At 53.2% G+C, this 115,343-nt stretch carries 109 protein-coding genes and 3 pseudogenes (2 of these 112 running past the window's edge); 46 read left to right on the forward strand and 66 right to left on the reverse strand.

Annotated features, from left to right (window positions below; all coding sequences use genetic code 11):
• The 8 genes from truB to yedF form a co-directional block, all read left to right on the forward strand.
• A protein-coding gene (gene truB / locus KGP21_RS02960; RefSeq protein WP_223537178.1) for a tRNA pseudouridine(55) synthase TruB crosses the window boundary here: on the forward strand, positions 1–810 show its 3' portion. Its footprint begins 135 nt before the window's first position; the window shows 810 of its 945 coding nt (coding positions 136–945); the start codon falls outside the window, past its left edge; its stop codon occupies positions 808–810.
• Between the two features lie 115 nt (positions 811–925).
• A complete protein-coding gene (gene rpsO, locus KGP21_RS02965) occupies positions 926–1,195 on the forward strand; it encodes a 30S ribosomal protein S15 (protein WP_010279698.1) in 270 nt (89 codons plus the stop codon).
• Between the two features lie 240 nt (positions 1,196–1,435).
• Complete coding sequence (pnp, locus tag KGP21_RS02970; protein WP_021179055.1) at positions 1,436–3,556, forward strand: polyribonucleotide nucleotidyltransferase; 2,121 nt, start codon at positions 1,436–1,438, stop codon at positions 3,554–3,556.
• A gap of 129 nt (positions 3,557–3,685) precedes the next feature.
• Positions 3,686–4,570 carry a lipoprotein NlpI gene (nlpI, locus tag KGP21_RS02975; protein WP_021179056.1) on the forward strand — a complete coding sequence of 295 codons (885 nt, stop codon included), beginning with the start codon at positions 3,686–3,688 and terminating at the stop codon, positions 4,568–4,570.
• Positions 4,571–4,693: 123 nt separating this feature from the next.
• Positions 4,694–4,768: a protein YrbN gene (gene yrbN / locus KGP21_RS29690; RefSeq protein WP_223499600.1), complete on the forward strand. Its 75-nt coding sequence runs from the start codon at positions 4,694–4,696 to the stop codon at positions 4,766–4,768.
• Positions 4,758–6,716 (forward strand): DEAD/DEAH family ATP-dependent RNA helicase, encoded by a 1,959-nt coding sequence (locus KGP21_RS02985; protein ID WP_024483375.1) that lies wholly within the window; start codon positions 4,758–4,760, stop codon positions 6,714–6,716. Before yrbN ends, KGP21_RS02985 begins: the two co-directional genes overlap by 11 nt.
• Before the next feature lie 139 nt (positions 6,717–6,855).
• Positions 6,856–8,070, forward strand: coding sequence for a selenium metabolism membrane protein YedE/FdhT (gene yedE / locus KGP21_RS02990; protein ID WP_021807513.1), 1,215 nt, complete (start codon positions 6,856–6,858; stop codon positions 8,068–8,070).
• The gene (gene yedF, locus KGP21_RS02995; RefSeq protein ID WP_021179059.1) at positions 8,067–8,306 is read left to right on the forward strand and encodes a sulfurtransferase-like selenium metabolism protein YedF; all 240 of its coding nucleotides are present in this window, start codon (positions 8,067–8,069) and stop codon (positions 8,304–8,306) included. Before yedE ends, yedF begins: the two co-directional genes overlap by 4 nt.
• A gap of 34 nt (positions 8,307–8,340) precedes the next feature.
• Here the strand turns inward: yedF and KGP21_RS03000 are convergent, their stop codons facing one another.
• A complete protein-coding gene (locus KGP21_RS03000) occupies positions 8,341–9,366 on the reverse strand; it encodes an LLM class flavin-dependent oxidoreductase (protein WP_059199546.1) in 1,026 nt (341 codons plus the stop codon).
• Positions 9,367–9,569: 203 nt separating this feature from the next.
• Between KGP21_RS03000 and KGP21_RS03005 the strand changes: the two genes are divergently transcribed.
• From KGP21_RS03005 to KGP21_RS03015, 3 genes are read left to right on the forward strand one after another with little or no spacing between them, the layout of a single operon-like run.
• Positions 9,570–10,541, forward strand: a complete 972-nt coding sequence (locus tag KGP21_RS03005) for an HlyD family secretion protein (protein ID WP_223537180.1) — start codon at positions 9,570–9,572, stop codon at positions 10,539–10,541.
• Complete coding sequence (locus KGP21_RS03010) at positions 10,523–11,677, forward strand: ABC transporter permease (protein WP_209523770.1); 1,155 nt, start codon at positions 10,523–10,525, stop codon at positions 11,675–11,677. The genes KGP21_RS03005 and KGP21_RS03010 overlap by 19 nt, the downstream gene beginning before the upstream one ends.
• Positions 11,674–12,816: an ABC transporter permease gene (locus KGP21_RS03015; protein WP_021179063.1), complete on the forward strand. Its 1,143-nt coding sequence runs from the start codon at positions 11,674–11,676 to the stop codon at positions 12,814–12,816. Before KGP21_RS03010 ends, KGP21_RS03015 begins: the two co-directional genes overlap by 4 nt.
• A 35-nt stretch (positions 12,817–12,851) precedes the next feature.
• Here KGP21_RS03015 and KGP21_RS03020 read toward each other — a convergent pair whose 3' ends face one another.
• Together KGP21_RS03020 and KGP21_RS03025 are read right to left on the reverse strand one after the other, a co-directional pair.
• Positions 12,852–13,730, reverse strand: coding sequence for a U32 family peptidase (locus KGP21_RS03020; protein ID WP_021807508.1), 879 nt, complete (start codon positions 13,728–13,730; stop codon positions 12,852–12,854).
• An 8-nt stretch (positions 13,731–13,738) separates the two neighbouring features.
• A complete protein-coding gene (locus tag KGP21_RS03025) occupies positions 13,739–14,734 on the reverse strand; it encodes a peptidase U32 family protein (RefSeq protein ID WP_021179065.1) in 996 nt (331 codons plus the stop codon).
• A gap of 288 nt (positions 14,735–15,022) precedes the next feature.
• On the opposite strand from KGP21_RS03025, the gene KGP21_RS03030 reads away from it, so the two are divergent.
• Both KGP21_RS03030 and KGP21_RS03035 read left to right on the forward strand, forming a co-directional pair.
• On the forward strand, positions 15,023–15,544 hold the full coding sequence (locus KGP21_RS03030) for an SCP2 domain-containing protein (protein ID WP_024483381.1): 522 nt from the start codon (positions 15,023–15,025) through the stop codon (positions 15,542–15,544).
• Positions 15,538–16,041, forward strand: a complete 504-nt coding sequence (locus KGP21_RS03035) for a GNAT family N-acetyltransferase (RefSeq protein WP_223537184.1) — start codon at positions 15,538–15,540, stop codon at positions 16,039–16,041. Before KGP21_RS03030 ends, KGP21_RS03035 begins: the two co-directional genes overlap by 7 nt.
• Here the strand turns inward: KGP21_RS03035 and KGP21_RS03040 are convergent.
• From KGP21_RS03040 to KGP21_RS03055, 4 genes are all read right to left on the reverse strand, one after another.
• On the reverse strand, positions 16,028–16,324 hold the full coding sequence (locus tag KGP21_RS03040; protein WP_223498770.1) for a GIY-YIG nuclease family protein: 297 nt from the start codon (positions 16,322–16,324) through the stop codon (positions 16,028–16,030). The two genes, KGP21_RS03035 and KGP21_RS03040, sit on opposite strands and share 14 nt — an antisense overlap.
• 109 nt (positions 16,325–16,433) lie before the next feature.
• Positions 16,434–19,460: an ATP-binding protein gene (locus KGP21_RS03045; RefSeq protein WP_223537186.1), complete on the reverse strand. Its 3,027-nt coding sequence runs from the start codon at positions 19,458–19,460 to the stop codon at positions 16,434–16,436.
• Positions 19,461–19,491: 31 nt separating this feature from the next.
• Entirely contained in the window at positions 19,492–20,145 is a 654-nt protein-coding gene (locus tag KGP21_RS03050; RefSeq protein ID WP_223498772.1) for a response regulator transcription factor, read from the reverse strand.
• Between the two features lie 404 nt (positions 20,146–20,549).
• Complete coding sequence (locus KGP21_RS03055; protein WP_223498773.1) at positions 20,550–21,077, reverse strand: LuxR C-terminal-related transcriptional regulator; 528 nt, start codon at positions 21,075–21,077, stop codon at positions 20,550–20,552.
• A gap of 1,872 nt (positions 21,078–22,949) precedes the next feature.
• Between KGP21_RS03055 and KGP21_RS03060 the strand changes: the two genes are divergently transcribed.
• From KGP21_RS03060 to KGP21_RS03085, 6 genes are all read left to right on the forward strand, one after another.
• Positions 22,950–23,471, forward strand: a complete 522-nt coding sequence (locus KGP21_RS03060) for a fimbrial protein (protein ID WP_223498774.1) — start codon at positions 22,950–22,952, stop codon at positions 23,469–23,471.
• Between the two features lie 65 nt (positions 23,472–23,536).
• Positions 23,537–24,274 carry a molecular chaperone gene (locus KGP21_RS03065; protein WP_223537188.1) on the forward strand — a complete coding sequence of 246 codons (738 nt, stop codon included), beginning with the start codon at positions 23,537–23,539 and terminating at the stop codon, positions 24,272–24,274.
• A gap of 35 nt (positions 24,275–24,309) precedes the next feature.
• Positions 24,310–26,847, forward strand: coding sequence for a fimbria/pilus outer membrane usher protein (locus tag KGP21_RS03070; RefSeq protein WP_223498776.1), 2,538 nt, complete (start codon positions 24,310–24,312; stop codon positions 26,845–26,847).
• Positions 26,848–26,864: 17 nt separating this feature from the next.
• Positions 26,865–28,064: a fimbrial protein gene (locus tag KGP21_RS03075; protein ID WP_223537190.1), complete on the forward strand. Its 1,200-nt coding sequence runs from the start codon at positions 26,865–26,867 to the stop codon at positions 28,062–28,064.
• Positions 28,065–28,144: 80 nt separating this feature from the next.
• Complete coding sequence (locus tag KGP21_RS03080) at positions 28,145–28,774, forward strand: response regulator transcription factor (RefSeq protein ID WP_223498778.1); 630 nt, start codon at positions 28,145–28,147, stop codon at positions 28,772–28,774.
• Positions 28,775–28,916: 142 nt separating this feature from the next.
• Complete coding sequence (locus KGP21_RS03085; protein ID WP_223498779.1) at positions 28,917–29,564, forward strand: helix-turn-helix transcriptional regulator; 648 nt, start codon at positions 28,917–28,919, stop codon at positions 29,562–29,564.
• Positions 29,565–29,889: 325 nt separating this feature from the next.
• On the opposite strand, the gene KGP21_RS03090 is transcribed toward KGP21_RS03085, so the two are convergent.
• The 6 genes from KGP21_RS03090 to KGP21_RS03115 form a co-directional block, all read right to left on the reverse strand.
• Positions 29,890–30,669, reverse strand: a complete 780-nt coding sequence (locus KGP21_RS03090; protein ID WP_223498780.1) for a molecular chaperone — start codon at positions 30,667–30,669, stop codon at positions 29,890–29,892.
• A gap of 5 nt (positions 30,670–30,674) precedes the next feature.
• Positions 30,675–31,835 (reverse strand): fimbrial protein, encoded by a 1,161-nt coding sequence (locus KGP21_RS03095; RefSeq protein WP_223537192.1) that lies wholly within the window; start codon positions 31,833–31,835, stop codon positions 30,675–30,677.
• A gap of 11 nt (positions 31,836–31,846) precedes the next feature.
• Positions 31,847–34,417, reverse strand: a complete 2,571-nt coding sequence (locus KGP21_RS03100) for a fimbria/pilus outer membrane usher protein (protein WP_223537193.1) — start codon at positions 34,415–34,417, stop codon at positions 31,847–31,849.
• Positions 34,383–35,150, reverse strand: a complete 768-nt coding sequence (locus KGP21_RS03105; protein ID WP_223537195.1) for a molecular chaperone — start codon at positions 35,148–35,150, stop codon at positions 34,383–34,385. The genes KGP21_RS03100 and KGP21_RS03105 overlap by 35 nt, the downstream gene beginning before the upstream one ends.
• Positions 35,151–35,208: 58 nt before the next feature.
• Positions 35,209–35,751 (reverse strand): fimbrial protein, encoded by a 543-nt coding sequence (locus KGP21_RS03110; RefSeq protein ID WP_223498784.1) that lies wholly within the window; start codon positions 35,749–35,751, stop codon positions 35,209–35,211.
• A 962-nt stretch (positions 35,752–36,713) separates the two neighbouring features.
• Positions 36,714–37,733, reverse strand: coding sequence for a LacI family DNA-binding transcriptional regulator (locus tag KGP21_RS03115; RefSeq protein ID WP_223498785.1), 1,020 nt, complete (start codon positions 37,731–37,733; stop codon positions 36,714–36,716).
• Positions 37,734–37,931: 198 nt separating this feature from the next.
• Between KGP21_RS03115 and ascF the strand changes: the two genes are divergently transcribed.
• Complete coding sequence (ascF, locus tag KGP21_RS03120) at positions 37,932–39,371, forward strand: PTS cellobiose/arbutin/salicin transporter subunit IIBC (RefSeq protein ID WP_037376527.1); 1,440 nt, start codon at positions 37,932–37,934, stop codon at positions 39,369–39,371.
• A gap of 37 nt (positions 39,372–39,408) precedes the next feature.
• The gene (locus tag KGP21_RS03125) at positions 39,409–40,839 is read left to right on the forward strand and encodes a 6-phospho-beta-glucosidase (protein ID WP_223537197.1); all 1,431 of its coding nucleotides are present in this window, start codon (positions 39,409–39,411) and stop codon (positions 40,837–40,839) included.
• 75 nt (positions 40,840–40,914) lie between these two features.
• Here KGP21_RS03125 and potE read toward each other — a convergent pair whose 3' ends face one another.
• The 3 genes from potE to speFL all read right to left on the reverse strand — a co-directional run bounded on the left by potE (position 40,915) and on the right by speFL (position 44,901).
• Positions 40,915–42,231: a putrescine-ornithine antiporter gene (gene potE / locus KGP21_RS03130; protein WP_021807501.1), complete on the reverse strand. Its 1,317-nt coding sequence runs from the start codon at positions 42,229–42,231 to the stop codon at positions 40,915–40,917.
• Positions 42,232–42,347: 116 nt separating this feature from the next.
• Complete coding sequence (gene speF, locus KGP21_RS03135; protein ID WP_209529914.1) at positions 42,348–44,510, reverse strand: ornithine decarboxylase SpeF; 2,163 nt, start codon at positions 44,508–44,510, stop codon at positions 42,348–42,350.
• A 286-nt stretch (positions 44,511–44,796) separates the two neighbouring features.
• On the reverse strand, positions 44,797–44,901 hold the full coding sequence (gene speFL / locus KGP21_RS03140; RefSeq protein WP_112363015.1) for a leader peptide SpeFL: 105 nt from the start codon (positions 44,899–44,901) through the stop codon (positions 44,797–44,799).
• A 429-nt stretch (positions 44,902–45,330) separates the two neighbouring features.
• On the opposite strand from speFL, the gene KGP21_RS03145 reads away from it, so the two are divergent.
• From KGP21_RS03145 to KGP21_RS03155, 3 genes are all read left to right on the forward strand, one after another.
• A complete protein-coding gene (locus KGP21_RS03145; protein ID WP_223537199.1) occupies positions 45,331–45,762 on the forward strand; it encodes a YhbP family protein in 432 nt (143 codons plus the stop codon).
• A gap of 30 nt (positions 45,763–45,792) precedes the next feature.
• Positions 45,793–46,848 (forward strand): DUF1176 domain-containing protein, encoded by a 1,056-nt coding sequence (locus KGP21_RS03150; RefSeq protein WP_223537200.1) that lies wholly within the window; start codon positions 45,793–45,795, stop codon positions 46,846–46,848.
• 67 nt (positions 46,849–46,915) lie between these two features.
• On the forward strand, positions 46,916–47,551 hold the full coding sequence (locus tag KGP21_RS03155; protein WP_223498788.1) for an NAD(P)H-binding protein: 636 nt from the start codon (positions 46,916–46,918) through the stop codon (positions 47,549–47,551).
• Here KGP21_RS03155 and phnP read toward each other — a convergent pair.
• The 10 genes from phnP to phnF are packed head-to-tail and all read right to left on the reverse strand — an operon-like array spanning position 47,546 to position 55,192.
• Entirely contained in the window at positions 47,546–48,295 is a 750-nt protein-coding gene (phnP, locus tag KGP21_RS03160; protein WP_059199557.1) for a phosphonate metabolism protein PhnP, read from the reverse strand. The genes KGP21_RS03155 and phnP overlap by 6 nt on opposite strands.
• A 17-nt stretch (positions 48,296–48,312) precedes the next feature.
• Positions 48,313–48,867, reverse strand: a complete 555-nt coding sequence (gene phnN, locus KGP21_RS03165; protein ID WP_223537202.1) for a ribose 1,5-bisphosphokinase — start codon at positions 48,865–48,867, stop codon at positions 48,313–48,315.
• Complete coding sequence (phnM, locus tag KGP21_RS03170; protein ID WP_115159481.1) at positions 48,867–50,003, reverse strand: alpha-D-ribose 1-methylphosphonate 5-triphosphate diphosphatase; 1,137 nt, start codon at positions 50,001–50,003, stop codon at positions 48,867–48,869. Before phnM ends, phnN begins: the two co-directional genes overlap by 1 nt.
• Positions 50,000–50,704 (reverse strand): phosphonate C-P lyase system protein PhnL, encoded by a 705-nt coding sequence (gene phnL / locus KGP21_RS03175; RefSeq protein ID WP_021807493.1) that lies wholly within the window; start codon positions 50,702–50,704, stop codon positions 50,000–50,002. Before phnL ends, phnM begins: the two co-directional genes overlap by 4 nt.
• Before the next feature lie 13 nt (positions 50,705–50,717).
• Entirely contained in the window at positions 50,718–51,506 is a 789-nt protein-coding gene (gene phnK / locus KGP21_RS03180) for a phosphonate C-P lyase system protein PhnK (protein WP_223537206.1), read from the reverse strand.
• Positions 51,506–52,357 carry an alpha-D-ribose 1-methylphosphonate 5-phosphate C-P-lyase PhnJ gene (locus KGP21_RS03185; protein WP_059199559.1) on the reverse strand — a complete coding sequence of 284 codons (852 nt, stop codon included), beginning with the start codon at positions 52,355–52,357 and terminating at the stop codon, positions 51,506–51,508. The genes phnK and KGP21_RS03185 overlap by 1 nt, the downstream gene beginning before the upstream one ends.
• Positions 52,350–53,435 (reverse strand): carbon-phosphorus lyase complex subunit PhnI, encoded by a 1,086-nt coding sequence (locus KGP21_RS03190; protein WP_094981873.1) that lies wholly within the window; start codon positions 53,433–53,435, stop codon positions 52,350–52,352. Before KGP21_RS03190 ends, KGP21_RS03185 begins: the two co-directional genes overlap by 8 nt.
• Positions 53,435–54,016: a phosphonate C-P lyase system protein PhnH gene (phnH, locus tag KGP21_RS03195; protein WP_021807489.1), complete on the reverse strand. Its 582-nt coding sequence runs from the start codon at positions 54,014–54,016 to the stop codon at positions 53,435–53,437. The genes KGP21_RS03190 and phnH overlap by 1 nt, the downstream gene beginning before the upstream one ends.
• A 3-nt stretch (positions 54,017–54,019) precedes the next feature.
• Positions 54,020–54,463, reverse strand: a complete 444-nt coding sequence (gene phnG / locus KGP21_RS03200) for a phosphonate C-P lyase system protein PhnG (protein WP_179248704.1) — start codon at positions 54,461–54,463, stop codon at positions 54,020–54,022.
• Positions 54,464–55,192 (reverse strand): phosphonate metabolism transcriptional regulator PhnF, encoded by a 729-nt coding sequence (phnF, locus tag KGP21_RS03205; RefSeq protein ID WP_223498790.1) that lies wholly within the window; start codon positions 55,190–55,192, stop codon positions 54,464–54,466.
• A 297-nt stretch (positions 55,193–55,489) separates the two neighbouring features.
• Here phnF and KGP21_RS03210 point away from each other — a divergent pair, with 297 nt between their 5' ends.
• Positions 55,490–55,777 (forward strand): type II toxin-antitoxin system RelB/DinJ family antitoxin, encoded by a 288-nt coding sequence (locus KGP21_RS03210; protein WP_021179086.1) that lies wholly within the window; start codon positions 55,490–55,492, stop codon positions 55,775–55,777.
• A gap of 8 nt (positions 55,778–55,785) precedes the next feature.
• Positions 55,786–56,061 (forward strand): type II toxin-antitoxin system RelE/ParE family toxin, encoded by a 276-nt coding sequence (locus KGP21_RS03215; protein ID WP_059199563.1) that lies wholly within the window; start codon positions 55,786–55,788, stop codon positions 56,059–56,061.
• Here KGP21_RS03215 and nrdG read toward each other — a convergent pair.
• The 3 genes from nrdG to KGP21_RS03230 form a co-directional block, all read right to left on the reverse strand.
• Positions 56,058–56,522: an anaerobic ribonucleoside-triphosphate reductase-activating protein gene (nrdG, locus tag KGP21_RS03220; protein ID WP_021807485.1), complete on the reverse strand. Its 465-nt coding sequence runs from the start codon at positions 56,520–56,522 to the stop codon at positions 56,058–56,060. The two genes, KGP21_RS03215 and nrdG, sit on opposite strands and share 4 nt — an antisense overlap.
• 277 nt (positions 56,523–56,799) lie before the next feature.
• Positions 56,800–58,938, reverse strand: a complete 2,139-nt coding sequence (gene nrdD / locus KGP21_RS03225; RefSeq protein WP_021807484.1) for an anaerobic ribonucleoside-triphosphate reductase — start codon at positions 58,936–58,938, stop codon at positions 56,800–56,802.
• Between the two features lie 311 nt (positions 58,939–59,249).
• Positions 59,250–60,137 (reverse strand): LysR family transcriptional regulator, encoded by an 888-nt coding sequence (locus tag KGP21_RS03230; protein ID WP_037376526.1) that lies wholly within the window; start codon positions 60,135–60,137, stop codon positions 59,250–59,252.
• Positions 60,138–60,241: 104 nt separating this feature from the next.
• Here KGP21_RS03230 and KGP21_RS03235 point away from each other — a divergent pair, with 104 nt between their 5' ends.
• Positions 60,242–60,766: an NAD(P)H-dependent oxidoreductase gene (locus KGP21_RS03235; RefSeq protein ID WP_059199567.1), complete on the forward strand. Its 525-nt coding sequence runs from the start codon at positions 60,242–60,244 to the stop codon at positions 60,764–60,766.
• 192 nt (positions 60,767–60,958) lie between these two features.
• On the opposite strand, the gene KGP21_RS03240 is transcribed toward KGP21_RS03235, so the two are convergent.
• From KGP21_RS03240 to treR, 4 genes are all read right to left on the reverse strand, one after another.
• Positions 60,959–62,992 carry a glycoside hydrolase family 3 N-terminal domain-containing protein gene (locus tag KGP21_RS03240; protein WP_223537208.1) on the reverse strand — a complete coding sequence of 678 codons (2,034 nt, stop codon included), beginning with the start codon at positions 62,990–62,992 and terminating at the stop codon, positions 60,959–60,961.
• A gap of 490 nt (positions 62,993–63,482) precedes the next feature.
• Positions 63,483–65,147: an alpha,alpha-phosphotrehalase gene (treC, locus tag KGP21_RS03245; RefSeq protein ID WP_223537211.1), complete on the reverse strand. Its 1,665-nt coding sequence runs from the start codon at positions 65,145–65,147 to the stop codon at positions 63,483–63,485.
• Positions 65,148–65,165: 18 nt separating this feature from the next.
• On the reverse strand, positions 65,166–66,581 hold the full coding sequence (treB, locus tag KGP21_RS03250) for a PTS trehalose transporter subunit IIBC (protein ID WP_059199570.1): 1,416 nt from the start codon (positions 66,579–66,581) through the stop codon (positions 65,166–65,168).
• 190 nt (positions 66,582–66,771) lie between these two features.
• Positions 66,772–67,719: a trehalose operon repressor TreR gene (gene treR, locus KGP21_RS03255; RefSeq protein WP_223537214.1), complete on the reverse strand. Its 948-nt coding sequence runs from the start codon at positions 67,717–67,719 to the stop codon at positions 66,772–66,774.
• A gap of 412 nt (positions 67,720–68,131) precedes the next feature.
• Here treR and mgtA point away from each other — a divergent pair, with 412 nt between their 5' ends.
• The 4 genes from mgtA to KGP21_RS03275 all read left to right on the forward strand — a co-directional run bounded on the left by mgtA (position 68,132) and on the right by KGP21_RS03275 (position 76,345).
• Positions 68,132–70,840 carry a magnesium-translocating P-type ATPase gene (gene mgtA / locus KGP21_RS03260; RefSeq protein ID WP_021807796.1) on the forward strand — a complete coding sequence of 903 codons (2,709 nt, stop codon included), beginning with the start codon at positions 68,132–68,134 and terminating at the stop codon, positions 70,838–70,840.
• A gap of 155 nt (positions 70,841–70,995) precedes the next feature.
• Positions 70,996–73,389, forward strand: a complete 2,394-nt coding sequence (locus tag KGP21_RS03265) for a beta-N-acetylhexosaminidase (protein ID WP_223537217.1) — start codon at positions 70,996–70,998, stop codon at positions 73,387–73,389.
• A 134-nt stretch (positions 73,390–73,523) separates the two neighbouring features.
• Complete coding sequence (gene metC / locus KGP21_RS03270; RefSeq protein ID WP_166733977.1) at positions 73,524–74,711, forward strand: cystathionine beta-lyase; 1,188 nt, start codon at positions 73,524–73,526, stop codon at positions 74,709–74,711.
• Positions 74,712–75,136: 425 nt separating this feature from the next.
• Positions 75,137–76,345, forward strand: a complete 1,209-nt coding sequence (locus KGP21_RS03275) for a hypothetical protein (protein WP_223537220.1) — start codon at positions 75,137–75,139, stop codon at positions 76,343–76,345.
• Between the two features lie 57 nt (positions 76,346–76,402).
• Here the strand turns inward: KGP21_RS03275 and ridA are convergent, their stop codons facing one another.
• The 9 genes from ridA to argF all read right to left on the reverse strand — a co-directional run bounded on the left by ridA (position 76,403) and on the right by argF (position 84,910).
• The gene (gene ridA, locus KGP21_RS03280) at positions 76,403–76,789 is read right to left on the reverse strand and encodes a 2-iminobutanoate/2-iminopropanoate deaminase (protein WP_021179099.1); all 387 of its coding nucleotides are present in this window, start codon (positions 76,787–76,789) and stop codon (positions 76,403–76,405) included.
• Between the two features lie 136 nt (positions 76,790–76,925).
• Entirely contained in the window at positions 76,926–77,390 is a 465-nt protein-coding gene (pyrI, locus tag KGP21_RS03285) for an aspartate carbamoyltransferase regulatory subunit (protein WP_021807800.1), read from the reverse strand.
• A 12-nt stretch (positions 77,391–77,402) separates the two neighbouring features.
• Positions 77,403–78,338: an aspartate carbamoyltransferase gene (gene pyrB / locus KGP21_RS03290; RefSeq protein ID WP_021179101.1), complete on the reverse strand. Its 936-nt coding sequence runs from the start codon at positions 78,336–78,338 to the stop codon at positions 77,403–77,405.
• A gap of 348 nt (positions 78,339–78,686) precedes the next feature.
• On the reverse strand, positions 78,687–79,403 hold the full coding sequence (locus KGP21_RS03295) for an ABC transporter ATP-binding protein (protein ID WP_021807801.1): 717 nt from the start codon (positions 79,401–79,403) through the stop codon (positions 78,687–78,689).
• Entirely contained in the window at positions 79,390–80,226 is an 837-nt protein-coding gene (locus KGP21_RS03300; RefSeq protein WP_179252835.1) for an ABC transporter ATP-binding protein, read from the reverse strand. The genes KGP21_RS03295 and KGP21_RS03300 overlap by 14 nt, the downstream gene beginning before the upstream one ends.
• Positions 80,219–81,040, reverse strand: a complete 822-nt coding sequence (locus KGP21_RS03305) for an ABC transporter permease (protein ID WP_021807803.1) — start codon at positions 81,038–81,040, stop codon at positions 80,219–80,221. The genes KGP21_RS03300 and KGP21_RS03305 overlap by 8 nt, the downstream gene beginning before the upstream one ends.
• Positions 81,037–82,089: an ABC transporter permease gene (locus KGP21_RS03310; protein WP_223500803.1), complete on the reverse strand. Its 1,053-nt coding sequence runs from the start codon at positions 82,087–82,089 to the stop codon at positions 81,037–81,039. The genes KGP21_RS03305 and KGP21_RS03310 overlap by 4 nt, the downstream gene beginning before the upstream one ends.
• 11 nt (positions 82,090–82,100) lie before the next feature.
• On the reverse strand, positions 82,101–83,669 hold the full coding sequence (locus KGP21_RS03315; protein ID WP_094982221.1) for an ABC transporter substrate-binding protein: 1,569 nt from the start codon (positions 83,667–83,669) through the stop codon (positions 82,101–82,103).
• Positions 83,670–83,890: 221 nt separating this feature from the next.
• The gene (gene argF / locus KGP21_RS03320; RefSeq protein ID WP_223537223.1) at positions 83,891–84,910 is read right to left on the reverse strand and encodes an ornithine carbamoyltransferase; all 1,020 of its coding nucleotides are present in this window, start codon (positions 84,908–84,910) and stop codon (positions 83,891–83,893) included.
• Positions 84,911–85,072: 162 nt separating this feature from the next.
• Here argF and rraB point away from each other — a divergent pair, with 162 nt between their 5' ends.
• Together rraB and miaE are read left to right on the forward strand one after the other, a co-directional pair.
• Positions 85,073–85,498 carry a ribonuclease E inhibitor RraB gene (gene rraB, locus KGP21_RS03325; protein WP_039995461.1) on the forward strand — a complete coding sequence of 142 codons (426 nt, stop codon included), beginning with the start codon at positions 85,073–85,075 and terminating at the stop codon, positions 85,496–85,498.
• Between the two features lie 44 nt (positions 85,499–85,542).
• Positions 85,543–86,304: a tRNA isopentenyl-2-thiomethyl-A-37 hydroxylase MiaE gene (miaE, locus tag KGP21_RS03330; RefSeq protein WP_223537227.1), complete on the forward strand. Its 762-nt coding sequence runs from the start codon at positions 85,543–85,545 to the stop codon at positions 86,302–86,304.
• Between the two features lie 5 nt (positions 86,305–86,309).
• On the opposite strand, the gene KGP21_RS03335 is transcribed toward miaE, so the two are convergent.
• The 18 genes and pseudogenes from KGP21_RS03335 to KGP21_RS03420 form a co-directional block, all read right to left on the reverse strand.
• On the reverse strand, positions 86,310–87,917 hold the full coding sequence (locus KGP21_RS03335; RefSeq protein ID WP_223537229.1) for a GMC family oxidoreductase: 1,608 nt from the start codon (positions 87,915–87,917) through the stop codon (positions 86,310–86,312).
• 588 nt (positions 87,918–88,505) lie between these two features.
• Positions 88,506–88,817, reverse strand: a complete 312-nt coding sequence (locus KGP21_RS03340; RefSeq protein WP_223497973.1) for an addiction module antidote protein — start codon at positions 88,815–88,817, stop codon at positions 88,506–88,508.
• A 40-nt stretch (positions 88,818–88,857) separates the two neighbouring features.
• On the reverse strand, positions 88,858–89,139 hold the full coding sequence (locus KGP21_RS03345; RefSeq protein ID WP_223497972.1) for a type II toxin-antitoxin system RelE/ParE family toxin: 282 nt from the start codon (positions 89,137–89,139) through the stop codon (positions 88,858–88,860).
• 120 nt (positions 89,140–89,259) lie between these two features.
• Positions 89,260–90,117 carry a DUF4942 domain-containing protein gene (locus tag KGP21_RS03350; RefSeq protein ID WP_223497971.1) on the reverse strand — a complete coding sequence of 286 codons (858 nt, stop codon included), beginning with the start codon at positions 90,115–90,117 and terminating at the stop codon, positions 89,260–89,262.
• A 75-nt stretch (positions 90,118–90,192) separates the two neighbouring features.
• Positions 90,193–90,561, reverse strand: coding sequence for a type IV toxin-antitoxin system YeeU family antitoxin (locus KGP21_RS03355; RefSeq protein WP_223497970.1), 369 nt, complete (start codon positions 90,559–90,561; stop codon positions 90,193–90,195).
• A 78-nt stretch (positions 90,562–90,639) separates the two neighbouring features.
• Positions 90,640–90,975: a TA system toxin CbtA family protein gene (locus KGP21_RS03360; RefSeq protein WP_223497969.1), complete on the reverse strand. Its 336-nt coding sequence runs from the start codon at positions 90,973–90,975 to the stop codon at positions 90,640–90,642.
• A 12-nt stretch (positions 90,976–90,987) separates the two neighbouring features.
• Positions 90,988–91,470, reverse strand: coding sequence for a hypothetical protein (locus KGP21_RS03365; protein WP_223497968.1), 483 nt, complete (start codon positions 91,468–91,470; stop codon positions 90,988–90,990).
• Between the two features lie 61 nt (positions 91,471–91,531).
• Entirely contained in the window at positions 91,532–91,852 is a 321-nt protein-coding gene (locus KGP21_RS03370; RefSeq protein WP_223497967.1) for a DUF5983 family protein, read from the reverse strand.
• Positions 91,849–92,226, reverse strand: coding sequence for a hypothetical protein (locus KGP21_RS03375; protein ID WP_223497966.1), 378 nt, complete (start codon positions 92,224–92,226; stop codon positions 91,849–91,851). The genes KGP21_RS03370 and KGP21_RS03375 overlap by 4 nt, the downstream gene beginning before the upstream one ends.
• 38 nt (positions 92,227–92,264) lie before the next feature.
• Positions 92,265–92,753 (reverse strand): DNA repair protein RadC, encoded by a 489-nt coding sequence (radC, locus tag KGP21_RS03380; protein WP_223497965.1) that lies wholly within the window; start codon positions 92,751–92,753, stop codon positions 92,265–92,267.
• A 14-nt stretch (positions 92,754–92,767) separates the two neighbouring features.
• Positions 92,768–93,220, reverse strand: a pseudogene (locus KGP21_RS03385) (antirestriction protein).
• A 118-nt stretch (positions 93,221–93,338) separates the two neighbouring features.
• The gene (locus KGP21_RS03390) at positions 93,339–93,587 is read right to left on the reverse strand and encodes a hypothetical protein (RefSeq protein WP_223497964.1); all 249 of its coding nucleotides are present in this window, start codon (positions 93,585–93,587) and stop codon (positions 93,339–93,341) included.
• Complete coding sequence (locus KGP21_RS03395) at positions 93,587–94,411, reverse strand: DUF932 domain-containing protein (RefSeq protein WP_223497963.1); 825 nt, start codon at positions 94,409–94,411, stop codon at positions 93,587–93,589. The genes KGP21_RS03390 and KGP21_RS03395 overlap by 1 nt, the downstream gene beginning before the upstream one ends.
• A gap of 171 nt (positions 94,412–94,582) precedes the next feature.
• Positions 94,583–94,822 (reverse strand): hypothetical protein, encoded by a 240-nt coding sequence (locus KGP21_RS03400; protein ID WP_223497962.1) that lies wholly within the window; start codon positions 94,820–94,822, stop codon positions 94,583–94,585.
• Positions 94,823–94,824: 2 nt separating this feature from the next.
• The gene (locus tag KGP21_RS03405) at positions 94,825–95,043 is read right to left on the reverse strand and encodes a hypothetical protein (protein WP_223497961.1); all 219 of its coding nucleotides are present in this window, start codon (positions 95,041–95,043) and stop codon (positions 94,825–94,827) included.
• A gap of 62 nt (positions 95,044–95,105) precedes the next feature.
• Positions 95,106–95,810: a WYL domain-containing protein gene (locus KGP21_RS03410; protein WP_223497960.1), complete on the reverse strand. Its 705-nt coding sequence runs from the start codon at positions 95,808–95,810 to the stop codon at positions 95,106–95,108.
• Between the two features lie 342 nt (positions 95,811–96,152).
• Entirely contained in the window at positions 96,153–97,040 is an 888-nt protein-coding gene (locus KGP21_RS03415) for a GTPase family protein (RefSeq protein WP_223497959.1), read from the reverse strand.
• An 85-nt stretch (positions 97,041–97,125) separates the two neighbouring features.
• Positions 97,126–97,518, reverse strand: coding sequence for a hypothetical protein (locus tag KGP21_RS03420; RefSeq protein ID WP_223497958.1), 393 nt, complete (start codon positions 97,516–97,518; stop codon positions 97,126–97,128).
• Between the two features lie 306 nt (positions 97,519–97,824).
• Here KGP21_RS03420 and rfaQ point away from each other — a divergent pair, with 306 nt between their 5' ends.
• From rfaQ to KGP21_RS03435, 3 genes and pseudogenes are all read left to right on the forward strand, one after another.
• Positions 97,825–99,003, forward strand: coding sequence for a putative lipopolysaccharide heptosyltransferase III (gene rfaQ / locus KGP21_RS03425; protein ID WP_223497957.1), 1,179 nt, complete (start codon positions 97,825–97,827; stop codon positions 99,001–99,003).
• Positions 99,004–99,044: 41 nt separating this feature from the next.
• Positions 99,045–100,268, forward strand: coding sequence for an O-antigen ligase (locus tag KGP21_RS03430; RefSeq protein ID WP_223497956.1), 1,224 nt, complete (start codon positions 99,045–99,047; stop codon positions 100,266–100,268).
• Positions 100,265–101,067 (forward strand): annotated as a pseudogene (locus tag KGP21_RS03435) (glycosyltransferase family 9 protein); the annotation flags it as partial. The gene KGP21_RS03430 and the pseudogene KGP21_RS03435, both read left to right, overlap by 4 nt.
• Before the next feature lie 32 nt (positions 101,068–101,099).
• Here KGP21_RS03435 and KGP21_RS03440 read toward each other — a convergent pair.
• The 3 genes from KGP21_RS03440 to KGP21_RS03450 form a co-directional block, all read right to left on the reverse strand.
• Complete coding sequence (locus KGP21_RS03440; RefSeq protein WP_223497954.1) at positions 101,100–101,420, reverse strand: zinc-ribbon domain-containing protein; 321 nt, start codon at positions 101,418–101,420, stop codon at positions 101,100–101,102.
• Between the two features lie 311 nt (positions 101,421–101,731).
• Complete coding sequence (locus tag KGP21_RS03445; RefSeq protein ID WP_223497953.1) at positions 101,732–102,322, reverse strand: inovirus-type Gp2 protein; 591 nt, start codon at positions 102,320–102,322, stop codon at positions 101,732–101,734.
• Positions 102,323–103,481: 1,159 nt separating this feature from the next.
• Positions 103,482–103,688: an AlpA family transcriptional regulator gene (locus KGP21_RS03450; RefSeq protein WP_223497952.1), complete on the reverse strand. Its 207-nt coding sequence runs from the start codon at positions 103,686–103,688 to the stop codon at positions 103,482–103,484.
• Between the two features lie 692 nt (positions 103,689–104,380).
• On the opposite strand from KGP21_RS03450, the gene KGP21_RS03455 reads away from it, so the two are divergent.
• The 4 genes from KGP21_RS03455 (at position 104,381) to KGP21_RS03470 (ending at position 107,612) form a co-directional block, all read left to right on the forward strand.
• The gene (locus tag KGP21_RS03455) at positions 104,381–105,124 is read left to right on the forward strand and encodes a hypothetical protein (RefSeq protein ID WP_223537231.1); all 744 of its coding nucleotides are present in this window, start codon (positions 104,381–104,383) and stop codon (positions 105,122–105,124) included.
• A 1,068-nt stretch (positions 105,125–106,192) separates the two neighbouring features.
• A complete protein-coding gene (locus tag KGP21_RS03460) occupies positions 106,193–106,630 on the forward strand; it encodes a hypothetical protein (protein ID WP_223497950.1) in 438 nt (145 codons plus the stop codon).
• 87 nt (positions 106,631–106,717) lie between these two features.
• Positions 106,718–107,230 (forward strand): hypothetical protein, encoded by a 513-nt coding sequence (locus tag KGP21_RS03465; protein ID WP_223497949.1) that lies wholly within the window; start codon positions 106,718–106,720, stop codon positions 107,228–107,230.
• Complete coding sequence (locus KGP21_RS03470) at positions 107,220–107,612, forward strand: zinc-ribbon domain-containing protein (RefSeq protein ID WP_223497948.1); 393 nt, start codon at positions 107,220–107,222, stop codon at positions 107,610–107,612. The genes KGP21_RS03465 and KGP21_RS03470 overlap by 11 nt, the downstream gene beginning before the upstream one ends.
• Positions 107,613–107,991: 379 nt before the next feature.
• On the opposite strand, the gene KGP21_RS03475 is transcribed toward KGP21_RS03470, so the two are convergent.
• A complete protein-coding gene (locus KGP21_RS03475; RefSeq protein ID WP_223497947.1) occupies positions 107,992–108,234 on the reverse strand; it encodes a hypothetical protein in 243 nt (80 codons plus the stop codon).
• Between the two features lie 425 nt (positions 108,235–108,659).
• Here KGP21_RS03475 and KGP21_RS03480 point away from each other — a divergent pair, with 425 nt between their 5' ends.
• Together KGP21_RS03480 and KGP21_RS03485 are read left to right on the forward strand one after the other, a co-directional pair.
• Entirely contained in the window at positions 108,660–109,325 is a 666-nt protein-coding gene (locus tag KGP21_RS03480) for a DNA-binding protein (protein WP_223497946.1), read from the forward strand.
• A gap of 123 nt (positions 109,326–109,448) precedes the next feature.
• Positions 109,449–109,691, forward strand: coding sequence for a DinI-like family protein (locus KGP21_RS03485; protein ID WP_223497945.1), 243 nt, complete (start codon positions 109,449–109,451; stop codon positions 109,689–109,691).
• Between the two features lie 289 nt (positions 109,692–109,980).
• Here KGP21_RS03485 and KGP21_RS03490 read toward each other — a convergent pair whose 3' ends face one another.
• Positions 109,981–110,613 (reverse strand): DUF2913 family protein, encoded by a 633-nt coding sequence (locus tag KGP21_RS03490; protein ID WP_223497944.1) that lies wholly within the window; start codon positions 110,611–110,613, stop codon positions 109,981–109,983.
• Between the two features lie 130 nt (positions 110,614–110,743).
• Positions 110,744–110,980 (reverse strand): annotated as a pseudogene (locus tag KGP21_RS03495) (transposase domain-containing protein); the annotation flags it as partial.
• Positions 110,981–111,313: 333 nt separating this feature from the next.
• On the opposite strand from KGP21_RS03495, the gene tssB reads away from it, so the two are divergent.
• The 4 genes in view from tssB to tssL are tightly spaced (at most 22 nt apart) and all read left to right on the forward strand, a layout consistent with a single transcriptional unit that may run on beyond the window.
• Positions 111,314–111,811: a type VI secretion system contractile sheath small subunit gene (gene tssB, locus KGP21_RS03500; protein ID WP_223497943.1), complete on the forward strand. Its 498-nt coding sequence runs from the start codon at positions 111,314–111,316 to the stop codon at positions 111,809–111,811.
• A 22-nt stretch (positions 111,812–111,833) separates the two neighbouring features.
• Complete coding sequence (gene tssC, locus KGP21_RS03505) at positions 111,834–113,399, forward strand: type VI secretion system contractile sheath large subunit (protein ID WP_223497942.1); 1,566 nt, start codon at positions 111,834–111,836, stop codon at positions 113,397–113,399.
• A gap of 11 nt (positions 113,400–113,410) precedes the next feature.
• Entirely contained in the window at positions 113,411–114,763 is a 1,353-nt protein-coding gene (gene tssK / locus KGP21_RS03510; RefSeq protein ID WP_223497941.1) for a type VI secretion system baseplate subunit TssK, read from the forward strand.
• Positions 114,760–115,343: the 5' portion of a type VI secretion system protein TssL, short form gene (tssL, locus tag KGP21_RS03515; protein ID WP_223497940.1), read on the forward strand. The gene runs 106 nt beyond the window's last position; only the first 584 of its 690 coding nucleotides appear in the window; the start codon lies at positions 114,760–114,762; the stop codon falls past the right edge of the window. Before tssK ends, tssL begins: the two co-directional genes overlap by 4 nt.

Consider the following 115,343-nt stretch of genomic DNA (forward strand, 5'->3'; position numbering starts at 1 on the left):
GCGCTCGATCCACTGGCGACCGGTATGCTGCCAATCTGTCTGGGTGAGGCCACCAAATTCTCCCAATATCTGCTCGATTCCGACAAGCGTTACCGCGTGATTGCCCGCTTGGGCCAGCGCACGGACACCTCGGATGCCGATGGTCAGATCGTGCAGGAGCGCCCGGTAAACTTCACCCAAGCGCAGCTCGAAACCGCGCTGGACACCTTCAGGGGTAACATCCAGCAGGTGCCTTCGATGTATTCCGCACTGAAATACCAGGGCAAAAAGCTGTATGAATATGCTCGCCAGGGAATCGAAGTCCCGCGTGAAGCACGCAGCATCACCGTGTATGAGTTGCAGTTTATCCGCTGGGAAGGGGATGAGCTTGAGCTGGAAATTCACTGCTCAAAAGGCACCTACATCCGCACTATCACGGATGACCTCGGTGAGTTGCTGGGCTGTGGCGCACACGTGATTTATCTGCGTCGCCTGCAGGTGGCGAAGTATCCGATCGCCCGTATGGTCACGCTGGAACAGTTGAATGCTCTAGTGGAGCAGGCACAGGAGCAGGGCATTGCGCCAGGCGAACTGCTCGATCCGTTGCTGATGCCGATGGATAGCCCGGCCGAAGATTTCCCTGAAGTGAACCTGCTGCCAGCGGTAGCGGGTTACGTCAAACAGGGGCAGCCGGTGCAGGCCGCAGGGGCTCCGGCCTCGGGTCTGGTGCGCATTACCGAAGGCGAAGAACGTAAATTTATCGGCATTGGCGAGATTGCCGATGATGGCCGAGTCGCGCCACGCCGCCTGGTTGTCGAATATTTCGACTGACCTGCCCGCCTTGCGATCGCCCTGCGCTAAGAGTAGAATGGCGCAGCTTATGCATTGGGTTGCTGAATTAGAGATCGGCGCCTGTATTTATTATCTATAATTCTGGAGTATGACAATGTCTCTAAGTGTTGAAGCTAAAGCTAAAATCGTAGCTGACTTCGGTCGTGGTACTAACGACAGCGGTTCTACCGAAGTTCAGGTTGCCCTGTTGACTGCGCAGATCAACCATCTGCAAGGCCACTTCTCAGAGCACAAAAAAGATCACCACAGCCGTCGTGGTCTGCTGCGTATGGTTTCTCAGCGTCGTAAGCTGCTGGACTACCTGAAGCGTAAAGATGTAGCACGTTACACCAGCCTGATCGAGCGTCTGGGTCTGCGTCGCTAATCGAGCAAGTTTCAGGAGAAAGGGGCCAAATGTGGCCCCTTTCTTCTAGGAAGCATAAGCAAATCAGGTTAATGTATTACTGAGGATCTTCCGTTACAGAGGTTCGCGCGGCTAATGAGAGGCTTTATCTCATGAGAGATAAGGATTGTCATTAGTCGCGAGGATGTAGTGAGAAGGTCAGTGAACCACAGGCGTGTCGAGTCGAAGAACGATTGCGCGCCCCCAATTAAGGATTAAATTTTGCTGACTCCGATTATTCGCAAATTCCAGTATGGCCAACACACCGTGACGCTTGAGACCGGTATGATGGCACGTCAAGCCACTGCCGCCGTGATGGTGAGCATGGATGACACTGCAGTATTCGTCACCGTAGTAGGCCAGAAGAAAGCCAAACCAGGCCAGAGCTTCTTCCCTCTGACCGTGAACTATCAGGAGCGTACCTACGCTGCTGGCCGTATCCCGGGTAGCTTCTTCCGTCGTGAAGGCCGTCCGAGCGAAGGCGAAACCCTGACTTCCCGTCTGATCGACCGTCCGATCCGCCCACTGTTCCCAGATAGCTTCCTGAACGAAGTGCAAGTGATCGCTACCGTGGTTTCCGTGAACCCACAGGTGAACCCAGACATCGTAGCGATGATCGGTGCCTCTGCTGCCCTGAGCCTGTCCGGTATTCCGTTCAATGGCCCAATCGGTGCTGCACGCGTGGGTTACATCAACGATCAGTACGTACTGAACCCAACTACCGATGAGCTGAAAGAAAGCCGTCTGGACCTGGTGGTTGCCGGTACCGCTGGTGCAGTACTGATGGTGGAATCCGAAGCTGACGTGCTGAGCGAAGATCAGATGCTGGGCGCAGTCGTGTTTGGCCATGACCAACAGCAAATCGTTATCGAAAACATTAACGCTCTGGTTGCCGAAGCTGGCAAGCCGAAGTGGGATTGGCAGGCACCTGCAGTTAACGAAGCGCTGCATGCGCGCGTAGCTGAGCTGGCTGAAAGCCGTCTGGGCGATGCTTACCACATCACCGAAAAACAAGAGCGTTACGCTCAGGTTGATGCGATCAAAGACAGCGTAGTGGAAACTCTGCTGGCGCAAGACGAAACTCTGGACGCGTCTGAAATTCAGGACATCCTCGGCACCGTTGAGAAAAACGTCGTACGTAGCCGTGTGCTGCGTGGCGAGCCGCGTATCGATGGCCGTGAGAAAGACATGATCCGTGGTCTGGACGTGCGCACTGGCGTTCTGCCACGTACCCACGGTTCCGCACTGTTCACCCGTGGTGAAACCCAGGCGCTGGTTACCGCCACTCTGGGTACCGCGCGTGACGCACAGAACATCGACGAGCTGATGGGCGAGAAAACCGACAGCTTCCTGTTCCACTACAACTTCCCTCCGTACTCTGTTGGTGAAACCGGCATGGTAGGTTCACCGAAGCGTCGTGAAATCGGCCATGGTCGTCTGGCAAAACGTGGCGTTTTAGCTATGATGCCTAAACCAGAAGATTTCCCGTACACCGTACGTGTGGTGTCTGAAATCACCGAATCCAACGGTTCTTCTTCAATGGCTTCCGTTTGTGGTGCTTCTCTGGCACTGATGGACGCAGGTGTGCCAATCAAGGCCGCCGTTGCGGGTATCGCAATGGGCCTGGTGAAAGAAGAAGAAAACTTTGTCGTACTGTCTGATATTCTGGGTGACGAAGATCACCTGGGCGACATGGACTTCAAAGTGGCCGGTAGCCGCGAGGGTATCACCGCGCTGCAGATGGACATTAAAATTGAAGGTATCACCCGCGAAATCATGCAGGTGGCTCTGAACCAGGCCAAGGGTGCGCGTCTGCACATTCTGGGCGTGATGGAACAGGCTATCAGCACGCCGCGTGGCGATATCTCTGAGTTTGCACCGCGTATTCACACCATCAAGATCAATCCAGACAAGATCAAAGATGTGATCGGTAAAGGTGGCTCAGTCATCCGTGCGTTGACCGAAGAAACTGGCACCACCATCGAAATTGAAGATGACGGTACAGTGAAGATTGCTGCAACCGACGGCGACAAAGCGAAGTTCGCTATCCGCCGCATCGAAGAGATCACCGCTGAGATCGAAGTTGGCCGTGTGTATCAGGGTAAAGTGACCCGTATCGTTGATTTTGGTGCCTTCGTGGCCATCGGCGGCGGTAAAGAAGGCCTGGTGCACATCTCTCAAATCGCTGACAAGCGCGTTGAGAAAGTGACCGACTATCTGCAGATGGGTCAGGAAGTCCCGGTTAAGGTAATGGAAGTTGATCGCCAGGGCCGTGTGCGTCTGAGCATCAAAGAAGCTACAGCGCCAGAATCCGCTGCGGCTCCTGCACCAGAAGCAGAATAACTGTATCAGCAGTTTTACAGCTCCCTGCCGTTAGGGTTGGGGGCTGTCCTTATCGCGTGGGTAGGATACTCGCGTATTAGCAAGCGGAGGACAGGACGTTCATCCAATGTTTGTCTTCGGGAGTGGGAAATGAAGCCTTTCTTGCGCTGGTGTTACGTTGCGACAGCACTATTGCTGGCAGGATGCAGCAACCATGATTGGCGTAAAGACGAAGTTCTGGCTATTCCGTTGCAGCCTACGCTGCAGCAGGAAGTGATCCTGGCGCGCATGGAACAAATCCTTGCCAGCCGGGCATTAACGGACGATGAGCGAGCACAGCTTTTATATGAGCGCGGTGTGCTGTATGATAGCCTTGGTTTACGTGCTCTAGCGCGCAATGATTTTTCACAAGCGCTAGCGATACGTCCTGATATGCCAGAAGTTTTCAACTACCTGGGCATTTACTTAACGCAGGCAGGCAATTTTGATGCTGCCTATGAAGCGTTTGATTCTGTACTAGAGCTTGATCCAACTTACAATTACGCGCGTTTAAACCGGGGCATCGCACTGTATTATGGCGGCCGCTTCCCGTTGGCGCAGGATGATCTGCAGGCGTTTTATCAAGACGACCCAAACGATCCCTTCCGTTCGCTGTGGCTTTATCTGGTGGAGAGAGAAATCGATCCCAAGATGGCTACCGTATCGCTCCAGCAGCGTTATGACAAATCGGACAGAGGGCAATGGGGATGGAATATTGTCGAATTCTACCTGGGCAAAATCAGCGAAAAAACGCTGATGGAACGCCTCAAGGCAGATGCAACGGATAACACTTCGCTCGCTGAGCATCTCAGTGAAACTGACTTCTATTTAGGTAAGCACTACCTAAGTCTGGGGGACAAGGACACCGCTTCGGCGCTGTTCAAACTGACGGTGGCTAACAACGTTCATAACTTTGTTGAGCACCGCTATGCATTGTTGGAATTGGCGCTGTTGGGCCAAGAACAAGACGACCTATCGGAATCGGACCAGCAATAGCTGACGGACACTTATCAGCCTGATTTACATTGGTTTTTTGACCAAAGTAATCGCCTTGACGGGCGAGGGCTTTTTTGTCTGTTTTATAATCTAATTTGAGCCGGTTCACACTTTTCAATGAAAATGACTGAAAATTTTCTCGACGAGTTATGTAGACTGGCTGCCATTATTAATGAGGCACGTGTACATGACTACTGAGCTTGAAACCTCTTTTGCTGACCTGGGGCTGTCTGCTCCGATCATTGCTGCCCTGACCGATCTGGGCTACGAAAAACCATCACCGATCCAGGCTGAGTGTATTCCTCACCTGTTGAACGGTCGCGACGTGCTGGGCATGGCGCAGACCGGTAGTGGTAAAACTGCGGCGTTCTCGCTGCCCCTGCTGCACAACCTCGATGCAGCCCTGAAAGCACCACAAATCCTGGTACTGGCTCCAACCCGCGAACTGGCGGTTCAGGTAGCTGAAGCCATGACCGATTTCTCCAAGCACATGCATGGCGTTAACGTGGTGGCCCTGTACGGTGGCCAACGTTATGACGTGCAGCTGCGCGCTCTGCGCCAGGGCCCGCAAATCGTAGTAGGGACCCCAGGCCGTCTGTTGGATCACCTGAAACGTGGCACCCTGAACCTTTCTGGCCTGAAAGGCCTGGTTCTGGACGAAGCCGACGAAATGCTGCGCATGGGCTTTATCGAAGACGTAGAAACCATCATGGCGGAGATCCCGGCTGAACATCAGACCGCGCTGTTCTCAGCGACCATGCCGGAAGCGATCCGTCGTATTACCCGTCGCTTCATGAAAGATCCACAGGAAGTGCGCATTCAGTCCAGCATCACTACTCGTCCAGACATCAGCCAGAGCTACTGGACCGTGCAGGGCATGCGTAAAAACGAAGCGCTGGTGCGTTTCCTGGAAGCGGAAGATTTTGACGCGGCGATCATCTTCGTACGTACCAAAAATGCGACCCTGGAAGTGGCTGAAGCGCTGGAGCGCAGCGGTTACAACAGCGCCGCACTGAACGGTGATATGAACCAGGCGCTGCGTGAGCAGACCCTGGAGCGTCTGAAAAGTGGCCGTCTGGATATTCTGATCGCCACCGACGTTGCCGCTCGTGGTCTGGACGTTGAGCGTATCAGTCTGGTAGTAAACTATGATATCCCTATGGATTCAGAGTCTTACGTTCACCGTATCGGCCGTACCGGTCGTGCGGGCCGTGCTGGCCGCGCGCTGCTGTTCGTAGAAAACCGCGAACGCCGCCTGCTGCGCAACATCGAACGCACCATGAAGCTGACCATCCCTGAAGTCGAGCTGCCAAACGCAGATCTGCTGGGTGAGCGCCGCCTGGCCAAGTTTGCCGCTAAAGTTCAGCAGCAGCTGGAAAGCAGCGATCTGGATATGTACCGTGCGCTGCTGGCTAAGCTGCAACCGGGTGAAGATCTGGATATGGAAACGTTGGCCGCTGCACTGCTGAAAATGGCACAGGGCGAGCGCCCTCTGATCCTGCCACCCGATCCAGTGTTCAAACCGCGTCAACGTCGTGAGTTCAACGACCGTGATGATCGCGGTGGCGAGCGAAGCAACGACCGTCGTCGTGATGCACGTCCAGACAGCCGTGATGGTGGCGCTGAGCGTCCACGTCGCGAACGCCGTGACGTGGGTGAAATGCAGCTGTACCGCATTGAAGTTGGCCGTGATGACGGCGTGGAAGTTCGTCATATCGTTGGCGCGATCGCTAACGAAGGTGACATCAGCAGCCGTTACATCGGTAACATCAAGCTGTTTGCTTCCCACTCCACCATCGAGCTGCCAAAAGGCATGCCGGGCGAGATCCTGAATCACTTCACTCGCACCCGCATTCTGAACAAGCCGATGAACATGCAACTGCTGGGCGATGCACAGCCGCATGAACGTCGTGAGCGTCCTGCCGGTGGTAACGGTGGTGAGCGCCGTGGCGGTGCCCGTCCATTCAACGGCGAGCGTCGCGAAGGTGCACCAGCACCACGCCGTTCTTTCGGTGAGCGTCGTGAAGGCGGTAATGCTGCCGGTGGCGAACGCCGTGGCGGTAACTTCAACCGTGACAAGCCAGCACCACGCCGTGACGATGCAGCAGCTCCTGCCGCACCACGTCGCCGTTTCGGTGATGCATAATCGTTGATTTGACCGTATACGGTTAATCAGCTTAAGAAACCAGTCTTCGGACTGGTTTTTTTTTGCCTGGCATCTCAGTTAATACCGCTAAAGGGCGTATCATTCGCAAGGTTTATCTTACGGATGCACAGGAGCTGCCGTGAACTGGCAACAATTCAAATCTCAATACCTGGTGCGCTTTTGGGCGCCTTTACCGGCGGTGATCGCAGCCGGGATCCTCTCGACCTACTATTTCGGCATGACCGGCACCTTCTGGGCGGTAACCGGTGAATTTACCCGCTGGGGCGGCCATATCTTGCAGTGGTTGGGTTTCCACCCCGAGCAGTGGGGCTACTTTAAGGTGATCGGCCTACAGGGCACACCACTCGATCGTATCGATGGGCGCATGATAATCGGTATGTTTGCGGGTTGTATCGCCGCCGCGCTGTGGGCCAACAACATCAAATTACGTATGCCACAGCACCGCATCCGCATTGCACAGGCGTTGCTTGGCGGCATCATCGCCGGTTTTGGTGCGCGTTTGGCGATGGGGTGTAACCTGGCGGCCTTCTTTACCGGTATTCCACAGTTCTCGCTGCATGCCTGGTTTTTTGCGCTGGCAACGGCGGCGGGTTCTTACTTCGGTGCCAAATTCACCTTGCTGCCGATGTTCCGTATTCCGGTCAAGCTGCAAAGAGTGAAAGCGGCCTCACCGTTGACGCAAAAACCTGAGCAGGCACGCCGCCGTTTCCGTTTGGGAATGGTGATTTTCTGCCTCACGGTGGCTTGGTCATTATGGACGTTATTTGATGCGCCGAAACTCGGCATTGCCATGCTGTTTGGTATCGGTTTTGGTCTGCTGATTGAACGGGCACAGATCTGCTTTACCTCAGCGTTCCGCGATCTGTGGATCACTGGCCGTACGCATATGGCCAAAGCGATTATTATCGGCATGGCGGTCAGCGCCATCGGCATCTTCAGCTATGTGCAATTGGGCGTCTCGCCGAAGATCATGTGGGCCGGGCCCAATGCGGTACTGGGCGGCCTGCTGTTTGGCTTCGGTATTGTGCTGGCGGGCGGCTGCGAAACCGGCTGGATGTATCGTGCGGTAGAAGGCCAGGTCCATTACTGGTGGGTGGGGTTGGGCAACATTATCGGCGCCACGCTGTTAGCCTACTACTGGGACGATCTGGCGCCAGCCCTGGCGACCAACTACGACAAGATTAACCTGCTGGATACCTTCGGGCCGATCGGCGGCCTGCTGGTGACCTATCTGCTGCTGGCCATAGCCTTTGCCGCGATGCTGTGGTGGGAGAAACGCTTTTTCCGCGCCAAGCCAGATGCGCAGGTGGTGAATTTAAGGAGTGAAGCATGAAACAGACCGAGATCGTGCCGGATTACCGGTTGGATATGGTGGGAGAGCCTTGTCCTTATCCGGCGGTGGCTACGTTAGAGGCTATGCCGCAGTTGAAACCGGGCGAAATACTGGAAGTGATCAGCGACTGCCCGCAGTCAATCAATAATATTCCACTCGATGCCCGTAACCACGGCTACAAGGTGCTGGATATTCAGCAGGATGGGCCAACCATTCGTTACCTCATCCAGCGTTAATCGAACAAGGGCACCATTACGGTGCCCTTATCATTCATCCCTTCACTAAGTCGCCTTTCACCCCGGCAACAATCTCAAACGACCGTAAACGCGCCTGATGATCGAAAATCTGGCCGTTAACCATGATCTCATCCGCACCGGTTTCACGCAGCAGGCTTTGCAGGCCATGGCGGATGGTGCTTTCGCTACCGACGATCGACATGCGCAGTGCCTGATCGACGCCATACTGCTCGCCTGCTGTCCACAGCGCGTGGATATTATCGACCGGCGGTGGCAGTGGGCCTGGTGAGCCACGGCGCAGGTTGATAAACTGCTGCTGCATGGAAGTGAACAGGAAACGGGCGTTTTGGTCGCTGTCTGCGGCGACCACGTTGACACACACCATCGCGTGCGGCTGCTGGCACTGCTCAGACGGCGTAAAGTTCTCACGGTACACATTCAGTGCCTGGAACAGCATATCTGGCGCAAAGTGCGAGGCGAAGGCAAACGGCAAGCCGAGCTGTGCCGCCAACTGCGCACTGTACAGGCTGGAACCCAACAGCCAGATTGGCACATGTAACCCTTGGCCCGGTACGGCCTGCACTGCTTGCCCCGGCTGTACTTCGCCAAAGTAATGTTGCAGTTCCTGCACGTCACGCGGGAAGTTATCTACCTCGCCAGAGAGGTGGCGACGCAGCGCCATCATGGTGCGTTGGTCGGTACCCGGTGCCCGGCCAAGCCCCAGATCGATACGCCCAGGATAGAGAGATTCCAAGGTGCCGAACTGTTCGGCGATCACCAGCGGCGCATGGTTTGGCAACATCACGCCACCTGAACCGAGGCGAATGCTCTGCGTACCGGAGGCTAAATAACCCAGTAATACCGATGTCGCGGCACTGCCGATGCCGGTCATATTGTGGTGTTCCGCTAGCCAGTAGCGCTGATAGCCCCACTTTTCGGCATGTTGCGCCAAATCCAGCGAGCAGTGAAACGCATCGCGTGCCTTGGCTCCCTGAGGGATCGGGGATAAATCCAGTACCGAAAGCGGTACCCGTGTGTGTTCAGTCATTTCATCGTCCATTGTGCTTATCAGGTTGATCGCTTAAAGGGCGATTGCAGGGTTCTGCAACTAAAAAAGCGATTATGCTTTTTGTGTTAAAAGCATAATCGAAAATACGGTTATAAAAGGGGATATATGTGCTCGCAATATCCTTATGAGAATAATGGTTTTTTTACAGCTATGATGGTTTTTGTTTGCACGCTGATGTTCAAGGGGCTGAAGTAATGAAGAAGAAGACGCTGTTTACCCTGCTGCTGATGGGGATAGCTATCGCCATGGCGGTGCTATTCCGCGCGCATAATCAGGATTTGTTGTTGCAGGGCGAAGTGGATGCCCCCGAAGTGATCGTCGCTTCCAAAGCCAAGGGCCGGGTGATCGAGCGCCTGGTAGAGCGCGGGGACGATGTGAAAACCGGGCAACTGCTGCTGCGGCTGGAAAGCCCGGAACTGATGGCCCAGCTACGTTCGGCGCAGGCTTCGCTGGATGAGGCCCAAGCGCAGTTGGACCAATCGCTGCATGGCACCCGTGAAGAAAGCATCCGTAACCTGCGGGCCAATCTGGCACAGGCCGAGGCGCAATACCAGAATGCCCAACACGATTACGACCGTAACCTGAGCGTTGCCAGCAAGGGTTATGTATCCAAATCTGAATTGGACAGCTCACGCCGTGCGCGTGATACCGCCTATCAACAGGTGCAGGCCGCCAAAGCCAATTTGGACGAAGGCATCAATGGCGATCGCATTGAACTGCGGCAGAAATACGAAGCAGCCCTGCGGGCCTCCGAGCAAGACCTGCTAGAAATTCAGGCCCAGACCGACGATCTACTGGTTAAAGCTCCGGTTGATGGCGAAGTGGGGCCGATCCCGGCTGAAGTCGGTGAGCTGCTCAACGCCTCCAGCCCGTTGATGACGTTGATCCGCGTACCGGACGCCTATTTCGTGTTTAACCTGCGGGAAGATATTCTGGCGCATGTCCGCAAGGGGGATAAGGTCCAGTTGCGCGTCCCAGCGTTGAAAGACCAAACGATCGAGGCAGAAGTGCGCTATATCGCCCCGTTGGGGGATTACGCTACCAAGCGTGCCACGCGAGCCACCGGTGACTTTGATCTGAAAACCTTTGAAGTTCGTTTGTATCCGTCGCAGCCGATAGATGGCCTGCGCCCAGGGATGAGCACCTTATGGCAATGGAAAGAGTAAGGGCAGGTTGGCGCTGCTTCAGCCACGCGTTCAGCAACGAGTGCCGCATCGCTTTTCGCCGGCCGGTGGTGCACTGGCTGGGATGGATCTTCCCGTTGATCCTGTTTGGCCTGATCAGCAGTAACTTCTCGGAAGGGACCTTGCTCGATCTGCCGGTCTCGGTGGTGGATAACGATCACAGCCCGCTATCCAAAAATCTGATCCGCAAGCTGGATGCGGGTTCTCATGCCCATGTGCAAGCCTATGACGGCGGTCTTGATGAGTCGGTGCGCCGTCTGCGTAGCGCGCAGGATTATGCTTTGCTGTCTATCCCGGCCGATTTTGAGGCGGACGCGCTGGCGGGCAATCAGCCGAGCGTGGTGCTGTATTACAACGCGCTGTTTTACGGTGCCGGGCTGTATTCTACTCAGGATTTCAGCGGCCTGATGGCCGAGGCCAACGCCAATTACCGTTCGATCATTGCCGGGGCCATGGGCAAGTCGCTGCCGCCGCTGGCGGATGTCACCCTCAACTACGGCAGCCTGTTCAATGCCAGTGGCAGCTATATCTATTATCAGCAGTTTGCCGCTACTATTCATATGCTGCAGCTGTTTGTGGTTACCTGCATGATTTACGTGATGGCGCGCAGTAAGTCCTTGCTGAAAGCCAAGCCCTTTAGCCTGGCCCTGCTGGGGAAACTGGCCCCTTACACCCTGTGCTTTACCACTTTGCTGATGGTTGAGATTGCTGCGTTGGTGGGCATTTTTGACGCTCGCGTCAGCGGCAACCCACTGTTTATGCTGATGATTGGCTTCTTCTACGTGATGGCGGCACAAAGCATCGGCCTGTTGCTGTACACCTTTACCGGCAGCGCCATTACCGCCTACACCCTGATTGGCATGTTGGTGAGTATTGCACTGACTTTCTCTGGCATGGCAGTACCCGAGCTTTCCATGCCGCTACCCGCACGCATCATCTCCAATATCGAGCCTCTTACCCACGCGCTGTACGCCATGTTCGACGTCTTCCTGCGTCAGGTGCCCGCCAGCGCCATCCTCAGCGTATGTGCGCTGCTGATTGTCTACCCGTTGGTGACCGCACTGTTGGTGCGTAACCGGCTGCTGAAGCGGCTGGCAAAAGAGGAGACGGTGGGATGAAAAGCTATTGGCTCACCTTCCGCAAAGTATTGACGAGCATGTTGGAACGGCCGATGTGGCTAATGTTGATCCTGTCGTTGTGCATCATGAGCACGGTTTATGCCAACCGCACGGTGTGGGATCTACCGGTGGCAGTGATCGATCAGGATCACAGCACCGCCAGCCGCCAGCTTATCCGCCAGTTGGATGCCACCCCGAAGATCGCCATCCAAACTTACGACAGCCTGGACGAGGCAAAACGCGATCTGGGTTGGCGCAAACTGTTTGCAGTGATCATCATGCCGGTGGATCTGGAGAAGAAGATCCTCAATGGCAAAAACATTGAGATCCCGGTGTTCGGTGATGCCACCAACCGGCTGGCAAACGGCCAGATCCAGCAGGACGTGGTGGCTGCTTACCAGCAGTTGCTCGGCCAGTACAACACCTCACTGTTGATGCGCAGTGGGTTCAGCGAACGGCAGGCTCAGGTGATCATGATGCCGATCCAGAGCCAAACGCTGGACGTATTCAACCCCGGTATCAGTTTTGCGGCGATTATCTTCCCAGGGTTGTTAGTGATGTTATTGCAGCACTCGCTGTTGATTGCCTGCGTGCGCGTCAGCATTGTGTTGAAAGGAACGCCGGGCGGCAAGCCGTCGCTTCCTGTTTATCTGGGGGGGCTATCGGCCCTGTTGCCGATCTGGCTGTTCCTGTCGATTGTGTTATTTGTGCTGTGGCCCTGGGTTTTGGGCTATCGACAGACTGCGACGATCCCCGAGATCTTGCTGCTGACCTTCCCGTTCCTGCTTGCGGTGCTTGGGCTAGGCAAGCTGGTAACCGAATGCTTGCGCAGCGTGGAAATGATCTACCTGACGCTGTCGTTTATCACCACCCCGGTGTTTTACCTTTCTGGCACTATCTGGCCGCTGCAAGCGATGCCGCAGTGGGTCAGGGCGATTTCATCGATGATCCCTTCAACCTGGGCGACCAAAGCCATTGCTGGCGTGAATCAGATGGGGCTATCGCTGCGTGATGTCGGCGGGGACGTGGCCATGCTGCTGCTATTGGGGGCGATTTATACGCTGATTGGTATTGGCGTTGGAGCCGTGCGTAACCGCGTGGGGCTGCGCAATCTATTTCGTAAACGTCGGACTTCCTGATAACCATGGGGCCAGAATGCTGGCCCCATGAGTTATTACTGCACCAGCTCCAACCCGGCTACGCGCCGCCAGTAACCGTTGCATTCGGTATGGTCGGTTAACGTCAGCGGCTGCTGACCTTGCTCATTAGCTCGGAAGCTGTCGAGCATCGCCAGTGTTTCTACGCCCTGTGGCGACAGGCGTACAATATCCACCAACCCCTGCATGCTGGTCAGTTCGTTGCCCAGGTTGTAGCAGTAGCCACTCATGGTCTGGATACCGTTGAGCACAAACACCTGTTGGTTCTCTTGAGAATTGACGATGCGCCCCTGCGGATATTTGATGCAGCAGGTTTCGCATTCATCCTTGCCCCGGTTTTCCGAGCGTGCAGTAAAACAGCGCGCCGAATAGGCCAGTGGCAAGTGCCCGTAACTCAACACTTCCACTTCAAACCCCTGGCGGAACCCTAACTCATCACATTGCTGCAATAAATTGACCAGCCAGTCGCGTGAAAGCTCTACCGGCATGCACCAGCGCATCATGCCCTGCTTGTGCAGCAGGCGCAGAGTGTAGGCGTTGTAGCAATTGAGTGCATGCCCGGCGACAAACGGCAAACCGCGATCGGCGGCCATATTCACCGTACCAAGATCGTTGGCTTCGATCAGGAATTCGCCGTTCTCCACATAACGCTTCAGCTCATTCAGCTCTGAGGGTGCCTGTAGCAAAGCCAAGGTAGAGATCACCACCTGCTTACCCGATTTGGCGATCTCCTGCGCCAGCGCCAGCCAGTCACCTACTTTCATTTCACGCCGTTTGGTGCAGACGCTCTCGCCAAGATAGATAATATCGGCGCTGCTGCTTATCGCCTGCTGATAAAAGGCTTCTATCTCGCTGTTTGGCCAGTAGTAGAGCACCGGGCCTAATGCATATTTCATGGTTTCTCCTACTGCCATTTGCGGTGGTACGCGCCAAGCGTGGTCTGGGTGCCTTCGGACATTGCGCCGAGCGTTTCCATCCAGGCTGCGTCGGCTTGATAGCCAGCCGGGTTGGCCATACAGCGATCTATGGCCTGGCGCCAGACGCGCGCAACCTGGCTGACATAGGCAGGGCTGCGTTGGCGGCCTTCAATCTTCACCGAGGCAATATTGGCGGCCAGTAGCTCTGGCAGCAGCTCCAGCGTATTCAGGCTGGTGGGCTCTTCCAGCGGGTGATAGAGCACGTTATCCACCAGATAGCGGCCTTTGCACAGCGTTGGGTAACCGGCGTTTTCGCCGTCCTGATAACGGTCGATCAGCACGTCATTCAGGCGCGATTCCATCCCCTGCGGTGTTTGTTGCCAGCGTACAAAGCGGGCAGGTGAGCAGGCGCCCACGGTGTTAGGTGATTCCCCGGTCAGATAAGAGGAGAGGTAACACCGCCCTTCGGCCATGATGCACAGGCTGCCAAAGGCGAACACTTCCAACGGTACTGGGCTGGTGCGTGATAATTGCTTCACTTGGTGCATCGACAGCACACGAGGCAGCACCACGCGGGCCACATCAAAGTGGCGTTGATAAAAACGGATGGCTTCTTCATTGGTCGCAGAGGCTTGCACCGAAACATGGCGCTCCACCTGCGGATAACGTTCCGCTGCGTACTCCAGCATTGCCAAATCAGCCAGGATCAGCGCGTCGGCACCCAACTGGGCGGCCATATCCACGGCTCTCTGCCAGCGTGCGTAGCCATCGGGGTGAGCAAAGGTGTTGATGGCGATATGCAGCTTGCGGCCATGCCGGTGCACATAGTCAGCCGCTTCCTGCAGCTTCTTCTCGGTAAAGTTCAGCCCGGCAAAGTGGCGCGCATTGGTATCGTCTTTCAGGCCGATGTAAACGGCGTCTGCGCCATTATCTACCGCGGCTTTCAAGGCCGGCAGGTTGCCAGCGGGGCAAAGCAGCTCCATAGATCTATCCTGATCCCAGCCATATACCTGGCCAGGTATATGCTGTGATAAACGTTGCCGGGCCATTGATTCGCCTGGCAATGATGTAAAAGGGGAGACAATTTTAGTGAACCCGAGGTTAACAAGCTTTGATTTGAGGCAGCTTCTGGCGTATTGATATTCAAGCGGTAACTTGAAATCTGTAGGGAAAGATGAGCGTTAATTGCACCATTTGTTGATATAGACCGGTTACGCGTAGCCGCAATGTGGCAAAATAACCTCAGACTGAGTAGAAAGGAGTGAATAACAGTGTTGGAAAAACTACGAGCACGCATTGTGCGTCAAGGGCCGTCGCTGTTGCGCGTACCGTTAAAATTCACGCCGTTTGCTCTGCAGCGTCAGGTTTTGCAACAGGTGCTGAGCTGGCAGTTCCGTCAGGCGCTGGCTGAGGGGGATTTAGAATTTCTCGAATCGCGCTGGCTGAAGATTGAAGTGCGCGATCTGGCACTGCAATGGTTTATGACAGTAGAAAACGATAGGCTGGTGGTGAGCCAACAGGCTGAGGCGGACGTCAGCTTCAGTGGCGAAGCCAACGATCTGATTTTGATTGCGGCACGCAAGCAAGATCCCGACACGCTGTTTTTCCAGCGTCGGTTGCAGATTGAAGGAGATACCGAATTGGGCCTGTATGTAAAAAATCTGATGGACGCTATCGATCTGGATGCGATGCCTACGCCGTTACGCGTTGGGCTGCTGCGGTTAGCGGACTTTGTGGAAGCCGGTTTGCAGGAGGGCACGGCGCAAACTTCCCGTGTGCCGCAGCCATGCTGATCCGCGTTGAAATTCCGGTGGATGCCGCAGGCATTGATGCGCTGCTGCGTAACGCCTTTGGCCGTGATGACGAAGCCGAGCTGGTGCAACAACTGCGTGAAGACGGGTTGTTGACGCTGGGCATCGTTGCCACCGACGAAGAGGGTGGCGTGGTCGGTTATGCCGCATTCAGCCCGGTTGACGTTGCGGGCGAGGATCGCCAATGGGTTGGTCTCGCGCCGTTGGCGGTAGAGGAAAGCCTGCGTCGCCAAGGGCTGGCCGAAAAGCTGGTTTACGAAGGGTTGGATGCGCTGAATGAGTTCGGCTATGCCGCCGTGGTGGTGCTGGGCGAACCGGCTTACTACGGGCGTTTCGGCTTTAAAACGGCTGCCCAGTTCGATCTGCGTTGCCGCTGGCCAGGAACGGAAGCCGCATTCCAGGTTTATCCGTTGGCGGAAGATGCACTGAGCGGTGTGAATGGGCTGGTGGAGTATTCGGCGCCCTTTAGTCGCTTTTAACTACCGGCAGTAGGTATTCCAATGAGAGGGGCGGATTAACTATCAGCTCCTCTTTTTGCTTTTTGCTCAACTGCTTCACCCGATACTCCAGCCGCAACGCCATCGAGCGATCCCCCACCTGGCAGTGAAAAACCAGTTCCAGCTCCCCTTTGCCACGTAGGGCTTTGGCACCATTACCGGCCTGATGCTGCGCCGCTCGCCGGGCGACGTCTGTCGTGATACCGGTGTACAACATCCCGCTTGGCATTCGCAGCATATAGAGATGCCAGGTTGTTTCATTCATAACGGCCTGCGTAAATTTCCAGTGATCATTCTGGTGGATGGACTGCACTATTTTTCAGCGTTACCCACCAGAGTTCAACAGATAAATGACGAAGCTGTAGACCATCAGTTTACTCAAGGTTGAGATATCCAAGTTTGTCTAGCTGGCTCTTAAAGTCATCAAGCTGTTGCACCAAAAATGTCAGAGCCTGTGAGATGGCGTCCGGGTTTGGCGCATTTTCGCGACACAGGGTATCTAATTGATTACATATGCTCACAATGTCATCTTGATGAATAAAACTAAATGGGCCTTTGAGCCTATGTATGGTTTCGGATAGTAACAGCCAATCCCCATTCTGCCGGTGAAGTTGTGCTTCGAGCCGATCGGCCAACGTACTTTGCCAAAGTGACTGTAAGAATATCGCGACTGCAGATTGCTGATTTGCTAAAGCTTCCAGTAAACGTTGTTGTAAACCTTGGTCTAAAGAAAGTTCAGTGCCGGGATTAAGTGGGGATAGACAAAACTGCGGCAATATCTCGGCCCATTTCACCAGACCGATAGGCTTACGTAAACAAAGATCCATCCCCGCAGCGATTGCCTCGTCAAATATTTCAGGTTCTACAAAAGCAGTTAAACCAACGATCGGGACTCTGGTTTCTCCCTGTGTGACTTCACGCTGGCGTATTTTTTCTGCCAACGTCATTCCTGACATTACTGGCATAGCGACATCTGTGATTATTAAGGAAAATTTATTATTAGCCATCAATTCCAGAGCGTGAATCCCGTCATTTGCAGTCGTGACGTTGGCACCGAGTTGCTGCAATTGAGTAGATAGCAATATTCTATTCGCAGAATGATCGTCAACGATGAGTATAGGGGGAGACTCCGGCAATGATTGCACCGAAGTGGCTGCGTCAATTGGCAAAGCGTTCTCAACGGGTTGCACCGGAGGAAATGTGACACAGACCTGCAGTTGTGTACCTTTACCCAGCTCGCTGTTCAACGTAATGTAACCTGCCATCATATCCAATAGGCGTCTGCTAATGGTTAAACCTAAACCGGTGCCTCCGGCATACCTTGCAGCTTCCTCAATCTGAGTAAATGGCGAGAACAATCTTGGAATGTCCGATATTGCAATCCCTACGCCCGTATCACTAACTTCGAATGTTACCGTTATGGAATCGCTATCAGGTTTTCTATTGGCCGTGCATTGGAAGGTAATCTTTCCTTGCCGGGTAAATTTCACCGCATTGGACAGCAGATTGGCCAAGATCTGACGCAGTCGCAAAGGATCCGCCAGTAGCCAACAATCTGTCGCATCCCCGCTGAGCTGCAAAATAAAATCGAGACCTTTACTCTTGGCCATAGGAGAAAACATCCGTTCTAACAATCCAAGCTGTTCAGACAGACAGACAGGTTGTGGTTGTAAAACCATTTTATCCGCTTCAATCTTGGATAAATCCAGAAGGTCGTCAATAAGCATTAATAAATGTTGCGAAGATTCATTGGCAATCGTCAATTCATTGCGCTGTTGCAGCGCTAATTCATTACTGTGTAGCTGCAATTCCAACATACCAATGATCACGTTCAACGGGGTACGAATTTCGTGACTTATCGTAGACAGGAAAGTTGACTTGGCACGATTCGCCTTGTCGGCGAGTTCCTTAGCCTGGCGCAGCGCTGTCTCAAGACGTGTACGTTCGCTGATGTCCAGCCAACCACTTAACATACCCGCAATATCGCCAAGGCTGTTATAGAAAGGAATGCTCCAGGTATATAAATGACTGGTTTCATGTTCGGTAGTAAAACTCAAGTCTTTAAAACAGGCTTTTCCGGTATCCTTCGATTGATAATAGATCTCTCTGAGTTGAGTGAAGAAATGGGGATGCTCATTAAGTATGAAGAGAGTGGGTTCATCAGCATCGGAGGCTGGGATTTGCAATAGCTCCATAAAAGCTGGATTGCCTGATTCTATTTGAAAATCAGCTTTCACGACAAACATTGCTAATGGTAAGTTATCAAACAGTACTCGTTGAAAAGACAGTTCATCCAGTAATTTTATTTCCGTGCTTTTTCTTTTTTTTACCTGTACCCACAATAGCTTAACCCAGAACAAAGAGAGTAAAATAATAATAAAAACAATAGTGGCACCTACAAGGAATTTATTTTGATTCCAAAGGAATGGTTTCTCTGGGAAAGGTGAGTTGGCATCATACTGTTGTTTGAATTCAAAGTAATTAGTTGGCAATCCCAGTATCACTTTGTTCATTATACTCAGAAACTCAGGTTGGCCTTTAGCGACACCTATACTGTAAGGAATATAGCTAGGGGTGGGTAATGCGGGCCCATCAATCACCAATTCATTCTGGTAGTTATGTGAAATCTCGTAACTTGCAAGAGTAAAATCAGCGACGACCGCATCGACATTACCTTGGGTTAATAGGTTTAAAGCATCTGATGTTTTTGATTGTAATGTCATATTGACCGGAAAAGACTTGAATTCCTCTAGTAATGCGCGCTTGGGTGATGCTGTTAACGCAATAATCTTTCCCTTTAAGGCTGCCATACTCTCAAAGTGTGGCCCTTCTTTACGTGAGATGATGACTAGCACTGAATAGTTGTAGGGGATAGTTAGCGACAGTAAGTCAGGTTTATCTTTAGGCATTTTATAGATATAAGGTATAAATGTGCTATTCCCTTGTTGAATATCAGTGAACAACTCTTGTTGTGTGCGCCTTAACCGGCCCTGAAAAACGACACCAATACGCTGACCTAGATCATTAAGTTTTTCAGCAGCAAAGCCTGCGGGCGTACCTGTAGTTGAGGAAAAAGATAACGGTGTCTCATCATTGGTGATACTATAAAATATTATCGGGTGAGATTTTATCCAATCTTGTTCATCCTGATTGAAAATAATCTTTTGTTCCGATTTTTTTGCATCCCTGAATAGGTAACTCTCAGGTTTTAGGAGGGAAGGTGAATAGCTTGACAAACAACACTCTTTTATCAATTTGGATGCTGGGAAGGAGGCGGTTACCGTTTCAATTTTAGTTAATGGATATTTTTTTAAGGTTTCGATAGCCGCGACCCTAAAAGAAGTACTAACACTAAAAATAGATAAAAACATAAAAATAAAATTTATTTTAGCGTTATTCATAAAATATCTCCTTATGAAACTCTATAATGAATCAACCTCCATTGATTAAGCCATGAAGTATAGCGAATGAAGCCATCTCAACAGAACTATTAAGGTTAAGTTTTTTCTTTATATTTAGTTTGTGAGTGCTAACCGTTTTTTCACTTATATTTAATGCCTGTGCAATACCTATGTTACTCTGCCCTTTGGCTAGAGCAATGAAAATAGTGAGTTCTCGATGTGTCAATCTATTAACTATGTCGCCAGTGTCAGAGTTCTTAACTTCTTTACTCCATTGAGAATTCGAAGGAAAACAGTTATATCCAGCAAGTACTGAACGTACCATGCTCAATATTTCCTCCGTGGTGCAACTCTTACTGATATATCCATTACACCCTATTGCGGCTAGTTTTTCAGCGTAAATACGCGGATCATGACTTGAAAAAATTAATATCTTTGAGTTTTCGGCATGATTTTTAATATTGAAAACAAGCTCGAGACCGTTGGTGCCAGGTAGGATTAAGTCAAGTATAATTAGGTCAGGCTTTAGCTTTTTGACAGCTAATATACCTTCTTGGCCATTACTTGCCTCACCAATAACATCAATATTATTTTCTGTTGACAGGATAGTTCTAAGTGCAAAACGTACTGATGGGTGATCCTCAATAATAACGACTGACTTATTCAACTGAACGTCAAGGGCCATGATACCACTCCAAAATCATATATAATAAAACCGACTTATTGACTTAATTTAAGCATTATAATTTCCAATGGTTATTATCATTATAGTTCATTTATAGAATTATGCTGTTTTTTTAAGTAAATGATATCATTTTGGCCCAGCGTAGCAAAAATCTAATGCGATTAGCGGAATTTTATAGTTACTTAATCTGTTACCACCCTCGTTTTGTAACAAGAAATGTAGAGCGGATGTACAGAATATGCTCCGTTCTTCTCCAAAAAAAAACTAAATTTAATGGGGTTGTGAAAGTTATCTAGAATGATTTCAGGAAGAGCGTTAGTTTATTTCAAATGTCATCTTATTAGCTGTTTAAATCATGTTTTTATCTTCTGGCTGACTTGTTTAATATGAAAGAAGCCAACAGTTCAGATCATATGCAAATGTGAGAGTGTTCTAACACCTAGTTTTTTTAGAGCATTTTCTTGCTGAGTGTAAACTGTTTTTATGCTCACTGCTAACAGTCGGCTCAGATTGTAGACATCTATTCCCTGAAGTCTATAGCTTAAAACGCTTGCCTCTTTATAGCTCAATTTACACATTTTAGGAAGGTTTGATATAACGTGTCCTTTAACTATGCTTTTAATGTAATTTTCGTCTACTTTGCAGGATAGGAATGAAGAAAATAAATTCGTATTTAGCAATCCATTTCTATCATAGGGGAGTATATATGCACGACAACAAAAATAATCTAGCATCACTAATATAGACATTGTAAAATTAAAGCCGCCAGCGGCTATCATAAATACGTCATCTTCCATTATAAAACCATTTTTATGTGAATTCATCATCATTCTAATGGTAATGAGTTTAACTGAAATTCCGTATTCCTTTTCTACTAAATCATTTAAACCAGCATGGAAAAACATATCTTCTGAAAATAAATAAATATTCAAGTTATCCACCTAAAATTATAAATTAAAAATACCCGATTATTGACGCTCATTGATTTCTTGTACCTCAGAGCAAGATTTAACATTAAAAATCAATAAGTTTAAAATTATAACTCGTTAAACATATAGGTAAGTTTGTTAGTTCCACACCTTAACATAATGAAATCTATTCACATTGATTTTTTGCAGTGCTAAATACTTCAATAAACATCCATTTAAAGTGATTTTTTAAAATTAAGTATGGATGGATTGAAAATTGGAACCGATAAAAGACTCTTCAACGTTCCCTGGAGGGGAGGGGGTATGCTCAAGGGAAAAATTAGATAAAATATACTAATGGTACCGAAAATAGTGTTATCTATTGTATATTTAACACCTATTTCATGGGTGTCCCCTCAAGCTATAATGTGGGCTCATACAACTCTCGTTATGTCTGACTTGCAGTCGTGAGATTATAGCTGTAAAGACCATTTAGGTCGTCGTCATCTTACCCCTATAGTGACCCCATCACCCTTTCCTACAGTACAACTACTGAACTTAGGAAGTTCCCAGTAATTTACCAAACTATTGCTTCTGACTATGACTGACAACCCAGTGTTTTACGTTCAATTTTTATTATCATCAGATCATAATCGATTCTTATTATCCCTACTTATGATACTGAGGTAAATATCAATTGGGTATATATTTTATTATTTAACAAAAAATGGCATTTTAATTCTGCAAATCAATTTAGGCGTGGTAATTAATTTCATTTATTTAACTAAAACAGCATAATATATCAATAGGCATAGGACAAAGCAAATGTTGATAGGTACACGCTGCAAGTATATGAAATTAGTTTTAATTGTAAGTGGTATGTTAAAAATAGGCCGTAATAGCCAAATTAATCTCTCGTTAAGCTATAACGAGCGCTTCAATATATATAGTCGTGAAAATAGATAGGTAGTAGACGGAGGGGGTTAGCCGCTGACATGAAAGTGCATATCACTCTTATGAAGGTGATATCACGTGGTCTTTAAGTTGGGTGGGTTAACATGAAGAAAATCAGACAGCTGTTTTTGCCGCTATCAGCAATACTCGCTCAACCGATGTGAGAACTTCGACTACCTGGCCTGCGATTGCCACAAAAGGCACTACCCACCAATAGGTTGTTACTCCGTTTGGCAGTTTTCAGGTCTACTACGCTGGCTGCATCAAGGGTTTTAGCCACCGGAAAAATCAGCTTGATTGTGGCTATAGCAGGGCTAAAACATTTACCGTCTTGAAATAAACTGACCGTTAAGACGGGGGGATTGGCATCGTTGACCAATTAGGAGACTTCTTTGCCCTGATCGAAGGCATTACCGACAATGGCCCGGTTTACATACTGAAACTACCATGATTTATAACGCCTAAACTTACCTTACCATCTGTATCTGAGTAGATAAATGCTCCTATTTTCAGTCAGCGTCAGGTAAAACCGGCGTTGCAATGCCATCTGTATCCTATATCGAACGGGTGCACGGTATAAATTGGAACATGATATAGCTTTATTTACAAATACGAATGCTTATCAATTAATATGAATGCAATAGAGATATGTGTATAAATATAACAAAAACAATAGGATGGTATATTTCAGGGCGTTGTTCTGAGCAAAAAATAAGTAAAATCCTAGAAAAATTCAGGAAAAGGCTTACCCCAAAATGGGTGATTCATATCTATACACAAATAGGAAAAGATAACTATTATAGTCAGGCATTCAAGGCTAAGTGTGTTCTGCTTTGTCGGGGTGTTGAGTTATTAATATTCCCTAGTTCGCTAAGGAATGACTCAAATGATATGATCTAGTCATAGATTATAGGGAAACTTACTTCTTAAATGGTATTTTAAATGAAAAAAATTGCATTAGCATTATCATTCCTCTTGGCTGGTGCCTCCCATTTAGCAAGTGCTGCGGATGGCCAAGTTAATTTCACCGGTAATATCACTGCAAGCACCTGTTCAATTAATGGTGGCGTTGCGGCTCCGCAATTAGTCAATCTGGGCAATGTTCCGGCATCATCCCTGATGACTTCTGGACAGACTGCAGGCGCGAAAAACTTCGCAATAGAATTGACAGGCTGTACAGGGGGTAACACCGCGGTTGCCGCTCATTTCGAGTCTCTGACGTTGGGTAACCCGGCTGGCCGCTTGAATCTGGATGCTACCTCAGAAGCCAGTAATGTTGAAATCGCGCTCTATGACAGCATGGGTGCTTTGCAGCCTGTCAACGGTGTTATTCCGGCACAAACCTTCGTTACGCTGACTGGCGGTAATGCGACACTGAACTATGTTGCAGCCTATTACGCTACCGGTGAGGCTGAGGTAGGGACTGCAAATTCTGAAGTATCTTACACTCTGTCATACCAGTAAGTTAGCTAAATTATTATATAGAGGGGGGTACCCCTCTATTCATTTTTAATTTTCACAAGACGAATATGAATAAATTAAATCCCTATATCATCTTGGTATTGGCATTAAGTAACTATGTCAGTTATGCATCCGCTAGTGTTATTATACACGGCACGCGTGTGGTTTTTCCTAGCGATAAACAGGAGGTTTCACTGCGCATTGAAAATGACAATTCATTGCCAGTGCTAGTTCAAGCATGGGTTGATGATGGTCATTCAGCCATGTCGGCAAAAATGCCTAAAACACCGTTTGCTATTACACCGCCAATGTTTCGTATGGAACCTAAGCAGGGACAGTCATTACGTATAATTTATAATGGCAGCATATCGGTAAAAGATAGAGAGTCTGTATTTTGGGTTAATGTCTTTGAAATACCGCCAACAGACGCCAATAATAAAGAAAATAGTTTACAGTTGGCATTCAGAAGTAGGATAAAACTATTTTATCGCCCAGCAGAACTGGCAACACCAAAAACGGATGAGCTGGCTAAACAGATGCAGTGTACTGGCAACAAAGAGACACCGCAGATGCTGACGCTCAGTTGTAAAAATACATCGCCTTACTATCTGTCTTTTTCTCAGGTTGATGTCATGGTGAATAATAAGCCCGTGTCGGTTTCATTACAACGTTTTGGCATGATCGCACCATTCGGGTCCTTGAGTACCAAGGTTAAAGTGCCAGAAAGTACATTGCCTATAAAACTGAACTACCTTCTCATTAACGATCAAGGTGGTGCAAAGGAATACACTGAAACACTTTTATAACCTGCTTTGAATTACATAAGGACGACATTCTCTCTATGGACCAGATAAATGAAGCGAATACCAGGAATTCAACGTCTAAAGTTGCTCTGGTATTATTGTTAGCCAATATAACTCTGGTGGGGGCAGCCTGGGGTGCTGATGCATCTGTGATACCGCAGGATAGTTCCAAGGGGCAGGCGTACTTATATAACACTAGTTTCTTAGTGGGATCAGAAAAGGTCGATGTTGCTCGTTTTGCATATGGTAATGATATTACACCAGGTAGTTACAGCATGTCTATTCTGGTTAATAAAAAGCTTGTGGGTAAGGTTAACCTACTCATAAAAGATATTGAAAATAAAAAAGTTGTCTGTCTGAGTAAAGAGCTAATAAGATTGCTGGATCTTAAAGTTGAAAATGTGCCGCTTGATTCAGACTCCGGCAGCTGTGTGTTACTCAACTCACTGATACCTACTGCCAGTTATATCATAAACATGCCAGACTTGGCTGTGGATTTTTCGATCCCGCAGGTTTACTTGCAACGTGAATCTCAAGGGGACGTCAGTCAAGCATTGTGGGATGCGGGTATTAACGCGGGCTTTATTAATTATAATGCAAACTATTATGAGTCCCGTATTAATGGTAATCAACAGGCACTTACTAATTCTAACTTTTTCACCTTACTCAATAGTGGCGTGAACTTGGGTTTGTGGCAACTGAGAAATAATTCCAACTATAGCAGCAGCAATAACGGTATTAGTAAATGGACAACGCTGAACAGTTATCTGCAACGCCCATTACCAGCCTTTAAGGGTATGTTGGTAGCCGGTGAATACAATACATCCGGACAATACTTCGATAGCTTGAGCTTTCGTGGCATCCAACTTGCTTCCGATGACCGTATGCTGCCTGCTTCACAGCAGGGATTTGCACCGGTAGTTCGTGGCGTAGCGCGTACCAATGCACTGGTACAAGTAAGTCAGCGAGGAGTTTTGCTAAATAAAACTACCGTTGCTCCTGGCGCTTTTGCGATCGATGATCTTTATCCTACTGGATATGGCGGTGAACTGGATGTGGTTGTTACTGAAACGGATGGGACGGTACAGACATTTTCAGTACCTTACTCTTCGGTAGCATCATTATTACGGGACAATAGCTCCCGTTATGCTGTGACCTTTGGTCAGTTGAATAACCAAATTTTACGTAGCAAGCCTACATTTTTGCAAGCACTCTATTCCCGTGGGGTATCTAATAATGTAACGGCCTATGTAGGGAGTCAGTTCGCTGAAAATTATCAGTCTGCTGTAGTAGGTTCTGCATTCAATACCCGTCTTGGCGCACTGGGGGTTGATATTACAGGCTCATCGACAGACCTGCCATCGGGTAACAGCCGAGGTTGGAGTGTTAAAGCCTCTCATAGCAAGTATTTGGAAATTAGCCAAACGTTTTTATCATTAGCGACCTATCGCTATTCTGATAAGGGTTATTATGGTTTCAATGAGGCAGCACAGCAGCGTGAGCTGGATTATAGTCATGTTCTGCGCCAGAAAGGGCGCTTTGAACTGGCAATCAGTCAACAAGTTTTAGATTACGGTAGTCTGTTTATTTCTGGTTCTATCCTATCCTATTGGGATAGGCCTGGCTCATCGAGCAATTATCAGGCAGGATATTCATTTTTAGTTAAGAATATTAATGTCGGCACTTCTATTTCGCGAGTAAGCAATAATTCAGGCGAAAGCGAAAATCAATATATGCTGACATTAAGTATCCCCTTTGGTAGTGAACGTTATGGATATCATAGTGTTACCACTAGCCTTAACACGAATAGCGAAGGCTTGTCGCAAACCACGCTGGGTCTTAATGGCTCATTGGGGCAGGATAACTCTCTGTCTTATGGAATGTCAGGCAGTACTGATTCCCACAATCAAAGCTCTGTGTCTGGCAATATGGCTAAAAATCACTCCATGGGGCAGGCATCAGTGTCAGCCAGTCAGGGACGAAATTTCCGGCAATATGCCTTGGGGATGTCCGGGTCTGCGGTTGTTCATTCAGGTGGGCTGACTTTGGGGCAATATGCTGCAGATGCCATGGCATTGGTAGAGGCAAAAGATGCCGCAGGTGCCAGAGTGGAAAATATTTCAGGCGTCACTATTGACCGTTTCGGTTATGCGATTGTGCCTTATCTCAGTGCTTATCGCAATAACACTATTAATATCGATCCACAAGGCATGCCTGAAAATACAGAGCTTTTAAGCAGTGGTAGCAAAGTTGTGCCCTATAGTGGCGCAATCGTCAAAGTTAAATTCGATACCCGTTCAGGAAATAAGGCGTTCATCGAAAGTACGACACCTGATGGTGAACCTTTACCTATGGGAGCAATGGTTGTGGATGAGAAGGGTAATAATGTCGGTATGGTTGGTCAGGGTGGCGTACTGTATGCCAGTGGCTTGAATGATGATGGCCTGCTGCTTGTCTCTTGGCGCTCCGATTTAACCGGCCAGTGCCGTATTCGCTATCATTTTGCCAAAGAGAAAACGACTGACAAAACTCATGGGATGCGCCAATTATCCCTGCCATGTACACCTATGAAATAAGCTGCCAGAGAACAAAAATGAAACTATTTCTAGTAAATATTATCCGTAATGAACGGGCGATAGGAGTATTCCTTATCACCCTGTTATCTGGCCTGTTACCGCAACAGGCACTGGCCGTTCGTGCCTGTGTCTGGACTCCGGGTATTCCAGTAATGAGTCCCTACGTAGAAATACCCTCAGCAAACGGTATTGTCGCTGTAAATGATGGTAAATATCCCAGCCCGACGAATAGCACTTATGCTACGCCATCATCGAACAGCGGCAGTGCTGCATGGAGCATGACCTGTACAGCACCCGTGCAGGTCACTCCGGTGTTACAAACACACTTGATTCCAGATACCCGGTTTACCAATAAGGGTTATCCGAATATGCAGCAGACCACCGCCTATGGTAATGGTAACTATTACTATTCTGCAGAAATGTGGTACAACAGCCCGGCCGGGGATAAGGTCTGGTTTACCGGTGCCGCAGGTACTAATACTCTGGGTGCACCTTTTATCCTGGCTGCCAACGCAACACCTACCAACCCGGTGGTGATCCGTATGCAGGATTTTGGGATCCAGAATGTGGGTTTTCAGGGGTATCAAACGGCTAACGCCGTAGCCGGTTCGTTTACTTGGGGAACAGGTGGTCTCCTGCACTATATGCGATTTCGGATGGTTAATTATACCAGTTCGGATAAAACCGCTTATGATGACTTTTATTTTAACTTATATGTTGACCATGTGAATTTTTCGGTCCGTACCTGCGGTATTGTTTCCAGCGATCTGTATAAAACAGTCAATATGGGTAACCGGATTTCCTCTGAATTTTCCAGTCAGAATGTGGGGGCGACCACGACACCGATATCATTCCGAATTGGCCTGCGTTGCTTGCCGAAAACCGCAGTCACTTATCGAGTTAATGCCGGTCAGGCTGATACCATCAATGATCCTAGTAATACGCTTGGCTTGATTGCATTCAGTGGCAGTAATGTGGCAAAAGGGTTTGCACTTCAGCTTAAATCATTACCTTTTGGGCCGTCTGGTGGGCAATACCAACCCGTTAAATTTGGCGTAGCAAACACCTCGTCTGCACTTGCCGTAGGTGATGCTGTGGGTAGTGTGACCTCAGATGTTATTCGGTTCACGGCTAACTATTACAGGACAGCAAATGCGCAGAGTTCCAGCAGTGGAACTGCAAATGCAACGGCAACTATTGATATCAATTATCAATAGAGGATTTCAGTTAATTTGCTGTCCCTTAAAAAGTGGCTATTAAAATTTAATGAGTCCTTTCTTCAAGTAGCGGTTTCTTTATGGATACTATAAATAAAGTCATTAGGCCATCAGTTTATATTATTGACGAGCATCCTATAGTTCGTGATTCTCTAGCGACATTAATCAGTAGTCGCTTGGGTATGCGAGTTATTGTCAGTCCTGAAAATAACTTAGATCTCCTTGTGGAGATAGTAAAAGAAAAACCGGGATTAATTATTCTGGATGTCAATATGTCAACTATGAAGGTGATTTCTAGTTTAAAAAGAGAGTGCAAGAATACCAAGATATTAGTTTATTCTGGAAGTAATGAGGGGGTTTATTCGCGCAGGGTTTCACAGATGGGGGCTAATGGTTTCATTTCCAGAAAACACTCATTTGAAGTGTTGTTGAATGCAATTAATTTAATTGTTAACGACATTAACTGCTTTCCAAGTTACAGTGATCATAGTGATGGCGTTCAGTTGGGTGTTTTTAGTCAGCTTTCAAAGCGAGAGGTTTCTATTGCTATTGCCTTGGCTAAAGGTCTTAAAAACCATGAGATTTCAAAGTTTTTTAATATCAGTGCAAAAACAGTAAGTTCTCACAAGAGAAATATATTAGGAAAGTTGAATATTCATAGCGTAATCGACCTTGTTGGTTTGCTTGAAGTAAATAACATTATCGACTGAATGCTGATTTTTACAAGTATATACTGCATGGTCAACATGTTTATTATATTTTGTTTTCCTATTTCATTTTGGTTATTTTTGTAATGATTACGTTGTAAAGATGTCTGTTATGGATAACACGTAAAAACTTAAGGATTTAAAAATGAGTATCAAGCATGCTACTATTTTGCACCCGTGCCAATTTACCCGACTGGGGTTAAGCGAGCTTCTGCCATCAAGTTGCAGAGTACTCAGTTATGAAAAAATACATCAATGTCATTTACATCTACTTTCGGTAAATAAAGCTAATCTCTTTATTATATCTTTGCAAGGGTCAGACTATACCGTAATGGATATTCTGTCTTTTATAGAAATTATTTTCCAAGAAAGTCATCAGCACCGAGTGATAATAATTTTGGATGTATACAGAAGTTCCGGTTTGATAGATTACTTGCTGGAGACTTGTGCACGGATAGGTTTTATCGATACACAAAACTCTCTTTCATCTATCACGCGACAGATTAATGAACTCATGAGTAATGATTTGTCGGAATTTTCAGGGTATTTTAAGAAGGTAGCCAAACCTTTGTCATTACGTGAGAGGCAAGTATTAAATGGCATTTTAATGGAGTTTGATTATAAAAAGATATCTCAAGTTCTCTCTATTAGCCCTAAATTAGTGGGGTATTATAAACGAAAAGCGTTAAAAAAATTAGGCGTTAGGACTATTCAGTCACTCTTGATTCCTACTAACCAATTGTTTAGGATCCCTCCTGTTCTGGCGTGCGCTCAAATTTGCGCGCGGTTATAACTCGTATTGGTGTGATAGTAATCATATATCCTTAAGGATAAAGCGGACGCTCGCAAACTTCTAACGAATCAACAGTGATTTGAATGATGTGTGTAATTCTCGGGAACGTGACTGGTACATGAAATTACAGTTACTTTATACTTTCCAGTCCTCGCCCGCCAGAGCTCAGGCGGGCGAGCCGTCTCAAGGATGGAATTGACATCCTTGATGGGGAACGTGATTTTACTGACTAATAACTCATCAAAAAGAATGGGGTAGTATATCATTACTTTTCTGGTAACTCTGGATTAACTCATCTACACGCATAGCAATGACCATTAAGTCTCTAGTCATCCAAGGGTTTCTCACTGTTAATTATCTCACCATAATCACCAATCGTTGAAATAAACACCATCATCGTCTTGTCAACACTCCCTTTTATTTTTAATAGTGGATAGTCTTTTGTCGAGTAGGGGGGGACCATGCTTTCTTCAGGATGAAAACTGAAGATTGTTTTTTTTATATCATGCCCAATCGATATGGAAATCAGCGTCTGATTTATAGGCGTAGGATTCTCGATGCGTAGCATCTTCCCACTTTGATTGAGTAAGCTAAAGTGTAGTTTTTCCTCTACATGGGAAATGTCCATAGCGTTGACTTTCTGCGGTCGATAAAAAATTTTTATTCGGGTTATAAATGCCAGCTGAACTTCATTCGCTGGTACAATGCCTGCCGGTTTCGGGGGGATTTCCAAAACATTCAACCAATAGACAGATTCTTTGTCAGCAGGAACGTCGGCATCGCTACCTGTAAACATCACCCGTAACCTTTGCGTCTTTTTCCCATCCAGACGTACGATCGGCGGGGTAATCACAAAGGGAACCGCAATTTTCTCAGGTGAAATACTATTGTCACCGAGGTCTATCCACATTTGCAACAGTACTGGCTGCGCCCCTTCATTACTTACGTTTAATGTGGATTCTTTATCCTTAGCACTGATAATCAGTCGTGTTTGGCCCAGAGAAATAGCCGCCCACGACGGATGAACAGATGACAGAGCCAGGGCTATAATCAGCCCGCGTAACAAAACGGGCACGGTATACAGGTTTCGGCTTAACATTGTCATAGTGGTTACTTATAACTTGCGGTAAAGGTTATCGAGCTCTTGACCAAGCCTGGTGTCACCCCGGTTCCGGTTTGATACAAACCGGCATACAACGGCAGCGTATAATTTCCGTTGCTCACCGCTGGATTGTAACTGGTGAGTGGATAAGTGGTGCCAAAAGTCACCGGTGTCGTCGGATTCAATAATAGTTGCATTCCAACTCCAGTGGCTGTCGAACTACTATCGAGCATCACCACACCATTCGCCGCATTTGCTACAGAGGTGGTTGGCGTAAAGCTGTACTGCACAAGATTCATCCCACTAGAGCAATTATTAAATTTCAAAACAAAGGGTGTTAATCCTCCGGACGTCCCGATACCGGTAAACTGGTTTCGCCCGACCTCTGGTAGATTTACGGGCACATTTGGCGTGGTACAGGTTCCTCCAGTTAGGGTAATCAAATTCCCTGGCTGAAAATCGGCGATCATATAGGTGCCGCTACCAACTTGGGTGCCGACGACGGTATTAGAAACCTGCTTCCAGCGAACATATATCGGGTCGAACGCACTGGTGGTACCCGCTGTCAACGCCGTGGTGGTCTTGACAAAAAGAACTTGCACATCAACGCCGAAAGTAAAAGACCCATTGGTGTTGGATGTGGTGACCGAAGTGGTTGAATCCTGCTGCCCGCCTTGGGCGATCGTCAGTGGTTGCCAGGCACTGGTGGTGCCATTAATGGTATAGCGCCAACGGACTACATAGCCTAAACCTGCTTTAACGGTAGTGTTGTAGACGGTGTACGTCGATCCGTCCACATTCTTGCTTCCCCAGACGGTATAAGGCGGATAGCCCTGCGTGCTCATTTGTACTACCGCATTGGGATAGCTGAACACCACCGGCGTACAGTTCCAGGCGACAGGGTCCGATGAATTTATCCAAGTCCCCAGCAAATCCCCTACTTGAGCATTATTACCGACCTGAATTGTTGTAGTATTGAAGAACTGGTAATAGTTTCCCCCATTCCGGAGGCAGTCTACCACGTAACCCTCAGCTTTCGCTGGCGAGTGTATTCCTACCAGGATGGTGGCCAACAGAATAAGCAGAACCATCCTTGCTCTGTCAATTACCTGTATCGTCAGCTGTGGTACAACGCAGTTGGTGACAGCTCGCATAGTCATCATCTTCATTTATTCCTTAATTACTTACAAATAGCATCAAGACGACGGAAGTCGGCCGCTGTTTTAGCGACAAATTGCGGTAGATTGTACTTAAATTTACAACGTTCCCCAGCCTCATCGCCCCATTGCACGGTTAATTCTCCCTGCTGCTGTTTGACCCTTAATAATCCTTGACCCGACTGCGCGATATAACCGACGTTTCTGTGTGCTGTATCAAATACTGTTGCACCGAAGGGGAGCGGCAATCCACGGACATCTTTAGTATTAATCAGCACGGAATAACCCTCTGCCGTTTCATAGCGCAACAGAGTGACTGCCCCTGCCGTTGGCGCTACGTTCTGGCTAGTGCTTTTGAGTTCGATATCGTGGGAGATCCCTTTGGGGTCAATTTCAACTCCGTTCTGGCGATAGGGCGTCAGGTAAGGCACCACGGCGCGACCCCATTTATCCAGCCGCAAGCCGTTATAGTTGGTGACGCGCGCCCCTTGGGCATTTTTGGCCTCAACAATTGCCGCGGTATCCCCCAACAGGGGGGTAAACACCACACCACCACTGTAAGCTACGATGCCCCCAGAAATATCGGCACCGTACTGCTGGTAATTTCGGCTGGTAGAGAAACTGCTGCCCAAGGTGGCATAAGGCGCTGACCAGGAAGCACTGCCCCCACCGGTGGCGGTGGTCTGTGATTGATCACCGGAATTACGGTCGCCATTGGCAAACACATTGTAACCATATTGACGATCTTCCCCGGCACTGCCGGCAACAGAGTTCTGTATACCCTGGTGATCTTTCTCTTGCGTATAACTGGTGGTTAAGTAGGGTGCCTTATCGCTCGAACCCAATGGGATCGACACGCTAAACATCACTTTGTTATCCCAACTATTGGTTACCAGATCGCGGGTACGCCCGACGTTAACCCCATAGTTAACTCGTTTGTAATAGTTATTATAAGCCATCTGATATTCAGTATCGGTACCGCTTCTATTCCAGTAATTCTGCATGTTGGCATTGACAGAAACACTGCCCCAGCCCTCAGGTAAGGCTTGTGACGCATTGATCTGGAAACGATTGCGGCGATTTATCGTGGTGTAGTAATAATTGCTATAAATATTGTTTTGATATCTTTCACGGATGCTCATGGCCTCATCCATGCCGTAATAACCTGAGCTGGAGTACTGATAGCTGGCCAGGGTGATGTTGGTATCAATGACGGGTAATATTTTTGCGTAAGTTAGCCTGATACTTTGGCCCTGAGTGAACTCATTATTGCTTAATTGGCTCCTTGACTGGGTAATATCGGAAGAAATAGCGCCAATGCCGGTATTGAATGCTAACCCGGCGGAGACCGATTGATAATAGTTCGAACCAATAACCCCGGAATAACCGGTCACAATGTTTGAGAACCCCCGTCTTACCGTACCCACCAGCAAGGCCGGGGCGGAGGAAACCGCTGTGTTGTGATAACTACCGGCAGCCACCGAATAACGGGTTACCCCTGGGCGTAACAGCTCGGGGGTGGATGAATACACCACGGTAAAACTACGCTCGTTACCATTAGCCTCTTTTATGGTGACCAACAGATCACCACCAACACCAGAAGGATAGAGATCATCTATCTGGAATGGACCGGGGGGCACGGTGGTTTCATAAATCTGGTTACCACGCTGAGAAACCCTCACCAGGGCAGTGGTATTGGCAACGCCACGGATCACCGGGGCAAATCCACGCTGTGAGTCTGTATACATACGGTCATCGGAAGCAACCTGAGCACCCACATAACCGATGCTGTCAAAGACTTGTCCGTCGGTGCTCGACTGGCCAATAATCAGTTTGCTGCGCCAGTTAACTAACGCACGTTCCGCATATAATTCCGACCCGCGATAACTTGAGCCTTGCCCATTGCCCCAGTTTGCTGTCGCACGGTAGCGCAAACGCCAAACATCCCAATTAAACCCGCCACGTAAGCCCAGATACTGTGATGTCTGAGACGACACCCCTGATTGCTCCGAATGATAGGCGTTATAATTGTATTGTAACATGGCGGCAGTGATGCCTTTATCCCATAACGCCGGGTTGACATAGCCTCTGGCATTGCGTTTAAGGATAATTTGCGGGGCGGAAATATTTAATTGCTGGCTACCACTATCATAAGATGCCTGTGTTCCTGGCGCTAATTGGCTCAATGGCAGGCATTGTTCAGCGGAGGCCAGTTTTGCCTGAGTATCCTTGTCGATTTTATCCAGATCAAAGCCCAGCAGATCCATCAACTTCAGCGTAAAACAAGGTTGAGCAATCGTTGCTGCAGCAACAGGCAGCGCAAAGTTGATATCTTCGCGGCCAAACCATTGGTCATTTAAATAAATATCGACACGGTGCACCCCGGCGGAGACCGGGTTACCTTTTTCAAAAGAACGGACATTGACCGGTGAGCGGAGAAATGAATCATTAAACTCCACACTATCTGCTGCGGATGCGAATGCGCTAAAAAAAAGGGCCAGCGGTGTTAACGTGAATATGCCAACAAGATGAATTAACTTTGGGAAATTTAAGCAGCCATCATTGGCTGATTTTGCTATTGAGCTTCCATTCATTATGTATATCTCCGCCAAAGTCATCAATTATACTGTAAAAAATCGTGGTACTGGGTTGCGGTTGGCTTTTTAAACCCTCTAGCGTAAATTTCAACTCATTGAACGGCGATATCATGCGTGGCTGCTTACCTATCCTGCCAAGGAGAATCGAGTCCTTATTATTTTTTAGTTCTATATTACGAAACGTAACGAAATAGGGTGAAGGGTTTTTCACCAGGACCACGTAATTATTACCCTCCTTCTTGAAATTGAAAGAAAGCTTGTCATAGCCTTGCCTAGGCGTTATCGCCAAATTGGCCGGGCGGTAAAATATCTTGATCCTGCTGCGAAAAGAGAACTGCATCAGGTTAGCGCCCGCAGCCATCTGCTTGGTTGCCTTTGGCGGGATCTCCAGGACGTTAAGCCAGTACAATGTTTCCCGATCTGCCGCGGCAATCGGCTTGGTGCGGACAATTCTCAGCGCCTGCCCTTTACTAGGGTCAATACGCGCCACTGGCGGCATCAGCGTAAACGGACTACGTGCCGTATCTGGCGTTGCCTTTAAATCACCATCATCAATCCAGGATTGGACCAACAATGCGTCCTGCCCTTTGTTTTGCAATTGCAATACGGATTCGTCATCTTGCTGATTATAAATAACCCGGGTGGCATTAATCACCACAGCCGCTTGCGCAAGCTGAAAATTAAACAGGGAAAATAAGCTGATTACGATAAAAGCCGTTTTACGGAGCACATGCTACCCCTTATAGAAAGGTGGGGTATCCCCCACCTAATACTAATAATTTCTGTTATTACAGGTAAATAATGGTGTAATCGACAGCAGTATTTACTGAACCCGCGCCAGCTGCATCGGTTGCGTAGTAACGGGCAAAGTAATTCAGAGTGGTAGTATCAGCGGTGAAGTTAGTCTTGATATCGCCTTGAGTCGCGTCTGTTGCACCAGCCTTGATTGGGCTTAATGCGGAGTTCAGCAATTCCACCTGCACGTTAGTAGCAGTACTGGCAGCGGTAAGGTTCAGACGGCCAGTAGACTGTTCAACATAAGTACCGGCTTCAAACAAGGTATGGGCTGTAGTAAAGACACTACCAGTACAGCCTGACAGAGCAATACTGAAAGGCGTGGTGCCCGCAGTATTACCTGCTACAGGTAACGCACTTGCAGGTACCGTTGGCAGCGTTACCGTCGCGTTATTAGTCTGGCCATCAACACTGATGTTACAGGTAGTGTCAGTGATTTTACCAGTGATAGTAATAGTGCCACTAGAAGCCAAAGCAGAACCGGCAAAGACCAAACCGAATACGCTTAACAACAACGTTGATTTATTGATTTTCATAATAATTGTCATTCCATTTACATTATTTAAATTGGTTAGTGAGAACGGATTGAACCAATTTCATTTGCAGAAGAAATCAATTTCTTCACCAGTTTACTTTTGAATCCATCACAACAGAGACTCCCTAACCTGTCGTTGGCCTGGTACTTTAGTCATTTATTAAAAAACCTTGATGCTAGAGCTGGTATTGGCGAATAGGTTAATAATAAATGACCATTGAGTACCAAGCTTGGAGCATAAGATAGAGGGGGTGCTTAATTCTGTCAATTATCTTACTAATGCGTGGTCCTCTCTTTTTTATTATGTTTTTTAAAAGTTCTTAATTTATCCTGGGAAAGACAGTTATTAAGGGTGAGAAAGTACCTATGTGCAAATGTGAAAAATCTTAATTTAAACTAAGGTGATTCCTGTTTATATAGGTAAGTTATACAAGATGCTATGAACCTAGAGTTTCATACCTGCGTTTAGACTTATTTTGATTTTTTTTATATAAATACAGTGAGTGGTAGTCATTTATACTGATACAGTCAATTTATAGTGGTTTTTTTCGTAAAAAAACAGAGTGTTGCTAAAGGTCTATTTTTAAATAATTGAAAAATAGCAAATTTATTTGGTGAGCGTTATGTAATGTCAAAGCTTGTTGATTTATGAATATACTTTTCAAAATACCTTGTCCTGGAAGCTTATTGTTACATTTTTTAATAGATACATTTTCTATCTCCGTAGTGTTGGTCTGGCGGAAATGAAGTTGAAATGTCGCTCGATGTTGCTTCGGCGCTGTTGAATCAATAGGGGGGCCATCAAAATTAAAACCTCTATCAATTTAAAATCAATAAGTTATGCTAAGAGTAATTCGAGTTTCTTGAGGAAAAGATGGTAATACGCGTGGAAATCACACTGTGTATGGAGGGTAGGGCAGAAGTAGCCTTTGCGCGCTGGCTCCGGATGCTGTGCCCGCGAGCTCACTGCTCCCAAAAAGGTCCCTTAGCAACAGAATCTCTAACCAGCAGTTCCGAAGAAAAAATGTTGTCCTTCGACAGATAGCCGCCGTCGAGCATAGCGATCAGCCGGTCGATCACTTCGCTCATCATATCGCTCACCGGATCTTTAACGCTGGATAACGCGGGGGAGAGATAGGGAGCCGTTGGAATATTATCGAAGCCGATAACCGAGACGTCATTGGGCACGGCAATGCCCGCCTCGTTCAATTTCTTGATGGCACCAACGGCCATATCATCGTTGCTGGAGAGTACCGCGCTAAAGGTGATTTTCTCCTTGAGCAAGGACTCCATCGCCGCCGCACCGCTGGCTGGCGTCCACTTTCCTTTGATGATGAGCTTATCATCCAGTTCGATATCGTATTGATTTAAGGCTTCTTTATGGCCGGATAGTCGCTCAATCGCCGTTGGCGAATCCAGTGAACCGGTAATAAAGGCGATATTCCTGTGGCCCTGCTCAATCAGGTATTTTGTTGCCTTAAAACTGGCCCCTTTGTGGTCGCAGCAGATGCAGTGGCTTTGGTGTTTTCTCAGCCTGCGGTTAACCACCATGATAGGTTGCTTGTGTTGCTCGATGATGTCGTCCATCGCTTCGATGGTTAAGAAACGCGGGTAGATGATGATGGCGTCGCAGCGTAAATCGAGCAGGAATCGGATCGCCTCTTGCTCTTCTGCGGCACTGTGTTTACCGTCCACCAGGATCAACTGTCGACCGTTGTCTTCCAGCTTTTGCGCCGCCTGGGAAAGTATTTCACTGAAATAACTGCCGTTATAGAGGGTGTTGGTGACCACCAGACCAATGCACTGGGATTTATTGGTGGCCAGATTTCTCGCCAGCAGATTAGGACGATAACCCGCCTCTTCGATGGCTTTAAACACCTGATCTTTGGTGGCTTCGCTGACGTACCCTTTGCCGGAAAGAACGCGTGAAACAGTGGCTTTTGAGACGCCTGCCTTTTTTGCCACTTCCTGCATGGTAGACATAGGGTTTTCCCGGCTTTTAACAATTATCCCCATTCTACACATTCCGCCGTATTAGAGCAGAGCCTTTGCAGCTTCTCGAACCCATTCATGTCGATCACAATCACAAAATAGACAATAAAAAAATTTATAGGTTGATCTGCAATCTCAATATCAACACTCTTGTGTGAAACCGGTTACCTATCTATGAGAGTTGTCCTCATGTCTAAGAATTATGCGGCAGTATCAAGATCGATAGTGGATGCAGTTGGGGGAGCGAGTAACGTCGCGGCGGTGACTCATTGCATGACGCGTTTACGCTTTGTGCTCAACGACGACACCCTTGTTGATGCCGCCAGGCTGAAGGCAATTGGCGGCGTACTGGGCGTGGTAAGAAGCGAAAATCAGTGCCAGGTGATCATTGGCAACACCGTTTCACAGGCCTATGCCGAGGTGTTGAAACTGTTGCCCGAAGGGTCGGTAGTCCAGCCACCGGCGCCGGAAAAGAACAAGATCACTCTCAAACGCATCGGTGCGGGGATCCTGGACGCGCTGATTGGCACCATGTCACCGTTGATACCGGCCATTATCGGCGGCTCGATGGTGAAACTGCTCGCCATGATCCTCGATATGACCGGCGTGTTCGGTAAAGGCTCCTCGACGCTGATTATCCTCAACGTCATTGGCGACGGGGCGTTCTTCTTCCTGCCGGTGATGGTTGCCGCTTCCGCAGCGGTGAAATTCAAAACCAATATGTCGCTGGCGATCGCCATCGCCGGGGTACTGGTTCATCCCGCATTTATCGATCTGATGGCGAAAGCCGCTCAGGGCCAACAGGTTGAATTTATGGGCATACCGGTCACGGCGGTAAAATACACCTACACGGTGATCCCGGCGTTGTTCATGACCTGGTTGCTCTCCTACATTGAAAGATGGGTCGATCGCATCACGCCAGCCGTGACGAAAAACTTCCTCAAACCGATGCTGATCGTGCTGATCTCTGCGCCAATCGCCATCCTATTGATTGGCCCACTGGGCATCTGGATTGGTAGCGGCATTTCCGCGCTGGTGTACACCATTCACAGCTATCTGGGGTGGTTATCCGTAGCGATTATGGGCGGGCTATGGCCGCTGCTGGTGATGACCGGGATGCACCGCGTATTTACGCCAACCATCATTCAAACCATCGCGGAAACCGGCAAAGAAGGCATGGTGATGCCCTCTGAAATTGGTGCCAACCTCTCGCTGGGCGGTTCATCGTTGGCGGTAGCCTGGCGGACCAAAAACCCGGAGCTGCGTCAGACGGCGCTGGCCGCTGCGGCATCGGCGATTGTGGCCGGGATTTCCGAACCCGCGCTCTACGGGGTGGCAATACGCTTGAAGCGCCCGCTTATCGCCGCGCTGATCAGTGGTTTTGTCTGCGGCGGCGTGGCCGGAATTGCCGGGTTGGCGAGCCACTCGATGGCCTCTCCGGGTCTATTTACCAGCGTGCAGTTCTTTGATCCGGCCAACCCAATGACCATTGTCTGGGTGTTTGGCGTGATGATTTTGGCGGTGGTGCTTTCCTTTATCCTCACGCTGTTGCTGGGCTTTGAAGATATCCCGGTGACTGAAGAGGCGGAAAGCGAAAAAGCCAAATCGGCGCCCGCGTTATCCGTATAACCTGTTGTAAAAATGCATATTTGAGAAGAGGTATCTTATGCCAGCATCTGTTTTCCCCGCAGACTTTTTATGGGGTGGTGCACTAGCGGCTAACCAGGCCGAAGGCGCTTATCTTGAGGGCGGCAAAGGGCTGACCACGGTGGATATGATCCCTCATGGCAAAGATCGGCTGGCGGTAAAGCTGGGTCAGGAAAAACGCTTTGAGCTGCGTGAAGACGAGTTCTACCCTAGCCATGTCGGCATAGATTTTTATCATCGCTATAAAGATGACATTGCCCTGATGGCAGAGATGGGATTCAGCGTATTCCGTACTTCGATCGCCTGGAGCCGTATTTTCCCTAATGGTGATGAGACGGTGCCAAATGCGGAAGGGATTGCTTTCTACCGTGACGTGTTTACCGAATGCAAAAAGCACGGCATCGAACCGCTGGTCACGCTATGCCACTTTGATGTGCCGATGCATCTGGTGCGGGAATACGGTTCTTGGCGCAATCGGAAAATGGTGGAGTTCTTCACCCACTATGCTCGTACCTGTTTTGAGGCCTTTGACGGGCTGGTGAAATACTGGCTGACGTTTAATGAAATCAATATCCTGCTGCATAGCCCGTTCTCCGGCGCGGGGCTGGTGTTCGAGCCAGGCGATAATCAGGAGCAGGTGAAATATCAGGCTGCGCATCATGAACTGTTGGCCAGCGCGTTAGCGACCAAAATCGCCCATGAGGTTAACCCGCACAATCAGGTTGGCTGCATGCTGGCTGGGGGCAATTTCTACCCGTGGTCCTGTAAACCCGAAGACGTTTGGGCTGCGTTAGAGAAAGACCGCGAGAACCTGTTCTTCATCGACGTTCAGGCTCGAGGCGCTTACCCGTCATACACCAAGCGCCTGTTTAAGGAAAAGGGTATCACTATAACAATGGAGCCAGGTGACAGTGAGATCCTGAAAAACAGCGTCGACTTTGTCTCCTTTAGCTATTACGCCTCCCGCTGCGCTTCGGCTGATATGAACGAGCATAACAGCAGCGCGGCCAATATCGTCAAATCGCTGAAAAACCCGCATATCCAAGCCAGTGAGTGGGGCTGGGGTATCGATCCGTTGGGCCTGCGCATCACCATGAACATGATGTATGACCGTTACCAGAAGCCGCTGTTCCTGGTGGAGAACGGGCTGGGAGCGAAGGACGAAATCAACCCGCAGGGCGAGATCGACGACGAATACCGCATCAGTTATTTGCGTGAGCATATCAAAGCCATGGCGGACGCTATCGAGGATGGTATTCCGGTGATGGGTTACACCTCCTGGGGCTGCATCGATTTGGTTTCTGCTTCTACCGGGGAAATGAGTAAGCGCTATGGTTTTGTCTATGTGGACCGCGATGATCAGGGCAATGGCACCTTGGCCAGAACCAGAAAGAAATCCTTTTACTGGTATAAGAAGGTGATTGCCAGCAATGGGGCGGATTTGAGTTAGCAAAATGGGCACCGAAGTGCCCATTTAGACATCAACTTTATGGGCGCTGCATGCAGCGCCCTTTGTAATCAAAACTCATACCTTCTTCTCAGTCATCTCAAAGCGAGGTGAAACCAACCCATACAACGTCCAGCCGAAGAAGGTAGCAATAGCGCCCCACATCATCGCCTCTTCACCGGAACTATAAAGCGCATAGAAGCTATACAGCGCCCCAATCACGGCAATCACGTTGGCAATACGCGCCTTGTTCTCCGGTACTTTGGCCACTTTCTGGATAATAATCAGCGCGGCCATCGACAGGATATACGGAATAATATTGGTCACTACGGCCAGGTTAACCAGCACGTTAAACTGCTTATTCAGCGACGGGCTGATGGTCATCAGCGACATCACGCTCTGAATAATCACGATGGTCAGCATGCCTTTCACTGGCGCATCAGATTTACTGACTTTAGAGAAAATTTTCGGGAAGAAGCCGCTGTCGGCAGAGGATTTGAATACCTGCGCGATAGTGAACTGCCAGCCCAGCAGCGAACCCACGCAGGACATGATCATCAATGCCATGATGATTTTACCGACCGTTGGGTTGAACATATGTGAGAACGCCAGGCCAAACGGAGCGGTGGAGTTAGCCAGTTCCATATTCGGCACGATACCGGCGATCACGTTGGTGGAAACAATGTAGATCACTGCGGCACCCAATGTGCCCCCGAGTACGGCGATAGGCACGTTACGTTCCGGGTTTTCTACCACGTCGGTATTGGCGCAGGCAGATTCAAGACCCAGGAAGGCCCACAGAGTCATCGAGATAGAAGACCCGATGGCTTCAAAGGTAGGCACTGCATGCGGGTTCCAGGCGGCTAGATAAGCGGTACCGCTGAACCAATACCAACCGATAATCGAGATGCCGACCACCGGGATAATCACCCCCCAGACGGTGATCCCGCTGATCTGCCCGGTGATGCGTGCGCCACCAAAGTTGGCAACCGTAGCCAGCCACAGCACGGCGATAGTGGCTATACAGATGCCCAATGGTGTCAGGGCAACGCCGAACAGTTCGGTGCCATAACCCACGGCAGAAATGGCGATGGCGATATTGGCGATCAGCAGCGAAACGCCGTACGTGTAGTTGGCCATAAAGTTGCCGGATTTACCGAAGGCATACTCGGCATAGCCGCCCATCCCGCCGGATTTACGGCTGAACATGCCGCATTTGGCAAACGCATAGGCCAGGGCCATCGAGCCTACGGCGGTCACCAGCCAGGAAACGATAGAAATCGTCCCCACTTCGGCCAGCTTGGTTGGCAGCATAATTATGCCGGATCCCATCATATTGACCGCTGTCAGGATCGTTAATTGCACAACCCCCATCTTATTATTGGATTTGCTCATGATCATTCTCGCTCTTATATTTCTCGAATTTTTTCCAGCCATATCCATTCCGCTTGAAATTCGAGGAATATCTCTGTATGTCTGGCGGCAAGAATATGCCGCCTCCCTGGAGTTAATTATGCTTTCATGACATAACCGTAAGCCCGGTTCCAGCCATCTTCATCCTGCTGGATATAAACGCCTTGTAATTCTGGAGCAAATCCGGGTAATAAATTAATCCCTTCTTCCAACGCCAGGAAATAGCGTTGAGCAGATCCCCCCCAGATTTCCCCTGGGACTACGCACAGCACGCCCGGTGGGTAAGGCAACGCACCTTCTGCGGCAATGCGGCCTTCGGCTTTAGCGAGAGAAACCAGTTCCACCTTGCCACGTACGAATTCGGTATTGGCGGTTTGTGGATCCATGGCGACGCGTGGGAAATGGCTTTTACGGAACATTTCCTTCTGCAATTCTTTCACGTTGTAGCTGACGTACAGATCGTGCATCTCTTGGCACAGCTGGCGCAGGGTGTAGTTCTGGTAACGTTTTTCGTTGTTCTTGTACACGGTTGGCAGGACTTCACTCAGCAAGGAGTCTTGTTCGACGTGTTTTTCGAAGCGGGCAATCAGCGCCACCAGATGCTGCATTTTGGCGATATCTTCCGCCGGGGTGAGCAGGAACAGGATAGAGTTCAGGTCACATTTCTCTGGCACAATACCGTTTTCACGCAGGTAGTTAGCCAGAATGGTCGCCGGGATACCAAAGCTGCTGTATTCGCCGCTGGCGGTATCGATGCCCGGCGTGGTCAACAGCAGCTTGCAGGGATCCACAAAGTATTGTGATTCCTCATAACCCTCGAAGGCATGCCATTTTTCGCCAGGGATAAAGTTGAAGAAGCGCAGATCGTTGGCCATGGCTTCGGTGCTGTAGGACTGCCAAGGTTTACCGTCGATTTGCTCCGGTACGAAAGGTTTGATCATGGTGCAGGTGTCCAACAGCATTTTGCGTGACTCAATGCCGATGCGCACACACTCTTTCCACAGGCGTTGGCCGCTCTTGCCTTCATGCATTTTAGCGTTCACATCCAGTGCGGCAAACAGCGGGTAGAACGGGCTGGTGGACGCGTGCAGCATAAAGGCGTTATTGAAACGCTTATGGTTGCAGTAACGATCTTGCCCTTTGATGTGCCTGTCTTTTTTATGGATCTGCGAGGTCTGTGAGAAACCGGCCTGCTGTTTGTGTACCGATTGGGTAACGATGATCCCCGGATCGTTTTCGTTCAGTTCCAGCAGCAGCGGCGAGCAGTCTTTCATCATTGGGATGAACTGCTCATAGCCGACCCAGGCAGAGTCAAACAGGATGTAATCACACAGGTGGCCAATTTTGTCGACGACCTGGCGAGCGTTATAGATCGTGCCGTCGTAAGTCCCCAGTTGGATAATCGCCAGGCGGAATGGCCGCGCGTCGTTGGCGCGTTCCGGTGCGGTCTCGCGGATTTGCTGGCGCAGATAGCCTTCTTCAAAGCAGTGAGCATCGATGCCGCCGATAAAGCCGAACGGGTTACGTGCCGTTTCCAGATATACCGGCGTTGCCCCGGCCTGGATCAGCGCGCCATGGTGGTTGGACTTATGGTTGTTACGGTCGAACAGGACCAGATCGCCACGGCTCAGCAGGGCGTTGGTTACCACTTTATTGGAAGCCGAAGTCCCGTTCAGCACGAAATAGGTTTTATCGGCGTTGAACACCTTGGCGGCGTGTTTTTGTGCATCGCAAGGCGCGCCTTCGTGGATCAGCAGATCGCCCAGCTTAACGTCGGCGTTGCACATATCGGAGCGGAACAGCGTTTCACCATAGAAATCAAAGAACTGGCGGCCTGCGGGGTGTTTGCGGAAGAACTCACCGCCCTGATGTCCTGGGCAGGCGAAGGTGGCGTTACCCATCTCTACATATTGGGTCAGGGTATTAAAGAACGGTGGTAGCAGCTCGCTTTCATATTTTACCGCTGCGGCTTCCAGTTGCTTGCCGTAGAACTGAGTGTTTTTGCCACAGAGTTCAAATACGCCGTTCAGCGCCGGTAATACGGCGTTATCCAGTTCTTCTTCACAGCAGACGGCGACAAAGATCGGAATGTGTAAACCGGTTTCTTCCAACTGTGCCACCAGGCCTTGCTGTACGTCTTCCACGGAAAGCACGATGGCGGCTACGTCATTAAAGTCGCTGTGGTGCACATCGCTAATTTCACGTGTGGTTTCAAAGCAAGAGAGAGTTTTTGGGTTCGCTGCAATTTTTAGTTTGTTCATTTTTGTCATTCTTCAGGCGAAAATATCCCGCCGGCAAATAAGGTCTTTGCCAGAAAATATTTTCGTTAAAATAAAGGTATGCGTGAGCGTAATCATGTTCATAAAACATAATTAGGTTACGAGTTTATTTTGACGAAATTTTTTGGGTTCTTAAACGAGGTTGCAATGATGCCGGATCCACTCTGTTTTTAAGCAAAACAAAGCGATACCATCGCCATCAGGCGCAGGGAATGATCGTTGGCATAGGTCTGGCTGCAAGACGTAATAAGAACGCAGAGGAGGGAGTTTATCTGAAGTTAAAAAAGGCAAAGCTAAAGCAGCTGCGGTGAGCCATCATCATAATATGTGTAGTTCGTCGGATGTGAGCCATCTTTCTGTTGTTGTTTTCCATTTTCCATTTACCTATGGGTTTCGGACTTGGCGCTATTTTATCCCCTAAATACGGAAATAAAGTGATGCAGATCACGTTAATCATGCGATTTATACTTAACTATTCATTTTCTATGCACCGGAGTGAATAGCTATGAAATCTACCGTGAGGGTATATGTGAAGTAATTGCTACAAATGGAACCAACGGACTGGATAAATTTGGTTTAGGCTAACCAAGCTCCTGTAAATCACCCTAAATAAAAGCGGGTAATAGCAGAAATAAAGCTAGGATGTTTTTTATTTGTTATTACTGTAGTCAGGCTTATCTTGCATAAAGATGCATGAATTGCTAATTAATATGCTAGTTTTATGTTGAGCATAATTTGTCGCTAATTGTGACTGTCTTCAAATCTGCAGGTAAGATGGCGGAGGTGATAAGGAGAACTTACGTTGGATCAGATCGAAGATCGGCTGCACATTATCCGTTTTCTCAGTAAGCAGCATGTGCTCACGCTGTGTGCCAGTGATGGCACGGCGATGTGGTGCGCTAACTGCTTTTACGTATTCGATGCCGAGCGCATGGCGCTATGGCTGATGACCGAACCGCACACTCGCCATGGCGAACTGATGCAACGCAACAACCGGATTGTGGGCACTATTGCGCCGCAGCCCAAGACCGTTGCGCTGATCAAAGGGGTACAATACGCGGGGGAAATCACGCTGTTGGCCGGGGACGAGGCCGAACTGGCCCGAACGCGTTACTGCAAACGCTTCCCGGTGGCCAAGGTGATGAAAGCGCCTATTTGGCAGATCGCGTTGCAGGAAGTGAAGATGACCGATAACACCCTGGGCTTTGGCAAAAAGCTGCACTGGGCACGTTGATAATCGAGCTGAATATTAAGGATCGATGGCATGAAAAACACCGAGATAGCTGCTTTATCGTTATTGGCGGCATTGGTTTCCCCGGCGATGGCGCAAGACAGTGGAGTTTCCTTTAGCCATAAGAACTGGGAATTGGCCTGTGACAACACCAATACCTGTCGTGCGGCGGGCTACGCTAATGAAGATGAGCCAAGCGCTTCGAACGGTTCGGTGCTGATCACGCGCATTGCTGGCCCTGGCACTGTCCCAACGGGGGAAGTGACCTTGGCGGACTACGAAGAGGGTGATTCAGCCGCGGTGGCAAAGCTGACGCTGTGGATCAACGGCAAGGCGGTTGGTGCGCTCAAACCGACCAAGGAGGGAAACTGGAACCTGTCAGCAAGCCAGACTCTGGCATTGATCGGCGCAATCAAAGGCAGCGGCACGGTTGAATTTAAAGGCGGCCCCGCACCTTTCGTGCTGTCAGGCGATGGGGCTTCGGCCACCTTATTGAAGATGGATGATGTGCAGGGGCGTATCGGCACGCCTGGTGCTTTGACTAAAAAAGGCGACAAGCCGGAAAGCAGCGTGCCAGCAGCCATTCCTGCCCCGGTGATCCAGGCAGTGAAGGTGCCCAAGGCGGAAGAGCGCCCGCTTACGGCACCCGAGATCGCCGCGCTGACACCTAAACTGCTGGCGACGCTGCAACCGGATGATTGCGACCGCATGCAGTCCCCAGAGGATAACGATGGCGCAAGCGAGGATGGCATCACGCTGACCCCGCTCGGTAATGGGCATGCCCTGATCACCGCCGTGTGTTGGCGGGCGGCCTATAACGAAGGTTACGGTTATTGGGTGATCGACAGCGCCCTGAAGCAGGCCCCGGTATTGGTGACCAATTCCGGCTCTGGCTATGATGAAGGGATAATCTCAATGGGGCAAAAGGGGCGTGGATTGGGTGATTGCTGGGCCACTGCCAGTTGGGTATGGGATGGCACGGCGTTCCGTCAAAGCAACGAGGCCACCACAGGCCTGTGCCGTTTAATCCATGCGGGCGGAACCTGGGATTTACCGACGTACGTCGCCGAGGTGAAAGCGGCGCAGTAAAAAGAACTAGAGAGTCTCCACGGGCGGTTCTGTGCCTTGGGCAAACAGAGGGTGAGGAGGAAAACATATGGCACGGGTACTGATCACAGGCGCCAGCGGGCTGGTGGGAAGTGAACTGCTGCGTCTGTTGTTGGCAGATAGGCAGGTCACTTCGGTCATTGCTCCCACGCGTAAGGCGTTGCCACCACACGCCAAATTGCACAATCCGGTCGGGGGCGATCTGCACGAGTTGTTGACGCAACTGGCACAGCCGGTGGATGAGGTATTCTGCTGCCTGGGCACCACGCGCAGTCAGGCCGGGAGCGCAGAGGCATTCCGCCATGTCGACTATCAGTTGGTGGTTGAAACGGCCCTTACCGGGCAGCGCCTCGGCGCGCAGCATTGCCTGGTGGTGAGCGCAATTGGGGCCAACTCGAAATCCTTATTTCTGTACAACCGCACCAAAGGGCAGATGGAGCAGGCGCTGCGTGAGCAGAACTGGCCGCGCCTGACGTTGGTACGTCCTTCAATGTTGTTCGGTTCCCGTGCTGAACCGCGTTTGCTGGAACGGCTCAGTCAACCGTTGTTCGGCCTGCTGCCTGGCAAATGGAAGGGCGTTGCTGCCAAAGATGTGGCGCAAACGCTGCTGACACAGGCCTTCAGCCCTGGCAGCGGCGTCAAGATTTTAGAATCCGACCAGTTGCACTGCTCGCACCGTTTATAGCTCAACGCACAGATTATCGAATGCCAGCTCCATGCCTGGCGGCAGTTCGTTGGTCATCAACCACAAATCGAGGTGATGGCTGATGTGCGTCAGCAGCGTACGCCGCGGCTGCAAGCGTTGCTGGATCTCCTGCGCGCGGGGCAGATCGTTGTGATTACGCGGTGTCTGTGGCTGCGGCGGCAGGCTGCAATCCAACACCAGTAAATCGAGAGTGACCTGTTGCAGGTAGCGTGTGGTTTCTGGCGGCAGGCCGACGGTGTCGGTCAGATAGGCCAGGGCTTTGCCTGCGGCCTGGATCAGATAGCCGTGGGTGAGTTTGGAATGGATCAACGGTAACGGCGTGATGTGCAGCCCGCCTAGTTTAACCGTTTCAAAGGGGGGCAACGGGGGTTGGAACGCCAGAATACCGGGGTGTTTGAACAGGTCGTCACAGCCTTGCTCATCGGCTGGGCCGTAGACCGGGATCGCATTTCCGCACCCCCAGCGCAAAGGAAATAACCCCTGAACGTGATCCATGTGGTAATGTGTCAGTAAAAAACGTTGAATTTCCCCCGCCGCAAAACGCCTTTCCAATGAGCTCAATCCCGCATCCAGTAACGTTGTTTCCCCTTGAAATGTGATCATCGCGCTGCACGCTCGCCGCCGAAATGCTGGTTCACGCCGCGCCCGTTGGCACACTAGGCATTCGCAGCCAAAGGCGGGCACCTGCTGAGCGCCGCCGGTACCAAGAAAGGTCAGTTGCATGTTGGTTTCCTCTTTTCTTACTGTATTGCAGGCTGCCCGGTGGTTAAGGCCAGCAGTGCGTCGAGGGTATGTCCGAGATCGCCGTTGTTATCCAGCAGGTGGCAGCCAACCGGCAGAGTCTGCTGATAGTCGGCCGCCCGCGCCAGCCGTTGCTCGATCTGTATCGCGTTCTCCCGCCCGCGTTGTTCCAACCTTTGGCGCAGCACCGTCCGGGAAACTTGCAGACAGACCGGCAACAGTTGAGCGCCATAGCGTTGCAGCGCCTGTGGCAAATGAGCGCGGGATCCGTTGACCACCACGTCGATCCCTTGCAATAGCCACAGATCGACCTCAATACCAAAGGCGTATCGGTGCTCATGCGCCTGCCAGTCCAGGGCGAATAACCCCTTGGCACGGCGGCGCAGAAACTCCTGTTCGCTCAAGGCGATATGGTTCTCGCAGCCAGCATTGGCCGGGCGGGTGATGTAACGGTGCGCCACCAGCGGCCCGGCACCGGTGGCTGCCCGCAGCCGCTCGAGCAGGCTGTCCTTGCCTGCCCCAGACGGGCCCATCAGATAGATGAGATAAGCCATCAGAACACCTGTTTGCCCTGACGCCAGACGTTTTGCACGTAGATATGCTCGCCGTGCGGCCTGGCCAATACCAGATCTGCGCGCAGCCCCTCAGCGATCAGGCCACGATCCTGCAAACCTAACGCTCGTGCCGGGTTGCGGGTGATCAACTGTACCGCCTGCGGCAGGCTGAAAGCGTTGCGATCGTCGTTTGCCAGACGAAACGCCGCATCCAACAGGCTGGCAGGGTAATAATCGGAAGAGAGAATATCGAGCACGCCAAGGGCCGCCAGATGATGAGCCGCCACATTGCCGGAGTGTGAACCCCCGCGCACGATATTCGGTGCGCCCATCAGCACCTGCAAACCTTGCTGATGTGAGGCCCGGGCTGCCGCTTCGGTGGTCGGGAATTCGGCAATCACGCTGCCCAGCGCACTGGATTCGCTGACGTGTTCGGCGGTGGCATCGTCGTGGCTGGCCAGGGCGATATTACGCGCCCGGCAGTGGGCGGCGATCGCCTCGCGGTTCGGTGTGGCCCAGCGTTCGGACAGGCTCATCTGCTCTATCTCGAACTCGCTCATCTGCTGGTCATTGAGGTGATATTTGCCCTGGTAGTATTCACGATATTTCTCCCGTGAGGCGAACTGGCGCTGGCCCGGCGAATGGTCCATCAGCGACACCAAAGACACGCCTGGTTTATCCATCAGTTGTTCGAACAGCGGCAGGGTACTGCTATGGGGTAACTCGCAGCGCAGGTGCAGGCGGTGTTCGGCCCGGTTCACTCCGGCTCGCTGGCTGTAGATCACCGCGTCGATCATTTTTTGCAGGTTTTCCAGCCGGTGCCCGCCGTCGCGCACGTCACCGATCGCCACCGCATCCAGCACCGTGGTGATGCCGTTGGCGACCATCAGCGCGTCGTGGCTGCTCATGGCCGAATGCGCTGGCCAGTCCACGTTGGGGCGCGGGGTGAAAAACTTGTCCAGATTGTCGGTATGCAGCTCAATCAACCCGGGTAGCAACCAGCCGCCTTCGCCATCCAGCGCCTGCGGTAACTGGCTTGGGGTATCGGCAAAGCTGCGGATCACGCCGTCGGTCATTTCCAGTGAACCTGCAACGATCTGGTGTTCCAGCACCAGCTTGACGTTATTGATAATCATGGCGTCTCCAGAACCTGTGGGGCCTGCATGGTATGTAAACGGTCTGCCACCTGCTGACGGGTGCCTGCGTCGTGGAAAATACCGACGATGGCAGCGCCACGCTGTTTGGCCTGTTCGATCAGGTTCACCACCGCCGCGCTATTGCGGCTGTCGAGGGAGGCGGTCGGCTCGTCCAGCAGCAGAATGGGGTAATCCTTGATAAAGCCACGGGCGATATTCACCCGCTGTTGCTCACCACCGGAAAAGGTCGAAGGGGCCAACTGCCATAGGCGCTGCGGCACGTTGAGCTGGTTAAGTAGGGCTTCGGCACGTTCACGGCATTCGCTACGCTCAACGCCGGATTCCAGCAACGGCTGCATCACCACTTCCAGCGCGCTGATGCGGGGTATCACCCGTAGAAACTGGCTGACCCAGCCGATGGTGTGGCGGCGCACCGCCAGGATCTGACGAGCCTCGGCCTGAACCAGCTCCAGCCAGTCGTTTTGGTGATGGATCCAGATCTTGCCGCTGTCTGGCAGATAGTTGGCATACAGCGAGCGCAGCAGGGTGGATTTCCCACTGCCGGAGTGGCCATGCAGCACCACGCATTCGCCGCTGCTGACGGTCAGGTTGGCATCCTGCAACACCGGCAGGCGGGTGCCGTGCTGTTGGTGCAGGACAAAGGTTTTACTCAGGTGTTCAACCCGGATTTTAATTGTCATTATCTCACCTACGTTACGACAGAACCGAAGAGACCAGCAGTTGGGTGTATGGATGGTGCGGGTCGTCCAGCACCCGATCGGTCAGACCGCTTTCCACCACTTCACCTTCCTTCATCACCAGCAAACGGTGGGCCAGCAGGCGTGCAACCCCCAGATCGTGAGTGACGATCACCGCCGCCAGCTGCATTTCCACCACCAGATTGCGCAGCAGATCCAGTAGGCGCGCCTGCACGGAAACGTCCAGCCCGCCGGTCGGCTCATCCATAAACACCAGCTTGGGGTGGGTCACCAGATTGCGGGCGATCTGCAAACGCTGCTGCATACCGCCGGAGAAGGTGGTGGGCAGGTCATCCAGACGAGAAACCGGGATCTCCACGTCTTCCAGCCATCGTTTAGCCTGCTGGCGAATATCACCGTAATGACGCTGGCCGATAGCCATCAGGCGCTCACCGATGTTGCCACCGGCAGACACCTGTGGCCGCAGACCGTCGAGCGGATGCTGATGGACCACGCCCCAGTCGGTGCGCAGCAGGCGGCGGCGATCGCTTTCTGCCATGGCGTACAGATCCTGTTGTTGCCCCGGTTGTGGGCGGTAGAGGATCTGCCCCTGTTGTGGGGCCAGCCGGGCGGAGATCGACTTGAGCAACGTGGTTTTACCCGAGCCGGATTCGCCGACGATGCCCAGTACTTCACCAGGATAGATATCGAATGACACGTTGCTGAAACCCTTGCCCGGCGCGTAAAGGTGGGTGAGGTTGTCGACCGTCAGCAACGGCGTGGCACTCAATGGAGCGGAAGTCATCAGTGCGGTACCTCTTGGTTGAGTTGTTGCTGGCAGAAATCGGTGTCTGAGCAGACGAACATCCGGTTGCCCTGGTCGTCGAGCACCACCTCATCCAGATAGCTGTGGCGCGAGCCGCACAGGGCGCAAGGTTCTTCCCACTGCTGTACGCTGAACGGATGGTCGTCAAAGTCCAGGCTTTCCACCTTGGTAAACGGCGGCAGGGCGTAGATGCGTTTTTCACGCCCGGCGCCGAACAGTTGCAACGCGGGCATCATGTGCATCTTCGGATTATCGAATTTAGGGATCGGTGATGGGTCCATCACATAGCGATCGTTAACCTTCACCGGATAGGCATAGGTGGTGGCGATATGGCCGTAGCGGGCGATATCTTCATACAGCTTCACCTGCATCACGCCGTACTCTTCCAGCGCGTGCATCTTGCGCGTTTCGGTCTCGCGCGGTTCGATAAAGCGCAGCGGCTCCGGGATGGGCACCTGATAAATCAGGATTTGATCCGCCTGTAAGGGTGTTTCCGGAATACGGTGGCGGGTCTGGATCAGCGTGGCTTCTGGCGTACGCTCAGTGGTAGCAACACCGGCTACTCGCTGGAAGAAGCGGCGGATGGAGACCGCGTTGGTGGTGTCGTCAGCACCCTGGTCGATGACCTTCAGCACGTCGGTGCGGCCAATGATGCTGGCGGTGATCTGAATGCCGCCGGTGCCCCAGCCATAAGGCATCGGCATCTCACGGCCACCAAACGGCACCTGATAGCCGGGGATCGCCACCGCTTTGAGGATGGCGCGGCGGATCATACGCTTGGTTTGTTCATCCAGATAACCGAGGTTATAGCCGGTCAATACTTCACTCATGGCGGGTCTCCTGAAGGGCGGCAAATTCCTGCTGCAGGCGTTTGAGCAGCTCCAGTTCGGCCTGGAAATCGACGTAGTGCGGCAGCTTGAGGTGGGAGACAAAACCGGCGGCCTCCACGTTATCGGCGTGCGCCAGCACAAACTCTTCGTCCTGCGCCGGGCCTGCCACGTCCTCGCCGTACTCGGCGGTTTGCAGGGCGCGATCCACCAGCGCCATCGCCATGGCTTTACGTTCCGAGCGGCCAAATACCAGCCCATAGCCACGGGTAAAGTGCGGTGGCCGGTCCTGCGGGTCGACAAAGCCGTTCACCATCTCGCATTCGGTCAGCAGGATCTCGCCGATATCGACGGCGAAACCCAACTCTTCCGGCACGATCTCGACGGTAACGTAACCGCTGCGGATCTCTCCGGCGAACGGATGGTTACGGCCATAGCCGCGTTGGGTGGAATAGCTTAATGCCAGCAGAAAGCCCTCATCGCCACGCACTAGCTGCTGTAAGCGCGCCGAGCGGGAGCAGGGGTAAACCGGCGGGTTACGGGTAATATCGTCCGGAGTGCTGCCGTCATCCTCTTCTGCCAGCGCCAGCCGTTGCTGGTTGAGAAGGTCGAACACGTGGGCGCAGTTCTCTGGTAGTGGCTCATCGGCCTGTGGTGCCGGAGGTGTTTCACCGTTGGCCAACAGCGCAAAATCCAGCAGGCGGTGGGTATAGTCGTAGGTCGGGCCAAGCACCTGGCCACCGGGCAAGTCTTTGTAAACCGCTGAGATGCGCCGCTCCAACCGCATGTTCTCGCTAGCTAGCGGTTCGCTGACGGCCAGGCGCGGCAGAGTAGTGCGATAGGCACGCAGCAGGAAAATAGCCTCTACCAGGTCGCCACTGGCCTGTTTTATCGCTAACGCGGCCAGTTGGCGATCGTAAATACCGCCCTCCGTCATCACCCGGTCAACCGCCAAGCCAAGCTGTTCACCGATTTGCTCCGCGCTAAGTGCTGGGACAGCTTCGTCACCCCGGCGCAGATTTTCCTGTAGTTGATGGGCAGCCTCGATGGCCTTTTCGCCCCCTTTCACCGCAACGTACATCAGCACTCCTCCACGCGGGTGGTTCTTGGCAGCGCCATCAGACGCTCACCGCAGGTCAAGATAATGTCCAGACCTAGCGGGAAGCGCTGAGGCCGTTCGAGTAGATAAGCCCGTAGGGCAGCTGGCAACGGCGGGGCAATTTCCCGTTTTTTTTCAATACCGGGGCCGGAAAGGCGCAGTGTGTGGCTGCCTGCCAATGCGGTAACCTGTACCACCAGCGTGGCACCGAACTCCGGTGAGACTTCATTGCCGTGGGGTAATGCGCTCAGCTCGGCAGGCCGTAATTGGTCATCCCATACCGCCAGATGGATATCTTCCTGCCGGGTCGCCAGCGGAGCACCGGTATGAAAACGAATGTTAGTTAGCACTTGCTCACTTTTAAGGTCGGCACAGAGCTGGAGCGGGGTTTCCTGATCTGCCAGCGTCAGTATCACGGCAGTGCTGGCGGCATTCAGCGCACCCCATGCCGGGCAATTTGGCAGTTCAACAATCACGCCAGGCTCACTCAACGCCTTTAAAATCAAACGGAAAGCAGACTGGGATTGCTCAATCGGCTGGTCAAAACCGGCTAATAACGTCATGGCTTAATCCCCTCGCACCAGCGTAAAGAAGTCTACCCGGCTGGCTGCTACGGCACGGGCGCGCAGTTGGCGCTGCTCCTGCTGCAGTGCGGCCAGGGGCTCAATCAGCTGAAGCTGTAGCAATTCATGGTTGGCGGGTTGTTGTAGCAGGGCGTCGATCAGCGCACAGAGTTCGGCATGTTCCTTGTCACGCCCGGTTATGTAGCTGTAGCCCTGGCCACCGTTTTCCAACTGCACCACGGCACGGGTGACGGTCATGTCGCCCAGTACAAAGCGGCGGCCGGTCGCTCCCATCCGCCCTAGCAGCTGTGTCAGGCCAATCTCAGGGGCGCGCAGGCGCTGGTAGCTTGGGTTGAGGTTCAGCGCCTGCCAGTGGCTGCGCAACTGGGCGGGTTGGCTATGCGCCAGGACCGACATCCAGCGTTGTCTCTGCTGTAAGGATTGCATTCAGTGCTCCATCGTCAGTTCGATCATGTCGGCGCGCGCCAGGCTGACGGAGTATTCCGCCACCAAATCGCTGCCGATACAGGTATTTAGGGTGCGCACGCATAGCAAAGGGGCATGGGTTGCTATCTCCAGCAGGCGGCTCTCTTTGGCCTGGGCACGCCGTGCGCTGATGCGGGTCTGGCGGCGGGTCAGCGGCTGGTGGATCTGTTGTTGGATAAACTCATGCAGCGAGCCGCTGTGGAACTGTTGCAGTGCGGGCCACCAGTCCAGATCGGGCAGATAGTGGTCGATCACGCTGAGGGGAACGCCGTTCACTCGGCGCAGGGTGCGTAAGTGGATAATCGTTTCCCCCTCTTCGCGGTTGAGCGCGCTGGCGATATGCCCATTACACGGGCGTAAAACAGCGAGTAAGCGCTCACTGGTGGGGTGACTGCCCTGCTCGAACAGGTTCTGGCTGAAGCGGGTGTTGGCGTGCAGCGGATAGTTATACGGGTGTAGCAATACCAGAATGCCGATGCCGTGGCGGCGCTGCAGCCAACCGCGCTCTACCAGCTCGTCTACGGCGCGGCGCAGCGTGTGGCGATTGACCTCAAAACGTTCGGCAAGCTGTTGTTCTGAAGGTAGATAATCTCCGCAACGGTATTGGCTGCACAGTTCCTGCTCCAGTTGGGCGGCAATCTGTTGATATCGGGTAGGGTAACTGGTCGGATGTCTAGATAAGTGCGTCATAGCCAATACCTCGGCACTTCGGTTGGGGGAGAAAGCGAAAAAGCGGCGACAGAATTCATGATCGGCACTCGGTAACAAAGTTGGGCTAATGTTGCCGGGGGCAGATGACAATCAGGTGACGCGCAGGTGGCGAACTGATGAACAATTTGGGACAGGGAGATGATGGCTTAGATTAATGTAAAGAGTGGATGCTGACTTGCTGGGTTGAGTAAAAAAACACCAACAAGGCTTATTTTGTTGTCACAAACGTGCTAACGTTTATGGATGTTGAATACGGAGTATGTAGGAGTTTTGAAGATGGAAAGCCGTATCCAGTTTCGCATTGAAAATGAAACTAAACTGTTGGCACAGAAAGCTGCTGAAGCGAAAGGGACGACCTTAAGTGAAGCCTGTCGGCGTTTAGCGCAACAAATGGCGGACGATCAACGTGCTGCTGAAGAACACGAAAACTGGTTGAAAGATAAGGTTGATGCAGCCTTTGCCCGTTTGCATGAAGGAGAGGCTGTTTATCTTACCCAGCGGCAAGCTGAGGAGAGAATGAGCGACTTTAAAGCCAAAGTCAGGGCGAAATACGCAACCAAATAAGGATTATTATGCGCATCGAATGGGACGACGTTGCGTTGCAAGATCGGGAACGCATTTTTGAATTTCTTTATCCACTCAATTCATTGGCCGCGGAACAAGTTGATGATGAGATTGAACTTGCCGTTGAGTCTCTGCTAGAAAACCCAGAAATGGGCAGGCCTTGGTATGGGGAAGCTCGCAAACTGGTGATCAGTAAAGCCTCCCTATTGCTGATTTATGTCATTTTGGATGAGGTGATAAAGGTTTTAGCCGTCGCCCATCAGCGTGAAAAATTCCCCAATTAACGCAGCTTATGCACCACCTGATTAGCGCTGCCGCGCCAGATCAGCGCCGGGTCTTTTAAATCCTGCACAAACTTGCCGTCTATCAACACGTTAATCCGATCAACGATCTGCATCTGCTCGCTATCCAGTTCATCCAGCTTATAGCCGGTCCACAGCCAGATATCTTTGCCGGGGCATTCGGCGTGTACTCGCTTGACCAACTGCAATACGGCGGCGACGTTGGCCGGGTGCAGCGGATCACCACCGGACAGCGACAACCCTTGGCGTGGAATACGCGTGTCGTTGAGATCGGCTATGACCTGATCTTCCATCTGCTGGGTAAACGGCAGGCCAGAGTTCAGCCGCCAGGTGCTTTTGTTATAGCAACCGGGGCATTGGTGCACGCAGCCTGCGACAAACAGCGTACAGCGGGTGCCGGGGCCGTTGACCACGTCGATAGGATAATACTGGTGAAAATTCATAATGTTGCGTTCTTTTATATGGCCCCTCACCCCAACCCTCTCCCATAGGGAGAGGGAGCTGGCCCGGTGCGGTGGTCAGGTATGGAAGTCACCTGTGACGCATCCACTCATCTCAAGCCTCTCCTTTAGTAAGAGGGAACTGGCCTGATGTTGTGCTTAGATGCGGAAGTTAATCTGTAGCTAGACTATGTTGAGGACGAATGCTGTCGTTAAGAGTGGCACATTCGGTCCCCTCTCCCTGTGGGAGAGGGTTAGGGTGAGGGGCCGCTGGCTGAAATTAACCGATCTGCCCGTTGCCCAGATGTTTCACCCGGCGTTTCACTTCTTCCTGCTTACCGGCGTTGAACGGCCGGGCATCCGGGCTGCCCAGATAGCCACATACGCGGCGGGTCACCGACACTTTTGCCGAGTCATGGTTGCCACATTTCGGGCAGGTGAAGCCCTTGCTGGTACAGGAGAACTCACCGGTGTAGCCACACTCGTAGCACTCATCGATCGGCGTGTTGGTGCCGTAATAAGGCACGCGGGTGTAGCTGTAATCCCACACGTCCTCCAGCGCCTTCAGGTTGTGTTGCAGGTTCGGGTATTCGCCGTAACAGATAAAACCGCCGTTGGCCAAAGGTGGATACGGCGCCTCGAAGTCCAGCTTGTCGTACGGATTAACCTTTTTCTCCACGTCGAGGTGGAAACTATTGGTGTAATAACCCTTGTCAGTCACCCCGGCGACCACGCCAAACTCGCTGGTATCCAGGCGGCAGAAGCGATCGCACAGGTTCTCACTTGGCGTGCTGTACAGGCTGAAGCCGTAGCCGGTTTCTTCTTTCCAGCTTTCGGTGGCGTTTTTCAGGCGCTCAACGATGGCAATGGCTTTGGCGCGCAGTTGCTCGTCGTCGTAGACGTGTTTTTCTGCGCCAAACAGCGCGTTGATGGTTTCATGCACGCCGATGTAGCCCAGCGAAATCGATGCGCGACCGTTCTTGAAGATCTCCGCAATATTGTCGTCGGCTTTCAACCGCACGCCGCAGGCTCCTTCCATATACAGGATCGGTGCCACGCGGGCCTTGATACCTTCCAGGCGGGCAATGCGGGTCATCAGGGCTTTCTTGGCCAGCAGCAGGCGCTCATCCAGCAACTGCCAGAAGCGGTCTTCGTTACCCTGGGCTTCCAGAGCTATACGTGGCAGGTTCAGGCTGATCACGCCGATATTGTTGCGGCCATCGTGGATTTGCTCGCCGTTTTCTTCATAGGTGCCGAGGAAACTGCGGCAACCCATCGGCGTTTTAAACGAACCGGTGACCTTGACCACCTGATCGTAATTGAGAATGTCCGGATACATGCGTTTACTGGCACATTCCAGCGCCAGCTGTTTGATGTCGTAGTTGGCGTCACCAAACTTGTGGTTCAGGCCGTCGCGGATGGCGAAGACCAGTTTCGGGAACACGGCGGTTTTACGGTTTTTTCCCAGCCCGGCGATACGATTTTTCAGGATCGACTGCTGGATCATGCGCGATTCCCAACTGGTACCCAAACCGAAACCGAAGGTGACAAACGGCGTCTGGCCGTTGGCGGTATGCAGAGTGTTGACTTCATATTCCAGCGACTGGAAGGCGTCGTAACACTCTTTCTCGGTGCGGGTCATCGCATAGCCTGCCACGTCTGTGATCTGCCACTGCTGCGCTACCTGCTGATGCTTGTGGAAGCTCTCGGTAACGAAGGGGGCCAGGATCTCATCGATGCGGTTGATGGTAGTGCCGCCATAAATATGGCTGGCAACCTGAGCGATGATCTGCGCGGTTACGGCGGTGGCGGTGGAGATCGACTTCGGCGGCTCGATCTCGGCGTTACCCATCTTGAAGCCGTTGGTCAGCATGCCTTTCAGATCGATCAGCATACAGTTGAACATCGGGAAGAACGGTGAGTAGTCGAGATCGTGATAGTGGATTTCGCCGCGCTCATGCGCCAGCACCACATCGCGCGGTAGGATATGCTGTTTGGCGTAGTGCTTGGCGACGATACCGGCCAACAGATCGCGCTGGGTAGGGATCACCTTGCTGTCTTTATTGGCGTTCTCATTGAGCAGCGCAACGTTGCTTTGTTCCACCAGACCACGAATTTCCTGATTCAGCCGCCCTCGCAGCTCACGCGAGACGTCACGATCGTGGCGATATTCGATGTAGGTACGTGCCAGTTGCTTATACGGGCCAGACATCAGCTGGTTTTCTACCGCCTGCTGGATTTCGTGGATATCGACTCGCGGTCGGTTTTCCATCTGTTGAGCGACCACGCGGGCGACGGTAGCACAGTAGTCGGCATCGACAACTTCAGCGGCCAAAGCGGCCCGCTCGATGGCCTGCTTGATCAGCATCTCGTCAAAAGATACCTGGCAACCGTCCCGTTTAATCACTACTGGTTTCACGTTGTAACTCCTGTCCCCATGGGGGAGCGTCGGCTTATCCACAGGGCAAAACCGCAGGGCGCAAGGGCTGCGGAGGGTGTGGATGATATTGTGGATAACTACTACATATAGGTGATTGAATCTCTAGGGGCACTATATATGGGTGTGGTGCCGCTTTTTTTGACATGGGTCAAAGAATGGGGGGAGCAGTTTGAACGCTGTACAGTTACCCGTTACAGGAATATTTGTAACCCTTGCTATCAGCGGCTTGAATGGAAAATGTCGATTATCTGAAAGATCGTTAAAGCGTGATTGCGATCGCATCATGCCGATTAGCGGCGAAAATGCGCCAGTAAAAAATCGACCCAGACGCGCACCCGTGGCGGCAGATCTGCCGAGGCATAGTAAAGCCAGATTTGCGTGGGTTTAGGCCAGTGATCTGGCAGCACCGGTAGCAATGTTCCCTGGGCAAAGTGCTGTTCCACATACCAGCGCGATAGGCAAGCAATGCCCAGCCCGGCCAGCGCGGAATCTAGCAACATCTCCGGGCTGCTGGCCGTCAGGCGGCCATGCAAATCCAGCGTTTTGTGTGCCAGAGGCCACTTTACATTACGCCCGGTGGCCGGATTGCGGTGCAGCAGGCAGCTATGTTGCAGCAGATCTTCCGGCACCTGCGGTGTGCCATGTTGGGCAAGGTAACCGGGGGCAGCGACCAATAGCATCTGCATCGGGTAGAGCGGGCGTGCTACCAGCCGGCTATCGGGATCGACCTGGCTGCCGATGCCCACATCAAAACCTTCACCGACCAGGTTCACCACGCGTGCATCCAGTGACAGATCCAGATCGATCATCGGGTAGCGTTGTAAAAACTCAGGGATCAGCGGCATCAGTACCTGGCGGCCAAAGCCTGGGATCATGCTGACGCGCACGCTACCGGCGGGGGGGAGTTGTGTGCCTCCTGCCAGCTCTAACGTGGCGGTCAGCGCTTGCCATAGCGGTGCTACCTGTTCCAGCAGGGCTTTGCCTTCGTCAGTCAGCACCACGCTGTGAGTGTTACGTTGGAACAGCCGCAGCGCCAGCTTCTCTTCCAGCACGCGGATATTCTTGCTGATCGCCGCTGGCGTCACGCCCAACTGGCGTGCAGCGGCGGAGAAGTTCTCTGTTTGAGCAGCGCTGAGAAACGCCGGTAACAGGCGGTGCACGTCAATGGGCAGCGACATAGTGGTTGATACTTTAGGTTGAAGTTAATGTGACTGTTTACAGACTACACCGGAAACGGAGGAAATGAAAAAATGGCTTACTTTCGATAAACAAGGATTTCCCCATGTCGCGTATTTTAGTGTTGGCCGCCCACCGTTTCCCCGACGAATCCCGCATCAATAAGGCGCTGATCGAGGCGCTGCGTCCTTTACCTAACGTCACCGTGCATGAACTGATGCGCGTTTACCCGGACTACCAGATTGATGTGGCCCGCGAGCAGGAACTGCTGCAAGCGCACGATGTGGTAGTGATGCTGTTTCCGTTTTATTGGTACAGCTCACCGGCGATCCTCAGCGAATGGCAGGATGCGGTATTAACCCACGGTTTCGCCTATGGCAGCGAAGGCACCCAACTGCAGGGTAAGCCTTTGCAATTGGTGGTCAGCACCGGGGGCAACGCGCAGGCCTATTCACCGGCAGGGTATAACCGCTATCCGGTAGCAGACCTGCTGCGGCCGTTTAACGCCGTTGCCAACCTGACCGGCATGGATTATTTGCCGCCGCATCTGGTGCAGGGCGTATTTGATATGAGCGATGAGAAGCTGGCAGAGGAAGCGGCGGACGTAGTGAAGCTGGTGAAAAGTTTTTGAGTTCGGGGACATCCTGAACACTTAACACCGAAGTTTGCTGCTCGGTGTTAAGTGTGGCAACTGTTTGATAACCCGTCTCCCTGTGGGAGGGGACCGATCGAGCGTGTTTGCTGAGGTTATCGCTTTACTACCAAACGAGCAGGGGCTATCAGCTCCCTCTCCCTTTGGGAGAGGGTTGGGGTGAGGGCCGTATTACAGAATACCCGCGCCGATTGGGAACAGAGGATCGACAGAATCGTGCGCCACGTCCTCTTTCTGATCCAGCACCGCCTGCCAGTTGGATGGCAGCTCAAACGGTAACTTACCCTGTGCCTTGCTCTTGCCGGTGATCACATCCAGCACCGCCTCATCGGAGGCGCCAAAGTTGGCCAGCAGTACGTCGGTTTTATCCACGATGTTGGTCAGGATCGCCGGACGATCGAGGTAAACGGAAATCACCGTTGGCAGGTTGAGCGCCTTCACCTGTTTGATCAGTCTATAGTCTTCACTGCCGCTGTAAGTGCCAGCTTTCTGATCCAGCACCACGGTTTCGGCATCGTCAAAGCCCAGCTGACCAAAGTTGACCGAAACGCCAAACGGGTAGTGCGGATCGTTCTGATGCGGCGTATCGACTCGCAGGATGGCGATCTCCGCCTCTTCCGGCGTAGCGACGACTTCCAATCCATAGCGTGCCGCCACGGTAGCGTTGACGTTATGCAGGAACACCTTCTTGCCGCTCAGCGCCAATGGCAGCAGGGAATTATTATTCTGCAACAGGATCTGCGCACGGCGCTGTGCGTCATCCCCCTGTTGTTGGAATTCGGCGTTACCGACGATTTTCACCGCTTTGGCTTCGTCCACGTAAGGTTTCTCAAACAGCCCCAGCTCAAACTTCTGCTGCAAAATACGTGTGACGGAAGCATCGATGGCGGCGATCGGCAGCTGTTGCTGGTTGATGGCTTCTATCAGATCGCTAGGATCGCTGGTACCGCCGAACTGATCGATCCCGGCTTCCACCGCTTTCACTACGCGTTCCTGGCGGGTGAGATTCTCAACGCCCCACGACATGCCGATCCCGGCAGCCCAAGGCGAGACTCCGGCGGCGATGTCGGCATCGCTGATGCCGGTGGCGCATTTACCTTCGCAGCTTTCCAGGATGCCCCAGTCACTCAGCACTACGCCGGTGAAGCCAAAGCGGCCACGCAGCATCTCGGTCAACACCTGCTTGTTAAAGCCAAAGCCCACTTCTTCAATCAGCTGATCCTTGTACCACAGGTTGATCGGTTGACCGTAATAGGGCATCACCGAGGCCACATTGGCGGCAAATGCCCCTTCGAACGGTACAAGGTGGTATTCCAGATTATCGCCCGGATAGACCTGCTCTTTGCCAAAGATATTGTGCGGATCCAACCCGCCAAGCTGTGGACCGCCACCGGCAAAGTGTTTTACTACGGTGATGACGCTGTCTTGGGTCAGGCCTTTGTCACCATGCTGGAAGCCTTCGATATAGGCTTGCACCTGGCGTTTGGCGAGCTGGTTATCCTCGCCGAAGGTACCGTTGATGCGGCCCCAGCGCGGTTCGGTGGCAAGGTCGGCCTGCGGTGATAACGCCATATGGATCCCAACGGCCCGATACTCCTGACGGGCGATATCACCAAAGGTTTTGGACAGTGCCGTATCATCGATTGCCGCCAGGCCGAGCGGCTCTGGCCATTGTGAGAAACTGCCTGCCGCGACGCTGGTGGCATTCGGATCGTTAACGAAGTGGTTGCGTGGGTCGGTACTGATGGTCACTGGAATACCGAGGCGAGACTTCTCGGCCATTTCCTGCAGCGCATTGTTATCGGCGGAAATATGCTGTGGATCGCCCGCCATGCGGGTAATGAAGGTGTTGACGAAGCGTTGGTTCACGTCTTCTTCGGCGGCGCTGATATCGACGCGGCCAGCACCATCGAGGCCGATGGTACCGTGCATCATGGCACCGGCTTTTTCTTCCACGTTCATGCGGGCGGTCAGATCCCGGGCGCGGGTGGCGCTATCAAGACGCCAGTCTTCATAAGGGTCTAGCTGGCCGTTTTTATTCAGATCTTTAAACTTCAGCCCGTCGACGGTAAGCGTGGGAATATTTCTGCTCTCCAGCTCCGCCTGATTACTCGGAGTAATCTGGGTGTCATTATTGTCACAGCCGGTCAATCCGGCGGCTAATAAACCACTGACTATAAATATCGACTTCCTTTTGATGGTCATAAAGAGTGCTCCATTTCACGAGAGGTAAAAAGGCCGATGGGAAAAATCAGTCTGGTGGTTTAATTAAAATGCTTATATTTATTATGTAGTTATGTTTTTATCTGAATTTAACCTATTATTGCATGTTTTTTTTACAGCGTGAAATAAATCTATTTACAATTTGGGATATCCTTCACATTTTAATCTTGGATGCAGATCTTTTTACGCCTGAAATAGCGTAATAATGATTTGGGAAGAAATATAGGTGAGTTAAGTGTAATTGTGCCGGGTGACTTATTTATACGGGGAATAATAAAGGTCAGGTACTACGTGTTAAATATATGATTCAATGGCAGGGCGTTGCGGTTAGATCCGCTGCCTTTTGGCCTCTGCCTGGCGCTGAGTCACAGAGGAAGTGTTCTCAGCGCCAATTTCATTGTTCAAGCCATACAAAATCATGATTTTTCAAAAGATTATGTATTGGTTGTAGCAAACAACTCCCGGTGGCCCATCAGGACTCCAGCAGCCACCAACTTGCTTCGAAAGGCCGCAAAACTCCGGCCCGTGGCTGCTCTGCAGCATCCATATAGTTGCTTATCAGCGGTCGCCACAGTTCAGAAAACTCAACGCCGGCGGCATCCCATGCCAACGGTTCGCGGCTCAGGTTCGCAACGACCAGCAACCGTTGCCCATTCCAACTCCGTTGATAACACCACAATGCCGGGTGAGCCGGGGCCAGATCCTGATAGTCACCGTGAGTCAGCAGCGGATACTGCTTGCGCAGGGCGATCAGATGGCGATAAGCGTAAAACACCGAATCCCGATCGGCCAATGCTGCCGTGGCATTAATCTGCGGGTAGTTCTCTGCACAGGCAATCCAAGGCGTACCGGTGGTGAAGCCAGCGTGGGCTGTTGCGTCCCACTGCATCGGCGTACGACCATTGTCCCGTGATTTGCTGGCCAGAATAGTCAACAGTTCGTCTTGGTTTCTTCCCTGAGCCAGCAGTTCGGCGTACATATTCAGGCTTTCCACATCGCGATAGCTTTCGATTTGCTGGAAGCCCGGATTGGTCATGCCGATCTCTTCACCCTGATAGATATACGGCGTGCCCTGCATACCGTGCAGCACCATTGCCAGCATCTTGGCTGCGGTGACTCGCAGTTCGCCCTCGTCGCCAAAGCGCGAAACGATGCGCGGCTGGTCGTGATTACACCAGAACAGCGCGTTCCAGGCGCGGTTATGCATGCCTTGCTGCCAGTGGTGGAAAATCTGCTTTAACTCGACGTAATCCGGCGCGGCCAGCGTCCATTTCTGCCCATTGGCATAGTCTACTTTCAGATGGTGGAAGTTGAAGGTCATCGACAGCTCGGCACCGCTTTGCGCCGCATACTGCTGGCAATGCTCCAGCGAGGTTGAAGACATCTCGCCCACGGTCATCAGGCCGCGTGGCTGAAACACGTCGCGGCTCATCTCTTGCAAAAACTCGTGAATGCGCGGTCCGTCGGTGTAGAAACGGCGGCCATCGCCCTGGCTATCGCTTGGGAAGTCCTGCTGCTTGGACACTAGGTTGATTACGTCAAGACGCAGCCCGTCCACGCCTTTATCTGCCCAGAACTGGCACACTTTCTTCAGCTCTTCGCGCACCGGCGGGTGTTCCCAGTTCAGGTCGGCCTGCTCGGTAGCAAACAGGTGCAGGTAATATTGGCCGCTGTCGGCATGCCATTGCCAGGCGTTACCGCCAAACTTGGAACGCCAGTTGTTGGGCAGGGCATCACCTTCACCATCGCGCCAGATGTAGAACTGGCGTAGCGGGCTGGCAGGATCCTGCGCGGCCTTAAACCACGGATGCTCGGTGGAGGTGTGGTTAAACACCATATCCATTACGATGCGGATCTTGCGCTGATGGGCCTGTGCCACCAGGTGTTCGAAGTCGGCCATGGTGCCGTAAGCCGGATCGATGGCGCAGTAATCGGCCACGTCGTAGCCATTATCGACCTGGGGTGAGACATAGACCGGCGTTAGCCAAATGGCATCGACGCCCAGCTCCTGCAAATAATCCAGCCGTTGTGTCACCCCAGCCAGATCGCCATAGCCGTTACCGGTGCTGTCCTGGAAGCTCTTCGGATAGATTTGATAAATAACGCCGTTCTGCCACCAAGGGATGATATTGCTCATAAAAAAATACCTTTCAGTTTAAACCGGTAACTCGCCGCGGCTGGCTTTGCGTTTGTAAACCATCATGGTCAACAGCAGCGGGATCACCACGGCCACCAGGATGGCTACCGAGTAGATCAGCCAGAACTGCGGTTGGATAGACAGGATGCCCGGCAGGCCGCCCACGCCGATCCCGTTAGCCATCACGCCGGTCAGGCCACAAATCAAGCCTGCGAAGGCGGAGCCGATCATCGCGCACAGCATAGGGAAGCGATATTTCAGGTTGATACCGTACATGGCCGGTTCGGTAACGCCGAGATAGGCGGAGATAGCGGCCGGTACGGAAATTTCACGTTCGTTGGCCTTGCGGCTGACGATGATGATGCCCAGCACCGCCGAGGCTTGCGCGATATTGGACAGGGCAATCAGTGGCCAGACTGGCGTGCCGCCCATGCTTTGGATCATCTGCATATCGATGGCCAGCGTGGTCTGATGCACCCCGGTGATCACCAACGGTGCATACAGGAAGCCAAACAGTGCCGCGCCGATTGGGGCAAAACTACCGGTCATCACCCACTTCACCGCCCAGGCTACGCCATCACCGATCATGCGGCCAAACGGACCGATCAGCGTGTGTGCCAAGAACACGGCCAGCAGCAGAGAAACCACCGGCACCACCACCAGATACAGATAATCCGGCACGATCTTTTTCAGACGGGTTTCGATCCAGCCCAGCGCCATACCGGCGAGGATCGACGGGATCACCTGCGCCTGATAGCCCACTTTCTCAATGGTGAACCAGCCAAAGTTCCACACTTCCGGCACTTGCTGGCCGAGCAGGTAGGAGTTCATCAACTGCGGGGAGACCAGGGTGATCCCCATCACGATGCCGAGCACCGGGGTACCGCCCATCTTCTTCACCGTTGACCAACAGATGGCCACCGGCAGGAACATAAAGATGGCCTCGCCCAATAGCCACAGGAAGTCGTAAATGGTTTTCCAGGCTGGGTGCATCTGGGCCAGCGTTTGGCCGCCGGACATTGGGATATCGCCGATCACGTTGCGGAAACCGAGGATCAAACCGCCGCTGATCAGGGCTGGCAGCAGCGGGAAGAAGATCTCGGCGAAGTGGGAGATTCCACGTTCGAACCAGGTCATATTCTGGCGGGCTGCCAGCTTGGCTTGTTCTTTATCGGCTTCGTTGATGCCGGTGGTGGCGATTAACGCCTGATAGTAATCACCGACTTCGGGGCCGATCACCACCTGAAACTGCCCGGCGTTGGTGAAGCAGCCTTTGACCATGCGCAACTGCTCAATCTCTTTCGGCTTGGCCTTGGCGGGATCGTTAAGGACGAAACGCAGGCGGGTAATGCAGTGGCTGACGGTGGCGATATTCTCGCGGCCACCCACCAGCACGATCAGGCGATCGATGTCCTGCTGCTGAACTTTGCTCATTATGGCACCTTTGTTATCAGTGAGGTTCAGAGGTATTGATGTTTTTAAGCTTAGTCACTTGGCCGTGGTTATTAAATGGGAACGTTCCCAACTTGCGGTAAGGATCACAAAACGAACAATAAAGCCTCAGGTAGCGTCACAACGAATTCTGGCTACGATACGAAGGGGGCGCCGCATGGGGCGCCCGTTGTCAGGCAAGTTTGCAGGGGATAATGATTTGGCGGATGCTCAGTTCACCACTCAACTGGCCCAGCAGTTGAAGGGCCGCCTGCTGCCCAGCGGTGCCATAACCTAATTCAACGGAAAATGTCTCTGGGAACAAGAAGTTGAGCATCGGAGTGTTACCGATGGCGCACACCTGGATCGGCGTAATCTGTTGCTGTTGCAGGTACTTCATCGCACCTAGCGCGATGGTATCGGAGGCGCACACCAGCGCGGTGGTTTGCGGTTCAATCACGTTGGCGGCCTGTTGGAAGCCGCTCTGATAGCTCAGTTCTCCCAGCGCCACGAGCGGTGAGATCTTCTGTTCGCGACAGGTATCCAGATAGGCCTGATGACGACGCATCCCGGTGGTGGCATCGGACTCCTGTACGCCAAGGTAGCTGATATGGCTATGGCCCTGCTTGCGTAAGCGCTGCATCAGCAGTTTCACGGCTCCTTCATCGTCATAACAAACGGAGGAGATCCCCGGATATTCGCGGGCGACCACCACCATTTTTTCCTGCCACGGTTTGAGCATGTCAACGGTCAGGCCGGTAAAGCCGAACAGGATCACGCCGTCGACGTTGCGCTGGCGCAGTACGTTGAGGTGCTCCTCTACCAGCCGGGTTTCAAACTGGCTTTCCATCACGATCGGATCGAAGCCCTGCTGATACAGCAGCGGCAGCATGGTGCGCACGGCCTGATTTTCCGAAGGGGAATCCAGACGGGAAACGATAATGGCGACCACTTTGTCGCTCTGGCCGCGCATGGCTCGCGCCGATTTTGATGGGGTAAACCCCTGGCTGCGGATCACCGCCTCCACCCGTTCACGGGTTTGCGGGCTTACGCTGCCTTCGTTATTCATCACGCGTGAGACGGTAGACTTGCCTACCCCGCTCAGGCGGGCGATATCCTTGATTGTCAGCCGGTTTTGCATGGTTTACTTATCGTTTAGGTTATGAGGCTTAAACTTACAACATCCCACTTATGCTCGCTACCATAGCGCATTTTAACGCGCGGATCTTGGTGCGCAGCCCATAGTGTTGCAAAACGGAATGGCCGCCTTTGCCGTTCCCACTTTTTCTTTGACCTGAGGTAAATCCCTGAATGGATCCTGATCCGAGCCCCGACACTACTCATTCGGTTCCCCGGTAAAACCTCTCCGCTCTGCGTTGCTGTTTTACCGGTTTAGGTAAGCAGCGGCACTTGTTCGATAGTTCGCCTCTGTTGTGATTGAAAATCAGTGATCTGCTCCGGCGGAGGATTTTTGGCGCGTCCGAAAATCAAGCCAGCGAGCCGATCCGCCGTTCACCCACTGCCGTGAGGCGCTGGGCAATGAGGTGCGAACGATGAAATTAAAACAAATCCCCCGTCGGCTGCTGGGTCTGCTCAGCCGCAATTTGCCACGCCGTCTGGTGCGGCGTGATGCGCTGTTGGAAAGCGTCAGTGGATCGGCGCAAGAGTTGCCTGCCGGTTTGGCGCAACAACGTCTGGAATGTGCCGCCGCCAGCGCGATGCAACTGTATGAGCGTTTCAACAGCCACCCGGAAGGCATCACCGAGCAGGAAGCAGAAACCGCCCGCGGCCAGTTTGGTAGCAACACCATCGAAAACCAGCTTGCTGAAAGTTGGTGGAAGCATTTGTGGCACTGCTACAGCAACCCGTTCAATCTGCTGCTGACCGTACTGGGGCTGATTTCCTACGCCACCGAAGATCTGATTGCCGCGCTGGTGATTGGGCTGATGGTGCTGATCTCCACGTTACTGCATTTTATCCAGGAAGCCCGCTCCAACAAGGCGGCGGACGCGCTGAAGGCTATGGTCAGCAACACCGCAACGGTGTACCGCAGCGATGCGCATACCGGTAAAAGTGAACATAGCGAACTGCCGATCTCACAGTTGGTGCCGGGCGATATCATCAAGCTATCGGCTGGGGATATGATCCCGGCGGATCTGCGGTTGTTGTCTGCCAAGGATCTGTTTATCAGCCAGGCAGCGTTGACCGGTGAGTCACTGCCGGTAGAAAAAGTGGCAGATCCCCGTAGCCAGGTGAGCGATCCGTTGGAGTGCCAAAACCTGTGCTTCATGGGCACCAACGTCGTTAGCGGTACCGCGCTGGCCATGGTGATCGGCACCGGCAGCGAAACCTACTTCGGCCAGTTGGCACAGCGGGTGACCAGCCAGGATGAGCAGCCCAACGCCTTCCAGGCCGGTATCAGCAAAGTAAGCTGGCTGTTGATCCGCTTCATGCTGGTGATGACGCCGATCGTGCTGCTGATTAACGGCTTTACCAAAGGCGACTGGTGGGAAGCGGCGCTGTTTGCGCTCTCGGTGGCCGTGGGGCTGACGCCGGAAATGCTGCCGATGATCGTCACCTCTACTTTGGCGAAAGGGGCGGTCAAGCTGTCGCGCCAGAAGGTGATCGTCAAACGTCTGGACGCGATCCAGAACTTTGGCGCGATGGATATACTGTGCACCGATAAAACCGGCACGCTGACTCAGGACAAAATTGTGCTGGAGCGCCATACCGACGTGTTTGGTGCTAACAGCGAGCGGGTGCTGCGCTACGCCTGGCTGAATAGCTTCTACCAGACCGGGCTGAAAAACCTGCTGGATGTGGCGGTGCTGACCTGTGCCGACGAAAGCCAGCAGCCGGACGCGTTGCAGCATTACCGCAAAGTGGACGAGATCCCGTTCGATTTCGAACGTCGCCGCATGTCGGTAGTCGTTGCCAAAGAGGCGCAATACCATGAGCTAATCTGTAAGGGCGCACTGGAAGAGATGCTGTCGATCTGTAGCCACGTGCGGCAGGGAGATGAAGTGATCCCGCTCAGTGAAGCGCTGCTGGCGCGTATCCGCCGTGTTACCGACGAGCTGAACCAGCAAGGGCTGCGCGTGGTGGCGGTGGCCAACAAGATCCTGCCAGCGACGGATCATGAGTATGGCGTGGCGGATGAATCGGATCTGATCCTCGAAGGCTATATCGCCTTCCTCGATCCGCCGAAGGAGAGCACCGCACCGGCGTTGGCTGCGCTGAAAAAGAATGGTGTAACCGTCAAAATCCTCACCGGCGACAACGAACTGGTCGCCGCCAAGGTGTGTAAGGACGTGGGGCTGGATGCGGAGCATATCCTGCGTGGCAGCGAGATCGAACTGATGGATGACGCCACGCTGGTCGCCGCGGCGGCGCGTACCACGGTGTTTGCCAAGCTGACGCCGCTGCACAAAGAGCGCATCGTCCAACTGCTGCGTAAGCAGGGCCACGTGGTGGGCTTTATGGGTGACGGTATCAACGATGCCCCGGCACTGCGTGCAGCGGATATCGGTATTTCGGTAGATTCTGCAGTGGATATCGCCAAGGAAGCGGCAGATATCATCCTGTTGGAAAAAAGCCTGATGGTGCTGGAGCAGGGGGTGATCGAAGGCCGCCGCACCTTTGCCAACATGCTGAAATACATCAAGATGACGGCCAGCTCCAACTTCGGTAACGTCTTCAGCGTGCTGATCGCCAGCGCCTTTTTACCCTTCCTGCCGATGTTGCCGCTGCATCTGTTGATCCAGAACCTGCTGTACGATATTTCGCAGATTGCCATCCCGTTCGATAACGTCGATGACGATCAGATCACCAAGCCACAGCGTTGGAACTCTGGCGATCTGGGGCGCTTTATGGTGTTCTTTGGGCCGATCAGCTCGATCTTTGACGTGCTGACCTTTGCCCTGATGTGGTACGTGTTCCAGGCCAATACGCCGGAAATGCAGACGCTGTTCCAGTCCGGCTGGTTTGTGGAAGGACTGCTGTCGCAGACGCTGATCGTCCATATGATCCGTACGCGCAAAATTCCGTTTATCCAGAGCCGCCCATCCTGGCCGCTGTGCGTGATGACGTTGGCGGTGATCGCCGTCGGTATCGGCCTGACCTTCTCGCCGCTGGCGGGCTTCCTGCAGCTGCAGGCGTTGCCGCTGAGCTATTTCCCTTGGCTGGTGCTGATCCTGGCGGGTTACATGGTGCTGACCCAGTGCGTGAAAGGCTGGTTTGTCCGCCGGTATGGCTGGCAGTAATTTTGCTGGTGGTGAGGTGAGGAGGGAAATCTCCTCACCACCAAATCAATTTGTGATCCATCGCACCGTTTTGCCCCTGCGGTTGGACATCTCCCTCCGGCTCGGTCTTTATCTACTTCCTTGGCTAGATTGATTTTTCCTCTGAGGAATTTCCGATGCACAAACCCTTCAGTTATACGCTACTGGCTTCTTCGCTGTTATTTTCCCTTAATGCGCTGGCTAAACCGGCTGGCGATCTGCCGCTGATGCCCTGGCCGCAGCAGGTTGAGTTAGCTCAGCCGCAAGGCAAGCTGGTGCTGGATTACCGCTTATCGTTCAACGTTCAGGGCGATGACTTGAGCGAAGCGCAGGCTCGCTGGCGCGTTCGCCTGGAACGGCAAACCGGTTGGACGTTGGCCCCACAGGGCGAGAAAAACCAGGCGGCAACGATCAACATCATCATCAAACACCAGGTTGCAGCCCAGCCGTTACCGGATAGCGATGAGAGCTACCAGCTCAAGGTGACATCGCAGGGCGCGACGCTGACGGCCAACACTCGCTTCGGTGCGCTACGCGGCATGGAAACGCTGCTGCAACTGGTGCAGACCGACGGTGAAAACACTTTCATGCCGCAGGTGTTTATTACCGACGTCCCGCGTTTCCCTTGGCGCGGCGTGCTGCTGGATTCGGCGCGCCATTTCCTGCCGGTCGAGGATATTCTGCGCCAGCTTGATGGCATGGCGGCCGCTAAACTCAACGTATTCCACTGGCATCTAACCGACGATCAGGGCTGGCGCTTTGCTTCCGAGCACTATCCAAAGCTACAGCAACTGGCCAGTGACGGTCATTTCTACACCCGTGAACAGATGCAGCAGGTAGTCGCCTATGCCACGGCGCGGGGTATCCGGGTGGTGCCAGAAATCGATCTTCCGGGTCATGCTTCTACCATTGCCGTTGCCTACCCAGAGCTGCTCAGCGCGCCGGGGCCGTATCAGATGGAACGCCACTGGGGTGTCCACAAGCCCACGCTCGATCCTTCGAACGACCAGGTTTATCAGTTTGTCGACAGCATCATCGGCGAATTGGTGGCGATCTTCCCCGATCCTTACTTGCATATCGGTGGGGATGAGGTGGATGCCACCCAGTGGAAAGAGTCCAAAACCATCCAGGCGTTTATGCAGCAGAACCAGCTGGCGGATGCCCATGCGCTGCAGGCTTTCTTCAACCAGAAGCTGGAAAAGATCCTCGAAAAGCATCAGCGCCGCATGGTGGGTTGGGATGAGATTTACCACCCGACCTTGCCGCGCACCATCGTGATCCAATCCTGGCGTGGGCCAGATTCGCTAGGGGCCAGCGCCCAGGATGGCTATCAAGGCATTCTCTCCACCGGTTTCTATCTCGATCAGCCGCACAGCACCGCCTACCACTATCGCAATGAAATTTTGCCGCAGCCGCTGGGGGTAGATACCAACGTGCAGGCGGGGGAGCAGGCGCAGAGCTGGCAGTTCAGCATGCCGCGTTTCAAGGGGAGCCCGGTGGAAGGCACCTTCACGCTGATCGAAGGCAAGCAGGGATGGCGTGGCTTTATCGATTTCAAAGACAAATCGCGCCGTGCTGTACGGGATATCGAGTGGCGTACGCCAGAACAGGTGACCTTCCGCATTGATACCTGGATGGGTGACACGCGTCCGGTATTTACTTTGCAGCAGGACCAATTGAGCGGTTACACGCTGGTGGGCAACGTGCGCTACCCAACCAGCGGCAGTAAATTGACGACGATCCCGGCGGGCGTGATGCCTGTGGTGCCGGATGAGCAGCATCAGGCCAATATTCTGGGGGGCGAAGCCGCCTTCTGGGCGGAAAACATCCGCGCACCGGTGCTCGATCTCAAGCTGTGGCCAAGAACCTTTGCCGTAGCGGAACGTATGTGGTCGGCCAAGGATGTGACCAACGAGGACAATATGTACCAACGCCTGGCGGCGATAGATGCCTGGTCGGTGGTGTCTGTTGGCCTGCAACAGCACGCTGAAACGGCGCGTGAGTTTACCCGCTTAGCTAACAGCGTCGATATCACCCCATTGCAGGTCTTGGCCGAAGCGGTGGAGCCGGGGCAGTATTACACCCGTCAGCACCTGAAGTTCAAGGCAGGTAATTACCATCAATTTGAGCCGCTGAACCGCTTTGCCGATGCCATCCCACCGGAAAGTGCGGCGGTACGCGATCTCGATCAGCAGGTGGCGTTGTTGCTCAAAGACAAGAACCATCGGGCAGCGGCGGAGGCGATCCGTGAACGTCTGCAACGCTGGCAACGTAACGGTGCACCGGTGAAGCAGGTGATAGCCGGTAACGTGGTGATGAAGGATTTGGCACCGGTGGTACAGGATGTCAGCGCGTTGGCCGATCTGGGCTTGATGCTGTTGGAACGCTATCAGCAAGGGAAGCCTTTGAGTAAAGACGAGGCGGAACAGGCTCAGCAACAGTTGGGTGCGGCAGCACAGATCCGGGATGAAGTGGTGATTGCGGCGGTGTACCCGCTGGAAACGCTGTTGCGCGCCGTAAAGGTGCAATAATCCTGACAGGGGATGGCCGCTATTGCCGTCCCCGTTGCTTTCCTTGGTGAGAGTTTTATCGTTATCAAGCTTCAGCTTGAAAGGTGAAGGATATCGCTCTACTTTATTGATTGACGATAAATAGCAGGCAGATTATGACAGCTAAAAAAATAGAAACCGCCCTGGTCACCGCTGGCCGTAAGCCTCGATTCACCCAAGGATCGGTCAACCCGGTGATCCAACGCGCCTCTTCCTTAACCTTTGATACGGTGAAGGCCAAAAAGTTTGCCACCGCCAACCGTGCTAAAGGTGAGCTATTCTACGGGCGTCGCGGCACCCTGACGCATTTCTCATTCCAGGACGCGATGGCCGAGCTGGAAGGCGGGGTAGGCTGCTCGCTTTACCCTTGTGGGGCGGCGGCTGTCACTAATGCTATCCTGGCGTTTGTTGCCAGTGGCGACCATATCCTGATGACCGGAGCCGCCTATGAGCCGACGCAGGATTTCTGCAACAAGATCCTGAGCAAGCTGGGCGTGGCAACCACCTATTATGACCCGCTGATCGGTGCCGGGATTGCCGAGCTGATCCAGCCCAATACCAAAGTGCTGTTCCTTGAATCCCCAAGCTCTATCACCATGGAAGTCCAGGACGTACCGGCGATGGTGAAGGCGGCCCGGGCGGTTAACCCAGATATCGTCATCATGATTGATAACACCTGGGCGGCGGGCATTCTGTTCAAGGCGCTGGATTTTGGCGTGGATATCTCTATTCAGGCCGGAACCAAATACATCATTGGCCATTCCGACGCGATGCTGGGTACCGCCGTGTCGAACGCTCGTTGCTGGGACCAACTGCGTGAAAACTCCTACCTGATGGGGCAAATGGCCGACGCGGATACCGCCTATAACGGTAGCCGTGGCCTGAGAACGCTGGGTGTGCGCCTCAAGCAGCATGAGATCAGCAGTATCGCCATTGCCGAATGGTTGGCGGCGCGGCCAGAGGTGGAGCGGGTCAACCATCCGGCGCTGCCTTCTTGTAAAGGGCATGAATTCTTCCAGCGGGATTTCAGCGGTAGCTGCGGGTTATTCTCTTTTGTGCTGAAAGCACGGCTGACCAATGAGCAGGTTGCCCACTATCTGGACCATTTTGAGCACTTCAGCATGGCCTATTCGTGGGGCGGGTTTGAATCGCTGATCCTGACCAACCAGCCGGAAGAATTGAACGAGATCCGCCCGGCGGCCAAGGTGGACTTTAGCGGCACATTAGTGCGTGTTCATATCGGTTTTGAGAATATTGACGACCTGATCGCCGATCTGGAAGCGGGCTTTGCGCGTCTGAAGTGACCCCTCACCCTAACCCTCTCCCACAGGGAGAGGGGACCGACCGAGTGTGTTTGAAATTGTAGTCACTTACCTTGGCTCTGCTGGGCGGTATTACCTCTTTACTTCCAAAAGAGCAGAGGCTATCAGCTCCCTCTCCTTGGGGAAATGCAGAGGGGACTGTACATGCCACAGATTGACTATGATCGGTTTACATGTCACAGACTAACTCCCGCACCTGATAACAGCACTGAACTGGCTCCCTCTCCTTGGGGAGAGGGTTGGGGTGAGGGAGAATTCACCATGGCCAAACCAGAACATTTCAATCATCTTTCCCACACCGATTAGCGGCATTTAAACTGGCCAGGAATTTCTATTGAGAGAGGAAAGCCCCAGGTGTAGGGTAGCTTCACCTATCATCAATATGGCTTCAATGACAAGGATCCGTCATGTTGCAGAAAATCGTGCTGCTGTGCCTCGGGTTAGCCGCCAGCGTACTGGCGCAGGCCGATTGCACACCGCAATCGCTTGAACGCCTCAACCAATACACCAGAAGTGCACTGACAGAGCTACAGGCCGTCAAGGAAGATGGGGAAGAGGGCGGTGATACTGCCGTTTCCGCCATTGCCCGCGAACAACTCCATAAGTACAAGGATGCCCTGGTGAAGGGGATCGATGGCCATCTCAGTTGCAGCCCCATAGACAGCGATGACGCCTCACTTCAGCAAGCGCTGTTGCCCATGGTCGCTTTGCCAGTACAAGTGCCGGAATCGAACTTCTATGGCTCAGAGCCAGGTTTTGAAGTCACCCGCCAGCCTGAATTCCCCGATATTGTGCTGATCCGCAGTGGTTTCGCAATTCCTTGCGGCGACGACAACGTGCTGCTGGCCTATCAGCGGCGCGAGGGGAAATGGAGCCGCATTCTGCGCTGGCAAAGCGATGACTATCATAAGATTTCGGGTGCCTTTGGCGACAACTTTACCTACCACCTGATCCCTTCTCCACAGCCAGCCACAACGCCCAGAATGGTAGTGGCACAGGGTACGCCCTGGTGCACGTCTCGGTGGAGCGTGTTTCAGCTCAACTTGATTGAATTGGCAACGCAGAATGCGGAACAGCGCACGTTATTCCACACCCAGGAAGATTATGTCCGTTTTACGGACGACGACACGCCGGCCCTACGTGTTAAAACTACTCCGCAAGGATTTGAAGTGCGGGCAGAGGTAGGCATGTTGGATTCGGACGTGATGACGCGCCAAGGAATCTTCCGCTATCGCATCAATGGCGAGCGGGTAGAGCGGATTCAACCAGCGGCTATGAACGGGCGCGATTTTGTGGATGAATGGCTACAGGTTGACGACGAGACGGCGAACCGCTGGAGTATGCCACAGGCCGCCAGCGCATTGGCAGATCAGCACCAGTTGTTGAAAAACCGCTATGGCAACTACGGAGCGGTACGGTTATGCAAGGGTAAGCCGGAGCGTTATCAGGTCGAAATGCTGTTTAGCGCACGCGATGCATCCCGCTTAAAACCTGCGGTTGCGGAGCAACAGGCCTATTTTATTATTCAGCCGATTGTCGGCGGTTTTATGATGGAGGCCGTTTCCGCGCAGGCCGATCCTGAATGCGCTAGCCGGGATATTATGGCGAGTCAGTAACCGCGAAATAAGACGGCCAGCAAAGGCTGGCCGCATTCGATCGCACCGGGTTGCCGATTAACGGCGAACGGCGATGGCTTCGATCTCGATTTTCACGTCTTTTGGCAAACGTGCCACTTCAACGCAAGAACGCGCTGGGAACGAGGCGTTGTGCTCGGTGAAGAACGCTTCATAGGCCGCGTTAACGGTAGCGAAGTCGTTGAGGTCTTTGACGAAAACGGTAGTTTTAACGATGTCGCCCACTTTCAGGCCTGCGGCTTCCACGATCGCCTTCACGTTGGCCAATGACTGGCGCGCCTGAGCGGCAACGTCATCGGGTACGGCACCGGTTTTCGGATCGACCGGGATCTGGCCGGAGGTGATGATCATGCTGCCCAGGTCAACGCCCTGCACGTAAGGACCAATGGCGGCTGGCGCGAGTTCAGTGCTGATATTACGTGACATTTTTTCTCCTGATATCCTGTTGTTGTTCAAACGGCGAGTCGGCCCGCCGTAAACTCACATGGACGCAGCATGCAGCGCCCCTACGACGCACCATTATAAAGGGTGCCCGCCAGATTGACAGCGCCACCCCCCAATTTTAGTCCGTCTGTAACACCACCTGATGATCGAACTCTTTCTCGCAGTAACGGCACTTCAGGTGCACTTCCCCAGCATGGGATTTGACGCTGAAACTGGAGGCCACCGGCTCGCTACGGCTGATGCAGTTGCTGTTCGGGCAGGTCAGTACGCCGTCGATATGATCCGGCAGGCTGAGCGTCAGCTTGCGCACCACTTCATAGTTATCGATACGGTTGACCGTAGCCTTGGGCGCGTACATCGCCAGCTGGTTGGCCTGCTGCTCGGTCAGGAAGGTGTTCTCGATCTTGATCAAATCCTTGCGGCCCAGCTCTTTGGAGGGCAGGTTCAGGCCGATGGTGATGCGCTGATCGGTGGCGGTCAGTTTGAACAGCGAGAGCAGCTTAAAGCCGATTTGCGCCGGAATATGGTCGATTACCGTGCCGCACTTGATCGCTTCAACCTGGAGTTTGTTATCGTGAGTCATGACGGTTCCCCCTTAAAGAGCCAATTCTGCGTTTAAAACCAGTGCCAACAGCGCCTGACGGGCGTAAATACCGTTGCCTGCCTGTTGGAAATAGTGGGCATACGGTGTCTTGTCCACCTCAATGGCAATCTCGTCGATGCGCGGCAGCGGATGCAGCACCTTCATGTTGTCCCGGGCTCCGGCCAAGTCAGACGCACGCAGGATGAACTGCGCCTTCACGTTGGCGTATTCGGAAGGATCCAGGCGCTCTTTCTGCACGCGGGTCATATACAGAATATCCAGTTCCGGCACCACTTCTTCAATGCTGTTGTGGCGGCTGTAGGAGATGCCTTTTTCGTCCAGCATCTTCAGGATATAGCTCGGCATTGCCAGGGCGTCTGGTGCGATGAAGAAGAAGTGGTTCCCTTCATATTTTGCCAGCGCCTGGGTGAGTGAATGCACGGTGCGGCCATATTTCAGGTCGCCGACCATGGCGATATTGATATTGCTCAGGCGGCCCTGGGTTTCCTGGATGGTGAACAGATCCAGCAGCGTTTGGGTTGGGTGCTGGTTCGAGCCGTCACCGGCATTCAACACCGGGATACCGCCAGAGAATTCAGCGGCCAGACGGGAAGCGCCTTCCTGCGGATGACGCATCACAATGGCATCAACGTAGGTGCTGATCACCGAGATGGTATCGGCCAGCGTTTCGCCCTTTTTGCCGAGGGAGGTGTTGCTGCTGTCGGAGAAGCCGACCACCGAAGCCCCCAGGCGCTGGATGGCGGTCTCAAACGACAGGCGGGTACGCGTAGACGCTTCAAAGAAGCAACTGGCGATCACCAGGTGTTTGAGCAGCTCCGGCTGCGGGTTAGCTTTCAGGCTGGCGGCGGTGCTGAGCACCAGCTCCAGATCTTCACGGCTGAGATCGTTAATAGAGATGATGTTCTTGCGATACAGCGGATTGGCCATGTTCACTCTCCTCGACTCTTGCCCTTGGCGCGGGGCTTTTCAATGTAATAGCAATGCTTTGGACAAAAAAAAGCCCCTCAACGAGGGGCTTTAAATGATGGTTCATGCAACAGGGGAAATAACGGCAGCTGCCCGCCGATTGGCTGGCGGTTTTGTCGAGTGTGGCGAACAAAACAAAGCTCGTTTTTCATGCTTTCTCCTGGCAAATTGTCGCGCATTATACTCGCGCTTTTTTTCTCTGCAAGGGTAAAAACACCACTTTTTGCGATTTCGCAATCGATTGGCTTGGCGATTAGCGCTGCGAGTAGAACTTGGTGTCTGATTGTTTGGCCATGTTGCCGCTAGCGCTTAATCATGCATATGCTCACCGGCCTGTAAGGCAGCCCGGTCGTAATGCTGCACGATGTGGCCGTTTTCCATCAGGGCGGCGCGTTCGGACATATGGGCTATCACGTCGCCGTCGTGACTGACCAGCAGATAGGTCATGCCATGCTCGCGTTTGAGATGGTTGAGCAGGTTGAGGATCTCAGCCTGTACTGACATATCCAGCGCCGAGGTGGGCTCATCCAACAGCAGAAGCTTAGGCCGCAGCAGCAAGGCACGGGCGATAGCAACGCGCTGGCGCTGGCCACCGGAAAGCTGGTGGGGATAACGCTGTGCTGTGGCCGCGCTCAGCCCTACCTGCCGCAAGGCTTCGTCAATCCGCGCCGTAATGTGTTTCTCACCATGGATCTTCAACGGTTCACCCAGCGTACGGGCAATCTGATGCTGCGGGTGCAGCGAAGCGTAAGGATCTTGAAACACCATCTGCACGTCGCGGCGTAATTGGCCGGTGAAGCGTTGCTGTGGTTGCAGAGGCTGGCCGAGCAAGCGAACTTCTCCGCGCCATTCACGTTGCAAACCGGCCAGCACGCGCAGCACGGTAGATTTGCCGCAGCCTGAAGCCCCAATCAGGCTGAAGGTTTCCCCCGCCTCAACGCCAAAGCTGACCGACTCCACAGCGATCTTATGGCCGTTGCCCTGTGGGAAGCTGACCTGCAAATTTTCAATTTCAATCAGCGCCATGTTCGCTCCGGGTAAAATCGATGCTGCGATCCAGCACCGGCAGATCCTGGCCGTAGGTGCTGGCATTGGGGCGGCAGGCCCACAGCGTGCGAGTGTAAGGATGAGTGGCTAGTGGCAGGTTGGCCGCGATCCCCTGATCCACCAGCTTGCCCTGATACATCACCAATACCCGGTCGCAGCGCTCGGCCACCAGCGGCAGATCGTGGCTGATCAGCAACAGCCCCATGTTACGCCGCGTGGTTTGTTCGACGATCAGATCGAGGATCTGATTACGCAATCTGGCATCCAGCGCCGAGGTTGGCTCATCGGCAATCAGCAGTTGCGGATCGTTGACCAGCGCAATCGCCAACATGGCACGTTGCCCCATGCCGCCGGAAAGCTGGCCGGGGTAGCTGTGATAAAGGCTCTCCGGTAAGCCGACGGCGGCCAGTGAGTTCAGCACCCGCTCATGGCGATCGGCCCGGGTTAGTGCGTTATGCAGCACCAGGGATTCTTCGATCTGCTTCCCGATACTGCGCACCGGATTCAATGCGTAGCGCGGATCTTGCAGCACCATGGCAATTTTGGCGCCGCGTACTTCGTTCCATTGGCGTGGTTGAAGCTTCAGTAAATCGGTCTCGCGATAGTGCAGTTTATCGGCGGTGACGATGCCCGGCTTACGCACCAGCCCCATCAGGGCGCGGGCGGTCATGGATTTGCCAGAGCCGGATTCCCCCACCAGCGCCACTTTCTCCCGGCCAATGCTGAAAGAAAGGTTATCCACTACCTTGTGGCCGTTAAATTCGATACTCAGGTTCTGTGCTGTCAGCAGTGATTCAGTCATGATGCGGATCCAGTAAGTCGCGCAGGCCGTCGCCCAGCAGGTTAAACGCCAGGCTGCTGATCAGGATCGCACCGCCAGGGATCGCGGCGATCCACCACTGATCGAAGATCACTTGCATCCCGTCGGCTACCATCGATCCCCATTCCGCCATCGGCGGTCGTGCACCCAGCCCCAGGAACCCCAGACCGGCAGCGGCCAGAATAATCCCCGCCAGATCCAAAGCCAGGCGAACGACGGCAGAGGGCAGGCACATGGGCAGAATATGGCCCCACAGCAGGCGCGGGCCCTGAATACCCATCATCTCGGCGGCGGCCAGGTAGTCGCTTTTACGCAGCAGTTGGATCTCGGCTCTGGCCTGGCGAGCATAGGCGGGCCAGGTGGTGAGCGCCAACGCCAACGCACCGTTGACCAGCCCAGGGCCGAGCATCGCCACAAAGGCGAAGGCCAGGATCAGTCGTGGCATCGACATCACTACGTCGGTAAAACGCATCAGCACGCGCTCCAGCCAGCCGCCGTAATAGCCGGATAGCACGCCAATCAGCAGGCCGAGCGGCAGGGTGATGGCCGTGACCAACAGCACTAGCCCAAGGGTTGGTCGGGTGCCGTAGATCAGACGGGAAAGGACGTCGCGGCCATAGCTGTCGGTGCCGAGCCAATGGCCCGCTCCCGGCGGTAATAGGCGGTTGGCGGCGTTTTGCCAGTTGGGATCGACCGGTGCCAACCAAGGTGCGAACAGCGCTATCAGCACCAGTACCAGCAGAATGGTGGCTCCGCAGGTGGCGGAGGGCGAACGTTTAAGTAGCGTCATAGTCATTGGCGCGCCCTCGGATCAAGCAGGCGCACCAGCAGGTCAGTGAAATTGTTGATAATCACAAAGCACAGGCCGATCAGCAGCGTACCACCCATGATGGCGGTGGTGTCCCCGGCAAACAGCGCGGTGGTCAGATAGCGGCCAATGCCCGGCCAGGAGAACACGGTTTCGGTCAGAACCGCGCCCTCCAGCATGCTGGTATAGGCAAGAGCGATTACCGTCAGCAGGGTGCCGCTGATGTTGGGCAGCACGTGGCGAAACATGATGCGCATCTCGCTGGCCCCTTTGGCGCGTGCCAGGGTGATGTACTCTTTATTCAGTTCGCTCAGGCAGGCGGAACGGGTCAGGCGGGTAATGCTGGCTAACGAATAATAAGCCAGCAGGCAGACTGGCAGCACCAGATGTGCCAACGCATTGCGCACGGCCCCCGCATCGCCGGAAAGCCAGGTATCCATCAGCGCGAAGCCGGTTTTGGCCTCGACGGTGTATTGGTAGATATCGTCCAACCGCCCCGGTCCGGCGCTCCACTGTAGCTTGGCGTAGAACAGCAACAGCATCAGCAGCCCCAGCCAGAAGATGGGCACCGAGTTGCCGAGCAGGGTAATAAAGCGCACGCCGATATCCAGCTTGCTGCCAGCAAAACGGGCACACAAGATGCCAGCCAGCACACCGAGCGGGGCACCAATCACCAGCGAGAGCGTGGCCAGTTCCAGCGTGGCCGGGAAGGCATGCAGCAGATCCTGCAACACCGGTTGGCCGGTGGCGCTGGCGGTGCCGAGATCGCCATGGGCCAGCCGTTCCAGATAGTGCCAGAACTGCACCGGCAAAGAGCGATCCAGACCAAGCTGCTGTTTTACCTGCTCATAGGTGGCCGCGCTGGCGTGATCGCCGACGATCTGCAACACGCGATCCACCGGCGACAGGGCAGACAGTAAGAAGGTGATCAACAACAGGCCGAACAGGGTCAGCGCCAGCGTGAGCAGCCCCTGCGCCAATCCCCAAAGACGACGCCGGGCATTGCTTCCCAGCGTGGATTTTATTGCTACCGACATGGCAATCCTGATTATTTGCTAACGCGATCGTAATAGACCATATCCGCATTCAGGCCCTGTTGATAGCCTTTGACGTTATCGCGCAGCACCACCTGCGTTTTGGCCTGATCGATAAACACATACGGCGAGCTACGCTGCAATTCCTGCTGCATGGCGGTATACAGCGCGGTGCGTTTGGCCGGCTCGGCTTCTGCGACGGCTGCCAGCGTTTGTTTGCTCAACTCAGGGATCTGCCAGCTGTTCAGCCCGGCCACCGTGCTGCTTTTGCCATCGTTATAGGCGAAGGCGCTGGCGTTGGAGTGCGCATCGAAGTAATCCGGGATCCACAGGCGGATCGCTGCCTGATGCTGCTTGGCGCGTACGCGGGCATAGACCTGGCTACCGGCTGCTGGCAACAGATCGAGCTTCACGCCACCCTGGGCAAAGCTGGCCTGTAGCGACTGGGCGATGGTGATGAACGGCGGTTTGTTTTCCACGTCCAGCGTCAGGCTGGCGTTGGTGATGCCAGCTTTTTCCAAAATTGCCCTGGCCTTGGCCGGATCGAAGCTGAACGGGTTATCCTCTAGCGCCCCCGGTAGGCCAACCGGCAGGAAGCTTTGATGGACGAAGTATTGCCCTTTCAGCAGATCCTTGGTGATGCCCTGATAATCTACCAGATAGCGGGCTGCTTCCCAGAAGGCCGGATTTTTCAGCAGCGGGTTGGCGGTATTTCCGGTGTTGAACACCAGATAGTTCTGCTCGGCGGAAGGGATCTCCAACACCTTCACACCCGCCTGGCTTTTCAGCGCGGCGGTTTGATCCGGGCCGAGTTCACGCGCCACGTCGGCATCCCCTTGCTGGATCAGCAGGCGGCGCGCGCTTGGGTCTGGCACGTTTTTGATAATGATGTTGCTTAGCAGTGGCTTATCGCCCGGTGAAGTTGGGTTGGCATCCAGCACGATCGCCTGGTGCGGCTGGTAAACCCGCATCTTGAACGGGCCGCTGCCCGCAGAGTGCATCTTCAACCAGGCGTTGCCGAAATCGTCACCCTTCACGTTAGGCTGCACGGCTTTGCTGTCAACGATTGAGGCGATCGGCGTCGAGAGGATATTCAGGGCCACCGCCGGGCTGACGTCTGCCGTCCAGCTCAGTTGTACGGTATGGTCGTCGATCTTCTTCAGCTGCTTTTCGATATTGTCTGGCTGCCAGCCGAGCACGTTGAGGATAAATGCTGGTGACTTGTTCATCTTTACCGCGCGGGTATAAGAGAAAATCACGTCGTCGGCGGTCAGCGGGTTACCGGAGGAAAACGCTGCCTGTGGGCGTAGCTTGATCGTCAGGGTCTTGGCGGCGGCATCATCCTGCCAGCTTTCAGCCAGTACCGGGATCACCTTGGCCGGATTATCACGATCGGCCTGCACCAGACGCTGATAGAGGCTGGGTACGGTCTGGATGCTGGAGAGCTCATTGGCCTCCGCCGGATCCAGGCTGACGATATCATCCAGTGACTGCACCACCACCAGCGTATTCGGCGGCGTGGCGGCCAGTGCAGTGGTGGAGAGGGCGGCAAGAATAAACAGCGGCAAGACTTTGGCTTTCATAGATGTTTTCCCTTAAATGTGCCGGTAAACCAGAACGGAGAAGAGGTTGTTCTCATTAGTTTTTTACGGCATTTCCGCCGCCAGAATGCCACGGTAGAACGTTGGTAAAAAACAGGCAAAGGCCAATAAGTTATTAACAATAACGAAAAAGACTATAGAGCCAGAAGGGGGGATTAACCAGAAAAAACCCTTCAATAAGAAGGGTTTTTGGAGAGGGCGATTTACAGGGTTTTGCTCAGCGTGGCGACCATCACGGCCTTAATGGTGTGCAGGCGGTTCTCTGCCTGATCGAATACGATGCTGTGCTCCGACTCGAACACCTCGTTGGTCACTTCCATACCGCCGTGCATGCCATACTGCTCGGCCATCTGTTTACCCAACGTGGTTTGATCGTCATGGAATGCTGGCAAGCAGTGCAGGAACTTCACCTGTGGATTACCGGTCAGTTTCACCATCGCCATATTCACCTGATACGGCCTGAGCAGGGCAATCCGCTCCTGCCAGACTTCTTTGGCTTCCCCCATGGAAACCCAAACGTCGGTATACAGGAAATCGGCACCTTGCACGCCTTCGGCAATATCTTCCGTCAGGGTGATTTTACCGCCGGTCTGCTGTGCCAGCGCCTGGCATTCAGCAACCAGGTCGGCCTGCGGCCAACAGGCCTTCGGCGCGACCAACCGCAGATCCATGCCCACTAGCGCGGCGGCTTCCAACAGGGTGTTGCCCATATTGTTACGTGCATCGCCAATGTAGGCGAATTTCACCTCGCTCAACGCTTTCCCCGGCAGGTGTTCACGCACGGTGAGCAAATCTGCCAGCAGTTGGGTGGGATGGAACTCGTTGGTCAGGCCATTCCACACTGGCACACCAGCATGTTCTGCCAAGGTTTCCACCAGGCACTGGCCAAAACCGCGATATTGAATACCGTCGTACATCCGGCCCAGCACGCGGGCGGTGTCTTTCATCGACTCTTTATGGCCGATCTGGCTGCCGCTTGGGCCAAGGTAGGTCACCTGAGCGCCCTGATCGAATGCGGCAACTTCGAAAGAGCATCGGGTACGGGTGGAGTCTTTTTCGAAGATGAGCGCAATGTTTTTGCCTTGCAGATAGCGGGTTTCCTGGCCTTGCTTCTTGGCCTGCTTCAAATCGGCGGCCAACTGCAACAAGGACTGGATCTCACTGGGGGTAAAATCCATTAATCTCAAAAAGTGACGACTGTAGAACGGGTTCATCTGGCTCATCTCCGTAAATCCCTATCGTTTTGATTGAATTTAAATTCACTTTATATGTATGAATATTCAATTTCAACCCCAAGGCAGAAATCTTTCACGTTTATCGTGGCAGCGGTGACAGCGGTGTGTGAAAATAGAAGTAACGAAGCCCATTTTATTGAGGATAGAGGCATGGCAAACCGCGAATTGCTGGAAGAACAACGTGAAGAGACCCGCCTGATCATCGAAGAACTGCTGGAAGACGGCAGCGATCCGGATGCGCTCTACACCATCGAGCACCATTTCTCTGCCGAAAAGTTTGACGTTTTGGAGCAGGCCGCCGTGGAAGCCTTCAAGTTGGGTTACGAAGTGACCGATGCCGAAGAGCTGGAAGTGGAAGATGGCTCCATGGTGATGTGCTGTGACGTGATCAGCGAAGTTGCGCTGAATGCCGAGCTGATCGACAGCCAGGTAGAACAACTGGTGGCGCTGGCAGAAAAATGCGGTGTCAATTACGACGGTTGGGGCACCTACTATGAAGATCCGAACGGTGAAGAAGGCGACGACGAAGAAGACGGCGACTTTATCGATGAAGACGACGACGGCAAACGTCATTAATTAAATCCTGCGGGCTGGCGCAAGCTGGCCCCTGATAGAACCCGATGAAATACCAATCACTGTTATCCCCGATTTTAACCTTCCTGCACTGCGAAACCCCGGATGGCTGGATCGAAGCGGCCCGTCGCCCGGAAAACTTGCCACTGTTGCTGACCGACCACCTGGTATGCGAGCTGAAAGCGGCGCAGACCGGCATGTGGCTGATCCGCCGCTATGTGGCAGACAAAGAGAGTGGAGATGCCCTGCTGGCACTGCTCAGGCCCTATGAGGCGTTTGTGCACGAGGCGCAGGAAGTACCAGAAGAGCTGTTCCGTCAGAGCGCGTTTACCAGGAAGATCCTGCCGAAGAATGGCTCGGCCTATGGCCAGGATCTGGTCGACAAGATGGTGTTGCTGATCAAAGAGGAGCTGCATCACTTCTCGCAGGTGTTGGAGATCATGCAGGCCCGGCAGATCCCTTATAGAAAGATCACCGCCAGCCGCTATGCCAAAAGCATGATCCGCGAGGTGCGCACTCACGATCCGGCTACCCTGATCGATAAACTGATTTGCGGCGCGTATATCGAGGCCCGCTCCTGCGAACGCTTCGCCAAGCTGGCCCCGTTCCTGGACGATGAGCTGAACCGGTTTTACGTCTCGCTGCTGCGTTCCGAAGCCCGCCATTATCAGGATTACCTGACGCTGGCAGAGCAAATTGCCGGCGGCGATATCAGCGAACGCGTGGCGTTTTTTGGCCAGTTGGAGGCGGAACTGATCCGCTCACCGGACACCGAGTTCCGCTTCCACAGCGGCGTGCCGGTGGCGTGAGGGAATTACAGCGTTTCCCCTAATATCAAATCCACTGCCTTTTCGGCCAGCATAATAGTTGGGGCATTGGTGTTGCCGCTGGTGACCTGCGGCATCACCGAACAGTCGACCACCCGCAGGTGCTCAAAGCCATGCACTCGTAGCTGCAAGTCGGTCACCGAGTCATCCGTATTTTTCCCCATCCGGCAACTACCCACTGGGTGGTAGACCGTCTTGCAGAAGTTACGCACAAACTCCTCCATCTGCGCTTCATCGTTCACCCACGCCGGTTGTGGCATCAGCAGATCTTTAATCAACGGCTTGAGAGAGGCGGTTTCCAGGAAGCGCAGGCCAAATTTCACCGCGCGAATGCTGCCTGCCAGATCGTCTGGATGACCAAGGTAGTTGGCCTGTAGCTTGACCGGATCGGCAGGGTTACGGCTGCGTAACTGCACCTGGCCGCGCGCTTTGGGTTGCAGATAACCGACCTTGAGCGACATACCGTGGATCGCCGGTAGCGGTTCGCCGGGCACGTCGTCCCAACTGTCCAGAATCGGCAGGAAATGTACCTGCACGTCTGGCCTGCCATTACCCAGGGAGTCTGCAAAGGCGGCCCCCTCCAGTACGTTAGAGGTCAACACGCCGCTGCGAAACGCCAGCCACTCTGCACCGTGGCGTAGCGCCTGTAATCCCCGGTCGGCACCGAACAGGCTGACAGGTTCGCGGGTGCTGACGTTAATCGACATATGCAGGTGATCGTGGAAGTTTTTGCCCACCGGCAGATCGGCCAGCGGCGTAATGCCTAACTGCTCCAGATGTTCGCGCGGGCCGATGCCGGACAGCATCAGGATCTTTGGTGAGCCAACCGCCCCGGCGCTGAGGATCACTTCCTGGCTGGCATGGGCGGCGATCTCATTGCCACCGTTCAGGCTGTAGACCACTCCAGTTGCCACGTTGTTTTCGAAGGTGACGCGATGCACCAGCGCGTTGAGTTTCACCACTAGCCGCGAGTTATCGCGCACGGCTTGCAGATAGGTGCGGGAGGTGCTGGCGCGTTCACCATTGTGAGTGGTGGTTTGGTAGAAACCTACACCATGCTGATTTTCACCATTAAAGTCGTTGCGGTAGGGCAGATCCAACTCCTGGCCCGCGCGGATAAACGCCATGCTGAGCGGATGGCGGTAGCGGTTCTCGCTGACCGGCAGCAGCCCTTCGTTGCCGTGATACTCATCCGCCAGGCTTTCATTGGCTTCGGCGTGTTTGAAGTAAGGCAGCACGTCCTGATAGCTCCAGCCGGTACAGCCATACTGTTGCGCCCAGTCGTCGTAATCCTGCGGTTGGCCGCGCAGATAGATCATACCGTTGACCGAGCTACTGCCGCCCAGCACCTTGCCCTGGGCGATCTGCATGCGGCGATTATTGGCGTGCGGCTCTGGTTCGGTTTCATACGGCCAGCTTTTCTTGGCGATGATTTTGGCTACCCCAGCGGGCATTTTGATAAACAGATTATTGTCGTCGCCACCGGCTTCCAGCAGCAGGATGCGGGCCTGGGTACGGCGGATGAGCTGGGCTGCCAACACGCAACCCGCCGAGCCTGCGCCAACAATGATGTAATCGAAGTTATTTTCTGACATGACCGTTCCCTGTGCGTGATGGTTAGAGACTGTCATGGCAGAGTAACTCAGCAGAATAGTAGGTCAATTTGCGATCGTTAATTTATTAATGAATATCACAATAAATTTACATTTAAGCATGTAGAATCAATTTAACTGGTTGAAATATATAATTACCGTGTAATTTTTCGAATGATGTAGATATTAATAATTTTATTTGTGAGTGATGTGCTCTCTCCCTCACCCCAACCCTCTCCCCAAGGAGAGGGAGCTAGCCCGGAGTTGTGAATAGGGGCAGTGTAGAACTGTGACTATGGAAGCAGAGGGTGTTGATACGAAGTTACAGTCAGGCGAAGGAGCAAATCGTGGCACATTCGGTCCCCTCTCCCTGTGGGTGAGGGTTGTTTTTGTTTTAACTGGCTGATAATAAATGATTATAAATTTAAAAATAAAATTAAAGCCCCCTTTATAGCCCCCAAATGTTTTTCGCTGTATTGGGGGGCGGTTTGCCATGAGGGAAACGCATCCATACCCCAATGCTATTTACCTCGTTCGCGCTAATTCATGGGGCCTTCTGCATATTGTCGGACTTGGCAGATAACGTTTAACTCAGCCAATAGCGACTATCTGTGAGAACTGAAACCCGGTAGCAGATACGACACTGCGCAGCGTTTTCAGCGTTGGATTACCTTTCGGTGAAAGCGTTCGGTAAAGGGTTTCACGAGAAACACCAGCCCTATCAGCTATCTGTGCCATTCCTCCTCGAGCCTCAACAACATGACGTAGTGCTGTTAGAAACGCTTCCTGTCCGCCGTCCTCATCGATATCAATAAACGCCTGGTGCAGGTAGTGTTGTACAAATCCAGGGTCTTCGCGCAAAAACTGTACCATCGCATCATCATGTAAACGGGATTTAGCCATCACATTACCTCTTCAAATAATCTTTCAGGCAGTCAATAGCCTAGTCTATATCATCGCTCTGGGCTTTCTTATCGCCCCCCAATAGAAGCAGTACAATTTCATTCCTGAGCAAGCTGTAGTAAACCCGATAACCTGGCCCCTGATCGATACGCAGTTCCCAGACACCATCGCGGCAGGGTTTGTGATCGCCAAAATTTCCGGCTCCCATTCGGTTCACCCTGGAAGCGATTTTTGACCTGGCTATCGGGTCACGTATCCCTTTTAAAAACTCCATATACAAATCACGCCCATCCGTCGTGAGGTAGTGCTTGATCACAACCATAGTAATATTGTAGCTTATAAGATACAATATGGCATTGTAGCTTTTAGGCTTTTCGCGTCAATGCCAAATTGTTTATTTTAACATGATACACCCGTAGTCTATGCAGTGACGATATTTTGACTAGACCCTGACAGGTAATACGCCAGGGTAATGTTTGGCGATGATATCGTTCATCTTGTCCATCAACTCAGGCTTTCTGAACGTCAGGTGCGCTGACCCCTTCATGAAATATTTGATTGAAAAGTACTCATCTTCATAAACCTCAGCTTTTTGCGGTGTAGCACGGATATGTTCATACAGCCGAGCGGTGACATCCTGCCGATTATCCGGTATTGCTTTCCCTTCCAACAGGAATAGCATCCGTTCAAGATCTGCCAACTGATCCCGACGATAACTGTGGTTCAGCGTAAATCCCCATTGGTTGTGACTCACCAAACTGTTGACGATCACTTTCTTGCCAAATTTACACGGGTGATTCGACTTGTAATCCCAGGAGAGCGATTTGAACACGTTGATCACGCCCCGCTCAAATACCTCGCCCTTGTCCCGATGCAACTGCTCGAACGTGCTGTAAATGCTCTCCCCGCTGATCGCCGGAATAGTATCGCCCTCCAGGTTTCTGTACCACTGGTCACGCGCCTGGGCATCCATGATGGAGAGCATTCCGGAGCGTTTCATCAGATCTCGCCATATACGGCGGTCGAGATTACGGCTGATCACGGGCATGGCTGTTTCGGCTTTCTCCATCAACCAGCAACCGCAGCGGAAGTCTTGTTTCATTGACCAGTCCCTTGCTACTCCACCGCCAATGCTGCTGGTGATGGCTGAGATATCCTCAAGCTGGTGAATAAGGGCTTCAATTTGTGCAAGCGCGGTGTTACGCCCTGTGACGATACGCTCAATACTGGTGGAGCAGATCACGTCGGTGTGATCGGTCAGAACATCGGGTTCGATAACGGTGCTGACTGCATAATTCATTGTCATTTCTCCATAAAAGTAAAATGCCCGCATCATGGCAGGCAAGGTGTCGTGTTCTGATATACGGTGAATGGCTTACTCGCCGCTCGTGTGCTGTGCTGTCTGATAAACAGCGATATAGACATGCCCAAAACTGCCCAACGTATCAGCCTGGCAGGTAAAACCGGCGTGCTGGACCGTGACGCAGTGCTGGCGGCGCTGGTCGAGTTCACCCGAGCGCAGACAGGTTTCCAACTGTTCAATCAGCACGGGGAAGGCGCTATTCAGCCCCTTGAGGTCGTTGGGTGAAAAGGTGCCAACCAGACCGGCGCGGTCAACCAGAAAATGCAGACGATTGCCCTGTTGCACCAGTCTGGCACCTAATCTTGGCGTGATAGCACAGTGCAGGCCCCAGATGGGGGACGGTGTGCTGTCTTCGTGGTTATCGGTATCGCTATCTTTCATTGTCGGCGTTCCTTAAAAGGCACAACGCCAGCGGGCGAGGCTGGCGTGTTGTTGGATCACAGAGGTTAATGGATGCTATCAGGCAAGGCGGCGAATGGCTGGGCTTCGCAAACCTAGCGCACTGCGGGCCCGTAGGAGATCGCCCCCGCTTAGGGTTGGGTCTTGTGCCATCAGGCTGAAACCGGGGCGATCAATGCGTACCAGATCAAATTTCTCCACCAGTTCGTTGACGGTCTCCCTTACGGTAATGCCATGTTCAATCTGTTGAGCAATCGCCTGGTCGTCGTGATAGGGCGTATCGTTAAGTTCCAGGCCATAGCAATGGCCCAGCAACCAGGCCAACAGTTGCTGGTATTCGATAAAGGTGGGATTGGCATGGGTCGGGGTGTGGGGGAGTTTGTTGATGGTCTTCATAAAGGGGGTTCCTTAACAGAGCGGAGAAACCGGTAACTTGCAGTGATAGCTCAGCCAGTAGGCGACTTTGCGCCATTGTTTCAGCGGAACGTCAGATTCAATCGTCCAGGTGTTGGGGCACTGCGTATTCGCCAGGAGCAGTGCGGCCATGACTAACCCGTGGTAGGGATAGCCTCGTGTATCGCAGCGGATCAAGGCATACGGTGTTTTACGCGGGTAAAGGATGAAAGGGTCACCGGCCAGGTGGCTGGCCCTTTCCCCGTTAAAACCGATCATCCCTGGCCCAATCAGGTTGTCGTCGAATTGATACAGGCGGTTGCCGGTGTGTTCACAGATGATGGGGGCTGTGGCTAAACCCAACGTGTCGGGGCGTTGGCACAGTTGCTGATAAGCGGCGGTGATGGCCTGGTATAGCCTTTGCCAGTCGTCTGATGAGACAGTGTTATGCTGCAGAAAATGGAATACGCCCGGCACGGGCTGTGTGCTCGTGTTCATGAGAAAGAGTCCTTTAAGAATAATGGGATAACGCGAGGGGGCGCGTTAGGAGTGGGCAGTATTACCAGTCGAAGGTGGCAAAGCCGGGCAACACGTCACCCAGGGCATCGATATGCAGGTAGCTCAATTGATGGCGTTTCATCAACGTGGTAACCAGACGGCGGCAGGCTCTGGAGAGCCCCAGCCGTTTAAGCCGCAACACCGGGGGCGTCCACGCCTCCAGCCTGAGCAGATAGCCCGTGCCGGTGTAGCACAGCCACTCGACGTCGCTGAAGTCGTCCTGGCAGTGGGAAAGCTGATAGAGCCGTTGATTGTCGTCTTCGGTGATGTGGGCCGTACTGCATTGCAGGCCGAAGCGTAACACAGGTATTGTCGTGATCATCGACACCCTTCCTTTATTACACCCCGTTGCGGGTAACGGCGTTGATGATGTGCCAATACCTTTTCACGCCATTCAGGGCTGATGACCGGAGCCATCGCCAGATAGCGTTTGGGGCAGGAATAATAGTAAGGGTGCACCGATTCATCCATCGCCTTATAGCCCCAGCTTCCGGCTGACCCCTGCATCAGGGTGCAATGAATGACGGTGTGAGAGGTTTTGGTGGGGTTTTTGGGGGTACTTTGAACAACAGACCACAGAACATTGCCCCGTAATGCATGCGCCAGCGTCACATGTTGATAGTGTTCGGTGTCGTCGGTTCGGATCAGTGCCGCGATCAGCTCACGGCGAGAGCGGTGCGAAAATAACCAGCCCATAGAGAATGTCCCTTATATAGAATGGTAGAAAGTGGCTATCAGCAAGGCAACCAGCCACGCTCTGCCAGCGAGAGCGGTTCAGAATCCCCGACGATCAGGTGATCCAGAACACGGATATCGACCCATCCCAGTGCACTCACCAGGCGATCCGTCAGTGTGCGATCGGCATTGCTGGGTTCGGTGTCACCGGACGGATGATTGTGGCTGACGATCACCGCAGCGGCCTGGTGGTGTAATGCCCGGATCACCACTTCACGAGGATAGACGACGGTGGCATTGAAGGTACCGACCGAGAGCGTTTCACTGGCGATCAACCGGTGGCGATTGTCTAAAAACAGCACCATAAAGCATTCACGGCGTTGAGGTTGCAGATGGAGCTTGAGCCAGGTTTTCACCGCCTCCGGGGCGTTGAACGTATAAGGGCGGTGTTTAAGCTGGGTTTCGAGTATGGCCAGTGCCTGGCTGACAATCTGTTGCTGGTTGGTGGTGAAGGGCGGTGGTGGTGTAAGCAGTTGGGGGTGTTGCATGGGGAGACCTCGTTTCAGTCAATCAGGGCGAAAATGGCACGGCTGTCGGGATGTTGCAGTGCGTATTCCCGCAGGCGGTAGAAATGTTCGGTCATTGCCTCGCTCTCGGTACGGCAGGCGTGGTGACTGTAGGCCATCAGGCAGGCGGTGATCCCGGCTGCGTGTGCGCCCATCTCAGCCCCGTTGCCGTTGAGGAGGTTGAACAGTCACCAGGGCTTATCGTCTTCGGTTTGTGGAGCGATGAATACCCCACCGTGACTGAGCGTGTAAAAATCCCACATCCCACCGTGGTAATCGGCACACAGGCGATCCAACCAGTTGAAGACGTGGGTCTCTAGCAGGAACCATCGCGGTACGCTGCCAAAATGCTGTTGCCAGAAACGGGAGCGTTGGTGGTCTGGCACCAGCGTAGCGATCAGTTCGCTGGTCTGAGGGATTGCTGTAGAAGGTGCAGAATGTGTATTCATGGGAAATAGCCTTTTGAATGAGATACATAACAAAACAGGCCCCACCGGAAAACAGGGGAACCAGTCTGGACGGGGTGTGGTAACGGTCAGTGAGTGCTTACGGGGGACTGTGGTCGGGTTATTGCGGCAGAGTGAAAATCAACCGCAGTTCGGCGCAGGATTGGGCATAGCCATCCACGTCAACGCAGGCTGGCCAGTGACCTTCTTCCTCAGCCAACCGGCACAGGCTGCGCTCACCGGGGCGGTAGCAAAGATGGTTGCACCAGGCGCACAGATCGTCATCTGATATCGAACGGCTACCGGGGTGATTGTCCAGCGGCAACGGGTGCCACTCTGCCTGCCGCGCGTCAGCGGGAACGTGTTGCATCAGGCCACTGCCTGCTTGAGCTGCTCCGCCATAACCCACAATGCGCGGTTTAGCTTGATGTCGCCATCAATCCCGTTGACCGCGCGGGTCTGTGCCCGTTTGCCGGTGGCGCTGCGACCGGATAATCCGCCTTTGCTGAGATTTTCTTGCAGCCTTTGGAATGTTGTCCACAAATCATCTTTCTTATCCTCCCAACGCCGGGGCATCAGGATTTGGTTTTCGGTAACGGGGTGATGTTCTTCGCCGTAACGGTAGGTCAATACGGCGTGCGCCAGGGCGTGCTGATGCTCGGGGGTCAACGTTAACGCCAGCATCCCTTCGCGGCTCTCTTCTATCCGGTCAAATATTCCCAGTACCTCGTATGCTCCTTCAATCACTTTATCTACAATCTCGGTCCCTTTGTGCGGCACACGAATCTCACCAAAACTCTGACCACAGACCAGCCCGTTCGAACAGATCTGTCTGTACCAGCCTGGCAGCATCTGGTAGCTGCTGGAGCCATCGTGACTGTTGAGCAACACGATTTCCTGCACCTCTTTTTGAGTGATTTGACCCGAACGACGCAGGCGCATAAGATGCTTGGTGTGTTCACGTTTGCCCGGATCGCGAACACGGGTCTGGCAGGCAAAGAACGGCTCAAATCCTTCTTCACGCAACCGTTCCAGCAAGGTGATGGTCGGGATGTAGCTATACTTTTCGCTGCGTGAAGCGTGTTTGTCGTCACCCAATACGCTGGGGGCGTAATGGGCCAATTCATCAACGGTTAACGGGCGGTCGCGGCGAACGGAATTCACCCGACCAAAACGGGAGGCTAAACGGGTCATGGTTAATTTTTCCTTATTCGGAGACTAAAAACAAAAAGGCCCCACCGGCAAAAACCGGGGAGCCTGTCTGGACGGTGTGGGGAAAATTTCCCGGGTGTTAACGCAAAGTGGATCAATGGTGCAGTGGTGTCACGTGGAGCGATGACACCGGCCTCGGCCTAACGCCGGGACTTATTCTGACGTGCATTCGACGGCAGTCTGGAGCAGATAGTCAGCAAAGTCCGGTCTCTGGATGACGCGCACGTCACGCCCCCATCCCTCACCGTATCTGGCGGTGATTTTGTTGTAGGCGCAGTCGCACATCGCCGTATTGCCCTGCGTCTTGTACTCTCGCATGAATTCGCGTTTTTCAGGGGCATCGCAGCCCGCTAGGGTGCAGAGCACGAGCAGAAGAGGCCATGTCGTTTTCATGGCTATCGTCTCCCGTAATACGCCAACAGCAGCCCGGCAATGACGCAGAACCAGATAATCCCGCCCAGAATATCACCCAGGGCAGGAAACCAGGCCACGGGCCAAATGAGCCCCTGGCCGATGGCGTAGCCCAGACCACGTGATGCCTGTTCCCCCCAGAATGCTTTATAGACGGTGGTGACAAAACCCAGGAAAAAATAGAGTCCCCAAAAACCTTTCATTAAATTCTCCTTTAAAGCGTAATCAAACCCGGCGCAGGCCTGGCAGGTGGCACCGAACCGACTTATTCGTTCGGTGGTGAATGAAACGGCAGTAATACCTCACGGATAAAACGGTAGTGAGGCAGCGCGGCAACAAAATGGGTGTGGGTGATCAGGCTATCGACTGCCTGACAGGGGACGTAACTCTCTTTGGACACAATCACTGCATCAATGTCATCGACAACAATCACCGCGATGCGCCCCTGCCATTCGCCCACCAGATACCAGTGTCCGTCGTGAAACATCAGGCGGTAAGGTGCGAGCCGCTCATAACGGCACGTTGGCGTCAACAGCAGTACCCGGTGTCGGGTGGCGATGGTGTCAACCAACGTGGCAAAATGCGCTGAGACCTGGCTGGCGTGATGTAGCTGAAAAATGGTTGGCCAGGAAATGCAGGGAGAGGCACCATCAGCTGACAGCAACGCCTTGATCATCTGACTGTCGAGACCCGGCAGCAGGTCAATGATGCCGATACGTCTCGCAAACGCCAGCACGTCTTTCTCGGTATGGCGCTGACTGACGCCTGAGGCGAGACGGCAGAGACCCTGCTGGTATTCCAAATCCAGATAGACCAGCCGCTCGCGAAAATCACGACGCAAGGTCCGCAGGGAAACCCCAAACTCGCTGGCCAGGTTGCGGACATTCAGGGTATCACCGGCCAGTAAGCGGCTGATGATCAATGAGAGCCTGACCGCCAGACGATCATGCCGGGGCGCTATTTGGGGCATTGAGAGGCTCCATCAACGATCTGAAAAATGAGAACCACTGTAAAGAAGGGGGCGGTCAGGGTATGGACACACCGGAAAATATTTTTACAGCAGGGTGATCACCGGAGTGGTGCGACGAACGAGGGATTTCATGCATGTCGGCATCGAATTGTCGTGGACAGGGAGTGGCCACAAGGCCGTTTCCTGCCACTAATCGAACCATCATCAATACTCCTGTAAAAATGCGTGAGACTGCCGGATAGGCGTGAGCCGACAGCAGAAAAAGAAAATGGCCCGGCCTGAGAGGCCGGACCGCAGAGGGATGCACGGGGTCAGTCAGCGTTTACCGGGGGATGCAGCGCGTTACCCGAAAAACCAGCCCCAGACGGATTTAGCCACCTGCCGGACGGTATTGTTGACCGACTTGACCAGCGCTTTGACGGGGGTGGGCAGCGGCACGGTGTCGATAACCCAGTCGATGAGTTCGCTGACGGTGTCGCCAAAATCGTCGCGGGCTTTGTCGAGTACGGTGTCGGTGCGGTAGGTTTCGCGCAGTTGAACGGTCACCGCACTGCTGGCCTCCTTTGGGAGCGCGGTTACCAGGGCCTCCACCAGGTCGGGCAACTGATACCCCGTGGCAGCACTGACGACCTGAATGTGTGCTGGCGGGACCTGAAAGTGTTGGGCAATCGCCTGGACCTTGCGTTCAAGCGTGTCCCACTGGCAGGCAGAGGGTTGCTGCTTCACCCGGTCCCACTGGGCCACCGGCTCGACCTTGTCGGCCTGATTGACCACAAACAGCACCGGCACCCTGGGGTTTGTGGCGTTCAGGAGTTGGTGGTAGACGTGCTCATCCACCGACAGGGCACGGTCATCGGCCTTGATGACCCAGAGTATCAGGTCAAGTTCGGGCAATAACTGCTGGTACAGCGCCTGGTATTCGGTGTCACGCGCCCGGCTTTCACCGACCCCGGGCAAATCAATCAGCGTCAGTGCATGGGCCCCAAAGGTGAGTTGCAGCCGGGTGGCGGCACGGGTACAGGCATCGACATCACTGACCGCGCAGGGGTCACCCCGAAACAGGGCATTGCACAGGCTACTTTTCCCGGCACCGGTTTTGCCCATCACGCCAATCACCGGCTGATACTGCACCACCTGCTGCAGGCGTTGCATCAGTCGTTCACGCACGGCAGCGGGCAGGAGCGAAAGATGTTCATGGAGTACGGTGACCCCGGAACGTTGTGTTGTCATGGCGGGAACCTTGAATAAGAGACAGACCTACGGCGAGAGAAAGGGGGCCACCGATGGCCCCCTGAGCAGAGGACGCTACGCGGGCTTAAGGCCGCCAGACGCCCCATTCCTTATTGGTTTTAGGGTCAAGCAGGTCTGTCAACCCGGCTGGCACCGGACAACGGCCTTCACCGGCATAGCAAATCTCGGTGCCTTCATCTTTCATGTTGGTCCAGTTCTCGTCACTGCCCAGATTGCCATTGGCGGCACTGTTGATGGCCCCTACATCGCCTTCGGCAAAGCAGCCCACCGCCGTGTTGGGCTGGTACTTTTTCGGCACCTGCAGACAAAAGGCATTTTTGCCGTCGTACTGGAAAATGACGATGCGGGGCTGGCCGTCGACCACCTGGTTTTGGGCCAGCGTGGTGGTGGTCTTTGCCTGAGCAAGGGGGGAGAGAATGGCGAAAGCCAGCAGGGTCAGCGGGATAATCGGTTTCATGATGAGGTGTCCTTGTGTGTTATCGAGAGGGCTTCTCGATACTCATGTTGGTAATATAGATGTGAGAAATCATTGAGTTATAAAGATTCCCTTTGGGTTCCACGTCCCCACATCGTCCCCAGCATAAAACGGCACGGGAAGCGACCACGGCAAAGAGAGCGGCTCATATTATTGATCGTTAATATCGATCAATTCATTAATATTGATCTGTGTAGGCTATCAATGGTAAATTGCATCGCCGACAGGTAAAGGCTGTTCGACATCCGTGAACAAGACGATTTCTGCAGGGTTCCAGGACAATGACCTATGACAATAACGCCTCCCCATTCCACCGTATCGACTGGGCCCGACCAGCCCCGGTTGCCTGACCAACGGCTCCCCAACCGGTTGCTGCACCGTGAGCAGGTCCAGCGCATCCTGGTTATCAAACTGCGTCATTTGGGGGATGTCCTGCTGACCACGCCGTTGCTGGGTACGCTGCGGGTCAATTACCCCAATGCCCTGATTGACGTGCTGGTGTATGACGGTACACAGGCGATGCTGGCGGGGAATCACGACATTTACCTGACCTATACGGTTGACCGGCGTCTCAAACACCAGGGCGTCAAGGCGCAGTATCGGGGGGAGCACGCCTTATGGAACAGCCTGCGCAGCGCGCGCTACGACCTGGTCATCAATCTGTCGGACCAGTGGCGGGCGGCACTGTATTGCCGTTTTCTGCAACCGGCCTTCAGCCTGGGTTTTCGTTATCCCACGCGTAACAACCGGTTGTGGCAAGCTTGTCATTCCCTGCTGGTGACAGTTGATGGCCATAAACAACAGCACACCGTGTTGAATCATCTCGACATTCTGACGCCATTGGCCTTACCCACCCAGGTTACTCGCGTGAAACAGGCCTACCGGCAATCCGATATGGATGAGGTCGACCGGCTCAGCCAGCGCCATCACCTGACGGATTTTGTGCTGCTCCACCCTGCGGCCCGCTGGGCATTCAAGACCTGGTCAGTGAAGGGGTACACGCAGGTTATCAATCACCTCACCGCCAGAGGAGCAACCGTGGTGTTGACCGGGGGGCGTTCCGTTGAAGACGTCACCCTGGTCACCGCCATTCTGGCAGGCTGTACCCAACCGCAGCAGGTGGTCAATCTGGCGGGTCGCCTGGACCTGCCTGAGCTGGCGGTGTTGATGGACCGGGCAATGCTGCTCATTGGCGTGGACTCGGTACCGATGCACATGGCCGCGGCCCTGCAAACACCTTCCGTTGTGCTGTTCGGTCCCAGTAATCTGGCGCAATGGTCGCCCTGGCAGGCGCCGCATACCCTGTTGTGGGCGGGCGATTATCGCCCGTTGCCCGACCCTGACGACGTCGATACCGATACCCCGGAACGTTATCTGGAGGCCATTCCGGTTGAGGCGGTCATCCGTGCGGTGGACCATCGACTCGCCATTCTGGCGACGTCGGCTACCGCCCCTGCGGCGCAGTGACTGACACCACCTTTAATTCACCTTGATAGAAGCCCATCACCATGTCATCGACAAACTTGTCCGCAGTCTCTTCCTTTACCCCAAGCCGCATTCAGTGGTTTGGCCTGACGGCATTTTTACTCGGGGTGTCCCTGCCGACGTCCAACGCACTGATGAATATCGCGTTGGGCATGGTTGTAGTCTGCCTGCTGTGGCAACGGGATTATCGTTACGTGCTCCCCCTGCTCAAACAGCCCCTGGTCTGGTTGCCCGCCTTGATGTTTGCCCTGCTGGCGCTGTCGTTGCTAACCCAGTACCACGACTATGGTCCGAAGATGGTGGGCAAGTATCAAAAGCTGCTGTACGTGCTGCCGCTGGCGCTGTTCTTCCTGACTGACCGCCAGTTACTGACCCGGTTTATCAACGGCTTTTTGCTGTCCAATGCGGTGATATTGGTCATCAGTCTGGTGTCCGGTATCGGGCATGTCACGCTGGGCGGTCTCGACCCGCAGAACCCTACGGTCTTCAAGTTGCAGATAACCCAGAACGTGTTTATGGCGTTCGCGGTTCTGGTGTGGTTGTCCCGAGCCTTCGCACAATCCGGCCTCACGCGCGCGGGCTATGGCGTACTGGCCGCGCTGGCAACGGCCAATGTGTTGCTTATGGTTCAGGGACGTACCGGCTATGTGGCGTTGTTGGTCGGGGTGGGCGTCTGGTTGTTGTTGACGTTACCCGGTCGGCAGCGTCTCGGGGTGTTGGTCTGCGGTCTGCTGGTGACGCTGGCGCTGGTGTTGATTCCCAATCGTGCCACGGAGCGCCTGGCATTGGGTCTGCAGGAGGTTCGCCACTGTGTGCTGGCTCCGGCTGAACGGGCCTATCAGGCCTGTGACAACTCGATGGGGCAGCGAACGGCCTTTGCCCGTGAGGCGTTCCGGCTGATAAGACAGGCTCCCCTGTTGGGAAACGGGGCCGGGAGTTTCTGGTACGGCAATGCCCAGACCGGCTACAGTGTACATAACCCGCACAATGAATATCTGCTGGAGACGGTCCAGAACGGCCTGCTGGGGCTGGCGCTGTTTCTGGGCTGGATGTGGTGCTGCCTGCGGGCGGCCTGGCGTCAACCGGTCGCCTGCCGTAACCTGTGGGTGGCCATTCTGGGCAGCTATATGGCCTGCCACCTGTTCAATTCGTTCCTGCTGGACTCAGCCGAAGGGCATCTGTTTATGGTCATCGCGGCAAACCTGGCGAGCTTGACGGTAGTCAGGCGAGAGGCCACGGTTCCATGAAGCGTATTCTGATAATCCGGATGGATTTTCTGGGGGATATGGACCGTACCACGGTATTTATACCGGCGATGAAGTAACGTTGTCCCGCTGCAGACATCCCTGTTCTGGCGAACAGGGACAATCAGGATGCGTTGCTCAATAACCCGGCAGTGACGCAATACCATACCTATGTCTACAGTAAATACCGTGAGCGCAACCCTCGGCCTGGCAGGCTGGCTGCACTCGTTGACCGGCTAGCCCTGATTGGGCGTTTACGGCGATGGGGTTTTGATTTGCGGGTCATTCCCAACGGCGGGATACATAAGAACAGCATTCAGTTTGCCCGGCAACGCAATGTCAGGGATTGTCGCTGGCATAACGCCGTGACCGCGTTTGATGGCCGCAATCCGCAGCACGTCGCCAACCGGGCACTTCGCCACGAGGCCCTCTCGGGGTATGCACGGGTGCCAGAGCTGGGTCAGATGCAGAGTAGCGCACTGCGGTTGCAGGTTTATCCGGCACCTGAGTTACAGGCGAAGTGGCATCGGTTATACGGGACACGCACCCGCACCCGGTGCCGTATCGGGCTGTTTATCGCCAATAAATCGCCCCAGCGTCGCTGGCGTCGTGAGAAATGGTGTCAACTGGCGGCCACCTTGAGTCCTGCCATGGATCTGTTTGTTTTATCTCCCCGACAGAACCGCCGATCGCCCATATTGACGCACGTTATCTCAGTACGCCGTCAGTCAGGGAACGGGTGGCGGCAATGAGCTTACTGGATCTGGTGATATCGGCGGACTGTGCCCCGATACACCTCGGTTTATCCCATAACCACACGCAATGCAGTGCTTTTCACCCTGGTAATGACTCTGGTACAACGCGCAGTACCCTGTGCGTAATACGATAGGTGCTGCAAGTTTTGCGCAACGCCGCGTGCTTCGCCTCGGTTTTCACCCGTGGATCCAGATTTGCACAGTTCATCAGCGTTGATTGCGGGACCGTCCGCTGGTCATGCTCGAACCACGGGCCACGCCGGGTATACCCCACTTGCAATATCAGCTGATAACCGCAGGATATGCAGGTGAGCACGCCACTGCCTCTGTTGATGGCCTCTTTAATCGTCACAAAGTGTCCGACGTTGTCATTGGCCAGGTAACATTTCAACATGCGCATACGGTGACCTCCGACGGGGGGGACGGCTGTGTTGATCGGTATGGCTAATCCGTGCGTCAGGGGCGGTCTGGGCTGTTCTAGCCCCGGTCAAGCGGCCATGGCCGTCCAGCGTGATAAAGGATTTCATATTATTGGTTCTCTGCACACCCTTACGCGCAGGGGGTGCCCGTCCCTGTGTTCGGGCACGAAGGGGAAATGAAAGTCAGCTCAACAAGCGAGGTCAAGCAGCAGGTGGCTTGCGGGATAGCGACTATCGTCACCGACGCGCGTTGGATTGAACGAACATTGATGGCCAGGCGGTGCGGTTGAGCTTAGGCATGGCCTGCCTTACGAGGACGCCCCACCGCCGAACGCTCGGGAACGTCATTGCAACCGAAGGGGAAGAGCATCCCCTCTTTCTGCTCAACTTTGGCAAGGTAGCTTAACACCCGCTTGATATTGGTAATGCTTGCTGGCGCGTTGTAACACACCGGGATAGTGATATCCGCCTGATACCTCTCTTTAAAGTCACAGCGATGAAAGCCACCGTCCTGTTGTGTTATCGCTTTCCAGAATGCCATGGCTTTCTCAGCAAAGGGAAAGGTGCGTTGCGTCGCATGGCCATCCAGCCAAAATACGACGTGTGCATGAAATTTGTGATCAACGGTCCACTCGATGACCCAAAAATACCCCACAACGGCGCTCAGACGCTCCATTTCAGTCATCAATAGCCTGACGTCACTTTCAAGCTGACGGTGCCGCTGCTGGCCGTACCGGACGGTATTTTTTTGATAAGACAGATCGACGCGCAAGGCTAACAGACGGGAGTAACGGTTTACCAACTCATCGATGTGTAAATTCAATCTGTGGCTCAAGAACCAATCAAGGCTCCAGGTTCGATTGAATGGGCTTGTGTTACGCATGGGATCAACTCCTGGGTTCAAAATCGTCAGCGTGGGGGGGAGGACTGGGCCTGATGAGGTCGTGTGGGGGGAAAAGGGGGCATCACCGTTGATTGCAGAAAGGATGGTACGCGCGCACTCAACGGCGAGAAGGTGGCTGTCAGCGCCAATACGGCACCTGGGACGCTTACAGCGACACGCCCGGTTCTTTATTGCACCCCGTGAGGCTTACCCGGTTCAACAGAAGGTGCATATCATCCTCGTCGGAGCAGGCGACCGCAGGGCTGAACGGGTAAAGGGGCGACTGCTGCCGCCCTTCAAATTAACTGGCGACCCCAAGTCCGATGTGCAACGCCAAGCCGCCTTGGCTCTGCCAACGGCTGCCCCCAAGCCTGTCCCTCCCCAAGGTACTGCTCAGTGCTCCCTGAAAGCGCTGTAAAGCCCTCTTCGGGACAAACTGGCGTAACCCATACGAGGCATAGGGCACGGCTTTCCAACGCCCTGGCGATGGCTTGACGCTGGCTACACTCCCCCCGTTATCGAACGGGACGATATGGCAGACACGTCGGACCGGGCAGCGCCCTTATCCGCATTGTTGACCACACGGGGGGCTTTAGGCGTCAGAACGTAACGCAACCATCACCTCTACGGTAACGCCCCCTGACTTCGCTGAGGCGTGTATAGCTCACGGCGCAGACATACAGGTAGGCTGACAGGAGCTGCTCTGGACTCCACTCCCCGCCCAGAACAAACCCACCTCGGGCATACACACCTTTTTGCCGAGGCTTGCCGTCTGACTTCACGGGGGTTAACGCCAAACCCCTGCCAGTCTCGCAGCAGCGCAATCAGGTATCCGTGTGAGCTACGGGTGAAATTAACAAGGGTAGCGATCGGGGTTATGCCTACACCCTGGATCAGCGGACTAAGTCTCAATATGCGAGAGGAGAGTAAGCACACACAGTGACTTCAAGGCTAGGTAAGTAAGCTGGGTAACTGGAGTACCAGACTCGAGTGATCAGGCTACTAGAAACTAGAGTGAGCAGAACTCTAAAAATGGAGTAAGTAAAATACTAAAACTGGAGTGCTTGTTAATTAAATTAAAAAACCCAAATTAATTTCACTTCAACAATTGACATCTGAGTGATTTGGCTAAACTCAGGTAAAATAGCCGATGGAGGTCTCACTTCCTTGAGACTCTGATTCGCTCCTGCACCCATTGCTCCACCTCACTCTTCAGCCAGCGTGAGCTTCTGCCCAATTTGATAGGCCTGGGGAACGCCCCCTCGCTGATAAGTTTGTAGAACCACTTATCGGTCAGCCCGGTAAAGTCGGTGATGAAGATCATACTCACCAACTGGTCGTTGGTCAGGTCTACGGTGTTGTGCATGTTGATGCCCTCTGAAATCGATTGGATTAGAGAGAACACGGTGAGGATCCCTGTTTGATTTTCTATCGAGGTCACCGGACACCCTGTTCGTCATGGCATTCCTGACCGGCGTAAAAAATCTTAGAATCAGCTCATCACTTTTGCACTTTCACTCACTGCGGTTACCAACGCATTTTTTTCACCTGGTTGCTGATCGGAGCACTAACGTGGGTACCAGGCCATGGCTAAATGCCCCCCACCGTCGGTTATTACCCTTGACCCAATGTTAGCGATATACGCAATTTTCACGTCATCCGGCACAAATAGAAACATAAGCGTTGACGAACAATCCAGGACGGAACGGTGCGAGTCTATGGTTAGATGTTCTACGAAAAACGTCGGTTCGTCACGCTGCAACATCATGACCGTGGCACAGGTATGCGATCTCGATTTCCGGAATTTTTTTACGTACTTTCACGTAATAGGTAACGTAACCTCCCCCCCTGTTGTTGAGCCCCGCAGGTGGCTCCTATGATCTAAAAGTGATCGAGGCAAGGAGGGAGTCAAGACAACACCGTAGGCAGCCGTCAGAGTTCCCTAACCATCAAAGTGCTTGACAAAAACCAAACTACAAGTTATAATGTTACATTATAACCAATAACGCCGAATAATCATTAGCCAATATGCAACAATATTCTGGCAACACAGTGAACATGAGAAAGAAATCATCCCAGACGGAGTCGGTAAACGGAAAACTCGCTGGGCACTATCATCGGGTATTTATGCGTAACCCCGACATCAAAAATTTTCACTTCGGATTTTATCTGACTCCTGTACTGCCAGAAGGGTCACACCTGAAACGAGCCCGGTTTCTGAACGATAAAAGTGGTCAGGTCACCCACGCCAAACGGCTTAAGTCTGTATTGGGAAAATTCAATAACAGTTACAGAAACTGCAGAATTGGTACTGTCATCACCGGTTATTCATGGGTGTTGCTCGCTGAACGGTTTGGTGAACCGTATGTCGATATCATGTTTTTTGTCTCAAAAGCAGATCGCACGGTGGAGAACGGGGGGAGGTTGGCAGACTTATGGATGTCACTGGCAAATCCCAACAGGCAGCAACGTAACCGGAAAACTGAACCGGAGGGTAAAAAGTTACTTGAGAGCGGTGCAGTAAATTTTGCAGCCGTATTGAGCTACAACCTTGCGTTACCCTTTTTGGCATTAAGTCGTGGTGATCATCCTTATCTTCAGGAATTCATCGATGCAGACAGTGACCAAGACAGTGACCCAGGCAGTGGCAGTGACCGAATGCCGCTTTATGCTACACCGATGCGAAGAATACGAACCGGTGGTAATGACCCTCATCGCCATTCTTTGCTGGTACTTCCCGGGATGCGAAGCGTAGGGGGATCTGAACATAAACGTGCCAGGAGAAAGAAGGTCATTGTTTAGAGCGAGCCGCTGTTACCGAGGGTAAAAGCACCTACTATAACTGCAACCAAAAAAAAGAGACGTATGCAAAACTCGGTATTGGGAGGATCCATTACCGTGACACCGACAAACGTAAGGTGTTGGTCGAAGTCGCTTCCTATCTCACCAAACCCCATAGTGACTCCAGTCCCCATCTCCCTGCTTGCACACGGTCCTTTGGCCGGGGCAAAAGGCCCCGGGGTAGTGAGCCGCGTGGGCGCAAGCGGCAATCGGTAGAAGCCACCGGCAAGGTGAGTCACCAGCGCGGCCGATTCTCGTCCCTGTAGCCACTGTACAATACGGCCTCATGGATTGGACTCCGGTACTTTACCGCCGTTAATGCCTGAACCCCGCGTTGGCGATGCATATCGGCTTTGCCTCTGAGCTCTGCTCGGTGTACCGTTTCAGACAGGGTTGTGCTCCCCTAAGTCGGTGGATCCGTTGCTACCCTGCACCTATGGCTTAAAGAGCACACTTCTCACTGGGAAAAGAGCTTGACGGTTTACCGTTCAACGACTCGATATCCTTAAACGCGATCACAGCATCACTCTTTCTACGGTCACTTATTCACTCGATCAATCGATCACGGTATCTCTCTCTACGGTCACGTTGCTCTCTGTGACTGATCGGGAACTCTGGCGGTTCCCTACGATGTTGTCTTCCAACCCCGATCTTATTAGATCATAGGAGCCACCTGCGGGGCTCAACAACAGGGGTTGAGGTTTCGTTACATATTAATTGAATGTACGTAAAAAATTACCGGTAAGGAGACCTCTGACCGTTAGCCACACTGCCGTCAGTCGGTACCGGCAACTACGCCAACACCGGCAGGGGCGCGTTGATAGGGCCAGGATCACAGTGGCATGGGCGTCAGCCCACTGTAGCTTCTTTCCCGTAACGCTTTAGTCACTGGTCGACACATTCGCCCTGAGCGGAAGGCACCGGCCTCCACCCGCTATTCTGCCCGCTCACGTCCCCTGCGTTTTTTTATGTACACCTGGAACCCTGTGTAGCCTCCCATACCGAGGGGGCATAACAGGAGTACGACGAATGCCACTATCCCCGTTGGAACAACCAAGCCCGCCAACCGTTACCGATACACCGCTGACCAGACTGCAGGCAATACTGCTGCACCGCTTGACCCGATTGGGGGAAAGCCGCGCCAGAGGGCGATTTATCGTCACGGGCAATCGGGAGACGGGCCATATCCGTATCAAGTCGACCGACGAAGCGAGTGATCGCTTGTTATGGTCAATCAGAATGTGTGTTGATGCCCGCCATGCACACCCGACACTGGCCCTGTTTAATCGCTATCGTGCGCTATTTCCCCTGACGCTCACCCCAGACTACAGCGAAGACGCCTATTGGCGTGCAGCACAGCTCAATAACTTCTTGCGGGGCTTTCGGGAGGACTACCGGTCCCCAGCGCACCAGCAGGCGCTGGAACGTTACGACTGTAATTGCAGTGAACACACCGCCTGGAGGTGAATGCAGCCATCCAGGCAGATTTTTTACGTACATCACCCTCCCTGTGTAACCATCCATACCGAGGTGGCCTAACCGGAGTAGAACACCATGCCTTCATCCTTATCATCATCAACCACGCGGTCCCCGCAGGCCGTTGCATCGACCGACCCGCAGTTTGACCCGGATCGTACTTTCAAGGCACAGCAGGCATTACTGCTGCGCCGCCTAACCGAAATGGGGGAACGCCAGATCGTGGGGGGCGGTTTTTACGTGCAGGAGGACGACATCACCGGCAGCAGGCGTGCGCTTCCCAGGGGCGAGGTGGCCAATCGCTTGTACTGGTCGTTGCTGATGGTCGCCCGTACCCCGGCATTGTGCGTTAGCGAGCACCCGACACTGCGGCTGTTTGTGCACTGTCGGACGTTGTTCCCGTTCAAGCTGAATGAGGAGGAGGAAGACGCGCGCGTGCGGGCCGCACAACTCAATAACGTTATACTGGGCTTCAGGGAAGCCTTTAGAGCTCCCGAGCATCGGCAGGCGTTGGTCCGCTACGACCGGGATCAGGCCTGGCAGCGGGTCATGGATGAGGCCTGGAACGAGGAGCCTTTCGATGCAGTTTAAAAGGCTGCGTGAAGCGTGCGATAGCCACGGGCAACGGGTTCGGGCTGAAACTCTACCGCCGGGTGGCACCATGCCCTGCTACTGTGATGATTGCCACAGTCGATTGGTGCTGCGCGTGACGCATACCGAAGGGCGATACTTTGAACACGACCTGGCGCGTGCAGACCCCACATTGGCCAAGGATTGCCGCCATCGCCTGACGCAGAGCTCCCCACGCGCGTCCTCTGCCGTTAAACAGGCGTTTGCCCCCGTCCTGGCGAAACTCGCGCCCACAGATTACTTCTGTGTGCGCTGCGACAAGGCCTATGTCGGGTTGAAAACCTGCCCCTACTGTAAAGCGCATCACTACACGACCGAGGTCGCGTTACGGGGGCCGGAATAAACGGGTGGGGTAAAACGCGGTTGATGCCTGATTGGCAGACTCTCAGCACGGGGCCTGGTGGCGGTTCAACCCTGTTCGCCGACTCCAGGTCCGGCGTCGTGGGTAACAAAAGCGGTGGACGGCTGTGCTGTCTGGATGGCGGCACAGCAAGCCCCCCCAGCAAGACTGAAGTTTTGTACCTAATGCGCTGTTGCAACCCCCCTGAATTGTCCACCCACATCCGATGCATCGCTTCCATACCAGAAGCCGCCATTGACGATTATCCGAGACTGACCGCATTACGTGTCACACGGTGCTTAGCCATCCCAGTATGCTGCGCCATGCAACGACGTGATGCAGTTAAGGTTGTCAGAGGGCGTGGCTTACCGGGGGATTGTTCTCAGGCCTGTTCGTCAATCAGCACAACGGGGCCTGGCTGGATGCGTTCGGCAATGCTGTACACCAGGGCGCAGAGTTGTTGCTTGTTTTTTGTGCCGGTGTGATAGTGGTAGGTGATATAACCGTCGTCGTCGACAAGCCGTAGGGCAGGCAAAAACCGCTTCTGCTCCATTGCATCGTCAAGTTGGCTAAGCATGATGGTCGACGGCTCGCGTAACCCTATTCTCACAGTGTATGTCTGCATCGGTTAGCGGTTGCCTGTGGCTGAAAAAAAAACCAGCCCCTTAATAGGGCTGGTAAACTGTGACACACATGAGCAATACGTAGGCTATTGGGATTGTGGGGCACCAGACCTGAAAGATCACGAACAGCCGTTGCGCAGTTTACCGTTTTCTGGTGCATTAACCATTCCCCCACGACAATCTTTATTCAACGCATCATATCCCGCTGGGTAGCGAGGCTTTCAGGTTGAAAAAAACAAAGGTTGGAGAGCCTGGCATGGAACTGCTCTGGGCACGCGCAGCTTGGGGCCTTTGCAGCATCGGAGTACACCGCTGGAGTCTGACGATAGGAATGTGCCGTTTAGGGGGGCACTGTTCCCTGTAAATTGGCTTCCGGTTATTGTTGGTCATTGCTAAAGTGAACGAGGGGCGCTGACGGGAAACCTGCATGATTGAACGTATTGAGTATCAGGTTGAAAAATACAGCTTCGCGGAAATCGACGAGACGCCACGCATCAGGCAGCAGTGGGCTGAAGTCATTCAAGAATGCCGCGAGGTTCATGCGGGGAGTACGGAACGTTTGCGTATCGCGTTGCTGAATGTGGATTATGTCACGAGCTTTGAACTGCCCTTTCGATTATTGCTCATCCGCACCCCCCAGCTAATCGACCGATTGCGTGATGACTTACAACTTGGCCAGAAAACCGCCGTGATGAACGGCAAAAGCCGGGGGCAGGTTTACAGTCTGGGGGCTGATTTGAGTGATGTGCCCGATGCATTCCGCTATCGTCTTTCAAGCCGTATTCGCCGAGTGCAGGTCAAGGGGGCTACAGCCGTTCCCTACCAGCAGATAGCCAGGCAAACCAAAGCGCCCCGCGAACGTCTCCGGTTAGCGTTGGAGGCCGGTTTACAAGTCAATGCGCTGGATGGTCTTTTCTGGCTGGGGCTCCAGCGTATCGCCGCCGATGTTTTAAAACTGAGACAATCCGGCATGGCGATTGCCACGTCAGAGGTTGAGGTTGTTGACACACTGACCGGAACACAGAGAACCGTTGCTGCGTATCAACGCGAGTCGTACCTGTCAGCGATTCAACCAGAGCCTATAATTGATTGACGGGACAGGTCTGTAAATAATTAGCCGCTTCAGGTTGTCGCACCGTAGAAACAGCTTCTCCGGCCTTGGGGCGGTTATGCTGAGTGACCAGGGTACATTGTTCAGTGGTCTGAGGGAGGCGTGATGCTGTATGTTGAAGTGAGGCTCGATAAAAAGAAAAAGTGGCCAGACGGTGCAGCATCTACCCTGGCCGTTGAACTGAATACGCGTCTACGCCGCCAATTTTCAGCCGTCGAGGCCACCGTGCGTTTAGCCAGGATGAATGGGTTATCGGTACGTGGGGGAACTCCGGCAGACCGAGAATGTGTTGAAGCGATCTTGCAAGAAACGTGGGAAACAGCGGATGAGTGGTTCCAGCCAGATTAGCTCATTGACCACGGACAGCAGGGATTGTGGGCAGCAGCACTGTGAGCGCCCCACAGCGTTCACCTTTCCAAACGGTGCAACTGGTCTGCCTCCTGGTCAATATTCGACGCGGTTTGACAGCCAACAGCCTAAAAAAACAGGCTATCCCCTACGGCTGACAATGCGGTGTGATATGGTTCACTAACGGCCAGTATTAAATCGATGCCAGTGCCGACGGTACACGGTTTTTAACTCTACCAATTGCAGGCAGCATTCACGATGGGCAACGATCTTTGAACTAGAGACATCATCAGCACAAAGAACCAGCACCAGCAATCCCTGGCGAGCGGCATGGTACGGGTAACAGCGTCACGACCGCCAGCCCGTTGACGTCAGGATCGCGTTGATAGGGCAGGTGACATTGTTCCAATAGCTCAGGTACCGCACTGATATCGCCAGCAAAGCGCAGCGCCATCGGCGTCAGCAATTCTCCGGCATCACTGTAGCTGCTTTCCAGTAACGCTTTGACCGCATAGACTGTGCGGTTTGTCTCCGGCGTTAATTCAAGCTCTGCCCATTCTTTGGGTAAAACCAACTCGTTACGCCAGCCGATCGCTTTGAGGGTTTCGATGCAGTAGGTCAGCCGGAATAAATCATTTTGCTGTGCCAGCACGCCGCTGGTCGAGCGGTACAGGTAGTCCAGCTTGTGGGGGAGCTTGGCCGCAAAACCGTATTTCTTGCCCAGAGCCAGCAGCCAGCTTACATCCGAAGCCACGGACTTGGGGAAACGCTTCTGCTTCTGGGCTGCGGTCGGCCACTGCATCAGGAAAAGATGCTGTTGCAGTTCAGACTGTGCCCGCCCCTCTTGCTGTGCCAGACGTAACGCCACCAACGCGCACCAGGCGAGACGCGCTGTTTCATGGGAAGAAATCTCTGTACTCAACGGCCACTCCGCAAATGAAAAAAGTGCCCTGACTCCCTGCATTGAGGTGGGCGGTACGATTTTTTACACACTGGCACCATAAATTGCAAGTAAGCCTCCAACAAAGGCCGTATTGACTGGGTCGGGTAAGTTATTCTGTTGGCAGTGTTATACGCCACGGCAGTAGCTCACTGACCCGGTTTATCGGCCAGTCGGCGATCACATTCAGCACATGACGGAGATAATGCTCCGGATCGACGCCATTCAGGCGACATGTCCCCAGCAAGCTGTACAGCAACGCCCCTCGCTCACCTTCGTGATCCGAGCCGAAGAACAGGAAGTTCTTGCGCCCCAGACTCACCATCCGCAAAGCATTCTCTGCGATGTTACCTGAATTAATAATGTCCAATAAAACACATTAATAAAAATTGATTATGTAAAAACCTGTTTGTTATATTAAAAAATCACATGCGTATCTGAAATTTCTGCATTTTTCGGCTTTACACTGACTTCCGGTGCCACGTTTTTCTAGTGGGCCATGTTTTGCATTTTTCGCCCGTTGTTCTAGGGTGTTTGTGCCACATCTGACTGATGTAGTTGTAGTTGTAGTTGTAGTTGTAGTTGTAGTTGTAGCGTATCTGATATATCCCGTCGTTCTGTATTGACCTCAGATTGCCTGTGCATATTTCAGATTTACTTTTTCTGAACGCCTGGAGAACAGATGAATAATTCCTACCAAAATGAAGTACCGAAAGCACGCGTTAATATTAAATTGGACCTGCATGTCGGGGGCGCACAGAAGAAAATTGAATTACCGTTGAAATTATTGGCGGTGGGTGATTACAGTAATGGGCAGGAACACCGGCCATTATCAGAACGAAGCAAGATAGATGTCAATAAAAATAATTTCGATAGTATTTTGAAAGAGTTACAACCTACATTAGCCCTCTCGGTGCCTGACACCCTCGCCAATGATGGCAACGACACCGCCGTCAACCTCAGTTTCAGCAGCATGAAAGATTTTGAGCCTGAACAGGTAGCTCGTCAAATCCCGCAACTGCGTGCCATGTTGGCGATGCGCAACCTGCTGCGTGACCTTAAATCCAACCTGCTGGACAACCGCACCTTCAAACAGGCGCTCGAAGCCATCCTGCGCGATGAGGCGCTGAGTGATGAACTGCGTGCTGAACTGGCGGCGTTAGCCCCACAAGACCGTTAATGGCCCTGGAATGATAAAGGAGATGCTGATGTCTGTACAAGAAAATACCTCTGCGGGCGCTCACGCCACGGCGTTAGAAACCATGCCGGAAAAAGAAGCCCCTGCCGCGCAGGGCGTGTATGCCACCCTGTTTGAAAAAATCAACCTCAGCCCGGTTACTCACCTGAGTGACCTCAACATCTGGCAGGATAACCAGGCGATGTCCGATGCCAGCGCCGATGAGCGAGTCACCGCCGCGATGCAGGTGTTCCTGGAACGCCTGAAACAATCTGGCACCCAAGTCGACAAGTTGGACAAAACCCTGCTTGACCACCATATCGCTACCCTGGACGAACAAATCAGCCGTCAACTGGATGCGGTGATGCACCACACTGATTTTCAGCGGGTAGAGTCGTTGTGGAGAGGCGTGAAGTCACTGGTCGATAAAACCGATTTCCGTCAGAACGTCAAAATCGAATTACTGGATATTTCCAAAGAAGACTTGCGTCAGGATTTTGAAGATGCCCCGGAGATTAGCCAGAGCGGTCTTTATCTTCAGACATATGTTTCAGAGTATGATTCGCCGGGCGGTGAGCCGATTGGTGCGGTGATTTCTGCTTACGAGTTTGATGCGTCTGCTCAGGACGTGGCGCTGATGCGCAGTATATCAAAAGTGTCTGCGGCTGCCCACATGCCATTCATCGGCTCTGCGGGGCCACGATTTTTCCTCAAGGAGTCGATGGAAGACGTTGCCGCGATCAAAGACATTGGCAACTACTTTGACCGCGCCGAATACATCAAGTGGAAGAGCTTCCGCGAAACGGACGACAGCCGCTATATCGGCCTGGTGATGCCGCGCGTGCTGGGTCGTTTGCCGTATGGCCCGGACACCGTGCCAGTGCGCAGCTTCAACTACATCGAAGAGGTGAAAGGCCCGGACCACGAGAAATACCTGTGGACCAACGCCTCGTTCGCCTTTGCGGCCAACATGGTGAAGAGCTTCATCCAGAACGGCTGGTGTGTGCAAATCCGTGGCCCACAGGCGGGTGGTGCGGTGCAGGACCTGCCTATCCACCTGTACGATCTGGGTACCGGCAACCAGGTGAAGATCCCGTCTGAAGTGATGATCCCGGAAACCCGCGAGTTCGAGTTTGCCAACCTGGGCTTCATTCCGCTGTCGTACTACAAAAACCGCGACTACGCCTGCTTCTTCTCCGCCAACTCGGCACAAAAACCGGCACTGTATGACACGCCGGAGGCGACGGCCAACAGCCGCATCAATGCGCGCCTGCCGTACCTGTTCCTGCTGTCCCGCATAGCCCACTACCTCAAGGTCATTCAGCGCGAGAACATCGGCACCACCAAAGATCGCCGTGTGCTGGAGCTGGAGCTGAACACCTGGGTACGCGGGCTGGTGACCGAGATGACCGATCCGGGCGATGACCTGCAGGCTTCTCACCCACTGCGTGACGCCAAGGTGACGGTGGAAGACATCGAAGACAACCCGGGCTTCTTCCGCGTCAAGCTGTATGCCGTACCGCACTTCCAGGTGGAAGGCATGGACGTGGACTTGTCGCTGGTATCACAAATGCCGAAGGCTAAGGCATAAGTGGATACGCGATGAAAATCTATCGTCCGTTATGGACTCGCGGGGTCCTGGTATCCCCGCAACAGTTCCAGCAACAGGCCTCGCTGGAGGCCTGGACCAACGAATGTGTGGCGCAGATGGGCATCCTCCATCCGTGGGGCGTGCTTCACGCCACGTTTGAACCGGAGGCGCTGGCTCAGGGACGTCTGAAAGCGGAACGTCTGCATGTCCGTTTTCAGGACGGGGTATTGATCGACACGGAGTGTGCCGATTTACTGCCACCGACGTTGACACTGGCTGCCTGCCTTCCTGCTGCCGCGACTGAAACTCTTGTCATGCTTGCCATGCCCCAGTGCTATGCCAACGGCGGTAACTGTCTGCAGCCCGATGAGCGTGCCGAACGCCCGGTACGCTATCGTCAGGCCTGGCGTGACGTGCAAAACCAGTATGGTGACGATAAGAAACAGATCGCCGTCATGACGCATGAGCTGACGCTGCGTCTGGATACCCAGGAAAATGGCGATTATCAGGTCTGTCCGGTCGCCCGATTACTGCAGGATGCGCAGGGTCGCTGGGCGCTGGATGCCAACTTCATTCCTCCGTTGCTGAGCCTGCAGGCCAGTCGCTGGTGCGGTGAACGCCTGGACATTCTGATGGTGCAGTTGCGGGCGCGCTTACAGCGTTTGATGGGGATGCGCCGTGAAAGCAATGCGCGTATGGCCGACTTTGCCGTGGCCGATGTCTCGCTGTTCTGGTTACTCAATGCCCTGAACGGCGCCGAGCCGGTGCTGGGAAACTTTCAGCGCTATCCACAGGTACACCCTGAGCGGCTGTATCAGGAACTGGCCAGATTAGCAGGAAGCCTGCTGACCTTTTCTCTGGAACATGACATCACCGCCATTCCAGCCTATCAGCATGATCGCCTGACGGCTGTATTCCCGCCCCTGTTTAGTTTGCTGAATCTGCTGCTGGAAGTGAGCCTGCCTTCACGGGTGCTGGCGATTGAGCTGCTGCATGAGCCGCGTATCAACCAGTGGCGTGCTTCACTGCATGATCCGCGCTTGCGTGAAGAGGTGGACCTCTACCTCTCCGTGCGTTCTTCGCTCCCTGCGGCACAGTTGCAAAGCCAGTTCCCGCAATTGTGTAAGGTCGGAGCATCAGATGATGTCGGCAAGGTGGTGAACGTGTCGTTGAGCGGTATACCACTGTGCCCATTGAGCCATGTTCCGGCGGCGATGCCATTGCGGCTGGAGAATCAGTATTTTTCCCTCGATCTCAACCACCCCGCCGCGAAGCAGATGATGGCCTCTGGCACCTGCGTGTTCTACGTGCCGGGTACACTGGGTGACATTCAGCTTGAACTGTTTGCGGTGTTGCGCGCATGAGCCAATCGATAAAGAGACCCACCCCGTGCGTGGATATTGATGCCCTATTAGAGGATACCTGGTTACAGGTGATCAGCCTGCGTCAGGGCATAGCCTGCGAGGAAGGCGACGGGGAGAGGTTCTGGCAGCGCTGCGTTGACCGTATCGAACACGTTCATCAGACGTTAACCGACGCCGGTGTTAGCGCGCAAAACTGCCAGCACATCATGTATGCCCAATGTGCGGTGCTGGATGAAACCGTCAAAGGGCGTGACGTGCAGGATGATGCCTACTTCAGGTGGTGCGACTTCCCGCTACAGGCCCATTTTTTCAGCACCTTGAACGCGGGCGATCAGCTCTATGAGCGGATGCGTACCGTGTTGCGTGAAGCGGCACCGGACAGTGCGGTACTGACCTGTTTTCACCGTGTGTTGATGCTGGGTTTTTTGGGCGGCTATCGCTCATTGGCGGTGACGGAACGTGAACAACTGGTCGAACAGCTCTCCGCCCGGGTCCCGGAGTTCGGCTTTGCGTCGTCACGCCCGGTGCTGGCGAACGCGACGTCCCGCAACCACCTTGACGCGTGGCTGCGTCACTGGCC

It is taken from the genome of Serratia sp. JSRIV004 (genome assembly GCF_019968705.1).
GTDB classification, from domain to species: Bacteria; Pseudomonadota; Gammaproteobacteria; order Enterobacterales; family Enterobacteriaceae; genus Chania; species Chania fonticola_B.

Bases quoted from the DNA above. Each gene is read 5' to 3' on its own strand.
- rpsO (WP_010279698.1), top strand. From the start codon at position 926: ATGTCTCTAAGTGTTGAAGCTAAAGCTAAAATCGTAGCTGACTTCGGT.
- nlpI (WP_021179056.1), top strand. From the start codon at position 3,686: ATGAAGCCTTTCTTGCGCTGGTGTTACGTTGCGACAGCACTATTGCTG.
- KGP21_RS02985 (WP_024483375.1), top strand. From the start codon at position 4,758: ATGACTACTGAGCTTGAAACCTCTTTTGCTGACCTGGGGCTGTCTGCT.
- yedF (WP_021179059.1), top strand. From the start codon at position 8,067: ATGAAACAGACCGAGATCGTGCCGGATTACCGGTTGGATATGGTGGGA.
- KGP21_RS03000 (WP_059199546.1), bottom strand. From the start codon at position 9,366: ATGGACGATGAAATGACTGAACACACACGGGTACCGCTTTCGGTACTG.
- KGP21_RS03005 (WP_223537180.1), top strand. From the start codon at position 9,570: ATGAAGAAGAAGACGCTGTTTACCCTGCTGCTGATGGGGATAGCTATC.
- KGP21_RS03010 (WP_209523770.1), top strand. From the start codon at position 10,523: ATGGCAATGGAAAGAGTAAGGGCAGGTTGGCGCTGCTTCAGCCACGCG.
- KGP21_RS03015 (WP_021179063.1), top strand. From the start codon at position 11,674: ATGAAAAGCTATTGGCTCACCTTCCGCAAAGTATTGACGAGCATGTTG.
- KGP21_RS03020 (WP_021807508.1), bottom strand. From the start codon at position 13,730: ATGAAATATGCATTAGGCCCGGTGCTCTACTACTGGCCAAACAGCGAG.
- KGP21_RS03025 (WP_021179065.1), bottom strand. From the start codon at position 14,734: ATGGAGCTGCTTTGCCCCGCTGGCAACCTGCCGGCCTTGAAAGCCGCG.
- KGP21_RS03035 (WP_223537184.1), top strand. From the start codon at position 15,538: ATGCTGATCCGCGTTGAAATTCCGGTGGATGCCGCAGGCATTGATGCG.
- KGP21_RS03040 (WP_223498770.1), bottom strand. From the start codon at position 16,324: ATGAATGAAACAACCTGGCATCTCTATATGCTGCGAATGCCAAGCGGG.
- KGP21_RS03045 (WP_223537186.1), bottom strand. From the start codon at position 19,460: ATGAATAACGCTAAAATAAATTTTATTTTTATGTTTTTATCTATTTTT.
- KGP21_RS03050 (WP_223498772.1), bottom strand. From the start codon at position 20,145: ATGGCCCTTGACGTTCAGTTGAATAAGTCAGTCGTTATTATTGAGGAT.
- KGP21_RS03060 (WP_223498774.1), top strand. From the start codon at position 22,950: ATGAAAAAAATTGCATTAGCATTATCATTCCTCTTGGCTGGTGCCTCC.
- KGP21_RS03065 (WP_223537188.1), top strand. From the start codon at position 23,537: ATGAATAAATTAAATCCCTATATCATCTTGGTATTGGCATTAAGTAAC.
- KGP21_RS03070 (WP_223498776.1), top strand. From the start codon at position 24,310: ATGGACCAGATAAATGAAGCGAATACCAGGAATTCAACGTCTAAAGTT.
- KGP21_RS03075 (WP_223537190.1), top strand. From the start codon at position 26,865: ATGAAACTATTTCTAGTAAATATTATCCGTAATGAACGGGCGATAGGA.
- KGP21_RS03080 (WP_223498778.1), top strand. From the start codon at position 28,145: ATGGATACTATAAATAAAGTCATTAGGCCATCAGTTTATATTATTGAC.
- KGP21_RS03085 (WP_223498779.1), top strand. From the start codon at position 28,917: ATGAGTATCAAGCATGCTACTATTTTGCACCCGTGCCAATTTACCCGA.
- KGP21_RS03090 (WP_223498780.1), bottom strand. From the start codon at position 30,669: ATGACAATGTTAAGCCGAAACCTGTATACCGTGCCCGTTTTGTTACGC.
- KGP21_RS03095 (WP_223537192.1), bottom strand. From the start codon at position 31,835: ATGAAGATGATGACTATGCGAGCTGTCACCAACTGCGTTGTACCACAG.
- KGP21_RS03100 (WP_223537193.1), bottom strand. From the start codon at position 34,417: ATGAATGGAAGCTCAATAGCAAAATCAGCCAATGATGGCTGCTTAAAT.
- KGP21_RS03110 (WP_223498784.1), bottom strand. From the start codon at position 35,751: ATGAAAATCAATAAATCAACGTTGTTGTTAAGCGTATTCGGTTTGGTC.
- KGP21_RS03115 (WP_223498785.1), bottom strand. From the start codon at position 37,733: ATGTCTACCATGCAGGAAGTGGCAAAAAAGGCAGGCGTCTCAAAAGCC.
- ascF (WP_037376527.1), top strand. From the start codon at position 37,932: ATGTCTAAGAATTATGCGGCAGTATCAAGATCGATAGTGGATGCAGTT.
- KGP21_RS03125 (WP_223537197.1), top strand. From the start codon at position 39,409: ATGCCAGCATCTGTTTTCCCCGCAGACTTTTTATGGGGTGGTGCACTA.
- potE (WP_021807501.1), bottom strand. From the start codon at position 42,231: ATGAGCAAATCCAATAATAAGATGGGGGTTGTGCAATTAACGATCCTG.
- speF (WP_209529914.1), bottom strand. From the start codon at position 44,510: ATGAACAAACTAAAAATTGCAGCGAACCCAAAAACTCTCTCTTGCTTT.
- speFL (WP_112363015.1), bottom strand. From the start codon at position 44,901: ATGGAAAACAACAACAGAAAGATGGCTCACATCCGACGAACTACACAT.
- KGP21_RS03150 (WP_223537200.1), top strand. From the start codon at position 45,793: ATGAAAAACACCGAGATAGCTGCTTTATCGTTATTGGCGGCATTGGTT.
- KGP21_RS03155 (WP_223498788.1), top strand. From the start codon at position 46,916: ATGGCACGGGTACTGATCACAGGCGCCAGCGGGCTGGTGGGAAGTGAA.
- phnP (WP_059199557.1), bottom strand. From the start codon at position 48,295: ATGCAACTGACCTTTCTTGGTACCGGCGGCGCTCAGCAGGTGCCCGCC.
- phnN (WP_223537202.1), bottom strand. From the start codon at position 48,867: ATGGCTTATCTCATCTATCTGATGGGCCCGTCTGGGGCAGGCAAGGAC.
- phnM (WP_115159481.1), bottom strand. From the start codon at position 50,003: ATGATTATCAATAACGTCAAGCTGGTGCTGGAACACCAGATCGTTGCA.
- phnL (WP_021807493.1), bottom strand. From the start codon at position 50,704: ATGACAATTAAAATCCGGGTTGAACACCTGAGTAAAACCTTTGTCCTG.
- phnK (WP_223537206.1), bottom strand. From the start codon at position 51,506: ATGACTTCCGCTCCATTGAGTGCCACGCCGTTGCTGACGGTCGACAAC.
- KGP21_RS03185 (WP_059199559.1), bottom strand. From the start codon at position 52,357: ATGAGTGAAGTATTGACCGGCTATAACCTCGGTTATCTGGATGAACAA.
- KGP21_RS03190 (WP_094981873.1), bottom strand. From the start codon at position 53,435: ATGTACGTTGCGGTGAAAGGGGGCGAAAAGGCCATCGAGGCTGCCCAT.
- phnH (WP_021807489.1), bottom strand. From the start codon at position 54,016: ATGACGTTATTAGCCGGTTTTGACCAGCCGATTGAGCAATCCCAGTCT.
- phnG (WP_179248704.1), bottom strand. From the start codon at position 54,463: ATGCAATCCTTACAGCAGAGACAACGCTGGATGTCGGTCCTGGCGCAT.
- phnF (WP_223498790.1), bottom strand. From the start codon at position 55,192: ATGACGCACTTATCTAGACATCCGACCAGTTACCCTACCCGATATCAA.
- KGP21_RS03210 (WP_021179086.1), top strand. From the start codon at position 55,490: ATGGAAAGCCGTATCCAGTTTCGCATTGAAAATGAAACTAAACTGTTG.
- KGP21_RS03215 (WP_059199563.1), top strand. From the start codon at position 55,786: ATGCGCATCGAATGGGACGACGTTGCGTTGCAAGATCGGGAACGCATT.
- nrdG (WP_021807485.1), bottom strand. From the start codon at position 56,522: ATGAATTTTCACCAGTATTATCCTATCGACGTGGTCAACGGCCCCGGC.
- KGP21_RS03230 (WP_037376526.1), bottom strand. From the start codon at position 60,137: ATGTCGCTGCCCATTGACGTGCACCGCCTGTTACCGGCGTTTCTCAGC.
- KGP21_RS03235 (WP_059199567.1), top strand. From the start codon at position 60,242: ATGTCGCGTATTTTAGTGTTGGCCGCCCACCGTTTCCCCGACGAATCC.
- KGP21_RS03240 (WP_223537208.1), bottom strand. From the start codon at position 62,992: ATGACCATCAAAAGGAAGTCGATATTTATAGTCAGTGGTTTATTAGCC.
- treC (WP_223537211.1), bottom strand. From the start codon at position 65,147: ATGAGCAATATCATCCCTTGGTGGCAGAACGGCGTTATTTATCAAATC.
- treB (WP_059199570.1), bottom strand. From the start codon at position 66,581: ATGAGCAAAGTTCAGCAGCAGGACATCGATCGCCTGATCGTGCTGGTG.
- treR (WP_223537214.1), bottom strand. From the start codon at position 67,719: ATGCAAAACCGGCTGACAATCAAGGATATCGCCCGCCTGAGCGGGGTA.
- mgtA (WP_021807796.1), top strand. From the start codon at position 68,132: ATGAAATTAAAACAAATCCCCCGTCGGCTGCTGGGTCTGCTCAGCCGC.
- KGP21_RS03265 (WP_223537217.1), top strand. From the start codon at position 70,996: ATGCACAAACCCTTCAGTTATACGCTACTGGCTTCTTCGCTGTTATTT.
- metC (WP_166733977.1), top strand. From the start codon at position 73,524: ATGACAGCTAAAAAAATAGAAACCGCCCTGGTCACCGCTGGCCGTAAG.
- KGP21_RS03275 (WP_223537220.1), top strand. From the start codon at position 75,137: ATGTTGCAGAAAATCGTGCTGCTGTGCCTCGGGTTAGCCGCCAGCGTA.
- ridA (WP_021179099.1), bottom strand. From the start codon at position 76,789: ATGTCACGTAATATCAGCACTGAACTCGCGCCAGCCGCCATTGGTCCT.
- pyrI (WP_021807800.1), bottom strand. From the start codon at position 77,390: ATGACTCACGATAACAAACTCCAGGTTGAAGCGATCAAGTGCGGCACG.
- pyrB (WP_021179101.1), bottom strand. From the start codon at position 78,338: ATGGCCAATCCGCTGTATCGCAAGAACATCATCTCTATTAACGATCTC.
- KGP21_RS03295 (WP_021807801.1), bottom strand. From the start codon at position 79,403: ATGGCGCTGATTGAAATTGAAAATTTGCAGGTCAGCTTCCCACAGGGC.
- KGP21_RS03300 (WP_179252835.1), bottom strand. From the start codon at position 80,226: ATGACTGAATCACTGCTGACAGCACAGAACCTGAGTATCGAATTTAAC.
- KGP21_RS03305 (WP_021807803.1), bottom strand. From the start codon at position 81,040: ATGACTATGACGCTACTTAAACGTTCGCCCTCCGCCACCTGCGGAGCC.
- KGP21_RS03310 (WP_223500803.1), bottom strand. From the start codon at position 82,089: ATGTCGGTAGCAATAAAATCCACGCTGGGAAGCAATGCCCGGCGTCGT.
- KGP21_RS03315 (WP_094982221.1), bottom strand. From the start codon at position 83,669: ATGAAAGCCAAAGTCTTGCCGCTGTTTATTCTTGCCGCCCTCTCCACC.
- argF (WP_223537223.1), bottom strand. From the start codon at position 84,910: ATGAGCCAGATGAACCCGTTCTACAGTCGTCACTTTTTGAGATTAATG.
- rraB (WP_039995461.1), top strand. From the start codon at position 85,073: ATGGCAAACCGCGAATTGCTGGAAGAACAACGTGAAGAGACCCGCCTG.
- miaE (WP_223537227.1), top strand. From the start codon at position 85,543: ATGAAATACCAATCACTGTTATCCCCGATTTTAACCTTCCTGCACTGC.
- KGP21_RS03335 (WP_223537229.1), bottom strand. From the start codon at position 87,917: ATGTCAGAAAATAACTTCGATTACATCATTGTTGGCGCAGGCTCGGCG.
- KGP21_RS03340 (WP_223497973.1), bottom strand. From the start codon at position 88,817: ATGGCTAAATCCCGTTTACATGATGATGCGATGGTACAGTTTTTGCGC.
- KGP21_RS03345 (WP_223497972.1), bottom strand. From the start codon at position 89,139: ATGGTTGTGATCAAGCACTACCTCACGACGGATGGGCGTGATTTGTAT.
- KGP21_RS03350 (WP_223497971.1), bottom strand. From the start codon at position 90,117: ATGAATTATGCAGTCAGCACCGTTATCGAACCCGATGTTCTGACCGAT.
- KGP21_RS03355 (WP_223497970.1), bottom strand. From the start codon at position 90,561: ATGAAAGATAGCGATACCGATAACCACGAAGACAGCACACCGTCCCCC.
- KGP21_RS03360 (WP_223497969.1), bottom strand. From the start codon at position 90,975: ATGAAGACCATCAACAAACTCCCCCACACCCCGACCCATGCCAATCCC.
- KGP21_RS03365 (WP_223497968.1), bottom strand. From the start codon at position 91,470: ATGAACACGAGCACACAGCCCGTGCCGGGCGTATTCCATTTTCTGCAG.
- KGP21_RS03370 (WP_223497967.1), bottom strand. From the start codon at position 91,852: ATGATCACGACAATACCTGTGTTACGCTTCGGCCTGCAATGCAGTACG.
- KGP21_RS03375 (WP_223497966.1), bottom strand. From the start codon at position 92,226: ATGGGCTGGTTATTTTCGCACCGCTCTCGCCGTGAGCTGATCGCGGCA.
- radC (WP_223497965.1), bottom strand. From the start codon at position 92,753: ATGCAACACCCCCAACTGCTTACACCACCACCGCCCTTCACCACCAAC.
- KGP21_RS03390 (WP_223497964.1), bottom strand. From the start codon at position 93,587: ATGCAACACGTTCCCGCTGACGCGCGGCAGGCAGAGTGGCACCCGTTG.
- KGP21_RS03395 (WP_223497963.1), bottom strand. From the start codon at position 94,411: ATGACCCGTTTAGCCTCCCGTTTTGGTCGGGTGAATTCCGTTCGCCGC.
- KGP21_RS03400 (WP_223497962.1), bottom strand. From the start codon at position 94,822: ATGAAAACGACATGGCCTCTTCTGCTCGTGCTCTGCACCCTAGCGGGC.
- KGP21_RS03405 (WP_223497961.1), bottom strand. From the start codon at position 95,043: ATGAAAGGTTTTTGGGGACTCTATTTTTTCCTGGGTTTTGTCACCACC.
- KGP21_RS03410 (WP_223497960.1), bottom strand. From the start codon at position 95,810: ATGCCCCAAATAGCGCCCCGGCATGATCGTCTGGCGGTCAGGCTCTCA.
- KGP21_RS03415 (WP_223497959.1), bottom strand. From the start codon at position 97,040: ATGACAACACAACGTTCCGGGGTCACCGTACTCCATGAACATCTTTCG.
- KGP21_RS03420 (WP_223497958.1), bottom strand. From the start codon at position 97,518: ATGAAACCGATTATCCCGCTGACCCTGCTGGCTTTCGCCATTCTCTCC.
- rfaQ (WP_223497957.1), top strand. From the start codon at position 97,825: ATGACAATAACGCCTCCCCATTCCACCGTATCGACTGGGCCCGACCAG.
- KGP21_RS03430 (WP_223497956.1), top strand. From the start codon at position 99,045: ATGTCATCGACAAACTTGTCCGCAGTCTCTTCCTTTACCCCAAGCCGC.
- KGP21_RS03440 (WP_223497954.1), bottom strand. From the start codon at position 101,420: ATGCGCATGTTGAAATGTTACCTGGCCAATGACAACGTCGGACACTTT.
- KGP21_RS03445 (WP_223497953.1), bottom strand. From the start codon at position 102,322: ATGCGTAACACAAGCCCATTCAATCGAACCTGGAGCCTTGATTGGTTC.
- KGP21_RS03450 (WP_223497952.1), bottom strand. From the start codon at position 103,688: ATGCACAACACCGTAGACCTGACCAACGACCAGTTGGTGAGTATGATC.
- KGP21_RS03455 (WP_223537231.1), top strand. From the start codon at position 104,381: ATGAGAAAGAAATCATCCCAGACGGAGTCGGTAAACGGAAAACTCGCT.
- KGP21_RS03460 (WP_223497950.1), top strand. From the start codon at position 106,193: ATGCCACTATCCCCGTTGGAACAACCAAGCCCGCCAACCGTTACCGAT.
- KGP21_RS03465 (WP_223497949.1), top strand. From the start codon at position 106,718: ATGCCTTCATCCTTATCATCATCAACCACGCGGTCCCCGCAGGCCGTT.
- KGP21_RS03470 (WP_223497948.1), top strand. From the start codon at position 107,220: ATGCAGTTTAAAAGGCTGCGTGAAGCGTGCGATAGCCACGGGCAACGG.
- KGP21_RS03475 (WP_223497947.1), bottom strand. From the start codon at position 108,234: ATGCAGACATACACTGTGAGAATAGGGTTACGCGAGCCGTCGACCATC.
- KGP21_RS03480 (WP_223497946.1), top strand. From the start codon at position 108,660: ATGATTGAACGTATTGAGTATCAGGTTGAAAAATACAGCTTCGCGGAA.
- KGP21_RS03485 (WP_223497945.1), top strand. From the start codon at position 109,449: ATGCTGTATGTTGAAGTGAGGCTCGATAAAAAGAAAAAGTGGCCAGAC.
- tssB (WP_223497943.1), top strand. From the start codon at position 111,314: ATGAATAATTCCTACCAAAATGAAGTACCGAAAGCACGCGTTAATATT.
- tssC (WP_223497942.1), top strand. From the start codon at position 111,834: ATGCTGATGTCTGTACAAGAAAATACCTCTGCGGGCGCTCACGCCACG.
- tssK (WP_223497941.1), top strand. From the start codon at position 113,411: ATGAAAATCTATCGTCCGTTATGGACTCGCGGGGTCCTGGTATCCCCG.